Source organism: Methanobrevibacter sp. UBA212 (assembly GCF_905233225.1).
Taxonomy (GTDB): domain Archaea; phylum Methanobacteriota; class Methanobacteria; order Methanobacteriales; family Methanobacteriaceae; genus Methanocatella.
This window is the reverse complement of record NZ_CAJODJ010000011.1, coordinates 1-115,343: the sequence shown is the minus strand read 5'-3', so window position 1 is coordinate 115,343 and position 115,343 is coordinate 1. Positions and strand designations below refer to the sequence as shown.

At 35.5% G+C, this 115,343-nt stretch carries 100 protein-coding genes, 9 tRNA genes, 1 other RNA gene and 1 pseudogene; 31 read left to right on the top strand and 80 right to left on the bottom strand.

Annotated features, from left to right (window positions below; translation table 11 throughout):
- Positions 1-72: 72 nt before the first annotated feature.
- Together QZ138_RS04120 and QZ138_RS04115 are read right to left on the bottom strand one after the other, a co-directional pair.
- Positions 73-3,762, bottom strand: a complete 3,690-nt coding sequence (locus QZ138_RS04120) for an Ig-like domain-containing protein (RefSeq protein ID WP_292886528.1) — start codon at positions 3,760-3,762, stop codon at positions 73-75.
- A gap of 156 nt (positions 3,763-3,918) precedes the next feature.
- A complete protein-coding gene (locus tag QZ138_RS04115; protein WP_292886525.1) occupies positions 3,919-6,315 on the bottom strand; it encodes a PQQ-binding-like beta-propeller repeat protein in 2,397 nt (798 codons plus the stop codon).
- Positions 6,316-6,543: 228 nt separating this feature from the next.
- Between QZ138_RS04115 and QZ138_RS04110 the strand changes: the two genes are divergently transcribed.
- Positions 6,544-12,063 (top strand): Ig-like domain repeat protein, encoded by a 5,520-nt coding sequence (locus QZ138_RS04110; protein WP_292886521.1) that lies wholly within the window; start codon positions 6,544-6,546, stop codon positions 12,061-12,063.
- An 810-nt stretch (positions 12,064-12,873) separates the two neighbouring features.
- On the opposite strand, the gene QZ138_RS04105 is transcribed toward QZ138_RS04110, so the two are convergent.
- The 13 genes from QZ138_RS04105 to QZ138_RS04045 all read right to left on the bottom strand — a co-directional run bounded on the left by QZ138_RS04105 (position 12,874) and on the right by QZ138_RS04045 (position 20,881).
- Complete coding sequence (locus QZ138_RS04105; RefSeq protein WP_292886518.1) at positions 12,874-13,824, bottom strand: hypothetical protein; 951 nt, start codon at positions 13,822-13,824, stop codon at positions 12,874-12,876.
- A gap of 405 nt (positions 13,825-14,229) precedes the next feature.
- Positions 14,230-14,379 (bottom strand): hypothetical protein, encoded by a 150-nt coding sequence (locus QZ138_RS04100; protein WP_165814015.1) that lies wholly within the window; start codon positions 14,377-14,379, stop codon positions 14,230-14,232.
- 68 nt (positions 14,380-14,447) lie between these two features.
- Complete coding sequence (locus QZ138_RS04095) at positions 14,448-14,960, bottom strand: GNAT family N-acetyltransferase (protein WP_292886513.1); 513 nt, start codon at positions 14,958-14,960, stop codon at positions 14,448-14,450.
- A 57-nt stretch (positions 14,961-15,017) separates the two neighbouring features.
- On the bottom strand, positions 15,018-16,319 hold the full coding sequence (locus tag QZ138_RS04090; protein WP_292886510.1) for a hypothetical protein: 1,302 nt from the start codon (positions 16,317-16,319) through the stop codon (positions 15,018-15,020).
- Positions 16,320-16,400: 81 nt separating this feature from the next.
- A complete protein-coding gene (locus tag QZ138_RS04085; RefSeq protein ID WP_292886508.1) occupies positions 16,401-16,715 on the bottom strand; it encodes a hypothetical protein in 315 nt (104 codons plus the stop codon).
- A gap of 361 nt (positions 16,716-17,076) precedes the next feature.
- Positions 17,077-18,771, bottom strand: coding sequence for a hypothetical protein (locus QZ138_RS04080; RefSeq protein ID WP_292886506.1), 1,695 nt, complete (start codon positions 18,769-18,771; stop codon positions 17,077-17,079).
- A 12-nt stretch (positions 18,772-18,783) separates the two neighbouring features.
- Positions 18,784-19,287 carry a hypothetical protein gene (locus tag QZ138_RS04075; RefSeq protein ID WP_292886503.1) on the bottom strand — a complete coding sequence of 168 codons (504 nt, stop codon included), beginning with the start codon at positions 19,285-19,287 and terminating at the stop codon, positions 18,784-18,786.
- 24 nt (positions 19,288-19,311) lie between these two features.
- Complete coding sequence (locus QZ138_RS04070; protein ID WP_292886500.1) at positions 19,312-19,866, bottom strand: hypothetical protein; 555 nt, start codon at positions 19,864-19,866, stop codon at positions 19,312-19,314.
- A 14-nt stretch (positions 19,867-19,880) separates the two neighbouring features.
- On the bottom strand, positions 19,881-20,018 hold the full coding sequence (locus QZ138_RS04065; RefSeq protein WP_292742714.1) for a hypothetical protein: 138 nt from the start codon (positions 20,016-20,018) through the stop codon (positions 19,881-19,883).
- Position 20,019: 1 nt separating this feature from the next.
- Positions 20,020-20,238: a hypothetical protein gene (locus tag QZ138_RS04060; RefSeq protein WP_292886498.1), complete on the bottom strand. Its 219-nt coding sequence runs from the start codon at positions 20,236-20,238 to the stop codon at positions 20,020-20,022.
- The gene (locus QZ138_RS04055) at positions 20,219-20,521 is read right to left on the bottom strand and encodes a hypothetical protein (protein ID WP_292886496.1); all 303 of its coding nucleotides are present in this window, start codon (positions 20,519-20,521) and stop codon (positions 20,219-20,221) included. Before QZ138_RS04055 ends, QZ138_RS04060 begins: the two co-directional genes overlap by 20 nt.
- Before the next feature lie 14 nt (positions 20,522-20,535).
- The gene (locus tag QZ138_RS04050; protein WP_292742709.1) at positions 20,536-20,670 is read right to left on the bottom strand and encodes a hypothetical protein; all 135 of its coding nucleotides are present in this window, start codon (positions 20,668-20,670) and stop codon (positions 20,536-20,538) included.
- Between the two features lie 52 nt (positions 20,671-20,722).
- Entirely contained in the window at positions 20,723-20,881 is a 159-nt protein-coding gene (locus tag QZ138_RS04045; protein WP_292742707.1) for a hypothetical protein, read from the bottom strand.
- A gap of 1,151 nt (positions 20,882-22,032) precedes the next feature.
- On the opposite strand from QZ138_RS04045, the gene QZ138_RS04040 reads away from it, so the two are divergent.
- On the top strand, positions 22,033-22,521 hold the full coding sequence (locus QZ138_RS04040; RefSeq protein WP_292742704.1) for a hypothetical protein: 489 nt from the start codon (positions 22,033-22,035) through the stop codon (positions 22,519-22,521).
- 248 nt (positions 22,522-22,769) lie between these two features.
- Here the strand turns inward: QZ138_RS04040 and QZ138_RS04035 are convergent, their stop codons facing one another.
- Positions 22,770-23,897, bottom strand: coding sequence for a site-specific integrase (locus QZ138_RS04035; protein ID WP_292886493.1), 1,128 nt, complete (start codon positions 23,895-23,897; stop codon positions 22,770-22,772).
- 491 nt (positions 23,898-24,388) lie between these two features.
- Here QZ138_RS04035 and QZ138_RS04030 point away from each other — a divergent pair, with 491 nt between their 5' ends.
- Positions 24,389-25,105, top strand: a complete 717-nt coding sequence (locus tag QZ138_RS04030; protein WP_292886490.1) for a DUF4013 domain-containing protein — start codon at positions 24,389-24,391, stop codon at positions 25,103-25,105.
- A gap of 140 nt (positions 25,106-25,245) precedes the next feature.
- Positions 25,246-26,376: an NAD-binding protein gene (locus QZ138_RS04025; RefSeq protein WP_292886487.1), complete on the top strand. Its 1,131-nt coding sequence runs from the start codon at positions 25,246-25,248 to the stop codon at positions 26,374-26,376.
- A gap of 6 nt (positions 26,377-26,382) precedes the next feature.
- Here QZ138_RS04025 and QZ138_RS04020 read toward each other — a convergent pair whose 3' ends face one another.
- The 8 genes and pseudogenes from QZ138_RS04020 to QZ138_RS03985 all read right to left on the bottom strand — a co-directional run bounded on the left by QZ138_RS04020 (position 26,383) and on the right by QZ138_RS03985 (position 36,966).
- Positions 26,383-28,194, bottom strand: coding sequence for a hypothetical protein (locus QZ138_RS04020; RefSeq protein WP_292886484.1), 1,812 nt, complete (start codon positions 28,192-28,194; stop codon positions 26,383-26,385).
- A 324-nt stretch (positions 28,195-28,518) separates the two neighbouring features.
- Positions 28,519-30,354 carry an Ig-like domain-containing protein gene (locus QZ138_RS04015; RefSeq protein WP_292886481.1) on the bottom strand — a complete coding sequence of 612 codons (1,836 nt, stop codon included), beginning with the start codon at positions 30,352-30,354 and terminating at the stop codon, positions 28,519-28,521.
- A 153-nt stretch (positions 30,355-30,507) separates the two neighbouring features.
- On the bottom strand, positions 30,508-30,795 hold the full coding sequence (locus tag QZ138_RS04010) for a hypothetical protein (RefSeq protein ID WP_292886478.1): 288 nt from the start codon (positions 30,793-30,795) through the stop codon (positions 30,508-30,510).
- A gap of 133 nt (positions 30,796-30,928) precedes the next feature.
- Entirely contained in the window at positions 30,929-32,131 is a 1,203-nt protein-coding gene (locus tag QZ138_RS04005; RefSeq protein ID WP_292886475.1) for a hypothetical protein, read from the bottom strand.
- 250 nt (positions 32,132-32,381) lie between these two features.
- A complete protein-coding gene (locus QZ138_RS04000) occupies positions 32,382-34,148 on the bottom strand; it encodes a hypothetical protein (protein ID WP_292886472.1) in 1,767 nt (588 codons plus the stop codon).
- A 157-nt stretch (positions 34,149-34,305) separates the two neighbouring features.
- Positions 34,306-34,722: a PadR family transcriptional regulator gene (locus QZ138_RS03995; RefSeq protein WP_292886469.1), complete on the bottom strand. Its 417-nt coding sequence runs from the start codon at positions 34,720-34,722 to the stop codon at positions 34,306-34,308.
- Positions 34,723-34,961: 239 nt separating this feature from the next.
- A pseudogene (gene fhcD / locus QZ138_RS03990) lies at positions 34,962-35,824 on the bottom strand (formylmethanofuran--tetrahydromethanopterin N-formyltransferase).
- Between the two features lie 77 nt (positions 35,825-35,901).
- Positions 35,902-36,966, bottom strand: a complete 1,065-nt coding sequence (locus QZ138_RS03985; protein ID WP_292886466.1) for a UPF0104 family protein — start codon at positions 36,964-36,966, stop codon at positions 35,902-35,904.
- 66 nt (positions 36,967-37,032) lie between these two features.
- Between QZ138_RS03985 and QZ138_RS03980 the strand changes: the two genes are divergently transcribed.
- Entirely contained in the window at positions 37,033-38,466 is a 1,434-nt protein-coding gene (locus tag QZ138_RS03980; RefSeq protein WP_292886463.1) for a TrkH family potassium uptake protein, read from the top strand.
- 54 nt (positions 38,467-38,520) lie between these two features.
- A complete protein-coding gene (locus tag QZ138_RS03975) occupies positions 38,521-39,171 on the top strand; it encodes a TrkA family potassium uptake protein (RefSeq protein ID WP_292886461.1) in 651 nt (216 codons plus the stop codon).
- Here the strand turns inward: QZ138_RS03975 and QZ138_RS03970 are convergent.
- The 8 genes from QZ138_RS03970 to QZ138_RS03935 all read right to left on the bottom strand — a co-directional run bounded on the left by QZ138_RS03970 (position 39,160) and on the right by QZ138_RS03935 (position 41,008).
- Positions 39,160-39,765, bottom strand: coding sequence for an MBL fold metallo-hydrolase (locus QZ138_RS03970; protein WP_292602119.1), 606 nt, complete (start codon positions 39,763-39,765; stop codon positions 39,160-39,162). The two genes, QZ138_RS03975 and QZ138_RS03970, sit on opposite strands and share 12 nt — an antisense overlap.
- Positions 39,766-39,824: 59 nt before the next feature.
- Positions 39,825-39,950 (bottom strand) — tRNA-Trp (locus QZ138_RS03965).
- A gap of 51 nt (positions 39,951-40,001) precedes the next feature.
- Positions 40,002-40,412, bottom strand: coding sequence for a Holliday junction resolvase Hjc (hjc, locus tag QZ138_RS03960; protein ID WP_292602123.1), 411 nt, complete (start codon positions 40,410-40,412; stop codon positions 40,002-40,004).
- A 95-nt stretch (positions 40,413-40,507) separates the two neighbouring features.
- Positions 40,508-40,583: transfer RNA gene (locus tag QZ138_RS03955), tRNA-His, on the bottom strand.
- 35 nt (positions 40,584-40,618) lie between these two features.
- Positions 40,619-40,701 (bottom strand) — tRNA-Leu (locus tag QZ138_RS03950).
- Positions 40,702-40,756: 55 nt separating this feature from the next.
- Positions 40,757-40,831 (bottom strand) — tRNA-Glu (locus tag QZ138_RS03945).
- A gap of 25 nt (positions 40,832-40,856) precedes the next feature.
- Positions 40,857-40,930, bottom strand: a tRNA-Ile gene (locus QZ138_RS03940).
- 5 nt (positions 40,931-40,935) lie between these two features.
- Positions 40,936-41,008, bottom strand: a tRNA-Asn gene (locus QZ138_RS03935).
- Positions 41,009-41,199: 191 nt separating this feature from the next.
- Here QZ138_RS03935 and QZ138_RS03930 point away from each other — a divergent pair.
- The 9 genes from QZ138_RS03930 to QZ138_RS03890 all read left to right on the top strand — a co-directional run bounded on the left by QZ138_RS03930 (position 41,200) and on the right by QZ138_RS03890 (position 48,776).
- Positions 41,200-42,180 (top strand): radical SAM protein, encoded by a 981-nt coding sequence (locus QZ138_RS03930; protein WP_292886458.1) that lies wholly within the window; start codon positions 41,200-41,202, stop codon positions 42,178-42,180.
- A gap of 43 nt (positions 42,181-42,223) precedes the next feature.
- Positions 42,224-43,195: an NAD(P)H-dependent glycerol-3-phosphate dehydrogenase gene (locus QZ138_RS03925; RefSeq protein WP_292886455.1), complete on the top strand. Its 972-nt coding sequence runs from the start codon at positions 42,224-42,226 to the stop codon at positions 43,193-43,195.
- An 11-nt stretch (positions 43,196-43,206) separates the two neighbouring features.
- Positions 43,207-43,974 carry a phosphocholine cytidylyltransferase family protein gene (locus QZ138_RS03920; protein ID WP_292886452.1) on the top strand — a complete coding sequence of 256 codons (768 nt, stop codon included), beginning with the start codon at positions 43,207-43,209 and terminating at the stop codon, positions 43,972-43,974.
- 149 nt (positions 43,975-44,123) lie between these two features.
- Positions 44,124-45,476 (top strand): Asp-tRNA(Asn)/Glu-tRNA(Gln) amidotransferase subunit GatB, encoded by a 1,353-nt coding sequence (gene gatB / locus QZ138_RS03915; RefSeq protein ID WP_292602135.1) that lies wholly within the window; start codon positions 44,124-44,126, stop codon positions 45,474-45,476.
- Positions 45,477-45,488: 12 nt separating this feature from the next.
- Positions 45,489-46,292 (top strand): CBS domain-containing protein, encoded by an 804-nt coding sequence (locus QZ138_RS03910; protein WP_292886449.1) that lies wholly within the window; start codon positions 45,489-45,491, stop codon positions 46,290-46,292.
- Positions 46,292-46,582 carry a phosphoribosyl-ATP diphosphatase gene (gene hisE / locus QZ138_RS03905; protein WP_292886446.1) on the top strand — a complete coding sequence of 97 codons (291 nt, stop codon included), beginning with the start codon at positions 46,292-46,294 and terminating at the stop codon, positions 46,580-46,582. The genes QZ138_RS03910 and hisE overlap by 1 nt, the downstream gene beginning before the upstream one ends.
- 62 nt (positions 46,583-46,644) lie before the next feature.
- A complete protein-coding gene (locus tag QZ138_RS03900) occupies positions 46,645-47,409 on the top strand; it encodes an ABC transporter permease (protein WP_292886443.1) in 765 nt (254 codons plus the stop codon).
- An 8-nt stretch (positions 47,410-47,417) separates the two neighbouring features.
- Entirely contained in the window at positions 47,418-48,257 is an 840-nt protein-coding gene (locus QZ138_RS03895; RefSeq protein WP_292886440.1) for an ABC transporter ATP-binding protein, read from the top strand.
- Positions 48,258-48,272: 15 nt separating this feature from the next.
- The gene (locus QZ138_RS03890; RefSeq protein WP_292886437.1) at positions 48,273-48,776 is read left to right on the top strand and encodes a hypothetical protein; all 504 of its coding nucleotides are present in this window, start codon (positions 48,273-48,275) and stop codon (positions 48,774-48,776) included.
- Position 48,777: 1 nt separating this feature from the next.
- On the opposite strand, the gene QZ138_RS03885 is transcribed toward QZ138_RS03890, so the two are convergent.
- Together QZ138_RS03885 and larB are read right to left on the bottom strand one after the other, a co-directional pair.
- Entirely contained in the window at positions 48,778-49,344 is a 567-nt protein-coding gene (locus tag QZ138_RS03885) for a GNAT family N-acetyltransferase (protein ID WP_292886435.1), read from the bottom strand.
- On the bottom strand, positions 49,345-50,106 hold the full coding sequence (gene larB, locus QZ138_RS03880) for a nickel pincer cofactor biosynthesis protein LarB (RefSeq protein WP_292886432.1): 762 nt from the start codon (positions 50,104-50,106) through the stop codon (positions 49,345-49,347).
- Positions 50,107-50,161: 55 nt separating this feature from the next.
- Here larB and hypF point away from each other — a divergent pair, with 55 nt between their 5' ends.
- Positions 50,162-52,402, top strand: a complete 2,241-nt coding sequence (hypF, locus tag QZ138_RS03875) for a carbamoyltransferase HypF (RefSeq protein WP_292886429.1) — start codon at positions 50,162-50,164, stop codon at positions 52,400-52,402.
- Positions 52,403-52,407: 5 nt separating this feature from the next.
- Here the strand turns inward: hypF and QZ138_RS03870 are convergent, their stop codons facing one another.
- Positions 52,408-53,232, bottom strand: a complete 825-nt coding sequence (locus QZ138_RS03870) for a hypothetical protein (protein ID WP_292886427.1) — start codon at positions 53,230-53,232, stop codon at positions 52,408-52,410.
- A 217-nt stretch (positions 53,233-53,449) separates the two neighbouring features.
- Entirely contained in the window at positions 53,450-53,890 is a 441-nt protein-coding gene (locus tag QZ138_RS03865; RefSeq protein WP_342765663.1) for an ArsR family transcriptional regulator, read from the bottom strand.
- A gap of 360 nt (positions 53,891-54,250) precedes the next feature.
- Between QZ138_RS03865 and grpE the strand changes: the two genes are divergently transcribed.
- From grpE to dnaJ, 3 genes are all read left to right on the top strand, one after another.
- Positions 54,251-54,793, top strand: coding sequence for a nucleotide exchange factor GrpE (gene grpE, locus QZ138_RS03860; protein ID WP_292602167.1), 543 nt, complete (start codon positions 54,251-54,253; stop codon positions 54,791-54,793).
- Positions 54,794-54,835: 42 nt separating this feature from the next.
- Positions 54,836-56,713, top strand: a complete 1,878-nt coding sequence (gene dnaK / locus QZ138_RS03855) for a molecular chaperone DnaK (RefSeq protein ID WP_292886421.1) — start codon at positions 54,836-54,838, stop codon at positions 56,711-56,713.
- 131 nt (positions 56,714-56,844) lie between these two features.
- Complete coding sequence (gene dnaJ / locus QZ138_RS03850; RefSeq protein ID WP_292886418.1) at positions 56,845-57,993, top strand: molecular chaperone DnaJ; 1,149 nt, start codon at positions 56,845-56,847, stop codon at positions 57,991-57,993.
- Positions 57,994-58,242: 249 nt separating this feature from the next.
- Here the strand turns inward: dnaJ and QZ138_RS03845 are convergent, their stop codons facing one another.
- On the bottom strand, positions 58,243-62,931 hold the full coding sequence (locus QZ138_RS03845) for a right-handed parallel beta-helix repeat-containing protein (RefSeq protein ID WP_292886415.1): 4,689 nt from the start codon (positions 62,929-62,931) through the stop codon (positions 58,243-58,245).
- A 142-nt stretch (positions 62,932-63,073) separates the two neighbouring features.
- On the bottom strand, positions 63,074-67,828 hold the full coding sequence (locus tag QZ138_RS03840) for a cobaltochelatase subunit CobN (protein ID WP_292886412.1): 4,755 nt from the start codon (positions 67,826-67,828) through the stop codon (positions 63,074-63,076).
- Positions 67,829-68,123: 295 nt separating this feature from the next.
- Between QZ138_RS03840 and QZ138_RS03835 the strand changes: the two genes are divergently transcribed.
- Complete coding sequence (locus tag QZ138_RS03835) at positions 68,124-68,960, top strand: DUF1002 domain-containing protein (protein ID WP_292886409.1); 837 nt, start codon at positions 68,124-68,126, stop codon at positions 68,958-68,960.
- Between the two features lie 16 nt (positions 68,961-68,976).
- Here QZ138_RS03835 and QZ138_RS03830 read toward each other — a convergent pair whose 3' ends face one another.
- Together QZ138_RS03830 and QZ138_RS03825 are read right to left on the bottom strand one after the other, a co-directional pair.
- Complete coding sequence (locus QZ138_RS03830) at positions 68,977-69,342, bottom strand: hypothetical protein (RefSeq protein ID WP_292886406.1); 366 nt, start codon at positions 69,340-69,342, stop codon at positions 68,977-68,979.
- Positions 69,343-69,931: 589 nt separating this feature from the next.
- Positions 69,932-71,626 carry a transposase gene (locus tag QZ138_RS03825; protein WP_292886403.1) on the bottom strand — a complete coding sequence of 565 codons (1,695 nt, stop codon included), beginning with the start codon at positions 71,624-71,626 and terminating at the stop codon, positions 69,932-69,934.
- 688 nt (positions 71,627-72,314) lie between these two features.
- Here QZ138_RS03825 and QZ138_RS03820 point away from each other — a divergent pair.
- From QZ138_RS03820 to QZ138_RS03805, 4 genes are read left to right on the top strand one after another with little or no spacing between them, the layout of a single operon-like run.
- The gene (locus QZ138_RS03820) at positions 72,315-72,602 is read left to right on the top strand and encodes a hypothetical protein (RefSeq protein ID WP_292602205.1); all 288 of its coding nucleotides are present in this window, start codon (positions 72,315-72,317) and stop codon (positions 72,600-72,602) included.
- 1 nt (position 72,603) lies between these two features.
- Positions 72,604-72,876, top strand: a complete 273-nt coding sequence (locus QZ138_RS03815) for a hypothetical protein (RefSeq protein ID WP_292886400.1) — start codon at positions 72,604-72,606, stop codon at positions 72,874-72,876.
- Positions 72,877-72,911: 35 nt separating this feature from the next.
- Complete coding sequence (locus QZ138_RS03810; RefSeq protein ID WP_292886397.1) at positions 72,912-74,750, top strand: YhgE/Pip domain-containing protein; 1,839 nt, start codon at positions 72,912-72,914, stop codon at positions 74,748-74,750.
- 50 nt (positions 74,751-74,800) lie between these two features.
- The gene (locus tag QZ138_RS03805) at positions 74,801-76,333 is read left to right on the top strand and encodes a hypothetical protein (protein ID WP_292886394.1); all 1,533 of its coding nucleotides are present in this window, start codon (positions 74,801-74,803) and stop codon (positions 76,331-76,333) included.
- A gap of 197 nt (positions 76,334-76,530) precedes the next feature.
- Here QZ138_RS03805 and QZ138_RS03800 read toward each other — a convergent pair whose 3' ends face one another.
- From QZ138_RS03800 to QZ138_RS03780, 5 genes are all read right to left on the bottom strand, one after another.
- Entirely contained in the window at positions 76,531-77,871 is a 1,341-nt protein-coding gene (locus tag QZ138_RS03800) for an MATE family efflux transporter (RefSeq protein WP_292886391.1), read from the bottom strand.
- An 84-nt stretch (positions 77,872-77,955) separates the two neighbouring features.
- Positions 77,956-79,125 carry an aldo/keto reductase gene (locus QZ138_RS03795; protein WP_292886388.1) on the bottom strand — a complete coding sequence of 390 codons (1,170 nt, stop codon included), beginning with the start codon at positions 79,123-79,125 and terminating at the stop codon, positions 77,956-77,958.
- A 166-nt stretch (positions 79,126-79,291) separates the two neighbouring features.
- Positions 79,292-79,574: RNase P RNA component (gene rnpB, locus QZ138_RS03790), an RNA gene on the bottom strand.
- A gap of 158 nt (positions 79,575-79,732) precedes the next feature.
- Positions 79,733-80,248, bottom strand: a complete 516-nt coding sequence (locus QZ138_RS03785; RefSeq protein WP_292602222.1) for a hypothetical protein — start codon at positions 80,246-80,248, stop codon at positions 79,733-79,735.
- Between the two features lie 8 nt (positions 80,249-80,256).
- On the bottom strand, positions 80,257-80,661 hold the full coding sequence (locus QZ138_RS03780; protein ID WP_292602225.1) for a hypothetical protein: 405 nt from the start codon (positions 80,659-80,661) through the stop codon (positions 80,257-80,259).
- A 98-nt stretch (positions 80,662-80,759) separates the two neighbouring features.
- On the opposite strand from QZ138_RS03780, the gene map reads away from it, so the two are divergent.
- A complete protein-coding gene (map, locus tag QZ138_RS03775; RefSeq protein WP_292886385.1) occupies positions 80,760-81,677 on the top strand; it encodes a type II methionyl aminopeptidase in 918 nt (305 codons plus the stop codon).
- Between the two features lie 29 nt (positions 81,678-81,706).
- Here map and QZ138_RS03770 read toward each other — a convergent pair whose 3' ends face one another.
- The 5 genes from QZ138_RS03770 to frhA form a co-directional block, all read right to left on the bottom strand.
- Positions 81,707-82,687 carry a hypothetical protein gene (locus QZ138_RS03770; protein ID WP_292886382.1) on the bottom strand — a complete coding sequence of 327 codons (981 nt, stop codon included), beginning with the start codon at positions 82,685-82,687 and terminating at the stop codon, positions 81,707-81,709.
- 112 nt (positions 82,688-82,799) lie between these two features.
- A complete protein-coding gene (gene frhB, locus QZ138_RS03765; RefSeq protein WP_292886379.1) occupies positions 82,800-83,651 on the bottom strand; it encodes a coenzyme F420 hydrogenase subunit beta in 852 nt (283 codons plus the stop codon).
- 11 nt (positions 83,652-83,662) lie between these two features.
- A complete protein-coding gene (gene frhG / locus QZ138_RS03760) occupies positions 83,663-84,511 on the bottom strand; it encodes a coenzyme F420 hydrogenase subunit gamma (protein ID WP_292886376.1) in 849 nt (282 codons plus the stop codon).
- Positions 84,511-85,080 (bottom strand): hydrogenase maturation protease, encoded by a 570-nt coding sequence (locus QZ138_RS03755; RefSeq protein WP_292886373.1) that lies wholly within the window; start codon positions 85,078-85,080, stop codon positions 84,511-84,513. Before QZ138_RS03755 ends, frhG begins: the two co-directional genes overlap by 1 nt.
- 19 nt (positions 85,081-85,099) lie before the next feature.
- Entirely contained in the window at positions 85,100-86,314 is a 1,215-nt protein-coding gene (frhA, locus tag QZ138_RS03750; RefSeq protein WP_292886370.1) for a coenzyme F420 hydrogenase subunit alpha, read from the bottom strand.
- A 156-nt stretch (positions 86,315-86,470) separates the two neighbouring features.
- Here frhA and QZ138_RS03745 point away from each other — a divergent pair, with 156 nt between their 5' ends.
- The 3 genes from QZ138_RS03745 to QZ138_RS03735 all read left to right on the top strand — a co-directional run bounded on the left by QZ138_RS03745 (position 86,471) and on the right by QZ138_RS03735 (position 87,299).
- Complete coding sequence (locus QZ138_RS03745; protein ID WP_292886367.1) at positions 86,471-87,007, top strand: endoglucanase; 537 nt, start codon at positions 86,471-86,473, stop codon at positions 87,005-87,007.
- Between the two features lie 90 nt (positions 87,008-87,097).
- Positions 87,098-87,171 (top strand) — tRNA-Arg (locus QZ138_RS03740).
- Positions 87,172-87,225: 54 nt separating this feature from the next.
- A tRNA-Arg gene (locus QZ138_RS03735) sits at positions 87,226-87,299 on the top strand.
- 3 nt (positions 87,300-87,302) lie between these two features.
- On the opposite strand, the gene QZ138_RS03730 is transcribed toward QZ138_RS03735, so the two are convergent.
- The 19 genes from QZ138_RS03730 to QZ138_RS03640 all read right to left on the bottom strand — a co-directional run bounded on the left by QZ138_RS03730 (position 87,303) and on the right by QZ138_RS03640 (position 101,245).
- Positions 87,303-88,481, bottom strand: a complete 1,179-nt coding sequence (locus QZ138_RS03730; RefSeq protein WP_292886364.1) for a TIGR00375 family protein — start codon at positions 88,479-88,481, stop codon at positions 87,303-87,305.
- A 9-nt stretch (positions 88,482-88,490) separates the two neighbouring features.
- Positions 88,491-89,036: a DUF2112 family protein gene (locus QZ138_RS03725; RefSeq protein WP_292886361.1), complete on the bottom strand. Its 546-nt coding sequence runs from the start codon at positions 89,034-89,036 to the stop codon at positions 88,491-88,493.
- 27 nt (positions 89,037-89,063) lie between these two features.
- Positions 89,064-89,837: a proteasome assembly chaperone family protein gene (locus QZ138_RS03720; protein ID WP_292602256.1), complete on the bottom strand. Its 774-nt coding sequence runs from the start codon at positions 89,835-89,837 to the stop codon at positions 89,064-89,066.
- 4 nt (positions 89,838-89,841) lie between these two features.
- Positions 89,842-90,012 carry an RNA-protein complex protein Nop10 gene (locus QZ138_RS03715; RefSeq protein ID WP_292602259.1) on the bottom strand — a complete coding sequence of 57 codons (171 nt, stop codon included), beginning with the start codon at positions 90,010-90,012 and terminating at the stop codon, positions 89,842-89,844.
- A gap of 10 nt (positions 90,013-90,022) precedes the next feature.
- Complete coding sequence (locus tag QZ138_RS03710) at positions 90,023-90,817, bottom strand: translation initiation factor IF-2 subunit alpha (protein WP_292602262.1); 795 nt, start codon at positions 90,815-90,817, stop codon at positions 90,023-90,025.
- Between the two features lie 64 nt (positions 90,818-90,881).
- On the bottom strand, positions 90,882-91,061 hold the full coding sequence (locus QZ138_RS03705; protein WP_067044971.1) for a 30S ribosomal protein S27e: 180 nt from the start codon (positions 91,059-91,061) through the stop codon (positions 90,882-90,884).
- 10 nt (positions 91,062-91,071) lie between these two features.
- Positions 91,072-91,350 carry a 50S ribosomal protein L44e gene (locus QZ138_RS03700; RefSeq protein ID WP_292602274.1) on the bottom strand — a complete coding sequence of 93 codons (279 nt, stop codon included), beginning with the start codon at positions 91,348-91,350 and terminating at the stop codon, positions 91,072-91,074.
- A 218-nt stretch (positions 91,351-91,568) separates the two neighbouring features.
- Positions 91,569-92,390 carry a hypothetical protein gene (locus tag QZ138_RS03695; protein ID WP_292886358.1) on the bottom strand — a complete coding sequence of 274 codons (822 nt, stop codon included), beginning with the start codon at positions 92,388-92,390 and terminating at the stop codon, positions 91,569-91,571.
- Between the two features lie 58 nt (positions 92,391-92,448).
- On the bottom strand, positions 92,449-93,183 hold the full coding sequence (gene pcn, locus QZ138_RS03690) for a proliferating cell nuclear antigen (pcna) (protein WP_292886356.1): 735 nt from the start codon (positions 93,181-93,183) through the stop codon (positions 92,449-92,451).
- 113 nt (positions 93,184-93,296) lie between these two features.
- On the bottom strand, positions 93,297-94,070 hold the full coding sequence (trpA, locus tag QZ138_RS03685) for a tryptophan synthase subunit alpha (protein ID WP_292886354.1): 774 nt from the start codon (positions 94,068-94,070) through the stop codon (positions 93,297-93,299).
- Positions 94,063-95,247, bottom strand: coding sequence for a tryptophan synthase subunit beta (gene trpB / locus QZ138_RS03680; protein ID WP_292886352.1), 1,185 nt, complete (start codon positions 95,245-95,247; stop codon positions 94,063-94,065). Before trpB ends, trpA begins: the two co-directional genes overlap by 8 nt.
- The gene (locus QZ138_RS03675; RefSeq protein ID WP_292886350.1) at positions 95,244-95,843 is read right to left on the bottom strand and encodes a phosphoribosylanthranilate isomerase; all 600 of its coding nucleotides are present in this window, start codon (positions 95,841-95,843) and stop codon (positions 95,244-95,246) included. Before QZ138_RS03675 ends, trpB begins: the two co-directional genes overlap by 4 nt.
- A complete protein-coding gene (gene trpC / locus QZ138_RS03670; protein ID WP_292886347.1) occupies positions 95,836-96,612 on the bottom strand; it encodes an indole-3-glycerol phosphate synthase TrpC in 777 nt (258 codons plus the stop codon). The genes QZ138_RS03675 and trpC overlap by 8 nt, the downstream gene beginning before the upstream one ends.
- Position 96,613: 1 nt before the next feature.
- Positions 96,614-97,624, bottom strand: a complete 1,011-nt coding sequence (trpD, locus tag QZ138_RS03665) for an anthranilate phosphoribosyltransferase (protein WP_292886345.1) — start codon at positions 97,622-97,624, stop codon at positions 96,614-96,616.
- Positions 97,621-98,205, bottom strand: coding sequence for an aminodeoxychorismate/anthranilate synthase component II (locus QZ138_RS03660; protein ID WP_292886342.1), 585 nt, complete (start codon positions 98,203-98,205; stop codon positions 97,621-97,623). The genes trpD and QZ138_RS03660 overlap by 4 nt, the downstream gene beginning before the upstream one ends.
- The gene (gene trpE / locus QZ138_RS03655) at positions 98,202-99,698 is read right to left on the bottom strand and encodes an anthranilate synthase component I (protein WP_292886339.1); all 1,497 of its coding nucleotides are present in this window, start codon (positions 99,696-99,698) and stop codon (positions 98,202-98,204) included. The genes QZ138_RS03660 and trpE overlap by 4 nt, the downstream gene beginning before the upstream one ends.
- Positions 99,699-99,785: 87 nt before the next feature.
- Complete coding sequence (locus QZ138_RS03650; protein WP_292886337.1) at positions 99,786-100,184, bottom strand: hypothetical protein; 399 nt, start codon at positions 100,182-100,184, stop codon at positions 99,786-99,788.
- 10 nt (positions 100,185-100,194) lie between these two features.
- Positions 100,195-100,749, bottom strand: coding sequence for a CPBP family intramembrane glutamic endopeptidase (locus QZ138_RS03645; RefSeq protein ID WP_292886334.1), 555 nt, complete (start codon positions 100,747-100,749; stop codon positions 100,195-100,197).
- 292 nt (positions 100,750-101,041) lie between these two features.
- A complete protein-coding gene (locus QZ138_RS03640) occupies positions 101,042-101,245 on the bottom strand; it encodes a helix-turn-helix transcriptional regulator (protein ID WP_292602309.1) in 204 nt (67 codons plus the stop codon).
- Between the two features lie 137 nt (positions 101,246-101,382).
- Between QZ138_RS03640 and purB the strand changes: the two genes are divergently transcribed.
- A complete protein-coding gene (gene purB / locus QZ138_RS03635) occupies positions 101,383-102,732 on the top strand; it encodes an adenylosuccinate lyase (RefSeq protein WP_292602312.1) in 1,350 nt (449 codons plus the stop codon).
- A gap of 35 nt (positions 102,733-102,767) precedes the next feature.
- Here purB and QZ138_RS03630 read toward each other — a convergent pair whose 3' ends face one another.
- The 11 genes from QZ138_RS03630 to cfbD form a co-directional block, all read right to left on the bottom strand.
- The gene (locus tag QZ138_RS03630; RefSeq protein WP_292886331.1) at positions 102,768-105,257 is read right to left on the bottom strand and encodes a heavy metal translocating P-type ATPase; all 2,490 of its coding nucleotides are present in this window, start codon (positions 105,255-105,257) and stop codon (positions 102,768-102,770) included.
- A gap of 82 nt (positions 105,258-105,339) precedes the next feature.
- The gene (locus QZ138_RS03625; RefSeq protein ID WP_292886328.1) at positions 105,340-106,131 is read right to left on the bottom strand and encodes a nitroreductase family protein; all 792 of its coding nucleotides are present in this window, start codon (positions 106,129-106,131) and stop codon (positions 105,340-105,342) included.
- Positions 106,128-107,333, bottom strand: coding sequence for an amidohydrolase family protein (locus tag QZ138_RS03620; protein ID WP_292886325.1), 1,206 nt, complete (start codon positions 107,331-107,333; stop codon positions 106,128-106,130). The genes QZ138_RS03625 and QZ138_RS03620 overlap by 4 nt, the downstream gene beginning before the upstream one ends.
- Before the next feature lie 9 nt (positions 107,334-107,342).
- Positions 107,343-107,732: a DUF126 domain-containing protein gene (locus QZ138_RS03615; protein WP_292602330.1), complete on the bottom strand. Its 390-nt coding sequence runs from the start codon at positions 107,730-107,732 to the stop codon at positions 107,343-107,345.
- 8 nt (positions 107,733-107,740) lie between these two features.
- Positions 107,741-108,457, bottom strand: a complete 717-nt coding sequence (locus QZ138_RS03610) for a zinc-ribbon domain-containing protein (protein WP_292886322.1) — start codon at positions 108,455-108,457, stop codon at positions 107,741-107,743.
- Entirely contained in the window at positions 108,458-109,714 is a 1,257-nt protein-coding gene (gene truD / locus QZ138_RS03605) for a tRNA pseudouridine(13) synthase TruD (protein ID WP_292886319.1), read from the bottom strand.
- Positions 109,715-109,734: 20 nt separating this feature from the next.
- Positions 109,735-109,808 (bottom strand) — tRNA-Arg (locus tag QZ138_RS03600).
- Between the two features lie 48 nt (positions 109,809-109,856).
- The gene (locus QZ138_RS03595) at positions 109,857-110,297 is read right to left on the bottom strand and encodes a hypothetical protein (RefSeq protein WP_292886317.1); all 441 of its coding nucleotides are present in this window, start codon (positions 110,295-110,297) and stop codon (positions 109,857-109,859) included.
- Positions 110,298-110,396: 99 nt separating this feature from the next.
- Entirely contained in the window at positions 110,397-111,761 is a 1,365-nt protein-coding gene (locus QZ138_RS03590) for an AIR synthase-related protein (RefSeq protein WP_292602342.1), read from the bottom strand.
- A 3-nt stretch (positions 111,762-111,764) separates the two neighbouring features.
- Positions 111,765-112,361 (bottom strand): imidazole glycerol phosphate synthase subunit HisH, encoded by a 597-nt coding sequence (gene hisH, locus QZ138_RS03585; RefSeq protein ID WP_292886314.1) that lies wholly within the window; start codon positions 112,359-112,361, stop codon positions 111,765-111,767.
- A complete protein-coding gene (gene cfbD / locus QZ138_RS03580; RefSeq protein ID WP_292886638.1) occupies positions 112,358-113,431 on the bottom strand; it encodes a Ni-sirohydrochlorin a,c-diamide reductive cyclase catalytic subunit in 1,074 nt (357 codons plus the stop codon). Before cfbD ends, hisH begins: the two co-directional genes overlap by 4 nt.
- 90 nt (positions 113,432-113,521) lie before the next feature.
- Between cfbD and QZ138_RS03575 the strand changes: the two genes are divergently transcribed.
- Both QZ138_RS03575 and QZ138_RS03570 read left to right on the top strand, forming a co-directional pair.
- A complete protein-coding gene (locus tag QZ138_RS03575; RefSeq protein WP_292602350.1) occupies positions 113,522-113,923 on the top strand; it encodes a C-GCAxxG-C-C family protein in 402 nt (133 codons plus the stop codon).
- Between the two features lie 6 nt (positions 113,924-113,929).
- Positions 113,930-114,880, top strand: a complete 951-nt coding sequence (locus QZ138_RS03570) for a hypothetical protein (protein ID WP_292886311.1) — start codon at positions 113,930-113,932, stop codon at positions 114,878-114,880.
- Positions 114,881-115,343: the final 463 nt, after the last annotated feature.

Sequence of the window (115,343 nt, the reverse complement as noted above, 5' to 3'; positions counted from 1 at the left end):
TATTTATAAATGAAAAAATTTCAACAAAATAATCCTAAAAAAATAAAAAGAATGTGAAGATAAAATCTTCACTTATTTTAATACAATTTTAACTTTCTTAGTTGTTGCCTTATAGTATTTGTTTCCTTTAAACTTAATAACTGCATTGTATTTGCCTTTCTTGGTTAACTTCTTAAGGTTAAATGTAGCCTTACCCTTCTTGTTGGTTTTAGCAGTGTAAGTTTTTTTACCAACCTTAATGGTAACTTTCACTTTACCGATTGCTTTTTTACCGGATTTTAAAGTGATAGTGTACTTTTTGGTTTTCTTTTTAGCCTTGAAAGTTTTCTTTTTAGCAGTTATTTTAGATGCTGCCTTGTTGATTTTAACACTTGCGGATCCTTCAGATTTAAGGTATTTGTCATCACCGGCAAATGTGAATTTGGCAGTGTATGTTTTTGGAACAAGTTTGGACACATCAACTGAAACCTGACCTTTACTGTCAGTGGTTAAAGTTTTTGAAATGCTTCCCACTTTAACAGTCACCTTCATACCAGTCAAGATATTTCCCGCCTTGTCTTTTAAGGTGACAACGAGTTTTTTACTTGTAAGATAAACCGCAGTTACCTTGGAAGCACTGATGCCAGTAGCGATCTTACTGATTGATAAAGTAGTGTTTTGAACAATCGCAGCATGATTATCATCACCAGAGTAGCTGATAGTGATATTGTGATTACCAGCAGGCAAGTTAGCTACAGTAATGCTTGCACTACCATTAACTACTTTTACAGTACTCCATTCCTTACCGTCAACATAGACAGTGAAATTACCCTCAGCACTAGAATCTAGATTAATGCTGAATGTAGGTGACTGACTGTCCGCCGGAACAGTAATGTTCAATGCCTGATCAGCAGGAACCTCAGCCATATTAACAGTAACATTACATTCCCTAAAGACAGAATTATGATTCCTGTCAGGGTTAGCAGTAACTCTTAAAGTGTAATTGCCGACTTTTAAACCTGAAACATTGACAATACCATTATCAATAGTGATATTTGCTTCAGGATGATCAACAATAACAGCAGTAAAATTAATTACTCCATCACTGAAAACACTGCACTGACCCACATTACCATAAACATAGTTTACTGGATTCAGAATATTAATATCAGAATCCACCTTATTAACCTTAATGTTAACAGTTTTGCTTATACTAGTATGGTTTTCATCAACTTGAGTAGTTACTTTTAATGTATAATTACTTGCATCCAAACCAGAAACAGTAATATTACCATTTTCTATTTTAATATTTGCTGTATTATCAACTACCTCAGCAACTACACTTGTTGCACCCTCATAAGATACAGTGGTAGAACCGGATTCACCATAATTGAAAATAATGTCATCACCTAAAGTTAAAGTGGAATTAACCTTATTAACTTTAATGTTAACATCTTTGGTTACACCAGTATGGTTTTCATCAGCAACAGTAGTTACTCTTAAAGTATAATTACCTGCCTTTAAGTTAGATACAGTGATTGTATTGCCTTGGATAGGAATAGAAGTTCCAGTTTCAACAATAACAGCTTCAACATTTGTAGCACCTGAATAGGATACAGTGGTTGAGCCTGTTTTATTCCAATCAAATACAATATCATCTAAAGTTAAAGTGGAATTAACCTTATTGACAGTTACATTAATGTCCTTTTGTGATGCAGTGAACAAATCTGTTTCATTAAACTTAGCAGTAACATTATAAGTGTCAGCTTTAAGGTTTGCAAATGAAACATTACCTGAACCATCTTTGATTTCAGCAATTTTTTCATCATCACCTAACTTGACAGTAATGTTACCTATGAATCTGGAATCGGTAGTGATACTTACAGTAACATTATTTCCCCAATCAACATCATCTGCTTTGATTGTTAAATTGGAATCAGCTTTAACAACTTCAAATTTAATTAATTTGGATAATCCCTCACCATTATACCAATTATTATTTGAAACACTATTATAATTAGTGTTGTTACTTGTAAATGACCATCCTAATGCGTATGTGTCTTTAGCAGCAAATGGAGCATATGTGATAATAACACTATCTCCAGATTTAACCTGAACAGTCTTATCATCAACTATTCTACTAGCGGCACCACCACCAGCATATACTTCTCCTATTTGAATAGTAATTTGCCCAGTTACTCCTTCCGGAACAGTTACATTAACTGTAACATTATCCAAAGTAGTAACATTATTAACTATTACACTAATATTAGGAGTTACTCTGTTGACTGTGAAAGTTCTTGAAACAGTAGTTTCCCCATACTCTTCAGTTGCTAAAACAGTAGCAGTAACAGTATATGTACCAACATCTAAATTATCTAGAACAATACTGACAGAATTATTTGAAAATTCTTTATTAACTTCTTCTTTAATAATATTATTGCCTGATTTTACAGTGTATGAAATATTTCCAGAATCCACACTAGAAACTGTAATATTCACATTAGCACTTTCACCATACTTAATATCACTAGTATTTAATGTAATATTATGAGAATGTTTAACAACAATATTAGGTTTTATAATAGTACAATTACTTAAATAAGTATCAATAAAATCCTCAACACCATCTATGTCATATGTATCTAATTTACCAGGAGTGGTAACTGTAGTTTGGTAAACTCCATTAGAATATGAAAGTGTAGGGTCTTGTTCAAAAATAGTACACTTAATGTTAGGTAAAATAATAATATTACCATAATCATCAACTAAAGAAGCATTAATCATCCAATTACTATTATCCCCTACAGTAACACTTTCTTCACCATTTAAAAAAGTTAAGGTAGCATGTGGAGAGAATTTTCCTCCCTCTTCTAGTTTAAATGAATAATAATGATTCAAAGTATTATTTTCAAAAATTAAATTTCCCTTTAAATTTAATAAAGTAATATAATCATAGTTAGAAATGAACTTAGAATTAATTATACTAACATTACTGTCCAGTCCTATACCTATGGAACGAAAATCATTATACGTATCATTTTCAAGTTTGTTTATTCTAAATTCAGTGTTATTAATTAAAACATTCCCTCCCCTAGTAGTAACCATATTATATCCTACTGAAGAAAAATAACAGTTATTGATATTAATTGAAACCTTAGTGGCAGACCCTTGTAAACTATTAATAAAACTTTTTTTAAAATTATTTCTATCTAAAAAAGTACAATTTTCAAAAGTAATGATAGATGTTGTTTGAAGATTAAAATAAGAAGCTTTTACTTTTTGAACAGATGAAAAGATAATGCCTTCAAAATATATACCAGTCGCTTTTATTGTAAATAAATCGTAATATGTAGGATTTGTATTTTGAGGGTTTTTTACTAAGTTATTACATATTTCTACTTTTCCAGAATTATCTGCAACAATTGTAATATTATTTTTTGATGAAACTGTAAGTGAAGCAGTACCGTTGATTAAATAATTTCCATCTTGCATATGAATAATAGTATTATCTTTTAAATTTTTATCTGTTAATATTGTTTTAAAATCAGCTGGATGATTTTCATCAGAACCATTTCCATTACCTTCCGGTGAAACATAAATATGGTTCGGATTATTATTTTCTGTTACCATTTCATTTGAATTTTCAATTGAAATAACTTCATCATTTTGTAAATCTGTCTCTAGTGAACTCAAAACAACATTATCGCAATCCCCTTCTAATGAATTACAGTTTAAATCTGTTTCATTGACATCATTAGCAGAAACGTAATTGATACTCATTAAAATAATAAAAATAATTAATATAAATGTAAATTTATTGAATTTCATTTTTAATAATACCCTTTAAAAAAAAGTAGAATGGATTATGATTAAAGTTTAATATAATCCAAATAACTACTTCAATATATAGTTTAGATTCCTTTTTTCAATATTAGTTTATATTCTATAAAAACATCCATCAGCAGTACCAAAGTATATGTTACCATTATTATTTACAGTAATACCACCAGTAATTGCAGAACCTGCATCAAATGCACCATATAAGCTATTTACATCAAGTTCATCTAAACTTAAACAATCGACATCGAATACCCATAATATACCATTATTATCTCCAATATAAAGATAATCATCATAATAAGTTATAGCAGAGGTAATTGGATTAATGTTAAATTCAGTTTTACTGCATGATAATGAAGAACTAGTATAACTAGCATAATAAACATATCCATTTTCATCTACAGTATAAACATTACCATTCCCATCACTAACTAACATATCACAAGCCCCATCTAATGCAACTGAAGAAATCTCATTTAAATTAGAATCTAATAATGAAATATTATTACCATTATTTGATAAAATGCAGATATTACCGTTAGCATCAATGATAGGATTGCCTACAGTACCACTAATAATATTAGTTGTGCCACTAACTAAATTATAAGACATTAAACCATTTACAGTATTAACATAAAGATTGTTACCATAAATGTATGGTTTGGATACTAATGCTTGATCACCATAAGTGATACCATTAATCTCTAAAATACTACCTTCATAGGAATAATCTGCATTGCTAACCATAGCAATCCAAGTGTTATTATTATCACCATAACCATATTCACTACTTACATAAATATTTCCATTATAAATTAATGGTGCAAAAAGACTAGATGCCTGAGGAAGATTATTATAAGTCACTAAACTACCATTATTTAAATAAAATATAAATAATGCATCCCTTGATGCAGGAGCATAAACTTTATTATCTTCAACTACTAATTCATGGAAATAACCATGTTCAGTTGTGAAATTCCAAAGTAAACTTTGACTAACAGCATTATAACAGTATAAAGTATGAGTTGCAGGAATTAAAATATAATTACCACTAATAACTGGAGTACCACTTAAAGCACCATCCAATGTAATATCCCAACTAGATTCAAATATCTCAACATCATCTGGAATTGTTACATTACCTGTTGGTAATGTCTCATTTTCTTCAGGTGGAACATAATTAGAAATATCTTCAATAGTATTATTATAATGGACAGGATTTACTTTATCATTATAAACATAAACAGACCCAGTACCATTATTTGGACCATAGAACTGATTATTAGTATAAGTTAAATATGCTGCAGTAGAACTGGTTCCGGAATAATAAAAGAAAATAGCATGACCAGAATTATCATTTTTAGCAGTATTATTAACAAAAACAGAATAATCAACAGTTAATCTACCAGCGCCGGAAAAAGAAATAGCTCCGCCACTACCAGTTGCAGTATTTTCATAAAAACCACAATTTTCAATAACTATTGTTGGCCTACTACCATAAGTACTTGCAGCTATAGCACCACCATCAGTTCCACGAGCTTCATTAGCAGTGAAAGTAGAATTAATTACAGTTAAGTAACTGTAAGTATATAATGCTCCACCATTCCATCCTGCAACATTATTTCTAAAGTTAGAACGAACAACAGTGGTATTTGCATTACTGTGAGTGTGGATTGCTCCAGCCCACCATGTTGCACTATTGTTTTCAAAAATTGAGTCATAAACTATTAATTTTCCACAATTGTTGATTGCTCCAGGTTCAGTGGTAGCATGATTATCTTTAAATGTGGAACCTTTGACGGTCATTCTAGCATTGTTTACAGCAGTTCCCCAAGAAGTGTAGTAATTGGTTACTGCACCAAAACTAGATTTGACATTTGTAAAAGTACAATTTTCAATTAATGCATATCCGTAGTTTAACCATATTACTGATTGGTGATCGCCAGTACAGTTGATATTGTTAAATACACAGTTTTTAAAAGCAAAGTTTCCATTACCCATCAGTTTTATGAAGATATTATTTGACAAGTATTGGAATGTAACATTTTCAAAGTTAACATTTAAATTATTTGCAGAAGTAATCATTGGAATGTAATTATAGGATGCAGCACTATTCCAGTCTGCGTTACCTATATAATATCCATATCCCCCAACTATAGTTATGTCATGATTTATACTAATTTGATCAGAACTACTTGATGACGGAGCAATATTACTCTGATTTAATTTAACTGTATTTACATTTGTATCTTCGACTTCTGATTTAAAATCTCCCCAGGTATAAGTACCTCGAGTAGGTTCACCATCAGAAACCACTTCATCAGCATCAGATGTTGATACATCTGTTACAGTATCATCAACAGAAATTACTTCATCAGTAACTTCATCTGATGATATTTCCCCAATATCACTAGTATCTTCAGCAGAAATAGCACCTATTCCCACAACAAACACTAGCAACAATAATGAAAACATTAAAAATCTAGATTTCAATATTATCACCTTTCAATTTATTCATTTTCAAAAATTACTATTAAAAATCATTAAAAAATCTTTCAAAGAGATTGATACTTCATTATTACATACATGACTGAAGTTGTATTGAAAAATCTTCTAATATAATTTAATCTATATTTAAACATATATAAAATTATCTTGAATAAAAATTAAATATAATAATCATAATATTATTATATAAAGTAAATTAAAAGGTAATGAATTATGAGTAAAAGAGTAAAAAAATACTTATTAATAAGCTTGATTATAATAATATTAATTAATATTACAAGTATTGATGCAACTGAAAATAATACTGATTCTTTAGAAATAACAAATGATAATGCAATTGAAATAGATGAGAATACATTAAATTCACAGCATATTGAAGAGGATAATTTATCACAAAATTTTAATAATCAAACATATGATAATTTATTAAGTCAAAGTCAAAATGATGAAATATTATCTAATTTTATGCCATATAACCCTGAAATTGCAATAACTGTAAATGATACCAGTTCTTTTGAGGATACCGGAAATATAACCATAAACATGCATTTTTCATTCGTTACTCCATACAGTGATGGTGAATTTTCAACATACAACATCCACATTTATGAAAATAATACTCTAATAAAAAAAATCAATATTGGTGATTTAAACCTCCCCGAAGTAAAACCCGGCGTAACATATACTGCAGATGTGCCATTCACATACACATTAAATCCCAATAGTTATTTGACAACTTCACTATTCGACACATATTCCAATATATTGCATTTTGAAGAAATAAAAAACAATACAGTTATTAAAAGTTTAAACAATACACAAATACTCATAGACAATACTTTTTCATCTAACCAATCCTGGAATAATAGTTTTAAATCACTGCAAAAAGCAATAGATTTAGCAGTAAATGGAGGAACCATCACATTAACTGACATTAATCTCCTACAAGATACAATAGAAACCATACAAATAAATAAAAATATTACCATAACTGGAAATAATGCTTCTTTTATTTTAGATAAAACACAAACATTACTTGAAATACAATCCAATACAAGCATAACTTTAATCAATCTAACATTCATCGGAAATAACAACTACATCATATCAAATAAAGGAAATTTAAAATTAATAAACTGTACTTTTAAGGACAACAGTTTAGGTTTGATAGACAATACTGGTGAATTAGAACTTGAAAATTGTAAAATCGAAGACCTAAACCAATTCTACCAAACAAGACCCTCAAACATTAACGGATTAATAACAAACACAAAAACACTGAAAATCACAAACACAACATTCACCAATAATAAATATACACCATACAACCTTCCAACAGAAACAGCAACCTTAAAAGGAATCATATACAATAAAGGAACTCTCTACATTGAAAATGTCAATTTCACCAATATCAACTACAGAATAATATACAATGATGGTAAAAGTTCACTAAATAACACTTTATTTGAAGATATAACCTCAACAAGTACCCAAGCACTATATTTAATATCAACACAACAAACATTAAACAACAAATACACCTACAACAACTACAAAACACAAAGCACAACAAAAAAAACAAATGGGGGAGCAATCTACAACACCAAAGAACTAACAATCATAAACTCCGCATTTAACAATATCATTGGAAATGATGGAGGAGGAATCTACAACACCAATAACTTAAAAATAATCAACTCAACATTCCACACAATAACCGGAGATAATGGAGGAGCAATCTACAACACCAATCAACTTACTATTGAAAATTCAATATTTAATAATAGTCAAACAAGTGGAAGCATTAATGACATTAGAAATGGATCATCAATTTATACAACTGGAACCTGCAATATAAATAATTCCACAATAACAGAATCAAAAACATTTAAAGGATTAGGCGGAATATACAATGACGGAACATTAACAATTAACAATACAATAATAAGTAAATGTAATGGTAATTTTTATGTGGGAGGAGTTGGGATACATAATAATGGAATAATGGTTATTAATAATTCTCAAATACTAAATAATAATGCTCCATACTCATATTTGGTATACCGTTATGTTCGACAACCAACCGGAGAAATATGGAAGTATTATTCTCATATCTATGCAGGAGTGATTTCCAATAGTGAAACTGGAAAAGCCACAATAACAAAAACCATAATCAAAGACAATACAATAGATTGGGGAGATAGTGGAACTGGATGGAAAAGGTATTACGGAATCATTAAAAATGATGGTGAAATGGAAATAACCAGTTGTATCTTCGACAACAATAATCCCATTTGGAATCCACTTTTTGCAGGTGACGGATCATTTAACATTTACAATACCGGAAAAATAACAGTAATGTACTGTTATCTATTAAACACAAAAATTTATTTAGATCAAAAAGACCCATCAGGAGCTCTAGGAGGCTTACATTCACCAAAAAGTTTCTTATATGATGCCGGAACAAAAAACTGCAACATAAACTATAATTATTATTGTTTAGACCATAATGATTCCGTTCAGAATGTGGATTTCAATTATTACTTCACAGTTGCGTTTGAACAAGAGTACTATCCGATTAAATTAAACCAAACACAAAACATTACATTAACTTTAGCATTGACAAACGGACAAGACACCATCGTATTTAATGATTGGGACAAATTGCCTTACAAGCTAGGATTCAACACAACAATAACAACAATAAATGAAAATGGAGAATGGATAAACATAACCACAACATTATATGATAAAATAACATTCAATTTCAACTACACAAGCATTAAAAATGAATACAATATAACAGCAACCATATTAGGCTATGACAAGCATGTTAGTCTTGTGGATGTGGGAAAAGAATTTGCCAATATAACAGTTGAATACAACAACATCACATATAAAGACGGCGAAATCCAATTCAAAATGAACGTCAGTGGAGATTATGGCACACCTACAGGAAATATCACTTTTACATTCAATAACCAAAACTACATCCTAACATTAGATAACGGAACCTGCAATTTCACATTGCCATCCAACTTAAAACCAGGAAATTACACAGTCAAAATATCCTACAATGGAGACAATACATATTTCAAACTCCTGAACAATATCTATCAATGCACTGTTTATAAGATTAAAACCAACATTACTGTTGTTGCCCCTGAAGTCAGATATGGTGAAAAAGGTAAAATAACAATCACAATCACACCGGATGACGCCAAATTATATGGTAAACTATATGTTAATGGATTATATGTTCATGAAGCGGACACACAATCAACCAGAACTTTAACAATCACCAGAAACGTTGGAGTATATAATATTACAGTAATATTTGATGAGGATGAATATTATGAATCAGGTTCTGCAAGCACACTCTTTGTTGTAAGCAAATGGAAAACCAATTTGACTTTAACCAGTGAAAATATTAATGAAGGTGAAGGTGTTGCAATTTTAAATCTCACAATAAACCCGGGAGATGTTAGAGGCGAAGCAATACTCTGTATTAATGGAGTGAACAGTACAATATTCATCAACAATACCGTTACTCCGATTACAATTACTGATCTTCATGATGGAATATACACCGTAAGTGTTTTCTATCCGGGAGATAAGAAATACGCTCCGTCAAATGCAACAACCACTTTTAGCGTTTATAGAAAACACACTAACTTAACAGTCACTATAAGCAATAATGATGATTTAACAGGCAATGTCATTGTTAAAACTGATTATATGGACTGTACCGGTGAAGTGGGAGTATACATTAATAATGATGAGGTTATAATAAAAAATTTAACTAACGGTTCATGCAACTTCAATGTTAAATTCAAAAGAGGCACAAACTATATTTATGTACTTTATCTGGGGGACAATTATTATTCATATGTTTCATGGAATACAACAAAACATATTGAGGGAAAAGCAATCATTAACACTACTCAGCCAATTATCACTGAACAGGAATTAAACTATTATATTATAAAATTATTTGACACTGACAATAATCCTTACGAATACACAAATATCACTGTTTTATTTAAAAATGAAACTATTAATCTAACTACTGATGAGAATGGAGTTGCAAGACTGCCTGTTACAAGTAAAGCCGGAAAATACAATATTACAGTCACATATAAAAACACAACATACACTGACACTGTAACTGTTACTCCTGCTAAAATAAACATTGACATCAAGGATATTCTTGCCGGTGAAATTGAAATAATTACTGCCACATTACCGGAGGGTGCATCTGGTAATGTCACACTCATCGTGGACAATAATATAATTAATGAGTCTTCAAGCATTATTATTCCGGATTTAGCTGCAGGTGATCATGATCTGACAGTAATCTATACCGGTGATGATAATTATATCAATCAAACAATCCATATGAAATTCAGTGTTAAAAACGCCATATCCCAAATAAGAATAAGCACATCCAACATTACTTATGGTGAATCTTTTAGCGTAATCGCATTTGTCACAAATGGTGCAAGCGGAAGCGTAACATTCACATTAAACAATCAATCACAAACAATTAGCTTAACTGGAAATCAGGCAAATGCTGTATTTAGCAATGTTCCTGCAGGGGATTATATTTTAACTGCCAAATATAATGGAGATAAGATATATCAAGGATCAGATGCCTCCGTTAATGTTAATGTTAAAAAGGCAACCCCAACAATAACAATTAAGACTACACCATTAGTGTTAAACACTAATATTCAAATTGATGCTGTTTTAAATGGTGATGCGACAGGTAATGTTACTTTCCGCATTCAGGGACAATACTCACCAAGAAACAGGACAATTGTTAATGGTAATGCTTCATGGCTAATCAGTCCATTGAATACAGGTTCCTATAATCTTATCGTGATATATAATGGTGATAATAATTATGAGTCAAAAGCAGTATCTGAGATACTTATTTTAAATCAAGTACAATCAGTATTAAAAGTAAGCATTGCCAATGTTAATGCTGATGATGATTTGATTGTTACAGCCACACTGAGTGACGTTAATAATCATAAAGTGTCCGGTGATCTGGTTCTTGAGATTAACGGTAATTATTATAGAATCATCATTACTGATGGTGTTGGATCAAGAAACCTTGGTGAGTTTAAAGTGGGAAGTTATACCTACACTGCAACATATCAGGGTTCTGATTTACTTTCAATGGCAATCGCCTCCGGTTCTTTTAATGTATTAAATAACAATTATAAGATTACCGGCAACAAAAACATTGTACAGTATTACGGTGCAAATAAAGAGTATAAATTGCAGGTACTGAACAATAATGTTCCGGTTAAAAATTCAATTGTTACTATTAGCATAAACAAGAATAGTGTTAAAGTAAAAACCGACAGTCAGGGTTATGCAACACTAAAACTTAGCCTAAAAGCAGGCAAATACACAATAACCTCAACATATAAAAACATAAAGGTTTCAAACAAGATCACAGTAAAACCAACATTAATAACCAAGAACAAGAAAATCAAAAAGGGAAAAACACTAACCTACACTGCAAAGCTTTTAAACAAAAACGGAAAGAAACTCAAAAACAAGAAAATAACATTTAAAATCAACGGCAAAAAATACAAGGCAAAAACCAATAAAAAAGGAATCGCTAAAATCAAAGTCAAAAACCTGAAAGTAGGAAAATGCAAAATCATAACCACCTACGGCAAGCAGAAAAACACAAACTGGATAACCGTTAAAAAATGAAAACACAATAAAACCATCACCATACTAATTTTTTTTTACTACATTCCAATTATGATATATTGGAAACATTCAGATATCAAAACCTAACTAAAAAATGAAAAAAATAGATTGCAGAGAGACAAGATCCAAACATAATTTTAACATGTAAAAAGGCAGATAAACTGATATTTATAAGACCAAGTAAAAGATTAAAACATTTGTCCCCACCCATGTTTTAAGCGAGCCAATTCGCCCAGGCCGACCCCACGCCGGAGCGTAAGCGGAGGCGTGTGTGGGAGGCCTGGGTGAATAGAATTGGCGAGCATATACTATAGGAAGGAACAAACCCTTGCCGGTATGTTCTGTAAGTCATCAACTAACAAATAGGCTTTATTTTAGCAACATTATCATTATATGCAGTCCGACCTTTAGGTCGGACTGGATGCCTTGAGCGTAAGCGAAAGGCCAATACTATAGACCTAACAATAATAGCCATGTCGAGTTTAAGGAACAGGGGCTTGTCCCCTGTTCCGAGGTTAAGTTTTGAAATATATTTCTTTGTCGAATCCGAGGAATGGGGGCTTGTCCCCCATTCCGAGTCGGTAATAAGACAATGGTAGTTAATTCGGCATTGGCATTCGTGGGTAATTAAAGGAGGGCTTGTCCCCCCTTAATTAGGCATTAAGGGTTTCAATGCACGTTTAACACCACAAGATGAAATATAAAAATTATAGAGAGAGTGAAACACATCAAAAACACTCTCCCTTCAAATAACGAGCAATTCAATGAATAATTCTAGCTCCGGTGGAAAAAGCAAAAACACCATCATAGCTAGATTCTAGTTCTATTGAATCCCATGTCCTTTAAAATCTTATTATATTCCTCACGAGTAGTAAATGAAGGAGCATTTTCATCTTCACTTCCGCCGGTAGATCCGGTTTCTTCACTTTCACCACTGTTTGCAGGATTTCTTCCTCCAGGTGTTGAGCCGTCTTTACTAGCTTCAATTTTTATTCTTCGCTCAGCCAGTTTTTCCATTAGCTCCATATCAACATCACCAGATAATAGCTTATCTATTATCTCTTTATCCTGCGCATTCTCATTATAGTTAAAGTTATATTTAGCTTCGTATTCTTTTATTTTCCTTTCATTTTCAGCTTTTCTAAGCTCAGACAATTCTTTTAAGATATCATCTTTACTGTCAATGAATTCTTTATTTTCTTCAATAGCTTTTTTTATCTCATCATATTTTTTAGATTCTTCTTTAAGATTATTAATCTCATCCTGAAGCTTTCCAATCTCAGCATCCTTGCCTTGCAGTTTTTCCAATAATAAACTAGTTGCTACATTGGTGTCTTTTGCAGGTGGCTGAGGTGCAGGAGGTTCCGGATTTCCACTAGCTCCAGTTTCACCTGTTATTTCAGAATTCAATAATCTTATTTTTCTAGGGTTTTTAGTAACTCCAACATCTATTAAACTCATAGTATCAATTCCAAACGAATCTCCATTATCTTTCAATAAGACATCAACTTTGGGAGATAGGCCTTTACCTTCCATATCCAATTCGTCAGGAATTTCAAGGAATAGCTTACCTTCCTCATATTCGATATTGTTTCCAATACCAACATAGATATTGTCATGTTCTGAAGTTAGTGGAATTCCTCCACGGTAGTTTTCAGCTATCAGTTTTAGATCATCAGCTGTCCATTCAACTGGTTTGATTAGTCTGTCGTCCAGGTCGGAGTAGTCATAGGATCCGACTTCAAAAAGTTCATGCCTCATCATTATCACTTTTTATTATATTAATTATTATATATTTTATTACTTATTTTATATAAATCTTTATTATATTTTTAGTGTGATAGCAGAGGAAAAATATTAAAAAAAATAAGTTGCCAAATTAATTTTAATTTCAAGAAATGTTTTAAAAATTATGAATCAGAAAAAAATATCATGAATTTTTAGACATAAAAAAAACAAAGTTGTAAAAACAGTATAGGGAAAATTATAATTATTTTCATGAATTATTGAAGAACCCACATACCACCCAATTCGCCCCTCGTCGAGACAAGGATATACAGGCTGAACTTCTAATGAAGTTTTTACCTTCAAATAAACAATGTAAATATGATATCTCCATCCTTTGATAAAAAATGAAAATAATTTAGGTACAATTAAAAAAAGAATTTAATGAATATATTTAATCTTTTTAAATACCTCATCAGCTCTTTTTAATGATTCTACCTCTTTTGGTGTTGACGGAGAATTTAATTTTTCAATGAATCTTTTTGCATCGATACCATCTAATGTTGGTGTAGCATTTACTTTACTTGCCATGATTTACATCCTCCATATTTTAACTATTATATTAAATAGTATATTGCACTTTATTTAAATATATTGTGCTAGTTTAATTTTTCACAGATATCCCTATACATAGGAATATTCCTTCTATTTTTCTTATTTACAGATTCCAATTCTACAAATTGATTGTGATTATAGAAGTTTACAGTTTTGGTGTTATTATATGCATCAACTGAAACAAATCTAATACCAATTTCATTTCCTAAATTTCTGCAAAACCCAACAACCCAATCTATCATTAAACTTCCAATATGCTGGTTTTGAAATTCCTTAGACACCGCCAACCTACCAATTTTAATTGCAGGATATTGAGGATATTGGATTTTAAGTTTTTCATTAATTTTAATTGAATCTGCAGATAATGAAAAAAATCCAACAACATCCTCCTCATAGATACATAAAAATATTGTGCAAAGATTATTCTTAATATTTTCAACGGAATCTTTTAATAGGAATTCATTTAAATCTTCGTCACCACAATCAAAATCAATTGTTTTTAACTGTTCTAAGTTAGTTTTAACAATTTTTAAGTTATCTATATTGGAAATTTTCATGTATAATATATTAGATAAAATAATATTTAAAGATACTTATGAAACAAATATTTCACATTATATTTCAACACCACTATCAGTCAGAATCCTTTCACCTACAGGCTGTTCCTCCTCAAAGTTACTTAAATAGTTCTTATAGATTTCATCACCCTCAGCTGAAAGTTCCATAATGTACCTTAACACATCATCTCTTGAATAGCTGAAGTAAACATCCAAAGTTTCGCTGATGCCCATTAACTCCAACTGCATATTCAATAGATGGTTGCAATACTTTAACACCCATTTCTGGTCATTAGCCACATTAACAATAAATCCTGTTATGGCTGAATCGTTAATGTATTCAGCAACGTTCTGATTGGACTTTTCATTACCTGCCTGAGACTGGGGAGTTACAAAAGTTCTTAAGATATTGTTCCTGAAGATTTCTGTTTGTCTGGTATAATCTGACTGGTAGTTGTTACCACCTAAAATTTTGGATTCAATTCCCGGAGGCACAATAGCTACATTGGAATCTGCAGTTGTACCATAATCTGCATAAAGATTCTCTTTAGCTGTTGATGACAACTCGGTTATTATAGGCTGACCGTTAGCGTCAAGTGATGGCTTGACTTCAATGATATTGTCCTTATTGATTCTTTCAACCTGGTTTCTCTCCAGGTTGCATTTATGGTAAATGTCATCAAGGCAATTTAAGATGATGCTTTGGGCTTCGCCGTAGATTTCATTGTACATGAAGTTAATAACCTCACCAGCTTCATACTTTACCGTTAATGTTCCTTCCTCAACACTTACATAGTTGTTAAAGTCTTCGGGAGACCCGTTAACGATATCTTTCGGCATCTCATGAAGGTACAGCTGGACTTCATTATCGTCATTGAATTCCTTTTTCAGTCCGTAACCGTGCGCACCAATTTCAAGAAATATTGGCTTGATGTATTTGCCAATACTTTTATCCCAGCGCTGCACCGGTTTTATAAGGCCTTCACCGTCAACCATTCCGCCCTGCAGGATCTCCTTAGCCACTTGTCTAATATCAATTTTTCTGGCCCAAAGGATTAACGTTAGTTTCTGCTCTTGAGAAAGCCTGTTTTCCTTATCCACAAGAACAATATTGACATTGGCCTTATCAATTCTGTTTTTCAAAATTCCTGAAGTATAACCGTCAAGCTTAACAGCATAACGTGCATTGGCTATTGTTTTATTTATCACTGGCGGAAGTGCATCGACAAGATCAAGACCTGTGTTGATTCCATCGACTCTAGGCTGTCTTTCACTTTCACCCCAATAGCTGCGCTTGGTGTTGTACTGCTCCACACGATTATTCAATAATCTGGTTCTAATATAATCAGTAATTCCCATGACATATCATTTCCAATTATAATTTTTTATTATATTGTTTATTATATTTTTTATATAAAATTAGTAATAAATTTATTTGTTTTAATCTCTCAATAATTTTCTTCTACCCTGCCATATCAATTGGCGCTGCCTTTTTCTCAACTCCTTATACTCCCAATACATCTGTGATGTGACGTATCCATGCAGCCTTCTAAACTCATCTATCCGGACAATCCCTGATTGTACAATGGCTGATTCGCCTTCATGCCAGCAGTAGTATGGATGATGGCAGGGAATATCATGTTCTGAAGCCAATCCTGTTTTGCAGTTGTTGCAGTAATCCACAAACCACAACTCTTCCTCTCTTTCTCGTTTTTCTTTTTTGGCTTCGATTATCTGCTGTTTAATTGATTTCATAACAATCAATTTTTATAAAAACCATAAAAACCATAAAAATTATTGTAAACTTTTTTGATGGTTTTTTTAAAAACTCCTTAAAATCCTTTAAATCAAATAATAACAATCCATAAGAAGTTTCACGAAAATGATTTTTTAAAAAACCAAATTTTGCCGGAGTATGCAGGGCCACTTGTTAAACATGCCCCCACACATTTCCGGAACTTCAGTTTTTTGCAAAAACCAACTCCCTAAAACCAAAGCAAAATCCTCTAATTTATCTAAAAACAATTATAAACAATTTTTTAAAAAAACTTTTACAAAAGTTTTTATAAGTTTACATGGTTTTTTTAGTTTTTTGGTTTTCATGGTTTTTCAGTTTTTATGGTTTTTTGCCAATCCATATTGGTTTTCTTATATCTGAATCAAAGTTCATTATACTTAACCCCTCAATAAATTTATCTTCCTTCATAATGTCTACAACCCACTGTCCAATCTCATAGCAGATATCATCATATACTGAATCGTCCATGTGCTTTAAATCATAGCTGATTGATTCAACTTCACTTTTTGCAAGGTCATATACATTGGATCTTCCTGACCTGTCAGTAATCTGTAGAAATCCCTTGTCAGCCAGTTCATACATATATTTCCTGGCTGATGCCTTGCTCAATCCTAGGCTTTGAAGTGTGAAGTAATCATTGGTTGTAATTCCCATGTTCAGCACTTCCCTGTCCTTGCTTATCTTCCAATCATCAATATTGTTTCTGATATCGTTTAGAACCTCAACAGCTTTTGGTGCAAGGTTTGCAGATATGCTTTCCTTGTATGGTCTTAAAAGACTCATGAACAATTGCACATCAGCAATATTTGTGAGCACCACCTTTTTTCCGTCAACATCATAGACTTTATGATTATAATAGTTCAGGGCAGTTATTGTTTTAAGTAACCCATTGAACTTGTCAAAATCCCTTTTGTAAAAAGAAGAATTCTTTAAAAAGTCTATGACAAAATGAACATAGGGATTTATCACTACAGTATTTTCAAATACCTCCTTTAGATGCAATAGCATGTATGGCACCAGTTCAGCTTCCTTTTCGTATTGCTTTAAAATCCTATAGCTTTTGCCGTGCTTGAATTCCAGTGCACTTTTTCTTCTGTTGAAGATTTTCTGATTGTCCATTCTAGGTGTGATGAAAATGCTTCTGCTCATTTCCTGATCATCAAAATAATGATTAGGTACGGTAGTATATGTCAGGCATGGCTTGCCTTCAAGTTCCAGGTCTTTTACATCCCATCCGCCTTCACCGTCCGGAATGTTTAATGGCTTGTTTAGAAAGCCGTCAGACTGAAGTTCCTTCATGAGGTTTTTGGACTCCTCCATGAATTCATGGTCATTGCTTCCTCCCATATCTCCATAATTGACAATCATCCCGTCATAGAAATATCTGTCCTTTTTGGCACGGTTGAAGAGTGCAGCCTCGGTAATCTTTTTTTCATTGACAACAAACCTTTTGGGAATCAGTCTTAATGCTGTTTCCTGAATATGTGATTTGCCGCTGCTTGCCTCGCCAAGACATATTACAGAAACAGGATTTTTGAGGATAACTTGTCCCGCATATACGGTAAATGCATACATTATGTTGTTGCGCTCACCTGCAGTAAACCATTCAACAAGACTTCCAATATAAACTAAAGGACAGCTTAGAGATTGCAATTTGGTGATAGCTTCCTTTAATTTATTGGAATCCTTTTCCTGCTCGGCCTGTTTCTTGTCAGCTATTTCCTGCTCGATAACAGATAGCTCATTTTCATAGTGAAGCTGCAGCAATTGCTTAAGTTCTGAAAACTGGTTGTTGACCTGTCTCGGTTCCAACTCGCCGTTAGGATTTATAATCTGCTTGAACTGTCTTGCGACATTGCTTTGGGAAGATAATGTAGCGGGAGATTTATTTAGATATTCTCCGATTTTATTACCATACCTGTTTTTAAATACATATGTGACCTTATCAACATTGTCCCTGTTGATAATGAGAGTTATTGTATCCTTTGTCGGTAATTCAGCTACATTACTCATTCATACACCCACTTATTTTACCTGAACGTCACGTACGATGAAACTGTAATAGATATAGCTTCCGGACTTTTCTTTGACCTGTATTGTCATTTCACCTAAGTTGTTTACGAATTCCCTGTATTCAGTGAGGTTGACGTTTCTTAAGATATTGGATCTGCCAACACTTCCTGTATTTTCCAATTCTAAGATAGAGGTTATGAAGTCAAAGAGTACACTTCCTTTTCTGATGTTTTTGTGAAGGTCACCATCGTTTTTGAGGTTAACGTTTATTTCAACGTATATTTTTTCATCATCTTTGAAAATGAATAATTTAAAACGGTTAATGGTTTTTTCCTCACCGTCATCATCGAAAGTGTAGGATGTGACAGATGACATTTCAGGCCTGCCAGTTATTAAAGTTCCATCTTCAAAGTCCCTTAGTTCTGCTTTTTCATATCCTTCCGGGATTTCAACGATTTCTTCAAAGTCCAATTCTGTACCTGTAAATATTGTTTGTCTGGTATTTTCAAAACTCATTTTATTTGTCTCCTAAAAAAATATTTAAGAGGAATTATCCTCTTTTAAAAATTTTGATTGTGATACAATCTTTTCTGCGGACATCTCTTCTGCTGACACTTCACCTGCTCCAATCAGTTCAGCTATTGCACGATTAGTTGCACGTGTCTTTGCAGTGCTCATTATAGTGTGGTCAGACACTTTGTCTTTACCTTTTTCAGACCTTGAGCATAATGCATCAGATTCTACGTTGCGACCATTAGGCAATGTTGCACGCACGCAGTAGTATGCTTCTCTGATTCTGCCCATTTTTGTCCTTTCAAGGTCACGGTCAACAATTTCAGTATCAACATTGAATGCCCTTGAGAGCTTCTGCCATGCTGACTTTTTCTTGAAGTGTCTTTTCACTTTAACGTAGTTTCCGTCTTCATCTTTTTCTTTAACAATTATTTCCTGATAGTCACTGTCATTCAATAATCCTTTGCAGAGTTTTTGATAAGCGTCCCACTGTTCAATAGCTACATCAACATCCGGGACATTATCAACAGCAGTGACTATTTCAGTCTCTTGTGGATTTTCAATTAGTTCTGCTTTTACCATTATTATCACCTTTTTTATAATACTCCGAAGCTTGCGGTTGTGATTCCAAACCACCCGATAGCTATGGCAAATATAATGCTTCCAATCCAAATCATTTTTGGATTTGGCCTCATCGGTTCTTCTTTTGGATATAATCTTGCTGGTTTGGACATTTTAACTCAACTCACGCCTGATGCATATTTCAACAATTAAATTCAAGTTAATTATTGAAGTCCATCCGTTTTTTCTATGGATGTATATTCTGTTATCATTCAGGAAAGCAATGTCATCTGATTTGGTAACTGGAAAGTAGTGATCTTTATTTGCAGATACAAATGCGACAAAGAAACCGTCTCTGAGGTTTTGCTGCATTTCAAGGATTGCATTTTCCATATTTACCATCTCTTTTGTTTTTCCTGAATCCGACAATGAAAGGTTCCCCTCTTATGAATTTGATAAATCCAATATCACCCTCTGTTGCATATTGGATTAATGACAATAGTTTGGCATGTATTGCTGCCTGGTATGCGTGTTTACCTCCGTCCATCAATACTATGCCGTCATCGTCAATGTAGAGGATTTCCTGTTCCATATCTCCTTTGGCAATTTTGACCTCACCGCTATGGGTTAAGATGCCATGGAAATTGTCTTCGAATTGATTGATTGAGGTTGCCATTATTTTTCAGCCTCCTATCTTTCAAATTGTGAACAGCTATTTATGTCAATGCCCAATTGGTCAATTCTATCAAAAATATTCCACATTTTTTCCCACATTTCTTTTGGGACCACAACGTGGATTTTACCGTCAATTTCTTGTTCCATCATATTTTAAAGACTCCTGTCATGATATTAAATTTAAATTCTACACTTCTGGTATTTAGTCCAGTTTCATTATCTTGATTCTGTATGACTCGAAGAATTCCCTTTCATTGCGGATGTTTTCTGTTTCCTGAATTTCGGCAATGCATTCTTCAAGTGCCCTGAAGTTATTGAAGATAATTATTTCATTTGGCCGCTGTTTTATTACTTCACACATGATCTTTTGTCTCCTATTTTTCCCGTAATCATAAACGGGTTTAATAATCAACAGTCTGAAAACTTGTTATGGGCCAGAAGTCTTTGAAAATAAAAATAGTATGTTGTAAAATCAATTTTCCATTCTTTACCGAATATTTAGAATAAGATAAGTTGGCTCTGGTTTAATATGTATAAATATTTATATATTGCTTAAAATAAACTAGATATTGGGTTAAGTTTTGAAAAGTATTAATTTTTAACTATGTTTTTGTGGACATGTCTAATTATTTTTATTTTTCTTACTGACCCATTACAGGATTATATTAAAAATATTTTATAGTTCGTTATCCAAAATAAAATTATTTTTTTATAATCCTTTTATTATGATCTTTTTTTCTCACTGCTTTTTTGATATTTTACCTCCAGATATTTATTTACAGACATTACCAAGGAAAAGTTGTACGAGTGTGAAGTATTGCCCCCACTTCGTAAAATTGCTTTCAGTCAGTAATGACTATTTTAAGGTCTATAATTTTGTGTATATAAACATTTTGTTTGGCATATTTTTAGAAACTGTTTAAATATAACATTGTAATACTTGACTTTAAGCATAGTGTTTTTGAGAATTTGTATAAACAATTCAATATTAAAATTCGACGGGAAAAGTGAAATGTATAAAATCAAAAATTCGAAAACCCAAAAAATCATGGCCATAAAATTTCATCTCAAATCAAAATAATGAAAATATAAATTCAGATGCAGAACACTATTTAAGTTTTTTTAAAGACTCACCATAGCTATTATTATTTCATAATCATTTAAATATTTCAACAATACAGCTATCCATCTAACATCATGAATAATTACAATAGCAGTGCAGTAATATCTTAAACGATAAAATTCACTCAATTGATAAATCAGACATTAACGACTGCAATTTCCAATTTAAAACTTACTTTTCCATATGCAATTCAAAACAATATTATGGATTCAATAACACCAACGTTAATGTCAATGCAGTCAATTAAACAAAAATAAAAGCATCTCGTTTAATTTATCCCATGTGAAATTATTGAAATAATACTTACCAAATGCTCTCTCATTCACTATAAATACGCTCGTTAAAAAAAATAATAATCACCACTCATGAAAACAGGGAGAAGTAAAAAAATGATTAGGAAAAACGACCGAAATTTATTGCAATGGATTTGTGAAAATGTAGTTGACTTCGAAGATGAGAATGATGAATCCGGATTAACCTGGAACAGCACACATGAAGACGCCTTGAAGTTCATGGGAAGCATTCCTCCAAAAGAAAAAGCTCAAAAGTATGGAATATATTCCTGCAGAATGTATTTTATTGAAATAACTGAATTTGATGACATCAAAGAAGGTTTGGAAAAAGGATTCATATCAAGGCACATGAGTCTTGTAATCTATCGCTGGAACAAATCTGTCGGACGTAAAAACTGGGACATGTCAGATGTTGATCAGGTATTGCATCCTGAAATCGGCAGCATTAGAAGTAATAATTTTATTTACAATAACATAAAACATCTGCTTGACATGGGAGTCATGGAATGCATCAACCCCGAAGTTAAAACCGGCAAAATATTTAGATTAACCGAAAAAGGCGAAAGAATACTTGAATCATCATAGCTTACCTGTTACCAACCAACATTAACACCCGCCATCAGCTATCCAAAACCAACAATCCAGAACCAGTTCATATACTACTGCAATTTAAAACAAGACATTATTTTCAAAATCACGGCAGTTAATGTAAAAACCAGTTGATTAAAATAAAAGAAAAAAAGTAGCTATTAGTTATATCAACATTAAAATTAAAATAAATGAATGTTTGGTAGGAGCATCTCACAAGTAAGATGCCACCACATTCATCATTCTTATTTTCCAACTTTTGCTTTGAGACCTTCCAGTTCTCTTTTCATTTCTCTAACATCATCCATCTCTTTTCTAATGTCAACAAGTTCTGATTCAAGCTTATTCTTTTCATTCTCCATTTGCATAAACTCAGGAGATTTGATGGACAGCTTTTCAACTTCCTTATTTATAGTTACAGCATGAAGATGCTTGATGTATTCATATTTCAAATCTTCAGGATTTGTCATGAAATAAGACTGATCGGTTTTGTTTTTAGCCTTTCCCTGCAAGTCATTTACATCATCCAGACTCATGCCGTCATTGTAAAGTGCAGATGCATGGAACTTACGGAGCATATGGCTTCTAAGCCTGTTGAAATATCCAACTTTGCCAAAACCCAATCCATCATTGATAGCAACAAACATTTCCGAAAGATAAGTTGAATTAATCTTAAAAAGAGATTTGTCATTAGTTAAAGGATCATTCCTGCTTAACAAATATGAATTTATCGCATTAACAGCTTCAGGACTGCAGTAGGTAGTGTAATGTTTATCAGTTTTTTGTCTTCTGATATTGAATGTAGGAACTACATTTTCTGCGTTGCCCAAATCCTCAATGATTTCATAGATATCTTTCTTATCTGTATAGTCACTTAAGGCCTTAATATAATCTCCGATTGTTAAATTAAGTACTTCTCTTTTAGCACAACCACTTGAAACCATAAAGCAAATGACAGCAGACATTAAAGGACTGGCAACACTTAGTGCTTTCCTTAACAGTTCTTTGTCCGGCAAATCACTGAATCTTATAGGTTCTGAAGTAGTGACATTCTTTTTGTTGACTGGAGGCAATGGGAACAGTTCAATCTCAAAATATTTGTATATTGTTAAAATAGGTCTTAAAAGAGTGTTGACTGTATTCAATGCATAGTTTTCCAACAAGTGTTGTCTGAATGTTAACAATCTTCTTTTTAATTTTCTTTTTTTCCATTTGATGCCTGCATCTTCTTCAGCTTCTGCTTCTTTCAACAGTTCTTCCAAAGACATTGAACAAAAAGTAGTGTATTTGTTTACAGCATCCTTGTATACTTCTCGTGTCCGTTTCGCATGATTTCGCATCATGTGTATTTCATCTAAAAGTTCGTTATCCATACTATCACTTTCTACAAAATATATAATATATTTTCATAGAGAGCATTTGATAAGTATTATTTACAAGAAGTGTAAGATATTTTCAATACCTCCATATCTATAGGATGCATAATATCCCACACATTTATAGTGTCGGATATTTTCGATTACTGCATGTCAGTCGGATGCATAATATCCCACACTTTTTAAGTGTCGGATATTTTTTGTAACTCCATATCAACGGGTTTCATAATATCTCACCTATTCTAAAACAATATTTTGTATGATGCTGACCATTAATAAGATTTTTTAAAATCACTGAATTATTTTTACTATTGGAATTTCTCTTCACACTTCAAAAACATTATTATTTTCATGTTTTTTGAAATCAAATGCATCAAAAACATGCAAAGATTCAATGAATGTAGATTATAACAATATTTATATTGAACGATAAATAAAACTAATACTTACTCATACTGAGTTCGATAATAAAAAAGAAGGTGAATTAAATGAATTTAGGAGACATAATAAGTGAGGCTTTGATATATCCATTACATAATATTAAAGCTTTAGTTTTATACATAGTTTTAGGAATAATTGCAGCAATTGTCGGAGGAACATCAATAATCGCTTTTTTAACTGCTGCAGGTACAACAGGAGCATCCTCTTTTGCTCTTGACGGAGTGGCAATTCTTGGAATCATTGTTTTCATTATATTGCTGTTTCTGATTAAAGGATATGGACTGGACGTTGTAAAATACGGTATTGAAAGAAGAAGTGACACCCCCAACATTGATTTCGCAAGGCAGGTTCCAAATGCAATCAAATTACTTGCTGTTGATATCGCATATTACCTTATCCCTGCAGTCATCATTTTTGTTTTAGGATTTATCTTCAGAGACTGGATCCTAACCATAATCAGCATAATCTTAATTATAGTATTTGCTTTAGCAAACTTCATGGCCAGATGCAGATTGGCAAAAACAGACAGTATTGGTGAAGCTTTAGCTGTAGGGGAAGCTATCGGAGACATATCCAGAGTTGGTATCGGCAAACTTATTACAGCAATACTCATCATCATAATCATAGCTGTGGCCATCATATTCGTTACAGGCCTTGTTGCCAGAATAAACAATATACTCGGAAATGTACTGTTAGGTATCGCTATGGTTTACCTGGTATTATTCTACCACAGAGTTATTGGTTTATTATACTCTGAAGTATAATAAAACCACTCTTTTTTCTTTTTTTAAATAATGACCATCTCATCAATCCTGTTTTTTGACACAAGATTATCCGGCATTTTTCAAATATTTAAAATATATTAATGCATAAATATAATTATATTAAGTTTAGGGAAAGTCATATGCGAAAAATAACATTTAAAATCTTAACAAAAATGCCGACAAGATACATAGACAACGGCCTTATTTTTATAACTGCTCTCTTCATTTACGGAATCGTCGGCACACATTATATAATGAATCTGGGCTGGTTTGACTCAATATACTATGCAACCATTACAATGACAACCGTAGGATATGGGGATTTCCTGCCGTCCACCGGAATTCAAAAGATATTTGCAACCACCCTGGCGATTGGAGGAGTCGCATTACTTGCATATGTATTTAATATTATTTTAACAAATTTCCAGGAAAAAATGAGTAAATATTCACAAGGAGCCAAAAAAATGAAAGCCATTGAAGTGATGAAGGATTATTATATTATCTGCGGTTTAGGAAGAGTTGGAAAAGTGGTTCTTGAAGAGCTGCTTGAAAGAAATCAGAACGTGATTGTAATAGACAAGGACAAGGACAAATGCGAATCCCTTAAAGAAACAGATAATCTCATCGTCATAAATGAAGATGCAATTGAAGATGACCTTATAGCAAAACTGGCGGGCAAAAAATGCAGAAGCGTCATAATATGTACCGGAGATGACGTGAACAACCTGTATATCGTATTGACCATCAGGGAAACAAATCCAGATGCATGGATTGTCACAAGGGCCAGCAAACTCGACAACATCAAAAGACTTAGAAAAGCCGGGGCAGATAAGATTGTGTCACCGGAAATAATTGGAGGAGAAGACCTGTACTACGAATCCGCAAGGCCGCATATCTTAAGAGTTACAGTAAAACATACTGTTGATGAGATATATGACGAATTCAGGTTAATTGCAAAGCATGGCTGCACATTGGAAACCATAGATTACCACATTCCAGGAATTGAAACACCCCTGACACGTGAAATCAAAGCAATGAAATTGCATGACGGAAAACGATACCAGAATTATTTAAACAGCCATGATGACCAGAGGCATGCATTGGAAAACTTATATAAAACCGTGAATACCGTGCATTCCCATTTCATTTCAGGCCCTGACCAAGTAGCATTCGATAAGCTGCTGAAAGATCTAGAAAAACAGGAAGAAATAATCGGCGTAAACCTGACAAATGAAGAAATAGCTAAAATCACATCAAAAGAAATAAATTAAGTACAATCAAGATATTTTAATTGTACTTTTAGCGGATACATAATACCTATCATCTCCGGAGAAGATTGCAACCTTATAGGTTCCCTCATCCAATGATTTAGTATTGAACTTCGCAACTCCTTTAGAGTTTGTTTTGATTGTATAAACCTTTTTGCCAATTTTCAACTTGAGCTTGAGATTCTTGATTGGCTTTTTGGTTTTCTTATCCTTAACTGTTATATCAAAAGTTTTAGATTCATTTTGAATTATGGTCAGTTTTGGAGCGTTAACCTTGGTTTGTGTCTTGATTAACTTGTCAATGCTTCCAAACTTGTGAGTGCCAAGCAGCAATTTGGAAGGTGTTTTAGGCAAATGATATTTTGAGAAGAAAACCCCCTTGAATTTTACATCATCCATAAGGCCTCCTGTGCTTCTTCCAACCAAACGGCCGTTATCATTTGCAACATAAACCTTTAAAGTGGAAGTCGTTTTGCCCTCTTTTGTAGTCGCTTTCCAATGGAATGCAGTCACATCCCTTCTGTTGACCCCATATGAATCGGTTGCGGCAGCCTTGATTGCAGCAGTTGCAGGATTTTTAGATAATTTTGCCCAATTTCCATGCCTAAAGGAAGAGCGAACATTAGGAACATCAATAAACTCACCCTTTTTTAATTTGCCTTTAATGATACTGCCACTCCAGACAAGGCCATACTCACCATTTGGAGCCTTGATTGAAAAATGACCGAGGGACAATCTTCTTTCATAACTTTGAATTTTTCTGAGGTATGATTTTTTGATTTTGCCTAACTTGACTATTTTTCCTGCAAGCTTTTCTATAGCATGATTGACAGTGGGATTGTCTGCCCCTCCGGTTCCAAACATCCAGCCATCTGCTGTTGTCACAAGATGGAAAAAGTAGCTGTTGGTCTTATATTGCTTTATTGCAGCCTTTCCGTTTATTTTATATTTGACAATGTGCAGCAATTTGGCATTTGTCGCATCCCTTCTGAAAGCGGCAACTGACTCGAACTTGCCAACCTGCAAAAATAGGGAACTGCAGCCCATTTCAGCTGTCTCTTTGATGGTCAATTTTGCCTTTGACTTTTTGGCCTTCAAATTCTTGCTTTTCTTAACGGAGGTTACTACCTTATATGAACCTGCCTTAAGATTTTTCTTTAATTTTGCAACACCCTTGGAATCGGTAGTTGCCCAGTAGGTCCGATATTTATTGTTTTTATAAACTTTAAATGCCACCTTGACCCCTTCAACAGGTTTTTTAGTAACCTTATTGATGACCTTTGCCTTGAAATAAAATCCTGATTCAAAATACGTCTTAAAATTTTTAGTATTTATTTGCAGGGATGCCTTATTGACCTTAACAATGGCATTTGTACTGCTTGCAGCATAGTCACTATCTCCTGCAAAACTGATTTTTGCAGTGTAGGTTCCAGGATTCAAATTAAGCTTTAAAATAACCTTGCCCAAATTATCGGTAAGTTTATCATAATTCTTATTGTTTAAGGAAATGAGAATCTTCTTGTTTGCAATTGGCTGATTGTTGGAGTCCTTTAAATAGGCAACCAGTTCAGAATTTTCCTTGTAGTAAGTCTTAACATCCTTTGTTTCAATTTTAGTGTCTGCAATGCCCGGCGAATCCTCTATTGCCTGCGTTGATTCGCTTGCATTGTCATCAATCTCCTCGATTATTTGGGTTTCGGAAATGTCCTGAGAGGAGACATTGTTGTCCAGTGCAATATCCTCACTGGCCGAAACCATCCCAATAGTTAAAAGAATTAAAAGAAATATCGGAACTATTAAAAATTTTTTATCATATGCCATGATATTACCTTTTATAATAAATGTTATTTTAATGTTTTTCCACTTTTCGCCAACATCGAAGAAATCCTTAATTTCTGACTTCCGAGTGATGTATTTTTTAGACAATATCCGCAAGTTAAATCGCCATTTACGGCAAAAAATAGTATTTAAAAGTGAAATGAATATTAAGAACTAATATTCAAATCACAATTTTCAACTAACTTAAATTTAAATTAAGGGTTATGTAACGAAATGTTACAATTAAAATTTTGTAAAAAATAGCTTATAAGAAAATATTATTAAAATAAGAATAGAAGGAGTTCAAGACAAACTCCTAAAAAAAATTTATTTTTTGACTTTAACGGTCAATTTCTTGACAGTTTTGCCATAGCTTGCCTGAATCTTGACCTTTTTTCCTACTTTGAGCTTTTTCAAGAATTTTTTCTTGATGGTGACTTTTGCAACACCCTTCTTGTTGGTTTTTGCCTTGAAGGTTTTCTTGTTGAACTTGAATTTGATTGTTTTACCTTTGGCAGCTTTCTTGTTGATTTTTAGTGTTGCAGTCAAAACAAGCTTTTTGGCGGATTTTTTGACCTTGACCTTTTTCAAGGTTAAGGACACCTTCTCCTTGCTTGTTTTCTTGAAAGTGATGGTTTTGCTAACAGCAGGATACTTATAATCTCCGCTATAAGTTACAACCGCCTTGTAGGTTCCGTCAGCAAGTCCAGGAATGGTTAAAGAACCCTTGCCTGTGAAATAAGAACTGGTGTATTCTTTTCCATTAATTATTACAGATATTGCTCCTCCAGCATCATTTGCAACATTTACTTTAACTACAGGATCATTACCTGCTTTTGAATCAATTGTAGCAACCATATTTGGATTAGGACCTACAAAAATTGAATAAAAGTCAAAATAATTCTCTCCAGAGTCATCATAATAATTAAGCTCAATAACCTTATTACCAATTTCTTTAGCTAAAAAGTCAATAGATGCCTTTCCATTAATTACTTTTTCCTTGATAATTTCATCATAACCTGGAACCTCCAACTCCAAATCACCGGAATAAGTATTTGGAAGAGTGAATGTTAAAGTGTATTTTTGATTAATTATCATATCCCGTTCTAAATCTATTTGAGGAGTAACTCTAAAGTTAATATCAACTGAATCAACACCATAATCATCTGAAGTGTATTCCATTTCAATTTCTAATTCTTGATTAAATTTTCTAAAATCATTTAATGACACACTAGCATAACCATTAACTAACGGTACATCACCAACAACATTACCCTCAACTTTAACAACTAAATGTCCCTTAGCATCAGCAGGCAATTCCAAATAGACTTCATTATTCTCATTAAATGCAATATCATTATTCATGGAAATTTTAGGATATACATTAACTATTGTATCAAGTGAACGAGGAGCATGTTTATTATCCCCTAAATAATCAATATGAACATTATGAAGCCCTAAATCAAGACTTTCTAACTTAATAAATGCATTACCTCTTATTATTGGAGCCACATAACGTTTTCCATTAATGATAACCACAATATCTCCAGTAGGATTGGGGTTATTTGTAGGTCCATAAACATAAACACCCAAATATTCATTACTTGCAGAATATACAATATCCATAGTACAACGGATATAACATGAAACAATTTCAAAAGTAGTTGATGCAGAACTTGCGCTATATTGATTATCACCAGAGTACTTCACTTCAGCAATATGCTTCCCAATATCATCAACATTTACATTAAAGTAATGTGTTTTTCCAGTAATATTTTTATCACTTATGAATTTACCATCCATATATAATGATAAAGTTCCATTAACTTTTTTTGGTAAGGATACTTTCACATATTTATCAGAACTATAACCTGGAGAGAATTCATCGATTACGCCCCCCATTTCACTTTCCCACCAAATATCCACATCCATAGATAGCGATTCCTTTTCAGAAACAACCTCTTCAGAATAAGTGGATTCAAGCAAATCATTTTCTTCATTTTCACCTAATCCAACCTCATCACTTACTTCTTCAATCGAATTAAGCGTATTTTCCTCAACTGTTGAGTTATCAACTGAAATATCATCAGTTGCACTAACAGCACCTAACATAAAAATAGCCAGTATAGCCAAACTAACTAAAAATAGCTTATTATATTTCATATGATTACCTTACAAAATTTACTTTTAAGCTAATTGCTTAAATTGTAACATTATTGTTACAATTAGGTTTTTTGTTAAAGACCGTTGATAAATAAATATTATTAAATCAATAATAAAAATATGGGGAAATTAAGAATTTCCCCTCAAAAAAAGTTATTTTTTCACTTTAACTGTCTTTTTAACGGTTGTTTTGTCATAACTTGCTTGATATTTGACTTTTTTACCAAGCTTAAGTTTTTTCAAAACAGATTTCTTAATGGTGACCCCGGCAACACCTTTCTTATCGGGTTTGGCCGGTTTTTGTAAATGTAATTGTTTTTGAAACACATGGATATTATAATTGCCACTATAAGATGCAAATGCAGTGTATGTTCCGTCGCAAGCCCAGGCATCTCCAATGATACAGTTTTGCAAAATAATAAGTATTGTATCCTTTTCCATTAATTATTACGAATATTGTTCCCCCGGCATCATTTGGAACATTTACCTTAAATACAGGATTTTGACCAACATTTGTTTCGGTCGCCACGCCTATAAAAAAAAAAGAGGAAAATATAAATTTTAAAAATAAAGCCTAACTACGATACAAAGTACCTGTTAATGATGCTTTAGCTTTGCCACAACTATACTTTATTTTATATTCTCCCAGTTTGCGAGGGGTTTTAAGTGTAAACTTAGCAATACCTTTTTTATTGGTTTTTGCTTTATATTTCTTGCCATTGAATTTTACAGTGATTTTTTTACCTGGTGCCGGTTTACCTTTACCATTAAGTAATTTAGCACTGATTTTAAATGTTTTACCTAATTTTTTAATATTTACTGATTTAGGTATTAAAATGGGCTTGACTTTAAGACTATTTTCTACTTCAAATCCTTTATAACTGGCAGTTATAATATATTTTCCAGGTTGAGAAGTGATTTTCAACTTTGCATAACCCTTCTTATCAGTTTTTACAACATATTTTTTATTGTCAATTTTGATTGTGACTTTTTCACCAGCTTTTACCGGATTTCCATTATCATCAAAAACTCTTATTTTATAGGTTCCAGAACCAAAATACGCCTTCAAATTTTTATTTCCAGAAATTCTATTAAAAACTTTTACAGATTTTTCAGCATGCTCATCAGATACAGGATTATATGCATAAATCATATGGTTACCATTCTTTATTGGAACAATTAATGTTGCAACACCATTATCATTTGTAGTTCTAGAATATAAATTTGAATCAACTAGTAAAAAGACCTTTGAATTTTTTAATAAATTTCCATCGGTATCATAAAATGTTGAAGTATACTCAATAGCACCATAATAAATCTTAGTAAGTTTATCCATCTTTATAGTAGACAAAACAGTGATAGTTTTTGAAAGTGATGATGAATAATATTTGGAATCTCCATTAAATGAAACTGATAAAGAAATTTCATCAGGCCTAATTAGATCCAAATAAATTTTACCCTCATCATCAGTTGTAACATTCATTTTGTCATCATTTGAAGTAACATCTATATATTTATCGGATAAAACTTTACCGGAACTTGATTTTAATTGGAAAGAAATTGTTGAACCAACATAATATTTTTCTCGCTCTTCAAAAGTGATAATTGTTTTTTGCTTACCTTTTTCTAAAACATCATCAGATGAAGATTCTAAAAAATCACTTCCGGAAGGATTTTCTACACAATCATCTCCATCAATATTAAGTTCCCCAGCCAAATCCTCTTCCATCGCCAAATCATCAACTGTAATATTTTCTGAAGCAGAAACTATGCCCATGCTTAAAACGGCAAATAACAGAATTAAAAATAATTTTCTAATAATATTTTCACATCCACAACATACTATTTTATTCAAAATAATTTTTGAAAAATTTTCCTTTTATAAATTAAATTTGAAAGTATGCCATTTACACACTTACAAAAAAAATATGCTTTAATTAAAGATATTTATAACATTATTTATTTCAACTAAAATATAAACAAATATTATTAAAAAAAGAATAAAGGAGTTAAAAAGTCAAAAAAAGTTATTTCACTTTCACTGTCTTTTTAACCGTATTTTTTGAATAAGTTGCCTGATATTTGACCTTTTTTCCAACTTTAAGTTTTTTTAGAACTGATTTTTTGATAATTATTTTAGCTACGCCTTTCTTATTGGTTGTGGCCTTATAAGTTTTTTTATTAAATTTAAAGATTATTATCTTACCTTTAGCTACCTTACCATTGATTTTTAATGTTGCTTTTAAAACCAGTTTTTTAGCGGATTTTTTAACTGTAATCTTTTTAAGTGTTAAAGTTATTTTATCTGCTTTTTTAACTGATGAAACTTTATTTTGATTATCTGAAGGCGAAATTATACTAAAAGTACCATTAAAACTAACAGAGTCACTGTCAACACCAGAGTATCTTATTTCAAAATTATGTTTACCCAGAGTCAGATTATATTCAGGAGAATTCATTAAGAAATAATGAGTATAACTGGTTATTTTCTTATCTTTTATGAAGAATCCATCAATATAAAGGGATAATTTTCCACTAACCTTTTTAGAAAGATCAACGATGAAATAATTTGATGAATCGTTGATTAATATTTCATTTTTATAGGAAACATCTAATTCAAACGGAGTAAAATCATATTCCGCTTCAACTATGTAAAAACTACCCCATGAATAATCATCATCAGTATATTCCAAATAAAAATAATTTTCGTCATCGGTTAATGGTACTTCAATACTTGAAACTCCATTTGAAACTTTTTGACTTTTAATTAGATTAGTTTTATTTAATTTAAAACCGTCAGTAACAGCGGAGTAAACATTAAAGTTACCTCTTGCAGATTTTGTTAAATTTATGGAAACAATACATTTATTATCCTCAACGGCGTTTTTAGGAATTGTAAAACTTGGCAATGTTTCAAAATCTAAATAAATAGTTTTTTCAGGATATTTATCATCCCCACTGTATTTGGCTGAAAGTTGATTTTTACCGAATTTAAGATCAGATGCGGCGATATTGAAATCATATGCATCTGTATAAGATTTAATGTAATTCAAAATTTTGCCATTATAAACAACAGTTAAGTTACCTCTATGATTATTTGGTAAAATTACTTTAAAATTAAAATCGCTCCCCCAAATTGCATACTGATAATCATCTTCCATAGAAACTACATCCATTTCATCAGTAAAACCTAAAGCATCTTCATCCAATACTCCTACTTCAAAACCGAATGTATAAGAACGAGATACTTGTGTTTGATGAATCAGAAGCTCATTATTATTTTCAGCATATTTGACAGAAACCAAATAATCCTTATAGTCCAATGATTTTAATTTACTTAAACTAATCAATTGAACAGCACATGCCGGAAAATCAGGTTCATTATCATAATTAATAAGAGGATCAAATGTTTCATTAAATATTAGATTATCATCAAAGAAAATTAATACATTACCATTCTTCATTTCAGAGGAGTACAGATTAAAGTAAAACTCAGGAGTGCATTCCTTTGAAATTTCACCATGAAACACACCTTTTTCAAAACTTTCTATGTTCTTAAAAGAGGATACCATTAACTTATCCTTATCATTATCCCTATCCAAGACGTCTCCAGTTTCAGATTCATCTTGAGAAATTTCATCAACGTCTTCATTTGATGATGTTTCAATTGCATCATCAAATGTTTCAGAAACTGTAAGATTGTTGTCTGAGATTTCATCAGAGGCACTTACAGCACATCCTGTCAAAATGGTTAGTAATATGATACTAACCAAAAAAAATCCTTTAAATTTCATTAAAATCACATTTAATACGATCAATAAATAACTTCAATACCGGCTATTTATAACTAATGTTGATATAATTTCATTTTAAAACATTAGTTACATTAAATATTTTAAAAAAGAATAATTATACTAATATTATTAATTTAAGTATACTGAATTTGAAATACTAATCCATATCGCCAAATAATAATCTCCATTGAGGATTACTATGAATTAAATCAAAACGGGAGTATAAATACTCCAACAAGTACTCTCCATCTTCAGTGATTGAGAAAAATTTCAGTTGTTTATTATTCTTCATTTTAAACTCGCTAGTGATTAATCCAGATTCCTCCATCCTATTTAAAATAGGGTAAATGTTACTTGGATTTGATTTCTTAAGAGATCCTTCCTCAATAAGTATCATGAAAAATTTATCCAATTCCTTTAATATTCCGTAGCCATGAATCAATTTATTATATCGGATTACCCACAAAATTAGAAAACGGGACATACCATTTACATATGATTTAATCACAGTGTTATTACTTACCACTTTGGAATAATTTTTCTGAACATTATGTGACTTTTCTCTCTTTGACATATTTTTTCTTCCTAAAAAAATAAATAACCAGTTAATTCATTCAATAAATTAAAATTATTAAAAAAACAATGATTAATAATCAATTAAGGATTTATAAAAAAATATATATAAACTAATATTATTAAAAATAGTATAAACTTTAATTAACTGATAATTTGGACCATATTTTTAAAAAAAAAAGAAAATTTATACAGTTTTTATAAAAAAAGTAAAAAAAAGATAGAGAAAAATTAATTTCTCTAGAATAATTCTTGTAAGTGGATTTGGTAAGGACCTAAGCTTCCGCCGTAGTTACCAGCACCGATTTCAATAACACCAGGCACTTGACAAGCAGCTTCAATACCTGCTTTCATAGCGGCTTTGACGGATTCTTCATCTACACCGTCAATAACGATTTCCATATTACCGAATACATTTTCTGGTAATTCAGTTTCTACTTGATCTTTTAAAGTTACACATTCTTTTTCGTTGGTGGATGCGCTCATGAAAGAGTATTTGGAACCAGTTTTAGAACCGGAAGCAACCATACCACCAGAGAAAGGAGTGATTACACCAGGAACAGCGTGAATAGCATCAACAGCAGCTTCAGCAGCAACGATAGAAGCCATTTGACTGTCAGCCATGATGAAGAAGTTTCCACCAGCTACTCCGTCTTTGCATCCCATTTCGTCTTCTACTAAGAATTCACCGGACATGATAGGAATAACGTGCATTTTTTTGCCGTTTACATCTTTTTCAGTTTCGAATCCGTCACCGAAGAATTTGAGTTGTTTTCCGGTTGGGAAAGATTCTTCACTTTCTAAAGCATTGAATGCTGCTGCGGTAGGAGCGGTTAAAACACATTGTCCGATCCTGTCCATGATTTGTCCGCCTAAAGCTTTTTTGGACATGTGACAAATCATAATTGCATAACCTGGTCTTCCATCTGGGGATTCAGTTGGAGGAACATATTGGTCAATACCTGCTTCTGCAGGACATCCGATAACTGAAGTAGCAAATCCGGTAGCTTCAGTAGCTGCAATTTTAGCTAAATGTTTAGTAGCTGCTTAATTCCAAAACCTTCAGCAAAGGTATCTTGTATTTCTACGCCATTAATTTCCATATTTTCACCAAAATTTTTTTAAAATTTAAATTTTTTGTGATAAATAAATTTATGATAATATATTAAAATAAAGTTTTCTATTTATCTGCCGGACCATCTTCAGATGACTCTTCAAGCTTATCGTCAGATGAAGAACCGGATATCTTATCCAAAACAGAGGTACCATAATAAGGTAAAATACATAAACCAATTATTATAGCCATCCAAAATGAAATTAACCTTTCAATAAGAGTTGCAGCCATACTAATTGATGCTGTTACTCCTGCAGCTGAATAAAAGACGACCATGATTCCATCTACAGCGCCCACTCCTCCAGGAAGCAAAGGAATCATTCCAACTAATGAAGCCATAATAAACACCTGCCCGATAACGAAAGGATTGATATTGGCTCCAAATGCTAAAAATACAAAATAGACTCTGAATATTTCAAAAAACCAAATTACAAATGACAAAGGCAATGCATAATACATAACCTTCTTATTATATATCATGTCTCTCATTGTACCTTGAAAATCACGGATGGTCTTATGGATTTTTTCTTCAAACTCTTCGGAATTTTTCTTATAAAACCTTCTAGACAAACCGATTATCCAACCCTCAACCCTTTTTCCGAAATTCGGGTTAATGGACATGTAAATAATGATTGCCAATATAATGACTATTACAATGACTGCTAAAGTCATGACAACAATCAGCCATTTATTGAAATTATAGTAAAAGCTCACTCCAATGATTGTCATGACCGCCAAAACAACAAATGGAAATGTATCCAATGCCCTATCAGCCACAACAGTTGCGAAGGTTTCCTCCATAGGATAATTTTCTTCGCGAGATAAAATATAAGCCCTTACTGGTTCTCCACCACCACGGCCGGAAGGTGTGATGTTGTTAACTGCAAGACCCACCATAACCATCGGAAGCAACTTTTTTATGCCAACATTAATATTTGCCACATCATTTAATATTTTCCAACGCAATGTGTAGAGATAATAAGTGAAAATTTGCATGGCGATACCTATAGCAATATATTCCCATTTGGCGATCTTTAAAGCTTCAATAACTTTGTCTATGCCCACAAAATATAGCATAACCGCCAATATTGCTATGCTCACACCCAATAAAAATACGGTTTTTTTATCCATAGTAATATATAATTATTCTATTACTTACTTATAAATTTATATAGAAATTTGTTCAAAATTTAATTAATGAAATATATTACAAAAACGGACTTGCTGATTGTTGCGAAAAATTCAGGATATTTAATGATAGGAATAGGCATAATGTGCTTGATTCCACTTATATTCGATTTAATCTATTTTGAATTTGATATTCTCAGTTTTGTTATTCCTGGATTGATTTCGATATTATTGGGCGTTTTTGGACTAAAATATTTTGAAGAAAAAATCGACAAGAAGATACGTTTCAAGCATGGTATGATAATATCAGCTTTCGCGTGGCTATGGGCAAGTCTTATTGGAGGTTTTGTTTTTACATTAGCAACCAACATACCGATCATTGACGGCGTTTTTGAAAGCATGTCTGCCCTGACCGGTACCGGAATCACAATGTTCATGGATGTGGAAATATTACCTCACAGCATACTATTTTTTAGAGCTTTTGAACAGTGGGTTGGAGGACTTGGAGTAGTTGTTATGGTAATTGCAGTTTTAACAAAACCGGGCAGCGTTTCATCAAAGCTATATCACTCAGAAGCCCGTGAAGACCGTATCAAGCCAAGTATCAAAGCAACAATGGAAAAAACCATTCAGATTTATGCAATTTATACAGTTGCAGGAGTCATATTGTATCTGATTGCAGGAATGCCCCTGTTTGATTCCATCTGCAATACATTCCATACTGTTTCGACAGGAGGAATGAGCATCAAAAACGCAAATATGGGATTCTATCATAATAACCTCATATACCTGATTTCAATCGTTTTGATGATTTTAGGTGCCACAAGCTTTTTGGCGCATTATAAGGTCATAAAAACAAAAGGAAAATCATTGCTTGGAGATTTGCAATTCCAAATAATCATAACAGTCATTGCAGTGGTTACCTTAATGCTTTATTTTGTCTCAAACATTGTTCCAATCGAACTGCTTTTTACAGTCGTGTCTGCAATGACAACAACAGGAGCAAGCGTAGCATCACCTACAGCAATGGCAGGATGGCAACCTTTCGTTTTAATCTGTTTGATGTGCCTGATGCTGACTGGAGGATCCAACGGTTCAACAGTAGGTGCAATCAAGCTTGTGCGTATGATAACTTATTTTAAAGGAATATACCGCCACATCAGAGAAATCCTATCTCCGGACGGAAGAGTGGTGCCTGTCAAATTACACGGACACACCATCCCGGAAAAAGCGATTGCACAGGCAGGAAGCTACATAACCCTTTACATGATGTTTATCATGTTTACATGGGCACTGTTCTGCCTATTCGGCTACGACCCATTCAAAAGCCTGTTTGCGGCAATGTCCCTTCAGGGAAACAACGGTTTAGACCTTGGAATAATCAATTATCATCTGGATTCTGTGCTTAAAGTAGTCAGCATGTTTGACATGTGGACCGGAAGGCTGGAAATATATCCTGTATTGATTACCCTAAGGGCCGGTTTTGAAATTTTTAAAAGATAGATTTATATTATCATAAAATATATATTGATTATCAATTGTTTAAGAGGCGATATTGTGTATGCGATAATTATGGGAGGAGGTCGTGTAGGACTTGCCCTTGCGAATTTATTAATTGACACCGGGGCAGACATCACTTTAATCGAAAGTAATGAGACATTATGCAATGAAATTGCAGGAGAACTCGATGCATTGGTCATTCATGGAAACGGAACCAGTTCCAAGCTACTTGAGGAAACCAACATCGAAGATGCGGATTTCTTCATTGCAACAACCGGAAACGATGAAGCAAACCTTTTATCATGCATTATAGTTAGAAAATATGATGTTGAAACTATTGTTGCACGTGTAAGTAACCCCGAGCACGAAGAAGCATTTAAAGAAGTAGGAATCGATAAGGTAATCAGTCCGGAAATCAGTGCAGCAAGGGACCTTGCGCAATTTGTTATGAATCCGAGAGCATCAAAAATTACAACCCTCGGGGAAGGTAACGCTGAAATTGTCGAAATGACAATAACAAATGATAAAGTCATCGGAAAACGCTTTAAAGAAGTGTCACCTACAAAAGACTACATCATTATTGCCACCTATCAGAATGGAAAACTTGTAATCCCACAACCTGAAAACGTGATTAACCCTGGGGAAAAAGTTTCCATACTCGTTAAAGGTGGAACTATGAAAAAAGTATCCAAAGACCTAGAGAAATGAGTAAGACATTCTAATATGCTCTTTTCCATTATTCTCAACTATCGGACCATGACCGGGATAGATGTTTTTAACATCTAATTCCATTAATTTTTTAACGCTGTTTTTCATGTCCTGGTAATCACCGCCAATGTCGGTTCTGCCAACGCCGCCACCGGCAAATATGGTGTCTCCTGAAATCAAATTTTCACCATCCCAAAGACATATTCCGCCACCGGTATGTCCCGGAGTGTGGATTACTTCAAAATCCTCGATTTTATCCCCATCTTCCAGTTCAATATCTACCCTTGAGTTATCCTCATTTTCAAAAGCGGACAGGGAGGTTCCCAGAGTATCCTTATTTTTCATTGAAATCGCATCCACCTTATGAACCGCAATCTTAGCGTCAGGGAAGAAATGATTGCCGCCAATATGATCAAAATGGCAATGGGTATTTACAATCATTTCAATATCTTCCGGTTCAACACCATTTTCGCGAAGTTTGGAGAATAGATAATCCTTGTTCTGGCCAGCGCCAGTGTCAACTAAAATTTTATCGTTGATTAAAAAGCAATTTGAATCGTAATTAAAACCAATTATAAAAACAATCGAACTCATGAAAGATAATATAATCAAGAAAGTAATTAAAAGTTTTGAAAAAAAGTTTTGTATAAAAATGGGGTCATAGGGATTTGAACCCCAATCCGGGGATGTCTCTTGCCTCAGTACTCCAATTGTTCATCACAACAAGTACTGTTAAGACAACTGGAGTCCCCGATGCTGCCAGGTTACACCATAACCCCACATAACATACAGTAATAAATTTTACTTTAATAATATATAAATATTTGCAATTATTCAAATTTCATTTGCTTATCGATACCAGCTATCTCATCAATTTCAAAGCCTTTTTCAAGTGCATAATCTTTTTCAACACGATAATTTCCGCTTTTGGTCCTAGGAGTATTTTGAGGTTCTAAAAATAGCCATTTAGTATATTTAAACCTGACTCCGATATATGGCTTTGCACCAAATATTTTTGAAAACTCACAAAGCGAAGTAATTTGCTCCTCTTCAATATAGATTTTTTCCTTGGTAGTCGTTTTAACTTCAATAGCCAAATAAATCTTGCCATTTCCAGCCAAAACATCAGGTAAAGGTCTTTTAGTTGCACCTCCAGAAGCTGGAGCTCTCATTGCAGCAAAATTTCTTTCCCATAATTTATGTACCAAATCCCTTTCTTCAGCAGATCCTTTTTTTGCCATGATAACACTCTATTAAATAATCTAAATCTAACCCTATATAAACTAAATGAGAGAGCATTTGAAAAGTAATATCGAAAAAAAATAGTTTTTATAAATGGGGCCGGAGCCGAGATTCGAACCCGAGTCCCGGGATCCACAGTCCCGGAGGATGACCGCCTACCCTACCCCGGCATTTATGATAAATTATATAAAAAAATTGTTAAAAGTGCGGGAGCAGGGATTTGAACCCTGGTAGACCTGCGTCAACAGGTCCTAAGCCTGTCCCCTTTGGCCTCTCGGGCACCCCCGCTTATAAAAAGTAAGGATACATAGAAACCATTAAAAATCTTAACAAATTTTTTGAATGCTCCGGCCGGGATTCGAACCCGAGTCTTCGGCTCGAAAGGCCGAAATGATTGGCCGGACTACACCACCGGAGCAAATACACATATGAAATTTTTTACATGGGCCCAATGGGGTTCGAACCCATGACCTTCCGGTTATGAGCCGGACGCTCTACCTGGCTAAGCTATGGGCCCAAAAGCGCCATCGACAGGGCTCGAACCTGTGACCAATCGGTTAACAGCCGAACGCTCTACCTACTGAGCTACGATGGCATAAGACACCCATCTTACTTAACCAAATATTGCCCATGATTAAAAATCAAAAGACTTTAAACAGTAATAATAACTATGCAGTACATAGTATATAAATGTTTTGATTATTTCAAAAATATAATGAAAAATCAAAGTACACTCTAAATATTAATTCCAACCAGTATATAAACTTTAAGGACAAATATACTACCATGGATTCTAACATATTCGACCTAATCAAAAAAGCTAATGAAAGCACTTTAAAAAATCACGGCGATTTAATCACTCTTGAGCGAGCAGTGTTCCTCTCCTGGTGGTGCGATAAGGGAGACTGTGCATTTTGCTATATGTCCACACAAAAGGACAAAATAAAAGATCCGAAAAAAGCAAGGCGAAATGTTTCAAACATCTATGCTGAAGCTGAAATGTGCAGACGTCTCGACTGGAACATCGAATTTTTATCAGGAGGATACGAATCATTCACAACACAGGAAATCAAAGAGATTGCAACCACAATTAAAGACATTACCAGAGACGGCGTTTGGTTGAATACCGGAATTACTGATGATTTGGCCGAGTTCGGCTCAGAGATTAAAGGAATAACCGGTGCCGTGGAAGTCGCCAATCCCTCAATTCACAACAGAGTCTGTCCATCAAAAAAGTTAGAAGACATCAGCAATATGCTGGATGTTGCAGACGATTTGGGATTTAAAAAGGCGATTACAATAATATTAGGTCTTGGAGAAACTTTGGATGATGTTGACTACGTTATCGACTACATCAAAGAACATAAAATAGACAGGGTGATTTTTTATTCGCTTAACCCCCATAAGGAAACGGTATATGCCAACTCTTCCCAGCCTGCCTCACTTTACTATGCGCAGGTTGTAGCCCAAGTCAGGCTTGCTTTTCCAGATATCGAGATAATCTGCGGAACATGGATCGATAATCTGGCAAACATTGGAATACTGATTCTAAGCGGAGCCAATGGAATAACCAAATTCCCATTATTCAAAATGTTCGGCACAAAATACGGAAAAAGAGTTGAGGAAGAAGTCAAATGGGCCGGAAGACAATTGAAAGGAACATTTACCGACAAAACACAATTGGGGCCTGAGAAAAGTGAAGTTTCACCTGATTTGGATAAATTCATTAAGCGATATGTTAAAGAATCTTTAAAAAATAAATATTAATTATCATATATACTATTATAATAAATTAAAACAAGGTGTAATAATGACAATGAAAGTAGGCGTTATCGGTGCTGGTTCTCTAGGTACTGCACTTTCACAGACAATCAGTGAAAATGTTGACCAATTATTATTACATGTCAGAAAACAGGAATTATGTGATGACATTAACAATATGGGATACAATACGCACTATTATCCTAACAGAAAATTGAATGACAATATTAAAGCAACAACAGACATGAACGATTTGATTGATTGCGAAATCATATTTTTAGCGATTCCCTCTTCTGCATTTAGGCCAACTTTAAAAAGCTTAAAGGAAGTGATTTCAAATGATACCATACTTGTTACAACCGCTAAAGGAATTGAATATCCTTCCTTAAACACAATGGGGGATTTAATCTCAGAATATTTCAATAACGAATATGTTGTATTGTCCGGCCCTAATTTTGCATCAGAAATCATGATAAAGCAACCTACCCTCACAAATATCGCATCAAGAAACCCGGAAAATTCCAAAAAGGTTAAGGAAGTCCTAACCACCAAACATTTCAAAGTCAAAATCATTGATGACATCAGAGGAATCGAGCTTTGCGGCGTTTTGAAAAATATCAATGCGATTGCAAATGGAATCTGTGAAGGTATGAAAATTAATGAGAATGCAAGATATGGAATCCTGACAAAAAGTTTTGAAGACACAATCACAATTATTGAAGCATTCGGAGGAGTTTCAGAAACCGCACATGAATACTGCGGATTTGGAGATTTGATTTTGACTTCAACTTCTACCGAAAGTAGAAATCATACCCTCGGAATCCTATACGGCCAGAGGTTAATCATCGATGAGGCCGCAAGCGGAATAGTGTTTGAGGGAAAGAATTCAATCAGAGCGGTGAAAGACATCTGCGCCAACAAAAACATCAACAGTAATATTGTGGATTTCGTTTATGACGTTATTATTGAAAGAATGAACCCTGTTAAAGCATTCGATATATTATGGGAGAAAATAGAATAGAAGGTGAAAAAATGATTGGAGTAATTTTATCAGCAGGAATGGGTACAAGATTGATGCCCCTTACAAAAGAAATTCCAAAACCTTTGCTTGAAGTTAATGGAATGACTTTGCTTGAGAGAATGATGAAAAACCTAATGAATGAAGACATTAAAGAATTCATTGTAATCGTCGGATACAATAAGGAGAAGGTAATTGATTTGGCTCCTAAACTGGAAGAAAAATATTCAGTTAACATAAAAATCCTGGAAAACGAAAAGTACGACGTTACAAATACATCAGTCTCAACATACATTGCAAGCAAATACATTGAAGAAAATCAGATGGATGACTTCATATTAATCAATGGAGACAACGTAGTTGACCCTGAAATCATCACAAGAATAGCTGAAAGGGAAAATACCAGTCTGATTGTGGACAATTTCAAAGACCTGAATGAGGAATCATTTAAATTGATCATTGAAAATGAAACATTCAACGAAGACAAGACAATTGCAAACGGAACCATTGCAAAAATCGGCAAAGGGATTGACATTGCAAGCTCCACAGGAGAATTCATCGGAGTTTCAAAAGTCTCCAAAAATGACCTTTCCAAATTCAATGAGATTCTTGAGGACCTGATGGATGAAGACAAACAAAACTACTACGATTTTGCATTCAAAACATTAAGCAGAATCAGTCCGATTGATTATGTTTTAACAAACGGACTTAAATGGACCGAGATTGATGACCATAACGACTGGGATCAAGCTCAAAAATTAATTGATGAATTTGAAAACTAATTCATTAATTTTTATTTCTTTTTTTATTTTTTCAAATCATTGAAAAATACATTAATTTCAACAATATTTATAAATCGCTTTAAACAAATATAATGATAATATAAAAATTACCCTATAAGGGAGGAATTATTATTAGTGACGATGTTGACATGATGTGTGGACTTGAAATCCACGTACAATTAGAAACCGAATCAAAATTATTCTGTGATTGTCCTACAAACTATCAGGACGCACCTATTAACACAAACATCTGTCCAGTTTGTCTTAATCAACCAGGTGCAAAACCACATCCTACAAATGAGAAAGCTCTTGAAAATGCATTGATGATTGCATTAATGCTCAACTGTGAAATAGACCAAGACGTAATTTATTTTATGAGAAAACATTACGATTATCCTGACCTGCCATCCGGTTATCAGAGGACCTCAGTTCCTATCGGAATCAACGGCGAATTGAACGGAATCAGAATCAGGGAAATTCACGCAGAAGAAGACCCAGGTCAATTCAAGCCGGACAGAGGTACCGTAAACTTCAACCGTTCCGGAATTCCATTGGTCGAAATTGTAACAGAACCGGACATAAAATCTCCAGAGGAAGCAAGGAACTTTTTAAAAGAGTTAATCCGTGTTATACAATACAGTGGAGGAGGCCGTGGTGAAGGTACCATGAGGGCAGACGTAAACATCTCCATCAATGGAGGAAACAGGGTTGAAATGAAAAACATCAACTCCATAAAAGGTGCATACAAAGCATTGAAATTTGAACTCATAAGACAAAAGAACCTTGAAAAAAGAGGAGTTGAAGTAAAACAGGAAACCCGTGCATACCTCGAATCCCAAATGATTACTGTAGGTATGAGGATGAAAGAAGATGCTGACGATTACAGATTCATCACAGATCCTGACCTGCCACCGATGAAAATTTCCGATGAAACAATCCAAAGGATTCTGGACACAATGCCTGAAGCTCCACACAATAAGGTTAAAAGATTTGTTGAAGATTACGGCATTGATGAAGAATCAGCAAAAGTACTGACTTCAGAATTGGATTTGGCTATCGCATATGAAGAAGTTGTAAAAGAAGTCGATTCCAAGTTTGCTGCAAAAGTAATGAGGGACGAACTTAAAAGAGTATTGTCATACAACAAGCTAGACTTTGCAGACAGTGGAATCAGCTCCCAGGATTTAATCGAATTTTTAAACATGCTTCAAAATAAAGAAATTACCGCAAAGGCAGGCCATAAAATTATCGAACAAATGCCAAACAATGAAAAGTCTCCAAAAGAAATTGCCGAAGAGTTAGGATTGCTTGGTGTTGTTAAAGATGACGAAGTGTTGGCTGCAGTAAAACAGGCAATTGACGAAAATCCAAAGGCCGTTGACGATTACTTAGCTGGTCAAAAAGCTTCCTTAAACTTCTTAGTTGGCCAAGTGATGAGATTAACTCGTGGAAAAGCTGATCCAGGAGAAACAGTTAAACTTTTAAAAGAGAATATAGAATAGGAGGAAAGCTAAATGGGAAAAAAATCTTTTGTTAAAGATTATATGACTAAAGATGTTATTAGCGTTTCTCCAGAAACTAAAACCACTGACATTATAAAGCTAATGCAGAAAAGTCACCACAACAGTTACCCTGTAGTGAAAGATGGAAAGCTGGTGGGAATGGTAACCGCATTCGATATCGTTGCTAAAGAAGATTCAGAAACCGTTTCTGGAATAATGAGTACAAAATTAGTCGTCGCTAATCAAAACTTATCAATAAATGATGCTTCAAGAGTGATGTTTAGAAGAGGCATTTCAAGAATGCCCGTTGTGGATACTGACGGAACACTCGTGGGCATTATCACAAATACAGATATGGTTCGTTCACACATCGAAAGATCAACCCCTAATAAAGTGGAATACTTCAAAAAAACAATGGAACAGCTTTATGGAATCAAAACAACTTTAAGGCATATGCCTGTTGAAACCAAAAAATTAAGACCTACACAGGACAGGGTTTATGCTGACGAACTGGAAGGAAGAGCTTATGAGTTAGAAAAAGGATTGGCAGAACCTGCAATTGTTGTAAAAACCGGTGACAGATGGATTTTAGTTGACGGTCACCACAGAGCTGTTGCTTCAACACAAAGAGGCTATGAAACCGTTGATTCATATGTTGTTGATTTAGGCACTGACATCAAGTTAGGTATGGAAAAAACTGCAGACAAGGCAGGAATCAGAACCTTTGATGACATCGAAATCATTGATGATGACAAACATCCTTTGATTGCACTTACCGAAAGCATGCAGGACCAAGAATCAAAAGGTGACGATTAATGGACAATGACAAAATCATAAGAGAAGTCTATGAAGTATTAGAATCAAGAAGGGACAATCCCATTGATTCATACACTTCCAACATCATGAAAGACAGCGACAAAAAAGCAGAAGATAAGATACTTGAAAAAATAGCTGAAGAATCAGGGGAAGTGTTGATAGCTTCCAAAAATGATGAGAACCTCGTATATGAATCTGTTGACCTGATATTTCATACATTGTTGCTTTTAGTCTATAAAGGTGTAGAACTTGATGAAATATTTGAAGAATTCGCCAGAAGGCGAAAATAAGTTAAATTATATTAATAGAATATAACATAAATTTAGTTAATTGAAAAATATTGGTAATTACAATGTTTGATACGATTTCGGAAAAAAAATTTTTACTAAAGGAGTTAGTTAAAAAGAATTTAACTTCAAAATATAAGGATTCAGTTTTGGGAATCCTTTGGAGTTTCTTTAACCCACTTCTAACTATGTTAGTATTCACAGCAATATTTTCCATGCTGTTTGGACACAATATCCAAAACTATCCTGTCTACTACTTGGCGGGAAGATTGGCATTTGATTTCTACAACCATGGAACCAAAGGAGCTATGAACTCCATTAGAAAGAATGCAGGTCTCCTGAAAAAGATTTATGTTCCGAAACGTATGTTTGCCGTGAGCTCAATATGTTACGAATTCGTAAATTTCCTAATTTCATTTGCCATACTCTTCGGAGTTATGATAATAACAGGCGCACCGTTCCATATAACATTAATATTTACAATTATACCAATTGTCTTTTTAGTTGTGCTTGTATTTGGTGTGGGATTGATTTTAGCGGTCTGCAATACCTATTTCACTGATATAGGTTACCTGTACAATGTATTCACATTAGTGCTGTTATATGCATCCGCAATGTTCTATCCAATAGAAATCGTTCCTGCCCAGGTTCAAATTCTGTTTACTTTAAACCCGGTTTACTGTGCAATGTCCTGCTTTAGACAATGCGTATACGGAACAATACCTGACATTTCAATGCTACTGTATCTGGGCACATTTGCATTAACAACATTAGGAATCGGATTATTATTATTCCACATTTACGATAAAAGATTAGTTTTAGAATTATAGGTGTTATTATGAGTATAATAGGAAAAATAAAAAAATTACTTAATAGATCCTCAAGCGACTCATATAATAACCAGATTGAAGATAATGTTGCCGTTAGAGTAGAGCATGTATCTATGGAATTCAAAATCAGCAAAGACAAGATTGACACTCTAAAGGAATATGTTATCAGAACCATTAAGCGCAACAAAAAGGAAAAGGAAAAGATTAGAATTTTAAATGACATTTCCTTTGATGTGCAAAAGGGGGACAAACTTGGAATCTTAGGATTCAATGGTGCCGGAAAAAGTACTCTTTTAAAGATATTGGCCGGAATTTACGAACCGACTCATGGAAAGATTACAATAAACGGTAAAGTGGCTCCCTTATTGGAGTTAAGTGCGGGTTTTGACAAGAATTACACAGGTAAAAATAATATTTACCTAAACGGTGCATTTTTAAGTATGGATAAAGATTTCCTTGATGAAAAATTTGATGAGATAGTTGAGTTTTCAGAACTTGGGGACTTCATCAATTATCCCGTTAAAAACTATTCTTCAGGTATGAGAGCAAAACTCGGTTTTTCAATTGCAACTTTAATAGAACCTGATATCCTGATTGTCGATGAGATACTGTCCGTTGGAGACATCAAATTCAGGAAAAAAAGTTCCGAAAAGATCAATGAGCTTATGTCCGAAGGAGTTACCGTATTGCTCGTATCCCACTCAATCAATCAAATCAGAAAGATTTGCAATAAATGCATTTGGATTGAAAACGGACAGATCGTTATGGAAGGGCCTTCAGATGAAGTTTGTGATGCATATGTTACAAACGCCGAAGGCGACACCAAGAAAAAGAGAAGGAGAAAATAGCCCCGAGGTAAAACTATGGATAAACGATGGATAGGAATTATCATTATATTGCTTGCAGGATTAGGGTGCATGTATCTTATTGTTGACAATTCAACAAGCGTGGGAAGCGCAGTTAGCGTAATTAGTGACGTTACAATAACATTGCCTCATGGATATGCTAATACCGAAGACGGAAGCAATTATTGCGTATTATACAAGGAAGCAACCAAAGAGACAATGCGTATTAAATGCCTGAAGGATTCAAAAGGTTATATTCAAGAATATAATACCAATTTAGATTTTCTTAAAAAGCAAGGAGACATCAAAATCAAAAAGAACTTCACCAATGATACCTTAAGCATGATTGAATATGAAAACCAATCAGCAACAAATAAAAAATTCATCAGCATGGTTTACTTTGACAAGTGTGAGCATACCTTTTCAGTTCAGATGGAACACTTCACAGACGATGAAAGTAAAGAAAAAACAATCAATTTCATCATTAACAACATGAAATATGATTTCAAACAGAGAAAATAATTTAATCTCTTAAGCAATATTGCATATTGCACATTCCTCTTTCAAAATTGAGGAATTTCACCCTTTTTTTATTGAATTCCCTAAATCCTATCCTTTCATAAAGTTTCTTTGCACTGACATTTCTGAAATCGGCATCAATGGTGACTCTCTTATAGTTTTTGGATCGGGCATACTCTATTACATCACACACAACCCTTCTTCCGATTCCCTGACCTCTCAGACTGGAATCGATGGCAATTTCTGCCAGATACAAGTCATGATCTTCGATGTCCGCCAATGTAAAATGGTCCAAAATATCCACTATCAACAGTCTGGGGGACTTCAAATAGAACTTATGAGAAATCCGAGAGTCATAAAGCATCAAAACCCCTATGATTTCACCATCATCATTCAGAATGACCTTGAAAAAATCGCCCAGTCCCCTTTTGGGCAAGTCCTTGGCAATGGTTTTGATGGCACTTTGCTCATCTTTAAAAAGCATGTCAAATGTCCTGAAATCAACATCATAGGTCAGCTTAGCAACTTTATCCAAATCATGTTTTTCAGGATCAAAGGTTTCATATTTCATTTAATCACTATTTACGATAGTTAAGGCAAACACTCCTGCTCCGAATCCATTATCAATATTAACAACAGCTATACCGGGGGCACATGATTGAAGCATGGCATCAAGAGCCACCCTTCCACCTTCTCCAACACCATAACCTACAGATGTCGGAACAGCAATGACCGGCACGTCAACAAGGCCTGCAACAACTGACGGGAGTGCCCCTTCCATTCCTGCGCAAACTATAAATGCCCTGACACCTTCACCCACCATATAAGCGATTTGAGGAAAGAGCCTGTGAATTCCGGCAACACCAATATCATATGAGGTTATCGCCTCGCATCCGCCTTCCTCTACAATAACGCGGGCCTCTTCTGCAATATTGATGTCCGAAGTGCCTGCCGTTATTATTCCTATTTTGGCAATCGGGTCCCTTTCAATTATTTCTTTTCTTATAATCAAAATCTGAGCCCTTTTGTTATAGTCGAAAATGTATGAATTCTTGCCTAAATCCTCGGTGATTCTCTCGTATCGTTCATGAGACAATTTTGTAATTATCAAATTCTGACTGCTTTTTTCAAGATAACTTCTAATGATTGTAATCAAGTCCTCATAGTCCTTGCTCGGTGAAAATACCGCTTCTGGAAAACCTGTTCTTTCAGTCCTTTTGATGTCGAATTTGGCTATATCGTCAAACTCCAATATGTTATTGGCCTTGAGAAGTTTTTCCGCTTCATCCACATCAAGTTCCCCACTTACCAATCTTTCAAGAATATCTTTCATAATATAATATATAGGATAAAATTATATAAAATTTAACTTACAATATTATAATTTAATGAAGGCTTTAATGATTTTAACTCAAGGAATTGTCCAAGGCGTAGGATTCAGGCCATATGTATATAGGTTAGCGACAGATTTAGACCTCAAAGGATACGTAAGAAACCTTGGAAATGTAGTTGAAATCGTTATTGAAGGAGATGAAACCTCCGAATTTGTTGACAGGCTAGCTAAAGAACTGCCCCCAATTGCAAAAATAGATTCGATGGAAGTCAGCGAAATTGATGCCAAAAATTATTCTGATTTTGAAATCATTGAAAGCGGAGACACATATTCCGGAGTCAGCGTAATACCACCGGACATCGCAATATGCGAAAAATGCCTTGAAGAGATCAGAAATCCTCAGGACAGGCGCTACAAATATCCTTTCAATGCCTGCACCGATTGCGGACCAAGGTTTACCGTCATCGAAAGCGTTCCCTATGACCGTGTGAGAACTTCAATGGAGGATTTCCCATTGTGCGACGACTGCCTTGTCGAGTACAGACAGCCATTGGACAGGAGATATCACGGAGAGGCAATCTGCTGCAGCGACTGCGGACCTCAAATGGAGATATATGAGGGAAACGCAAAATTGGATGTGGAAAATCCGATAAGAAAAGGTGCCGAAATCCTGAAGAATGGAAAAATTTTAGCAATCAAGGGAATCGGTGGAACACACCTTGTCGTTGATGCATACAACGACAGCGCAATCAGGGAGCTCAGGTCAAGACTTAACAGACCGAATCAGGCATTTGCAGTAATGTGTAAAGACCTTGAAAGCCTTGAAAAATATGCTATTTTAAGCGAAAAGGAAATAGAGACAATAACCTCAAACAAAAGGCCTATCGTTATTCTTAAGAAAAATGAAGGTTACGGATTCCCCGAAAGCCTATCACCTGGCCTCCACAACATTGGAGTCATGCTTCCATACTCACCGATGCACTACCTATTATTTGATGAAAGCGACATCGACACCTACGTCATGACATCTGCCAACATTCCGGGAGAGCCTATGATGATTGAAAACGATGAAATCATAGGTGGCGTCAATGACTATTCCCTAGTTCACAATCGCCGAATACTGAACAGGTGCGACGATTCCGTCATCAGATTCAGAAACAACGAACTTTCATTCATAAGGCGTTCACGGGGATACACCCCAGAACCCTATACAATAAATTATGATGTAAATGACCTTAACGTGCTGGCAGTTGGTCCCGAACTTGACGTGACATTCTCCATAGCCAAAGGTGACAGGGTATACCCTTCACAGCATATCGGGAATACAAACAAGCCGAAAACACTGATGTTTTTAAGGAATGCAATTGAAAACATGGAAAGGATTACAAAAATCAATGAGTTTGATGTCATTGCCTGCGACATGCATCCCCATTTCTTTACAACACGCCTGGCACATGAGCTGGCGGAAAAGTATGATGCGGAAGTCCTGCCGGTTCAGCACCATCATGCACACACAGTGGCCCTTGCAAATGACCATGGAATCGATGAGATAATCAGCATTTCAGCAGACGGCGTGGGATATGGCAGCGACGAAACCAGCTGGGGAGGGGAAATCCTATATACAGATATCAATTCATTTGAAAGGATGGCCCATCTTGAGCCCCAACTGATGCCCGGAGGAGATGTTGCAACAAGATATCCCGCAAGAATGCTTGCAAGCATCCTCAAGGATGACGATTTGATCGGAAACTATATTGACTACTTCAAATATGGAGAAGTTGAAATCAGAAATATCAAAAAGCAGATTGATGCGGGCATAAACGTTGGAGTCACCACAAGTACCGGAAGGGTTCTTGACTCAATGGCGGTTGCTCTTGAAATCTGCCATGAGCGTACCTATGAAGGGGAATGCTCAATGAAGCTTGAATCAGCCGCATATTATTCAACAAAAGAACTGGAAATTCCGGTGATTGTTGAAGGCAATCAGCTGAACACCACTGAAATCCTTCGTGAAGTTGTCAGACTATATCAAAAAGGTGAGAAAAAGGCCGATGTTGCAGCGGCAGGCCAGATTGCAGTTGCAAGAGGTTTAAGTGAGCTTGCCATACAATCCTGTGATAAAAAAAGCATTGAGGATATTGGTGCAACCGGTGGAGTGTTCTACAACGAAGCAATAACCGACTGCGTCAAGAGTCATGTTGAAAACAATGGATATAATTTCATACAACACCTGAATACCTGTGCAGGGGACGGTTCTGTTTCTCTTGGTCAAAGCATTGTTGGAAAAAAAGTTTAAAAGTATTATTTGGATAATACTTTTTTAACAAAATCTAAGTTATAACCAGTTAAATTAACAATATTTTTAACACTGCAACCATTTTCAAACATGTTTAAAACTGTTTGTTTCATACTTTCTTCAACTTTATCATTGGCAATTCTTTGAGCATAATCTTCTACGATTTTCATATTACCACCTAATAGATTAACTACTGTTTTTTTAATTGAATCACTTTTAACGAATTTATCAGCTAATATTAACTCGATTCCTTTGATGAATTGAGCAATTTCATAATCCAAATCATTTATATTTGATATTAAGTATGTAGTTCTTAATATACTTTGTTCCACATTTGTAGAATTGGTCATGAAAGGAACCAGACTTAATAACATCAGTTCATCATCAGTCAAAATTATATTATGAGTTATTTTGTCATTTATCATGTTAATGATTTCATCACCGTCAAATGATTTAAGGGAATGGACGTATATTGGAAATACTGCTTCATCACTGATGCTGTAATATTTGGTTTTTTCTTTTTCCACTGTACTTAACACATGGACTTCAATATCCTTGTTGGATTTGTTTTTGATGTGATCAATTAGTGCAGTGTAAAATCTGAATCTTTTCTTGTCATGGATATCGACATAAGTACTTTGAAATTCGATAATATAGATTTTATCAGTTACTTCAAGGACAAAATCCGGCTTGTACATCTTGGGTTCGATTACACTGAATTCTGTTTCATGCACCTGAACTACTTTTCCCTCTAGATTCATTATTCTCAATATGGATTCTCCTGCCCTCCTGCCATGACTTTTGAAAATGACATCCTCATGAAACTTCAATTTTTCACCTCTTGAGATTTTGTAATTACAGTCTAATTTATAATTAAAAGTATTTAAAAGTATGTATACTAAATTAAAGCAATATTTTCTAATTAAATCAATTAAATAAGGTTAAATAAATAGTTATAATAAAATTAAATATGATACAGTGAAATAAATATTAAAAATATAATATAAAAAAAGTAAAAAAAGTGTTTGAAATTAAATTCAAACAAAATTATCTGCTTCTCATGGTCCTTTCAAGGATATATTCTGCCCTATCCAAAAGGTTACCATATAATCTGATTTGATTTCTCAACTCGTCGATTGCCTCGAGTTGTCCATCGTCGATTCTCTTTTCGATATCCAATAACTTGGACCATTCGTCTCCTGATGGCAGTTGCAATGTATTGAGCATGTCGTCGGTAAACTGCACATCGAAGTTATTTCTGTTGATTGTAATGTGGATGTTAACTTCGTTCTGCAAATCGTAGTATTTACGAGGACGGCCTCTTAAAATCTTTTTATAAGAAGAGTTTAGGATACCTATATCTTCCATTGCACGCAAGTGTGCGATAATGGCTTTCTGTCCAATGTCAAGTTCATTGGAAATTTCACTAACAAACATAGGTTCTTCCCTTAAAAGATTTATGATATCTCTTCTAGTCTTACAACCCATTACATCAAGGATATCCTCTACATCAATGTCATCTGAAGGCCCATTGTAATTGGTTCTCAATTCAATGTGACCTTGAGGTGAATCAGCATTTCTCAATGTCGTTTGCATTAGTCATGATTATACCTTATGTATCGAAACCTTTATATAACTTTTTGTTACTATAATAATGTAAGAGAAAGATAACTTTTTGTTACTTTAATATTTGGTTCAGAAAAACTTAAAGTAATAGCTCTTAAATGATGAACCATTTTCCTATATGTCCATAAATTCCCAAAAACCGAATATTAAAGACAAAAAAGAAACCTTCTCGGTTAAGAGTTATTACATTAGTTTTTCAAACAACCTAAAAAAGGTGTAACTATGACTGATGAAAATAAAAGCGAAACTGAAGTGGAAGCTCAAGATTTACAAGAAAAATATGAAGCACTCCTTGAAGAAAAAGACCAGGAGATAGAAAAGCTTCAAAACGATCTTGAAAAATCCGAAAGTGAAACTCAGGAATACATTGCACTGTCCCAAAGGCTCCAGGCAGATTTCGAAAATTTCAAGAAAATAACCGACAAGAGAAATCAGGACCTGGTAAAATTCGCAAATGAAAATCTCATAAAAGAATTCCTGGACTGTTATGAAGACTTCGGTAGAGCTTTGGAAACAGAAAACAATGATGATTTAAGAAAAGGTATTGAATTGATCTACAATAAATTTAGTGATGTACTTGCAAAAGAGGGAGTGAGCGAAATTCCTGCAAAAGGAGAAAAGTTCGATTTGAACAAGCATGAAGCACTGATGGTTCAGGACTCCCCCGATGTCGAAAACGGATACATTATTGAAGAGCTAATGAAAGGATACATGTACAAGGACAAAGTCCTCAAATACTCAAAAGTTATAGTTTGTAAAAAATAACGTTTATTAAATAATCTATTAAAAAAAAATAAGGTGATAATTATGTCTGATACTAAAAAAGAAAAAATTATTGGAATTGATTTAGGTACAAGTAACTCAGCCGCATCTGTGCTTGTAGGAGGAAAACCAACCACAATCCCTTCTGCAGAAGGTGCAAGCCAATACGGAAAATCATTCCCAAGTTACGTTGCATTTACCGATGACGGTCAAATGCTTGTCGGTGAACCTGCAAGAAGACAGGCAGTAACAAACCCTGAAAACACCATTTCAGCAATCAAAAGAAGCATGGGTACCGACCACAAGGTTACCGTAAACGGAAAACAATACTCTCCACAGGAAATTTCCGCTTTCATCTTGCAAAAAATCAAAAAAGATGCTGAAACCTTCCTCGGAGAACCTATCCAAAAGGCTGTAATTACCGTACCTGCATACTTTGACGACAACCAAAGGACCGCAACAAAAGATGCAGGAACAATCGCAGGACTGGATGTAGTAAGGCTCGTAAACGAACCTACCGCAGCAAGCCTCGCATACGGTCTTGACAAATCCGAAGAGGATGACATGAACATCATGGTATACGATTTAGGTGGAGGTACCTTAGACGTGACCATCATGGAATTCGGTGGAGGAGTGTTTGAAGTAAGATCCACCAGCGGAGACACCCAACTCGGTGGTACCGATATGGATAACGTATTAATCAAATACCTTGCTGATGAGTTCAAATCAAAAGAAGGCATTGACTTGATGGACAATGACCAAGCAGTACAAAGGTTAAGGGAAGCTGCTGAAAAGGCAAAAATCGAATTGTCCACCACCACAACCACTGAAGTAAACTTACCTTTCATTGCAATGGGAACTGACGGAACCCCTAAAAACCTGATCATTTCACTTACAAGAGCAAAATTAGAAGAGCTCGTCGATTCAATTGTCGAAAAATCAGGAAAACCAATGCAACAAGCATTAGATGATGCTAAAATGAGCAAATCAGAAATCGACAAAATCATTTTAGTCGGTGGACCTACCAGAATGCCAATCGTACAGCAATTCGTGGAAAAATTCATAGGAAAACCAGTCGAACGTGGTATTGACCCAATGGAATGTGTATCCATGGGTGCTGCAATTCAAGGAGGAGTATTGGCCGGTGAAATCAAAGACATCGTTCTTTTAGACGTTACCCCATTATCCTTAGGTATCGAAACCTTAGGTGGAGTTTCAACCACTTTAATCGAAAGGAACACCACCATCCCTACCAAGAAAAGCCAAGTATTCTCCACAGCTGCCGACAACCAGCCTTCAGTGGACATCAACGTTCTTCAAGGTGAAAGGAAAATGGCAGCAGACAACACTTCACTCGGACGTTTCCAACTTGTAGGAATTCCACCTGCACCAAGAGGCGTTCCACAAATTGAAGTAACCTTTGATATTGACGCGAACGGTATCATCAATGTAACCGCTAAAGACAAAGGAACAGGTAAAGAACAGGCAATTACCATTACCTCTTCCACCAAACTGTCCGATGAGGAAATCGAACAAAAAATCAAAGAAGCGGAAATGAATGCTGAAGCAGATAAGAAAAGACAAGAAGAAATCGAAATCAGAAACAATGCAGACTCATTAATTTACACTTCAGAAAAAACCTTAGATGAACTCAAAGATCAAGTATCTGAAGATGAAAAAACTAAAGTCGAAGGACTTGTAGCTGAATTAAGAGAACTCATAGCTGGCGATGACGTTGATGCCATTAAAGCAAAGTCCGATGAACTATCCAATGTAGTTCAGGAAATTGGTGCTAAAATCTACCAACAAGCACAGGCAGAAGCACAAGCTCAACAACAAGCAGGAGCTGACCCTAATGCAGGTGCTGGCGACAACAGCAATGATGACACAATAGATGCAGACTATGAAGTAAAAGACGATTAGATTAAATAATACAGTTTTATTGGATTGTTAGGTTAATGCAAAATCAGAATCAGAATCAAAAAAAATAGTTAAACTAACAATTAAAATAAAACTATTATTTATTCTATTTATTATTTTTTTAAGGTGAACAAATGGCAGACAAGCGAGATTATTATGAAGTTTTAGGCGTTGACAAAAGCGCCGATGAGAAAACAATTAAAAAAGCTTATCGTAAATTAGCCAGAAAATACCATCCAGACGTTTGTGATGAACCAGATGCAGAAGATAAGTTTAAAGAAGTAAGTGAAGCCTACGCTGTCTTGTCTGATGATGAAAAACGTCAAAGGTATGACCAGTACGGTCATGCGGGAATGGATGGATTTACAGCTGAAGATTTCTATCAGAACGTGAACTTCGACGACATTTTCCAGGGATTCGACATCGGAAACATATTCGACATGTTCTTCGGTGGAGGAAGTGGCCGATCCAGAGGAGGCGGCAGAACCGGTCCTCAAAGAGGCTCAGACATTTATACAGAAGTTCCTATCACTCTTGAAGAGGCATTCCAAGGCTGTGAAAAGGAAATCAAGATTACAAGAAGCGAATTATGTCCGACTTGCAACGGTTCCAAATCAAAGCCTGGCTCTGATCCGGCAACATGTTCAACATGTGGAGGAACAGGCCAAATCAAGGAAGTCAGCAACACTTTCCTAGGCCAAATGGTTAACGTAAGACCATGCAGAGAATGTGGAGGAACAGGTAAGATAATTACCGACCCATGTGAAGACTGCCACGGTAAAGGAAGCAAAAGAAAAACAAAAACAATCAAAATCGAAATTCCAGAAGGTGTTGATGAAGGCAATCACCTGAGAGTTTCCGGCGAAGGAAACTGCGGTGAAGCTGCAGGCCTTGAAGGGGATTTAATAGTGACAGTGCATGTCAAAAAAGATAAGAAATTCACCCGTGAAGGCGACCACATTTACATGGAACAGCAAGTGAGCTTCCCTCAAGCGGCATTAGGTGATGTGTTGAGCATACCTACCATCGAGGGAAAAGAGGTTGAGTTCAAGATTGCTCCAGGAACACAAAGCGGTACAGTATTCAAGCTAAGAGGCCAAGGTATGAACTCCGTCAGGCACAAAGGTAGAGGAAACATGTACGTTACCGTTAATGTTGTAGTTCCTAAAAAATTAAATTCAAAACAGAAGGACTTGCTCAAGCAGTTCGCTGAAATAAGCGGAGACGAAATCAAGCAGGTCAAAAGAGGACTCTTTGACAGGGTCAAGGATGCAATGGAGTAGATTAGTAAACACTAATTTACTTTCTTTACTATTTTTTGTGAAATATTTTTCATCACCAATGCGATTTCAAGGACAGATTTTTCCATGCATATTCTTGAAGATATGATCGATTAAATTAGATGCATTGAAAACAAGTATATGAATAAATTAGATTACATATTATATTATTAATCGATGATTGAAAAACGGTTATTTTAAATTGGGCAATCTACATGAAAAAATAAAAAAAGTAATAGAGATTAAAAATCCCTATTTTTTAATTTTAATTGTGTTTTTAATTGTGCATCCGCCATAACTTGAAGTGATGGTATACTTTCCAACCTTCAGATTTTTCAAGGTTACAGTAGCTATGCCCTTTTTATTGGTTTTTACCTTGTATTTTTTACCTTTGATTTTAAAGGTGACTTTTTTCTTTTTAAGGATCTTACCATTTTTATTCACTAATTTTGCTGAAAACTTAATCTTTTTGGCTTTCTTTTTGGAAATATTTTTAGCGGTTAAAGTAGGCTTGATAACAATTTTGTTAGACACCTTCTGGCCATTATGTTCAACAGTTATGGTATAAGTTCCTACCTTTTTAACGGAGTAAGATACGTAACCGTTAGCATCAGTTTTAAGATTTACTGCCTTGTTATTTACTTTAATGGTAATTGGAGAATTAACAAGATAATTTCCATTTTTATCAGCAATTCTAATTTTGTAAGTTACAGTATTCCCAAAGTAGACATTGAAGTTTTTATTTCCACTGATTGATGCGACGACGGTGACTTTGGCATTTGCTGAATTTGCATCATAATTAGAATCCTTAGCAGATGAAACGACAATATTATGTAATCCCTCACTGGCAGAGGACAAAATAACTTCCCCATTGGCATTTGTCTTGAGATTTTGAGATTTGCCGTCAATAGCCACCACAACATCCTTATTGGCTACTGCAAAACCATTATTATCAATAATTGTTGCCAATACTCCACCATATCCCACTTTATTGTTTAAGGTAATGGTGATTGGAGCAAACTCAAGAATTGTCAAAGTACCATTGGCCTCGGATTCAACATAATCTTCTGATTCCTGAACGATTGCAGTGACATTGGTTACTTTGCCAAAGTACCCTTCAAATCCTTTATCAATGAAGTATGTTATTGTGGCAACACCATTTGAATCTGTTACAGCACTGCCCCATGCCTGTCTGTTTCCTGTATCGAAATTATAGAATCTGACGGTTAGACCACTTACAGGTTTTCCCAATCCGTTTGTGACTGTTGCTGTGAACTTACCTTTGATACCATCTTTTACGGATACATTGGTAACCACAACATTGAGAAGTCCTTTGGTAACAGTCAAACCATAACTTTCAAAGGTGGTGACCTTGAAATCTGGCTTATGGAAGACCGCCTTAATAGAGTATTGTGCATCGCTTATATAGGATTCATCAAGCTGATAGTTCAGGGTTGCTTTTCCGTCCGCAACTGTCGCATTTCCAATTAGATTATCATCGCTGTCATAGAATGAAACAACAGCCCCATCTACAGAAACGCCATCCTGACCTTGAACCCTTAAAACAATGTCGCCTGAGCACAGGTATGGAATTTCAACATCATCAATAGCTCCAGTGACTGTGCAAACATAATTGTCTTTCACGACATTTCCGGAAGTTGCATTTATGGCCGCTGTGGAATTTCCGAACTCTGATTTTAAGAAATTGTCTTCAACAGTGTTTCCGACTCCGTCAATGTTGATTGCAAATCCTTTTTGAGAGGTAATGTTGTTGAATTTGATTATGTTGCTGGTTGCATTTCCGGACAAGTAAACACCAGCATTTCCGCTGCCTAAAGAGTCATGGTCGACGAATGAAACTTCTTCACCGCTACCGTTTGCCATAATATCATTATTTATGATGTTGTTGTTGCTGCCTGAGAAAACCATGCCGTAGACCTGTTTACCAGTGGCATTGATCTTATTGCCGTCTACAACATTATCATAGGAGTTGTAGCCTTCAATTCCGTATGCCACTTCTGAATTCAATGTGAACTGATTGTTCTTGATTATTGAATCGTCGGATCCTTCCAGATTGATTCCATATGTGACGCCTGAAGTGATGTCTACGATATTGTCTGAGATAAATGTCCTTTCGGATTCATCGCCAACAATTATTCCTGTTGTTGCATATGGACCATTTAATGATATTTTATTTCCGATGAATCGGTTATCAGTCGCACCTTGGCCTGCCGGAGCAATATGTCCGGTTTTATATCCTAAAACACCTACACCATAAATGTAATTGTCATGGCCTTCTACGACAACAGTATTGTATGAAACATTATTGCTGTGACTATTATAATAAATGTCAATACCTACAATTGAATTTTCAGAGCCGTTAATTCCGGTTGTAGGATAATCTTTGTCCAAATTGGAGGTGACAGATACGTTATTGCCGAAAACCTCATTGAATGAGGAGTATAGCAATAGGATTCCATAGGTCCTATAGATTTCAGGAACCATATGGTTTGTTTTGCCATAGGAAATTCCACCGATGACAAGCTCATTGCCGTCAAGGCAGTATACCTTTCCGTCAATGCATACGCCACCATCCAAACAGTAGGTTACGCCATCAATGCAGATAGTGCTTCCGTCAATGCAGTAGACATTATCACCGATAGTCACATTATTGTCTACAATCGGATATTTGACCCCATCATAAACAAGTTCATTTCCATCGATGCAAACGACACTGCCGTCAAGGCAATAAATAGTACCGCTGATATTGATTTTAGAACCATTAACGGAATATACATTATCTCCGATCTTAACCTTGCCATCTACTATAGGGTAACTAACATTATTGACCCAAAGCTGACTGCCATCAAGGCAATAGACATTTCCATCAATGCAGACATTTCCATCCAGACAGTAGACAGTACCATCAATGCAGACAGTGCTGCCATCTACACAGACTTCAGTACCATTGACATTATACACTGTACCCTCAATGGAGCTTTCCGGTGAATATCTGTATCTTTCACCGGTTCCAATAGTGCGGACAGTATTGCCTTTAAAAGTACAATCTTCAGAAGAGTAAACCAACAAGGTGTATGCCAGGAATTTTCCTTCAGAAAATAGAGTGTTATTGAGGACTTCCACATAGCTGGATTCCAGGACATAAATGGCATATGCTGCATTAGGATCTGTCACTTCAATAGTATTATTGACTATCTTAACGCCCGGAGCCTGATTTACATAGATACCCCATGCATTCAATCTTTCGGTGTTCTTATTTTTGATGGTTATGTTTTCTATCCAGACTCCTCCGGAAGTAACCTTAAATGTTGAATTCAAGAATACAGCAGTTTCCCCGATTACTTTTATGGCCTTGTTAACATAAATAATTTCATTGGAAAATGTTCCCCTGAATTTCAATATGGCACCATCTGTCGCATTGCCTACCAAATTACCGTTTGGAGTAATGTAACTCCTGATATTGTCAGGAGTCACGACATATGTTTTACTTTCATCATACTTATATGAAGGTTTGCTGTCATCATAAATGCCGGACGGTGTGTTTATTTTTTTGCCATGAACAGTGTTATTTTCAATTATACCGCTTCCTTCTTCAACACCGCTTGCATCAATAGCATATTCATTTGAAGTGATTACATCATTGAATGTGATGTTTACATTTGAAGGCATCCTTTTTGAGTTTAATTTATCGATAAATATTCCAATAGCTGAACCACTGTTAATATTGTTTTTGGTAACCAGCAAGCCGGAACCGTCATCTTTTTCATAGATTCCAGCACCGCTTACGGTAGAAACATTGTTGTTCCTGATAACTACATTATAACCTGCAGCTGTAATTCCCATTCCCAAATACTTAACATCAATATCGTTGTTTTCCACAACAGAGTTATCGATGACACTGATTGCAGAACCGGTAGATATAATCTTTGCATTAACAATGTGATTGTTGGTTACAATTGAATAGGCAGAACCTACAATTGCATTTTCACCACCAATTTCAACCTGATTGTTATTGTAATCGGCACCGGTTAAGTTGATAATCCAATTATCATCAATGGTATTGTGAACTCCTGCTGTAGAAACTCCCCTGTATGCTCCGATGATTTTGTTGGATTTGATGGTGTTATATCCACCCATTACCTGAATGGCATAACTCCAGGATGTTGGAAGCACATTGTATTTTATAGTATTGTTATAAATAATATTGAAATTGGAATCTCCACCAGATATAGGGCCTCCATTGTAATTGGATAAATAAATCGCATTTGCATCATCCACATACAAATCATTGCCGGCTATATAATTATTATGAGAACCTGAAACCAGCAATGTTGGAGTGGAACGGGTACCATGACCATAATCCGCACCGCTAGTGGTTAATTTATTGCCAGTCACATTATTATAATTGGCACCATTTCCTAAACAAATCGGATAAGAGGACCTTCCTTTATTAACAATAGTACAATCCTTAATTACACAATTACTTGCACTATTTAAAAAGATACCATAACTCATATCAGCATTATTCGTAATCTTCAAATTTGAAATGGAACTTCCAGAAGCTCCATTTAAAAAAGTAAACACTGAATTGGACATGGAATTGGAAGATTCTCCAACTACATTTACAGTCTTATTGAAAATGAAATTCTTATTTGAAAATGATCCTGAAATCTTAATGGTATCTCCAGACTTCACGTTATCCTTCAGATTTCCGTCATTGTCAAAATAAGTTCCATAATTACTACTATCTACAGTATATTCACTGTTTAAAATATCTTCAGGAATATTCGATGCTTCAACAGCATTCACATTACTTTCATCGCTGGTTAAATTCATATCCACATCGTCTGCAGCGCTAATGGCCGCTATAGATATGAAAATCAGCAATAAAATTAATAAAATGTTGATTTTTTTAAACATAATTTACCTCTCAAATTAAATTAAAGATTAATTTTTTGATATTTATTAAAAAACACCTTAAAAATTATCTATTATATTATTAAATATGGAAATAAAGTATATTTAAAAATTACTAAAAAAAGAAAAAATAGTGATGATTAACCTAATAATCATCATAATCGTCGTCATTATCTCTAACATAACCGACTAAAAATATTGCAATCAATGCAATTACTGCAATAATTACAAATATAGGCATGCTAGATTCTGTTGCACTAACAGATTTGGATGTAGATGTATCTGAAAGTTCATATGCCTTAGCACCGGAATCACTTCCCCCACCAGAAGATGAGGCGTCCTGTGAACTTGACATTTCTGAAGCTGATTTTGCATCGCCAGCTTGAGATGCATCTTCACCAGCAGAAGTATGTCCCCCATCATTTGAACCATCGGATTTCTGTTGTGAAGTTCCATTTGCCAAAGTATTAGCACTTTGCTTACCATCATTATTCTTGTTTCCTGATGATTTGCCGTTAGAATCCCCTTGGTTCACATTGTTGTCTGCATCCTGCTCCATTTGATATAATGGATCTGTGTTAGTGGCTTGAGCCAAGATTTCTGCAAATTTCTGTTTTTGAGCTGGAGTTAGGGAACTCATTTGAATAAGTTCCATGTTAAACGCCAAATTCTTACATGTGTGGTGACAACATGCAACGCCATACTCGATTACACTTTGCATGTAACTATCGACCAGCTGCTGTACCTTACCTGGGTCCCCATTCCAAAGCCCCTGATTATTCATATAGATTAACCATGCCATGGAAGATTGGATACCTGGAGCCAATGTACCTTTATTGACACCTGAATTAATTGAAAGAGCTGTATCTGCCATTTGATTTCCCAATTCAGAACTCATACCTTGACCGCCAAGTACTGTAGACGCATACATGTTTTGCATTCTGCTAGCCCATGAATTCATTCCCGCAGGAGTGTTGATTAAAGATTCGAAATATTGCGGATTTATAACCATACTTCTAATCTCGAATTCCAATTCCTCATGATAAGTCCTTGATATGTACTTGTTCTTATTCCTGATATCTACAAATGCAGTGTCAGGGTCTGATTTACCGGATTCACTCTTTTTGGCTCTGGCAGCATTATACATTCCACCAAACCAATCATAATAATCATCTGAATCGAATAATCTCCATGTACTGTCAAAGTTCTGGGTAATCAAATCAACATTGTCCAAAAGATATTCATAGTTTGCCCTTTCCTTTTTAATGACAATGTTTCCCTTTTCATCAATAGTCCAGGAGTAGGATACCTTATTCAGGTAGACATCCGCAGCATATGAGTTTACAGTTGAAATATTCCAATCGGAAGTGCTTGGAATAAGATTGCTCATACCAGTTCCTTCCAATATATTTCCAGGTAAACCAAACAGCCTATCTAAAGACGGATTTTCAGCATAATGCTTAATTACATAATTGTTGGTTTCATTTTCGCCTTCGGCAAAAGCAGCCATATTTACTGCAGTCAACATCCATGTAATCCAGTCCTTGTTACTGGTCACCATACTTGCAAATACATCAATTCTAGGCCTGTTTACAACAGTGCCGTTGCTCAATGTAACAGTCAAATCCTCTAAAGGAATCATTTCAATGCCAGTTACCTTATCATTGGAATCAGATATCCAAGTAGGCTTACAACCTAAGAAGTATAAGAATTCGGCCACACCAATTCCCTCGGTCCTTGAAATTTCAGTACCCCATAAAATCAATGAAGTCAATTCAGGCCATTTTCCATGCTGTTCATAGTAATTGGCCAATAACAAATCAACAACTTTGACTGCAGATTCATAAGCTGCATGAGACGGCATCCTTGTTGGGTCTGATGAATAACCATCATATCCTGTAGGAATGGAATCACTGTATGCCGGATCAGCGAACAGACCCGGAGCAACATATTTTCCGTCCAAAGCTGCGAAAATTGCATTCCATTCATTGTTATTTTGAATATTGACAATTACCTGTCCTGCAAATTCGGTTGATGAATACAAGCTAGTATTTTTTGGAATGTTGAATCTTTGGTTTAACTCTTCAATTGAATTTCCATTGACCAGATATTCTATATATAATAGCAGGAACTCTTTAACTGAATGAGATTCATTTAAATAGTTTACATTTCCATTAATATCTCTGAAATAATCCTTATTTGCTAAATCAGGATATAAATGATGCAATATCTGATTGTAAATCTTAGTCTGTGAAGAAACGATAGCCGCAGTTTCCTGTATAAGTTCATAACCGGTTAAGATTTTACCGATATTATGCAAACCATAAGTATTGAAATCATCGCTCATGTCCTCTAGATAAACATGCAGCTCGTTTACCCATTCAGTGAAGTTTTCACCTTCAGTCATATTTCTAAAACCTAAACTAGGAGCCAATTTAATAATCTGTTCGGCATAGTATTCGGCATTAGATGATACATTTAAGTTAATTTGCTCTTTGTAACGATTGATATAATCGTTTAAAATAGAATAATTTCCATACAAATCAGTTGAAACCATTGCAGGAGTCATATGTGTAACCATCAGTGATGAAATTCTATCACGAGCAACCATAGCTTCCCCAGGGTTTGAAACAATATAAGGATAAATTGTCGGAGTCAATGTTAATTCAAATGTCCAATCTCCTTCAAGAGAACCTAGATTAGTACCAGGCAACCATTCAAGAGTTCCGTGTGTTCCCATATTAATAATGGCATTTGCCTTGAATGTCTTATCCATCCATTTATAGAATGACACATATTGCTGATGAGGCGGCAACTTTAAATCATGGTAATTCTGTACTTCCTCCCATCCACGACTTGGCTGGAAAGTGACAAAAATATTACCAAACCACATTCCCGGAATAACAATATACTGGTTTTTATAAACCATTATCTCACCAAGAGTGCCTTGCTGAGCCCATCTTGCCATCATTTCATCATATAAATCAGATTTTATATCTGAAGTTAATTGGAAGAAGTCCTTGATTGAAATTAATTGATTATGAGCCATTAAGCTATCCCAATTGCTTTCAACATATTGTTCAAGTAAACCTGAAGCCCAGGAACCCTTGTTACCCATCTTGAATACAAAATCTGTGAAATTGTCCAGACTCATCAAATCTTCAACATCACATCCAATATCATAACCTTGATTCGCTAATTTAATAATCAAATCATAAGTACTTAAAAATACATCAAGATATGATGCACCAATCTCCGCTTTACCTGGAGGATAATTATAAAGTACAATAGCTATTTTTTTATCAGAATTATTCATATCTCTTAAATCAGCCCATCCACAACTTAATTTAACCATCTTATCAATTCCAGATTGAATCGGATGAACAACACCTGAACCATCCACATATGATAAGATAACCGGACCGTATACTCCTTCAAAACTAGGATATGTCACAGCATAAGTCCATTCAACTTGTGGACCCAATTCACTATTATAACTGTATTCAGAGATTTCATTAACACCTTTTAAAACTGCCAAATCCATTTCAGATAAATCAGACTCCGCAGAACCATTAGCATAACTTAAAGACCAACTATATAGTGAAGTTATTGATGAGATTCCCACTGTAGAAATCTTATTGATTTTATTTAATATTGAGGACATTGAAGGCTGAGTGGAAAACTTGAAAATATTGAATGCCGGCCTTCCATTAGCTTCATAACCCCTGATTAAAGAATCAACAACGCTTCCACCATAATAGTAAGTTGCAATAGCTATGAACTTCTTACCTGGATTGAACTTAGAAGTATAATTAGCTTCAAATAGCTTAAATAACTCTGTTGGGTCCAATACATCTACGACCCATTGATTATAATTATCAGTCATCCAGTTTAGACTTCCTTCACCATCGTGATTATAACCAGGATTTTGCCTGATCCATTGATTTATTAAGGAACCTTCAGGAACAAGTGAGAAAATTCCTAAATCCGGATGGTAAAATCCACATTCCGGACTCATTAATGGAGCATTAGCTGCATTAAGAGTAGGATTTGAGTACTTAGATGGATTTATTAAATAATAAACGTAATTTAGGTAATTCTTCATATTTGAATGCAGAATATCAGATTCATTGATGTCTTTTGCTTGGAAATAAGAACCCACATATGTATTCTCAATAGTATTATATGTATTGCTGGTTGAGTTCGCTCCCACAATATGAATTCCAGTACCATTCAGAATTCTGGAATCATAAACCCCAAAGGTATATGCAACATTATAATTTGCATTTGCCGGTGACACCGCCAATAGCCTGCTCAATACTTCAGCAGTAAAAACGTTGCTTCCCTCTGCAAACATGTCAACATGAATAAAATTTGCATATTTCGCCAGCCACTCTCTAGATTTATCGTAATTAGTGGTGCTGATATATGCAATCCTCTTTGACATGTTCATCAATTCATCCACCTTTTCATTGTGAGAATTATAATCCACCAATAAAAGGATGTCTGGAATAAAGTTAAATTCAGCTTTAGCCGTGCCCCCATGAGATGTAAAATCAAATTGCTCTGACTTTATAGAATCATAGGTAGAATATGAAATTTCAACATGATACTTTTTGGAATCCAAATTCTTGAAAAATGCATCACCATTATTGTCCGTTACAAGGGTTTTAACTAAATTATTTGAGGAATCGTAAAGATTAACGGTAGCTCCCGCTAAGTTATATCCCTCCTCATCCCATGTTTTGCTATTTTCATTATAATAATGATTAACATGAATGTTAATTCCATTATTGCTTTCTGCCAATATTGGTTCTTCTGTTGCATTGAGAACCTCATGATTATGGGGAACTTCTAAAACATCATCTTGTTCTATAGGAGCACTTACAATATCCGACATTGTTTCATTATTTTCTGCAAATACACAACTTATAGAAAATAAAAGCATTACCGAAAGAATTAATGCGAATAACAATCTATCATTTAATTTTTTCGTTTTTTCACCTCCTTCATGCCAAATTGAAACATAGCAAAATCAATTTTTACTATAAGTTTAAATTTGATTTGAGAACATATAAAATTAACTAAACTAAATTTTGTTTTCCTATTATTGAAAAATTGTATACACAAAAAAGATACATTTAAATACTTAATAAACTAAATAAAATTTACCACAATTAAAAGAGGTGATACTAATGCGCAAGATAATGATTTTACTAGCGATAATCGTTGTTGGAATGCTCATTCCAGTGGGATTTTCAACCAATGACTCCCAAGTGGTAATAACCTATGGTGAGACAACATATAACAATGCAAATTATAAAACTACCGTAGACACATTTTTTGAAAATAATGCTGGAGGCAATTTGAAAAACATAGATTCAAAAATCATCACAGCTTCAGACGTTAATAAGATTTCAGGTTCAATTACCGGAAAAACCTACTCTTCAGATCAGGTATTTTCATCCGCACTGGTGGATTTGAAGGAAAATGACAATCTGGAGGTAAGCGTTGACAAATCCAAAATCACAACAATAACAGGAGACATGTACATTTCCGCCCTAAAATCTTCAGGAATTACAGCAGGACATGTTTATGTGACAAGTCCCGTGGAGGCTACCGGAGAATCCGCTCTTGCAGGCATCATGAATTCATATGAAGAGGTAACCGATGTTGAAATTCCGGATACCGTAAAAGAAGCGGCAAACAATGAAATTTATACACAAGCGGAAATTGTCAAAAACTCAAATGTCGATGCCGAGAAGTTATCTGATTTGGTTGATGACGTAAAAGAAGAAGTGAAAGTGAATAATGTTACAGACCACAATACCATCGTGAACATTATCAACAACCATACTGTTACAAACAACATCAACATTACAAACAGCGACATTGAAAACCTTGCAACAAGCATTGAGCAAACACAAAACGTTCAGGGTGACGTAAACACTTACCAAAGCGAAGTGTCTGATGTCATGAACGGCACCAATGCCAGTGAACCAAAAGGACTATTAGATGGATTTTTCAATTAATCCATCATCTTATTTTTTAAATCAATTTTCTCAATTCATTGAGATTAATCTCAATGAACTCTCTATTCTTAGGGTCTGCCAATATTTGATACTGCTTTAGTTTTGTTCGTATGTAAGCCTGCTTCATCAAATTCTGCAAATCCCCAACATCACTATCCAATATAACTTCTAATTTGCCTTTTTGCTCATCATTCATTTTATTCAAATGAGATTCGATTGTCGGTTGGAATTTTCTGACCAGATTGGAATTCTTTTTGGCCATTGCCCTCAATATGAATGACGGAGCCATTGTAAAGAGATGCTGATGCTCTTTTAAATCATCATAGAGACCGTCCCTTAATACTGCGGGCTCGTGAAAATAAAGTGCCCTTGCGTTCAACATACATTTTACTTGAATTTTTTATAAACATAATTAATCCCATTTAACTCCCTTGTTTAAAGCAATTCTTTTTGTTTAATCGAATGATACAACATTATTTTAAAAATATAATGTTTGAACGAAGAATTTATTAAAATTCAATGTCTTTAAACAAATTTTATTTAGATTAACGCCAAATTTTTTCCCCCAAAAAGGTATTATTCGATCAAACATAAAATTCATTGAATTTTAACATCGAATATTTAAATAAATTAATACTAAAAAAATATCAATTTTATTTAAATATTACGATATTTACTTTATATCTGCCCATATTTAAATATATTTGTTTAAATTTGAAAAAGAGAGTAAATTGGTTTATAATATTAAAAAATGAAATTTACGAAGGAAAATTTTAATTTAAGAAAAATTAGAATGTTAAATGAAATTTAAATGAAAATAAGGCAATGAAAAAAATGAAAGTTTCAAGATAAAATTTTCCATAGAACCAACTATGAAATGTTCAATTTTAATTCAGCATTTCAAATTGAAATGAATATTGCTCCAACAATATTCAATCATTCTAAAGAATATATGTTAATCAAGTAGTAATTTATCCCAAGATATCACTATTAATTCCTATTATAATATCATTTTCCATTATAAATTTGCCTTTAAATTCGTTTAGAATGGAGATATCCACGTTTTTTTCTGATTTTTTAATTTTGTGAAGATATTTTAAAAGAGATTTTAAAACATCAATTGAAACGTGTTTTTCAATTTTTTTAATGTTGTGATATATTTCACATAATGTTAACTCGTTATTTGCTTTTTCAATTCCTCTTGTTTTAATTCCTCTGAAATTACGAGATTCCAATAAAGTACCAAAACTAGTTTCAGCAAAATGTGCCCGACCTGCATAAATTTCCTGACCTTCTTTAGAATAATAGAACTCTTTTAAATCGGCAACGCCATCTGCATAAGGTTCATAAAAATATCTTTTGTACTGGGTATTGCATTCATCTTTAAATTTACAAGTGATGCAATAATCAGTATCATATCTCTTTGCTTTTTCGCCATTATTTTTATCAATGATTTTCATTGTAAACAATTCATGAGTGATTGGACATTTATAAGCATCTTTTTCTTTAATGTACTCAAATTCATATTTATTAAGACGTTTAACCTCTTTGATTCCTTTTTTCTCATTTTTCTTTCTTTTATCTTCTTTTAACATTTCCTGCCTTCTACCTGATCTTCTTTTATTTTTCATTTTTTCTTTTTTACGTGATGCATCAGCATCATCAGGGATTAAAATCCTAGTATTTCCTTTTGTTATTTCTTTTAAAAGTTCAGGATCCCAATAACCATTATCCAAACATAGAATAAAATCATCATGGTGCAATCTTGTTGTTGCTAGTTCTACCATTTTTTTGGATTCCCTTTGGTCTATAGGGACATTAGTGATATAATGGGCAATTCTAAAACCATATTTGTTGTCAGTTACTGTTTGATAATTATAGTTCAATCCCATTTTTTTATTTTTTCCAATAATGTGCCTGGATTCAGGATCTACAATACTTATGCTTTTTTCATCGTTAATATTCTCTTCCATATGCTTTATTTTATCCAATACTTTATTAAAATGTTTATCTGATTTTAAACTTTGTTTCAACAAGTGAAATCCGTTAGCATTAAGATTATAATGCAATTCATCGAAAAGATTTTTCAATTCCACTTTTAGGCTATTATTTTCATCATCAAAAAAATAACTATGTAATTTTTTCCATAACTCGGGATTTTTAACATTTTTGATTAGAAATTGCTTTAAATACTCGATTTCATAAGGATACATTATTTTAAAGTTATTACAGTATGCTTTTAGTATTGTTCCATCACCATAAATAATTTCCCCACTAATCAGCCCAGTTACACTTCCCAAATCTATTAAAAATTGATCAAATTTATCTATTAACTTAGTATAATCATTTTTAAATCTATTGAATGTATTTTTTGATGGTTTTTTACAATTCAATAGAAATTGGCAAGTTTCATCGTTGTTATGCATCCATTTTTCTAATTCTCGACAGCTTTCCTTATTATTTTCTTTACCCCAAAAAACAATAGCCAATAATTCTTCAGGTAAATACTTAATAGGTCTTCCAGGTTTTCCTCTTTTAACTTCAAATTCTTTTGGATATAATTCTTTGAAAATTTCTACGAGATATTTTAAATTAAAAACCGCATGATTTCTATTTAAATTAGATCCAACCTTTTTATGTTCAAAACAAGTTTGTACATCCACCATAATTAATCCAACTCATCATCAATTATCGTGAATTAACAAAAAAGAATCTAAAAATACAGACTGTAAAACTATAAATATAACCTTTCAAAATATATATTGATTGTAGGATTATATTTTAAAGATATATTTATTATATTTTTAGAATATCATATTGTATGACATTTTTCGATGAAAAAAATTAGGCCTTTTTTCATCGAATAAATTCATATAAAAACTTTTTTTGCTAATTCATAAGTAAATATTTATTTTTTAATGAATTTAAAACTTTTTATTAAAAATCAGATAGAATTAAAGTATGTTAGAATCTATACATAATGTTGTGAACTTTCACATATAAAACAAGCATCGTTAATTATTCGCATATTTTGCCTGCATCATTTGCAAGCCGCTGAAAGACGCCCCATATTTGTTAAAGAGACTTTCTCATTTGCTTGAACGAAAACATAAAAGACAAATATATCTTAAATCTCTTAAGTTACATTTCAAGTGAAATACTCATCCTGCTTTAACTAAAACTATATCCAGTTGGATAAGCCTTGCGAATAATATTATGGGACGCCCTCTCATATGTAATTTCATTTTCCATGATATCTCCCCTAATTACATCTTTTACTTAATAAAAATTATTCATTTTTTAATAGAAACTCTTTTATATTTACAAAATGATAAATATACTTGGTGAATTTTAATGTTAGAACAATATTTACCTTTTATGGGATTAATAATTTTTGGAAATATAGAAAACCTTATCCTATCATCTCAAGGTGTGGTTCAAGGTGTGGACCCTAAGGTTTTAGGTGGGTTAAGTATTATTGCTGTAATTGCATGGTTAATAATTGGATTTGTAGCAACTGATCTTGCTATACAATACTCCAATTACATCACATTTATTGGAGGACTTGCAATAGTCATTTTAGGACTTATTTCAGTTAAAGATGCAATAATAAACCTAAGAAAAGCAAAAAGAGGTGAATAATATGGTTAATTTAAAAGATTATGCACCATTTACTGGACTGCTAATTTTTGGAAACATTGAAAACCTCATTTTAGCTTCACAAGGTGCTGTGGCTCATGTAAACCCGATTATTTTAAGTGTATTAAGCCTTATAGCTGTAATCATATGGTTACTGCTTGGAACTTATGGAACAAAGATAGCCATCAAATATGCCGATTATATTGAGATTATCGGAGGAGTGGCAATCATTATTTTAGGTTTAGAATCAATTTTTGAGGCAATGGGATTCATATAAATTTAAAATTATGAATAAAAAAAACGAGGTGTAATATGGGTAGAAAAGATATAGGCAATATCCTAGAGATAACGAAAAATGATTTTAAAGCCGCATTTTCAAATCCCATTGTAACAATAGTTCTTATTGCAATAATAATTTTACCGTCCCTTTATGCTCTTTTGAACATATATGCATGCTGGGACCCTTATGGAAATACCGGCGAAGTAGAATTTGCAATTGCCAATCTCGATAATGGCACCTCCTTCGAAGACACAAAAATAAATGTTGGAAATGAACTTGTTAAGGATTTAAAGAACAACACCAAATTCAAATGGACATTTGTCACGGAGGATGAGTTGCGAGATGGGGTGCATAAGGGTGATTATTATGCAGGCATAGTAATACCCAAAAACCTGAGCAAAAACATTGTATCGATTGCGACGGACAACCCCAAACAGGCCAAATTGGAATATATTGTAAATGTTAAGGCCAATCCTGTGGCCGCCAAATTGACCAACACTGCCGCTAACACTGTCTATACCAATCTTAATGCAAGGATTGTTGAATTTATAAACCTTGCTGCATACGGCAAGCTTGGGGAATTGCAGGAAGGTCTTGCTTCAGGAGCAGGCCAGTTATCCGATGGAGGGTCACAACTCCAATCAGGTGCAGACCAGGTATCTTCCGGTGCAGACCAAGTCAATGACGGAGCATCACAGGTTCAGGACGGATCCAAAAAAATTAAACAGGGATCCAATACAATAAAAGAAAAATCAACTCAAATAGAGAAAGGTAAAAAGACTGTTGAAGATGGATCAAATACCCTTCAAGAAAAATCGAACGAACTTCAGCAAGGTGCTGAGGAACTGGAATCCACTGTTGACCCATCCTTAATACCTGAAGGACCTATAAAGGAATATACTGAAGGAACTTCGAAGGTTGCAGACGGAAGCGGTCAGATAGCAGAAGGTTCAAGCAAACTTGCGGAAGGTTCTGTAAAATTGGCTGAAGGTTCATCGAAAATCACCAACGGTAGCGTACTGTTAGCTGAAAAATCCGGTGAATTGGCAGACGGTTCCAATAAGGTCGCAGAAGGTTCAGTAACCCTTGCAGCAGGAGCGGAAATGCTTTCCAATGCAGCAGCACAAGCGTTATTCAGCGCATCAGCTGCTCTTTTCTCATCTGCAGATGCTCTTTCAAGCATTACAGGAATCAACGAAACATTGCTCGGAGACTATTTCTTCTCACCGGTCAAATTGGAAACAAATGAACTGTTTTCAGTGCCGGATTATGGATCTAACGTATCTCCATTTTATATCGCATTGTCAATGTGGGTCGGTGCTTTAATTACTTGTGTAATGATGGAACCTAAATCAAGTGTTGGAACCAAATATTCCCCATTTGAAATGTATGCCGGCAAACTGCTGATTTATGTGACAATGAGTATCCTGCAAGCCTGCGTAACTCTGATTGGAGCGCATATCCTGGGAGTCTATGTCGATAATTATCCGTTGTTCTACTTATCGGCAATATTGGTATCGGTAGTGTTCATGATACTGATGTATTCCATGATTTCGGCCATAGGAACAGTTGGAAAAGGAGTTGCAGTGCTTCTTTTAGTACTTCAGATATCTGCAACGGGAGGAATTTACCCTATCGAAATAATGGCGAAATTTTTCCATTACATACATCCATATATGCCAATGACGTATGCGATTAATCTATTGCGTGAGGCGCAGCTTGGAGTTGTCTGGTCAAATTACATTCCATCATTGATAATCCTTTTAGTAATTGGAGTTGCAACAGTTATTGTTTCAGTTCTTGTTAAAGAAAAAGCAGACAAACCTTCAAAATACTTTGAAGACCGTTTAGAGGATAGTGGATTATTTTAGAAGTTATTCCAATAACTTCTAATTATTTTTTTAGAAAAGGTGATAACAAAATGAAAAGAAAGAGTTTACTGATTATTTTATTGGTTGCTTGCATGATTTTTAGTGTTTCCAGTGTTGTAGCTAGTGACGTTGATGACGCATTAGCTAATGACGGAAATGATACTTCCTTAGCCAGTGATGAAAACAATTTTGTTGTCAGTAACGACATTGATGATATGAAAGCATCCAGCAATGTTGAAAATCAGCCGTTAAAGGAAAGCAGCACAGATGACGGAACTTTCACATCATTACAACTAAAAATCCTTTCAGCAGATGACAGAAGCACAGTCACCCTATACAATGACTACAAGTACAATGATGACTTTAAACTCACTAGCGGAATTTTCATCAATAAGGACATAACCATCGACGGCAACGGACATAGCATTGATGCAATGGGCAAATCCAGAATTTTCAATATCAACTATGGTATAGGCATAAAGCAACACCAGGTCACATTGAAAAACATCAACTTCAAAAATGGACATGCCAATATTTACGGCGGTGCAATTTTAAACTTTGCACACCTGACAGTTGACCACTGTACTTTCACAGGCAACAATGCCGGAACTGCTGCCGGAGCCATTAATTCTTTAGGCGTTTTAAACTTAAAGAATTCTGTATTCAACAGAAATTCCGCAGGAGGAGATGCAGGCGCAGTCTTTTCACTGACATTCCAAAAAAGTCAACTGTTCTTTTACCAATATTTTGAAGGCCGCAATGCAACCGAGGATTCAAACCTCCTTTTTACATTGATGCAGGCACCTGTTGAACATAGTAAAGATACAATATCCAACTGTGTATTCACCAACAACATAGCCAATGGCCGTGGTGGAGGAGCAATCTATGCATTCTCCCACATAGACATCAGTTCATGCACATTCACTTCAAACAAAGCAGGTGAAAATGGAGGCGCAGTATTTGGAAACAAGGATCTCTTCATAAGAAATTCCAACTTCAAGTACAACACCGTATCAAAATATGGCGGTGCAGTTTACTTCAGATGCCATGAAACTACAAGCAAACTTGTAAACGGCAAATGGGTTTCAGGAGTTAAATTCTACAATAACCGGATTGAATCATCAACATTTCTAAAAAATGTTGCAAAACGTGGTGGAGCCGTTTATGGATTTAAATACAGTGCTTCAGACAAAATACATGGCGCTAAAGCAGTGAAATGTACCTTTGAAGAAAACAAGGCACAAAAAGGCAGAGACATATATGGAGGAAAAACATCAGAATGTACCTTCATCTACTACAAGGTGACACTGAAAAAGGCCACCGTTAAAAAATCCGCCAAAAAGCTTGTCCTTAAGGCAACCTTGAAGAAGGGCAAAAAAGTAGCAAAGGGCAAAAAAGTCACATTTAAATTCAAAGGCAAAAAATACACTGCAAAAACCAATAAAAAAGGTATTGCCAAAGTAACAATTAAGAAATCTGTCCTTAAAAAGCTTAAGGTTGGCAAAAAAGTAAAATATACCGCCACCTACAAGGCATTTTCAGGAAAGGTAACCGCCAAAAAAACAGTTAAAGTCAAAAAGTAAATGTTTAAACATTTACTTATTTTATTTTTTAAATCAATTTCAGACCATCATATTATCAAAAATACGCTTATTTTAAATATACATTATACTAGTTTTTAGTGATTTAAAGTATCGCTTCATTCATTAAATTAAAAGACCAAAACAAAAGCAACAATCTAATTTGTCAAATCTATATCAAACCACTTGTGAATGAAAAGTTAACAAACAACAGGGTCACTTTGACTTTCCACCCTATTGAATAGCCATTTAACAAATCCATAGTAAACAAAAGCGAAGACAATCTCTTCAATCGATAATGCAAGCAAAAGACATAATCCAAACGGAAGTACCCCCTTACCTAAAACCAAAACAGCAACCTTCAATCCCAATTTGAATGTGTTCAGCACCAGAGGATAATAACTTTTTCCAAAACCATCCACCATTTTTGCGGGAATGGCTGAAAAAGGCCTGGATATGAGGATGACCGCTCCGAAAATCGCAATCCAAAAAATGGAGGTTTCCATATTAACCACAGAAAACGATTGATAGACATAGTCACGCATCAAAAAGAATGCGAAACTGACAATGATTGATGTGGCAAGATTGACCTTAAGCACATACCGATAAAGATCCCTCGCCCTTTCGAATTTTTTGGCACCGTACAAATGTCCTGAAACAGACATTATTCCATTACCGAAAGCTTCAGTCGGGGTTTTAAGCAAATCCTCAATTTTGCTGGATACGGAAAACAGCAGCACACCAACCTGACCCATCTGTTGGAAAAGCAGTGCATTGACAAAAACTGAAACGGAACACCTTACAATATCATCACAAAGATTAGGAATGCCCACCTTTAAAATTTCATAAATGATATGCATTTTAAACTTGAAATACTTTAAGCTTAATGGAATCTTTGTTCGTCCGGAAAAATACAGAAACAGGAATATGCAAACGGAAAATACTGAAGAAATGACTGTGGCATATGCAGCTCCTGAAACACCCAACTTTAAATTAAATATGAAAATAGGGTCCAAAGCCAAATTCAAAAGGTTTGAAATAATAATTATGATGGTCGGACTTTTAGAGTCTCCCTCAGACTGAAGGGTATTGCTGAAGAGATCTGATAACATCAATACACTTGCACCTAAAAAAAGGGGAAACAGATACTGCTTAGCCAATTCAACAGATTCTGATACGTCCATAAACTTCAATACTTCATTTAAAAAAAACGCCAAGATTATAAAAGCAACCGAAACGATGACGCTTATGAGAATTCCATGAATCAGCGCGTTGTATGATTCATCATAACTATCATGACCGATATAACGAGAAATTATTGAATTAGACCCTTCACCAATTGCATCCCCAATAGAATAGATTAAAAGTAGAATTGGAGCGGAAACCCCCATAGCCACAACTGCATCACTGCTTATGGATGATACCCACATCATATCCACCAAAGCGGAAATGCCGTCAAACATGACAAAACACATTATTGGTACAGTCAATTTCCAGAATGATTTAATTGGGTTGGTGACTAAATCAATGTTTTTATGCATATTATTAATTTTAAATTGAAGGATATTAAATATTTTTTTAATAATTGTGAATTTCTTTCGTTTCACAATATTTTTTAAAATAATCTAAAAATGGTTAAATTCAGTACCGAAGTATTCACGTACCTTCTCAAGCTCTTCAGGAATATTTATGTGCTGAGTGCACAACGGCAAACATTCCTCACACTTACGGCAGCTGTCGGCTCTTGAACCCCGGTCAATCACTGAGAAATACTGCATGGCACTTGCCTTAGGGTCCTTCATCATCTGAGCGATGTTGTATTCATTGAAGCAGTTAATAATATCCACTCCATTAGGACAAGGCATGCAATAACCGCATTTTGTACATTCATTTCCCAAGGTGGAAGCCTTGTATTGTCTTGCAACATCATTTATCAGTTCCTGATCATATTCGCTGATAACATCTTCATGTGAAGCATATCTTATATTTTCCTTTACCTGATTTAAACTGCTCATTCCACTTAAAACGCAATCGACATCGTCACGATTCCACAGGTATTGAAATGCCCATTCTACGGGAGTTCTTTCAACTTCAGATATTTCCCACAACACAGTAACCTCTTCAGGAACATGGTTGATTAATCTGCCTCCCCTCAAAGGCTCCATAATCATTGTCCCGATGTCATTCTTCTTTAAATATTGAAGGCCGTCGGCTCCTGACTGGTAGTATTCGTCCAGGTAATTCATTTGAGTCAAAACAACTTCCCATTTAGGATATTCCTCCAAAATCTCAGTCAGAAGATCCAATCCAACATGCGCTGAAAATCCTACATGCTTAACCTTTCCGGAACTTAAGCAATCATCCAGAAAGTCCATTACACCCAAATTCTTTACCTTATTCCATCCGGAGGCATTTAATGAGTGCAACAGGTAAACATCAAGATAATCTGTTTGCAGTTTTTCAAGCTGCTTATCCAAAAATGATTCAAAATCCTTTTTCTCTGAAATGAACCATGTAGGAGATTTTGTTTGAAGGATCACTTCATCCCTTAAGTTGTTTTCTTTAAAGTATTCGCCTAAAAATATTTCACCATTTCCATTGCCGGCCAAAGTGTCATTATGATATGGAAAAGCGGTGTCAAATATGTTGATTCCATTCTCAATTGCATAATCAAACATTTTAGTTGCTTCCTCCTCATCAATATCGGCATTGGAATAGAGTGTCGGAAGTCTCATGGTTCCAAAACCCAATCTTGAAACCTTTAAGCCTGTTTTTCCGAGCGTATTATATATCATTGACATCACATAAAATTAAGTTATTTTTCAACACATGTTTTTTTATATATCAATTAAGAATATATTTAATAACATATTTAATACTATGCAATTATGAATGTTTTTAGGCAAAGGAATATTTTTTAAAAAAATAGTAGTTAAAATTTGAAAATTAATTAATATTTTGGCATGTTAAGAGTAACCCACATTCTGTTCATCAGCATTCATCTTAGCGAACTACCTTGCCTACACAAGCGATTATCGGCAACTTTGCTCTTGCATCCTACGGAATGGCCGTTTCACCGTTTCTTTTAATGTCCTCAATTAAATATCATCGTCCACCATTAAAAGCCGTGTCGTTTCTGCTCCAGAATCATACTTCTCAGTATACGTTTTTCAACGCCGTAGTCTTGTTTGATGTGCGGAGTTTCCTTAGTTAAAAAAATAACCAGCAGCCGTCTTTAACTTGCCAAAAAATATTAATTAAAATTAGCAGGGCCTAGATATGAGCCCTGCGGGTTCACCAGACTACCCCACCCTGCTATATGAAAATCAGTAACATTATTATTTAAGTTACTATTAATATATAAAGTTTTCGTAAAATGGAAAGAAATCAAAGAAAATAATATTAGTTATTTTCTAATGATTCGATTCTTTTATCCAAGTCGTTAAGCTTTTCTTCAGTTAACTTTTGGAACTCTTCAGAAGATTTCTTGAATTCATTGAAATCTTTTTCCAGACTATCCACATTGGCAGTGGTTTGTGAAAATTTGGTTTGAAGATCTTCCACATCCTCAGTGGTAGCCAAAGACCAGTCCTTAATTAACTCTTCGCTTTTAGCATCCAAAAATGCATCAATTTTATTGGAAAAAGCATCAGTGTTTAAAGCGGACATGTCGATATCACTTAATTTGACTTTGATTCTTTTACCTACAGAATCACCTTTTTCGGAAGGTTTATCTTTAGATAAATCTGAATAATCTGAAGAATTGCTTAAAACTTCATCCATATGTGCATCTGCACTTGTTGGAACATAAGAACGTAATTTGTCCATAGTGGCAGGACTATTCAATAAATAATAATAAACTAAAACTGCAATTGCAACAATTAGAATCATAATTGCAACCACTTCTACAGCTTCCATATTCTCACCTATTTCATTCCTTTAAGTTTCTTTTCTTTTTCTTCAATTTCTGTAAGCATTTTTTCAAGTTTTTTACGTTCGGTTTCAGCTTCCAATCTCGCTAATCTTTCATTGATTTCGGAATGAAGGAACCCAACGCGACTTCTTGCTTCAGTTGTAGATTGTCTAATTTCAGAAAGACGATCCTGTTGGTCTTGCGGCAATGGAATAGGATTATCCATTAATCTTTTAGATTCTATGTCTTTTTCAACCATGGACATTTTCTTAAGCTCAATTTCCTTTTCAAGAATTGCAATTGAATTTTTGGATTGAGCAATCTTTCTCCATTGGAAAACAATGATAATTAATACAAAGGCTACGATAACCAAAACAATTAGTAAAAACATTTGGTCAGGTATTGTAGGAATATCCATTTTTTAACCTCCAATTAATATATAATGTATACTAATAAATTAATATATAAACTTTATCAATTAAATATTTAATTGATTAACACGGAAGGTAAAAATTTATGATGGAATCTTATATACAATCAGGAAAAATCGCTTCAAAAATACGTGACGAAGCTTCAAAAATGATAAAAGAAGGAACATTGGTCATTGACCTGGTGGAATATGTAGAAAGCGAAATATTAAAGTCCGGCGCTGAAATTGCATTTCCATGCAACGTATCATTGAATGAAGTGGCTGCACATTATACTTCTCCAGCAAATGACAAAACCGTAATTAATGCGGGAGACATGGTAAAATTGGATTTGGGAGCAATGGTTGACGGATATATTGCAGATACCGCCATTACAATAATAGCTGATGGAAACATTGATGAAAATTACACACAGGATGAAATAAACCTGCATGAAGAGATAGTTGAAGCGTCCGAAGCAGGTCTTGAAGCTGCAATCGCAACCGCAAGGGCAGGAATTGAAGTGTCAAAGATTGGTGAAGCTGTCCATGAAGCAATTTCCGAGTACAAATTAAATCCGATATTCAATTTAACCGGCCACAGCCTAGAACAGAATAACCTCCATGCAGGAATATCAATCCCAAACTATGACAATCATGACCACTACATTTTAGAGGAAGGCCAGGCGGTGGCAATCGAACCGTTTGCAACAAACGGAGAGGGAATCGTAAACGACGCCCCGGGACACTATATTTTCTCATACCTGAAAAACAGGCCTTTCAGAATGAAAAGTACACAGAGGGTTCTGAAATATATTCAGCACAATCACAGGTTTGTTCCGTTTTCCGGAAGATGGATTACAGATGAATTTGGTGAGAGAAAAGGAAGCATTGCCTTAAAGCAATTGTCAGATGCGATGGCCGTATATGCATATGCTCCTTTGCGTGAAAAGCAGAACTGCTTCGTAAGCCAAAAGGAACACACCATAATCGTTGAAAAAGAAGGGTGTACAGTTACAACCATTTAAAAAAAAAAGGAAAAGAGATATCTCTTTTCTTACCAATTTTGTGAATATTCATAGTTTACTTTGGATTTCTTGTATATTACTACGATTTTAAACTTGCCTGTTTTTTTAGGATTTTTAAGTTTGAATATTGCAATTCCTTTCTTGTTTGTTTTTGCCTTATATGTTTTTTTGTTGAATTTAACTTTGATGACTTTATTCTTTTTGTTTTTGCCAAGGAATTTGACCTGGAACTTGATTTTTGAACCCGGTTTAACCTTGCCTGTTTTTGCCTTAATAACATCCTTGACAGTCACATAATTGCCTATCCTAAAATCCTTATACTGCGCATAGATTGCATATGTTCCAGGTTTTGCAGTTATCTTAAAAGATGCATAACCGTTTTTATCTGTGCTTCTGACATATTTCTTACCATTTAAGGTAAAAGTAACTTTTTGACCCGCTTTTACTGGATTTCCATTATCATCGAAAACGCGAACCTTATATGCGTTGCCATTGTCATAGTACATCTTAATGTTTTTTCCGCCGGTAACAACATCAAATACCTTAATGTTTGCTGAATCAACATAATTGTTAGTCGGATTTAATGCAGAAATCTTGTGGTTTCCGTTATTTATTAATATTTTCAATAATGCAACACCATTTGAATCTGTATCTACCCGGTAATCATTATAGTCATCCACTTCAAAAAGAACATTGGTGTTTTTCAATGGACTACCACTGGTATCATAAAAAGTAGCGGAATATTCTATTGCACCATTATACCTCTTGGTAACCTTCCCCATCACAATTGTTTTGATCTCATCGCCAACAACATCGGAATCATCACTGTAGGCTACAATATCTTCAGAAGCAGCAGCCAATGTGTTCTGTGGAGCATAATCAAGTTCCACCAGATTATCATCCACTTCAGAAACCGCTTGAGTAATATTCTCATCAACCGCAAATGCAAAATTTATTGACAGTAAAAATACAATTGCAATTAGAAAAACAAGTAATCTATTAAATTTCATATTACACCTCACTGTTAGATATATCTAACAGAAATAGTATTTAAAGATTAATTTAAAAAAAGTATGTTTTAATTGAAGATAATTAAAAAATAAAAAAAAGAAAGAAGTGGAATTAGTATTCCACAGGAAGTGGTAATCCCATTTTTGCTCTTCTTTCACGTTCTTTGCCGTTTTTGTCCTTTTTACCTTTAGCTAATTTTTCAAGTAAGCCAAGACCAGGTTTTACGTCGTCCATTGGTTTTGTTTCAATTAAACCAGCGTCAACAGCAGCTTTGAATATTGATTCACCGTCGTCGGTTCTGGTTAAAACAGTGGACCATCCGTCAGGGGATCCTACAGAACCGGTTGATACGTCAGCCCATTCACATACGTAATCCATACAGATGTTACATCCAGCTTGTTCATATCCGTGGGTTTCTTTAATAGCTAAACCAGAGTCTTCGCCGTCTTTGGTTAACCAGAATTTACCTTTACCGATGTCCATTTTGGTAGCATCTTGTAAGGAGTCAAATCCTAATTTTGCGGTTGCGAAAGTATCAAGAGAAGCCATAGGGAAGTTTTCCATACAGTAGATACCTATGATTAATTTGATTTTATCAGCAACAAATCTTGCAAATGGGTAAGCTTGTGCTTTTCTTAAACCTTGGGTTTGACATGGGGTTGATACAACACCAACTTTTTCTAAACCATATTGACGGGTAGCTTCTTTAACAGCAGATAAGGTTGGGGACATTGAGTATTTGGTACCTGCTGCTGCGATAACTTCATCAGCGGAAGTTACTACAGTAGGAATAGGTCTCCAATCTTCATCAGGAGTTCCAGCTACAACTGCACCTTCAATGATTCCTTCATCGATTGCATAACAGAGTAATGCTGAAACAATTCCTCCGTCTTGTGATACATCAGTAATTTTGCTATCAGTAGCTCTTGCAGATAATGCTTCTTTATAAGTTCCTAATGGCATGTTCAATCCTCCTATAATCCAGTTTCCTCTTTAATTCTCTTTATAGGTAACCATGCTCTTGGACACATTGCATAACAAGATCCACATTTAATACATCTGTCTCTATCACAGCTAGGTCTACCTTCAGAAAAGCCCATAGCTCTTGTAGGACAAGCTAGAGCACAAGTTCCACATCCACTACATAATCCGTTACGGATTATATTGGTTAACACGTCACAGCCACATCCGGTGTTACAAGCAGCTTTATCAATAGCAGGTTGTAAGTATTCCATGTCTCCGTTACATAATGCAACAACTGTTTTTGCAATCATTTCAGGAGCTACAGGACAACCAGGGAGTGCACAGTCAACTTTTACTAAAGAACTGATTGGTGCGAAAGATTCATGTTTAGGTTGTGCTTGTTGGCCTCCACGTGCGAAGGTTGTGAAACAACCGGTCATAGCACAGGAACCGAATGCACAGATTAAAGCAGATTTTTCTCTTGCCATTAATAATTCTTGTACACTGTGTTCATCTTGTAAACATACGGATCCTTCAATTAAACATAAGTCCATTTCAGGCATTTCTTCAGCGTAAGTACCGTGAACCCATTTGTCTACTAAAGTTTGTCCGTAAACAATATCAATCATGTCGGTTAATACGGTAGATAAAATGTCGTAGTTTTCGGTTAAAGACATTGCATCTCCAGTACAACCACTTAAGTGAATGTAACCAATACGTGGTTTAGCTGCAGCTTTTGTTTCTTCTGCAGGAGCAGCTTCAACAGGTTTTTCAGGAGCAGCTTCAACTTTTTCTTCTACTTTAGGTGCGATTTCTTCTTGGTTGGAACCGCCTAAAGCTTTTTTCAATTTATCAAACATTATTTTACCCCAATTTCTTTTAAAATAATATCTATAGTTTTAGGAACAGCCTTAATTACGGGTTCTGTTAAACCCAAATCCACATCCGGAGTTGGAATCAAAGCAGGTTTGCAACCTACAACAACCACTTCACATTTTTCAGATATTTTTTGAAGCGGTTCTTCAACAGTCATTCCGTGAGGATTGTCATATTTTCCTATTTTCATTATGTTCGGATCAAACACATCAACGGTTCCAGGTTCCGCATCAAATTCTACAACATCAATAACTATCAGTTTTTTCCAATCATATTCCTCATACAATGGGAAAAAGTTTGTTGGAGCTGCAGTTCCGCCGTCAATGAACTGGATACTGTCAGGTAATGTTATTCCTTCAAATTTTTGCTGGATTTCAGCCAATATATCCTTGTCGAATTCATCTTCAACATAAGCTGTGACGGCCGGGTCATAATAATCATTTTGGTCGTCGCAATATTTCTGCAACAAGTTTATGATGACCGGACCGAATCCATCATCTTTAAATAATACATTTCCGCATCCTATGACAATAATCTCCGAATCATAAGGCATTTAAATTTTCCTCCACTATTTAGATTCTCACCATTTCATTTTTGAGAATGGATTTGTCTTCATCGTCAACTACCATTACATGAGTAGCACAGGATAAACATGGATCGTAAGCTCTGATTACATGTGGACCTAACTCATGATGGAATCCTTCGGTTGCAGGACCCATGGTTGGAATGTTCCAAGTAGTTGGTACAATAGCTGAGTAGAATTGGGTTTTTCCTTCTTTGACTTGAGCCATGTGTACATCAGTTCCTCTAGGACCTTCAATAACACCAAATCCAAGTTCACCAGTTCCTCTCTTATCGTAAGATACGTTTGCAGGTGCTGCAGTATCAATTGCATCTAATGCTTCCATACAAGCGTCGTAATTTTTCAACATTTCTTGAGCACGAGCGAGATGTTGAGCAACTACACCTTTGTCTTTGAAGCCTGAGAATTTTTCCATTCTTGCTCTTGGACCAGTTTCAACATTGACACCTTCCCATAATGGAATTACTGAACATGCTTTTGTACCGATTTCCGGATCATCATACCATGCTTCAGGCAATACTTCTGAGAATTTGTCCATATCGAATTCGTTGGTACCGTAAGTTGCATCCATAGCCATTAAAGGTTGGTCAACAACACCTAAATCTGCAGGTAAACCAGCTTCCTGAACACAGTTTGCAATAAATTCAACGTGTGCGTCAAGTTTTGGTTTTAAGGCAGTCATTCTTTCGATTAATCTTTCTTTAGTGAATGGTGTAATGTTTCTTGCCATTCCTCCAACCCTAATATCGGATGGGTGGATACCTTCACCGGCAATCATGTCAACAACATATTGAACATGTTTTCTTACTTCACTTACGCTGTTAACTGCATCTGCGAATTTGTCTTCAGGGACAACGTCAGGTGCAACTAAGAAGTGGTGAATTGCTGCACTGTTAATTCCGTGTGCTGCTGCAACAGCTTTTCTTAACAATTTAGCTGCTTTAGGAATTTCGATACCTAAAGCCATGTCCATAGCTTCTGCGGATGCTAAAGTGTGTGGAATAGGACATACTCCACAGATTCTTTGACATAAAACAGGAGCGGTTTCAGGTGCTTTGTTAAGAACCATCTTTTCTAAACCCCTTACAGGAGTTATACTTAAATACATACCTTTTGTAACAATCCCTTCATCGTCTACTTCCATGACGAGTTCGGCATGGCCCTCTTGACGAGTTGTAGGGGATATAACTACTCTATCTTTCAAATATGTCACCTCAATTATAAATTAGAAACTAACATTAATTATATATGTTTATTATTATTAATAAGTAACTTCAAAAATTACAAATCGAAATATATATAAAAGAGAAAAAACTAATTTTACTTATTATAATTAAATACCTTGATAGGAGGGAAAAAATTGGATAAATCAAATATTATCATTTCAATAATTATTGTATTATGTATCGCAGCAGCGGTTACCGCATACGGTATAACAAATACCGACAACCCAATATTCTCTAATTTATCTAGTATGGGCGCAAACAATAATGGAAATGGACTTGGAAATAATAGCACTTTAGCAAACAATTCTTCCTCTGTAGCAATCACCGCAGGAAGTTCAGATTCTGGTGCAGATGATGGATCATCAGGAAGCGATTACTCAGGAAGTGATTCATCTTCAAGCGATTCATCAAGTGATTCATCCTCATCATCTTCATCCTCATCTTCAAGCAGTTCATCAAGTTCCAGCAGCGATAGTGGAAGATCAAGTACACAAATGTCTTATTCAGATGCGAAAGCTATTGCAGCTGATGCAATATTAGAAGATGGATGTTATGCAGGCGATGGTTATTATTCAGATGGTATGTGGTACTTCACAGTCTATGATAAGCAAGGAAATGCCGTAGATACCATTAGTGTTGATGACGCAACCGGAAGTACCGGAAGAGGATAAAATTTAATTTTAATCCTTTCTTTTTTTATTTTTAATGAAATGGATAAGTATATATAATAAGAAAAACAAAACTATTATTGCTATATGTAAGGGCCCGTAGCCTAGCTGGATAGGGCGTCGGACTTCTAATCCGAAGACCCCGGGTTCAAATCCCGGCGGGTCCGTCCTTATAAATTCTTTTTTTGGAAAAACAAATTTAGGCAACTTAGTTATTTTTTGGGCTTGTAGCCTAGTCTGGAAGGGCGTAAGACTCCTAATCTTAAGATCGAGGGTTCAAATCCCTCCAAGTCCGCTTTTAAAAACTGTCTAAAGTGACCACTTTAGGCTTTTTAACTTCTTTTTTAAACAGTATCTGACCATATTGTCCGCCTCCACCAGGAATTACCTCAATAGTATTATTTCTGAATGACTCTATGGCTAAGGCAACATTTCCATCGATTTTTTTGATATCACCCAATGGCACATCAATCAAAACGTTGATTTCGGTATCAAAACCATCAATCAATTTCTGCCAGATTCCCTGTACGAACTTTGTGGTAACTCCCTTGTCATAAACAGAAGAAATGATTTCAGCCAAAGGCATCAAATGAACATATTTTGGCCTGAAATCAGGATGAACGGGTTTGTCCAAATCCGCTATTTCAGATATCCTGAAGTCAACTCCCTTTTTGACTGTGCCTCCGCATGAACATTTCATCCTGTTTTCACGGGCAACGAGAGGATCGATCAATTTGTGGCACTTAGTGCATGCAGTCATGTGATATTTCCCCAAATTGGGCACCAGGCCATAATTAGCCTTGACATCCCTCATTTTAAAAGCCTTTTTGATTGAAGAATAGGAAATGTCTTCCAGCTCAATCTGATTAAATTCACGGCCCAACCTGTGGGGCCATGGGGAGTGTGCATCCGAGTTTGTCAAAAACACGAAATCCTTGAGTTCCGATACCGTATCGGCCATAGAAGTGTCAGCAGACAATCCCAACTCAACGAAATCGGGAGCCTTCTTGTAACAGTCATAAATGCTGTCATGTGACTTGTACATTCCGGTCCATGGCGTGAATGCATGTGCCGGACCGATCAGGCAATCATAGTCATGAGCAAATTCCAACAGCTCCGCCCCTCCAAGCTTTGTTTTGGGCCTCCCGTCAGCGTTCTTGTTTTTTGAAGGCAATTTTTCTGACATCTCACGGGCAATGTTCAAATCGGGAATGATGATTAGATGATGGATTCTGCTTTTTCCCTCAACTTCAGTTGTCAAAACAAAATCCATATCGTCAGCCGTGTATATGCCGTCACCCGAATATGTTGTGCTTTCCTCAATTATATCGAGCCACTTCGGATGAAGGCCGTCACCGGTTCCCAAAAGCTCCAATCCCTTCAATTTAGATTTGGGAGCGATATTTCTAATCACCATGTCCTTAGATGATGCCATTGAAAAACAGCTGTGAGTGTGAAAATCGGCATTTACTAACATGATTAACTGTTAGAAACTAGTATTATTTAATATTTTTTTAACATCAGAAAGTGGATATTTCTCCCTTTTAGGCATCAAATCAACACCCACTTCACCAACCGAATCCAGATTTTTTAAAAATCCGTTTGTTTTGTCAATCAGGTCGATGATTTCCCTTTGGGTTGTTGGAAAAGCAAGCTTCAGTGTCGGAATATCTAAATCATTGACAATCTTGACAAAGAGGCTGTGGGCATTGTTGCATGCATTTCCTCCAAAGAGTATCAAATCATTCAACGGACTGTACATCCGCTCATAAATGCGGGGACGCTTTCCGATGATGATTGCGGCATCAGCCCTCTCAACGACTTTAGAAAATAGGAATAATCTTGATTTTACGCCTGAGGGAAGTTCGCTTGAGGCATATTTTGTAATCAGATTGTCAAATGTCAAATTCCCTTCGCAAATATCCATATTGTCGTAACGGGAGAAATTGCTGGGGGACAAATAAGTATGCCCATTCTTTTCAATCAATGGAATTACAATCATTGATGTGTCTGGAATGACTATAACATTCATAAAAAAAGTAAATAGATATTGGATTGATTATCCAATATATCTTAAATCGTCTGCGTTTCCTGCATTGGCCTTATTGATTAAGTCCTGTTCCATCTGCTGAGCTTTAGCAATCATTTGTCTGGTTTCTTCAGCCCTTTCATCTAACTTTTCAGTATTGATTTCAAAATTAAGCAAATGGGATAACTTTAACAGTAAAGCTTCGGCAGCTTCAGCATCAATGAAATATCCTGGAGTTTCGCCCATAAGACAAGACCCTTCGATTCCTCTGCGGGCACCGAGACCCAAGAAAAGTCCGGAAGCTCCAACAATTCCACCGTCATTGGATCTAATTTCAACTTCTGCTTCCTTTAAAAGCTCAACATTGGCTTCGCAGGTAGCCGCTCCGAATACATTTGGATTTTCAACAGGCTGCGGAGAGGTAACCATTCCGCCAAGTGTGAAAATCCTGTCAATGTCAAATTGGCAGACAAAATCCAAAATCTCTTTGCAAACCAGGTATTGTCCTTCAGGAGATAATGCCTGAGTATTTCCGACAAGAATAATCAAATCCAGATTTTCCTCACCGACGTCCTTCAGGTAGTATAGCTCATTGAACATGTTTTCAATGATGCCTTCCTCCTTAACAAGAACTTGAGGCGGGAAAGTCGGAGAATAAATTTCAGCAAACTTGGTGGCTCCCAATTCATCAATCATATGGTCTGCTGCCAGTTTACCCACATGTCCAAGACCAGGTAACGCTTCTATAAAAACAGGGTTGTTCAATTCAACTTCTTCTAAAACAGTAATTTCTGCAGTATTCATTGTATTACTCCTTGTTCATTGCCTCTTTTTTTAATATGCGCCTATATTTACCATATTTATCCTCAACAGAAAATTTGGGAGGATAAATAACTTTAAGCGGTCCTCCACATTTAGGGCAAGCATCCTTTAAAGTATAAATTCCACATTCAGGACATTTATTCATTTTCATATTCATGTAAATCTAATTAATCTAACTCTCTTAAAAATGAACCGTTACCGCCGGATTCTTCAACAACTGCAATGCATCTTTCAGCTGCTGCCTTAAGAGTTTTTTCTGCTAAAATATAATCAGTAGATTTTACAGTAATTCTGTATCTTGGTGCACCGACGCATTGGACTTTGATTTCTTCCTCTTCGTCCCCGTTATCTTCAGCGGCCTTAAGGGCTGAAATGATAACCTCTACACCATCAGGCACAAAAGTTTCAATATCTACATAACCATTGATGTGAACCTCAGGAGGAGTGATGTTCTTTTTAGCTACTTCAGTAATAGCATCAGCCCAATCCTGTGGGATTCCTTCTTCAGTCAAAGATTCGGCACCTTCATCAGAAGCGGCTTCAAAAGCACCGTAGACATCACCAAAAATGTCCATAAGCTCATAGCCCACCTCATCATAAGCTTCATCTAAAGTCTTATCCAATGATTTGGCAGATAATTCCAAGAATTTTTCAGCTTTCTGTTCAATTTTCCAATGTTGGATTTTTTTAGTTCTCTGATCTTCACGGATCCTTTTTAAGGAAGCGTCAACATGCCCTTTTTTAGGGTTAACCCTTAAGACACGGCAAACGATTTTTTGATTTTCTCTTACGTGGTCTCTGATGTTTTTAACCCAACCGGAAGATACTTCAGAAATATGAATAAAAGCTTCTTTGCCCTGATATTCTTCTAATTTAGCAAAAGCCCCATAATTAAGAACTTTATAAACTGTACCTACAATAAGTTCTCCTTCATCAGGCCATTCTTGACTTTTTCTTACCATATTCTCACCAACATCAAATAAAAATTATAAAAAATAGTAAAAAAATAAGTTTAAAACTAGAAATCTAGTTTAAAACTTTTTCAATGTGTGCGGTGATTTTAGCTTTAGCACCGCGAGATTTGACAAGAGTCTTACCGCAAATGATACATTTTACATCAGATGCAGCACGGTCGAATATTACTTGTTCGTTGTCACAATCTAAACATTTAACTTTTAAAAAGTTTCCTCTACCTTTACTAACCATGTTAACCACCTTATTTAGCTACAAATTCAGGTTTACCTGTTCTGAAAGATTGTTTAATGTGAGATTTACCACATTCTTTACATTTAAGCCTTAAGTCTAATTTTTTAACTGGTTTGTTTCCAGCAGGTAAAGGCCTTGGGTAACCCCTATAACCAGCAGTCACACGTCTGAATTGTCTTTGTCCCCAGGTTAACTCACTAGCTTTTCTCCTTTTTGCAGTGTGTACTTCATGTACAGTGTGTTTTCTGCAATGAGGACAGTATGTTCTTTTTTCTTTTGGTATTTTCATTATTTCACCGTAAATTAATAAATCATTGTAAATCTATCTATGAATTTATCTAAATTCAATTTCTATCAAAAAACGTTAGAGATAAAAACTGCATTGTAACGCATCAAGTCTACAGACAGCAAAAATCCAAATTATATAAAATATAATTTTTTATTATCACAAATAGATACGATTAATATATCTATTTATTAAGCTATTTAAATGTAATGGAAAAACACCTAAATTTTGACTTGGCGACCTTTTCGATTTTTGAAAAATATTTTTGCATTGACCATCGGCAATGTTACAATATCCTGCGGTCTGAAAGGCCCGTAAGTTTTCTCATCAACACCAACAATAGCTCCGACATCATCAAAAACAAGCATAGTGACAAGCTCTGTTTCTTTAGCCACCTTTTTTGATTCAAAATCATAAAACTCATCCTCTGCATCAAAAGCATTGGGATTGTCTTCAATGTTTTCAACAGGTTTTAGCTTAACTTGCGGCTTTACGACAGGTTTTTTTACATCAGGTGAAGGCTCAGGTTCCGGTTTTTCCTTAATAATCGGTTCGGGTTCTGTTTTTTCAACATCAACTTCCGGAGTCAAAGTGGTTTTTTGAGTCTCTTTAGGTTTGATGATCGGCTTTTTAGGAGCATCATCATCAGACAACTTTTCAAGGGAAATGTTGCTTCTGTGATTTTTCAATGTATCGATTAGGGAATAGTAGAATTGCTCCTCCTCAGGAGTCAGGTTCAGGGGAGTGGTATCCACCAAATCAAACTGAGGCTTGCCTGTGAATAAATGATAGGATCTGTGAATATTTATAACAGCCGCTTCTGAAATCTTCTTTTCACGCCTTTCACAAATCTCTGTTGCAATAATTTGAGATTGCTTAAGCAATGATACGGCTTTGGAAAACGGATCGCTCATAGCTTCCTGCTTCAGCACATCCATATATTCCTGAAGCTGACTGTAGAAATCCTCCTCTACACGAGCTAATGTGCCGTTATTCCGTTCCTTTTTCTGAATCTGACGTAAAACTTGATAGAATTTATCCACTTAAGACCATCTCTAAAAATTAACTTTTAAAAATAAAAAAAAAGATGAACCGATGAAATTAATCATCTTGTTCTAATCTAGGAGCAAGTAAGAAACTGAGTTTACCGTCACCGGTTACCATATTGAGAGTCAGGCTCAATGGCATATCGGTACCTAAACTGATTTCCGCTTCCTCTGAAAATTTATCTGCTTTGAGCATTTCTCTAATCTTATCTAAAGAGAATAAAGATTTCGCATGTTCCTGAATATTTTCTCCATGAAGATACTTGATACTTGCATCACCAAATTCACCGTCAGCTGATGCTATAAAGTAGTCTTCATCAACCTGCAATGCGATTTTATCTGAAAATATATCAATATCGTTGATTGAATCTTTTAAGATTGAGAAACGTACCTTAAATGTGGTTGGATGTGAAATTTGAGGTGGAGTTGGGTTGTCATATTCAATATCAATCAATCTGATTTTGAATGTTCTTGTTGCATCCCCTTCAAAAGTAATGATGAAATTACCTTCATCCACAGACATCAATACTCTGTCTTGAGATTTCGCACGTTTGAGCACTCTCATGAATTCATCAGTGTCAATATTAATCTTTTCAGGCACATCACAAATGTATTCGTCGAACAAACTTGCATTAAGTTCTAGATGTACGAAAGTTATGTGACTACGGTCTAAGGCATCTAATCTCATGCCTTCACTGTCAGTTTGGATTTGTACTTCATCAACAATTGATGAAATAGCATCAAAACTGGTTTTTAATATACTAGAATCACTTAATTCTGCTTTAAACATAAATAATCCTCTTATAAATAATGTAATTATATTTGTTTTTTATATATTATAAGTTTATCTAATAGGTGAAAATTGGGACTGTCAAAATGTAGCTCTTTGACAGTCCCTGAAAATTATTCATTTGATGCCCTTTTCATGGCTGAAACATATTCCTTCAGGGGTTCTGCAGCATCTTCGCCATATTGTTCGATGATTTTTACGATTGCACTGCCGACAATGACTCCATCGGCAATCTTACCAATTTCAGATGCCTGTTCGGGAGTATTGATGCCGAAACCGACCGCCAAAGGCAAATCAGTAACCTCGCGAATGTCGGATAAAATTGCATTCAAATCAGTTTTGATTTCTGAACGCATTCCAGTAACCCCCAATGATGAAACAACATAAATAAAACCGGTTGCATCACCGGCTATCTTTTGTATTCTCTGTTTTGAAGTAGGTGCAATCAATGAAATGACATCAACTCCATTTGAAAGGGCAATATCTTTAATTTCATCTTTTTCCTCATATGGCAAGTCCGGAGAAATAATTCCATCAATTCCAAGCTCGGCACATCTTTTAAAGAACCTTTCATAACCGTAAAAGAAAACAGGATTGATATAAGTCAAAAAGACCAGCGGAATGTCTGTTTTTTCACGCACTCTTGCGACGATGCCAAATACGTCATCGGTTGTGGTATTGTGCTTCAAAGCCCTGACGTTAGCGTCCTGAATAACGACACCTTCAGCCATCGGATCTGAAAAAGGAATTCCTATCTCAACCAGATCGCAGCCTGCCTCTTCCATTGCAAGAATGTATTCGACGGTCTTGTCAATTGTCGGGTCTCCCGCTGTCAGAAATCCTATGAATGCGGTTCCGTTTTCAAATGCATTGGATATCTTACTCATTTAAATCAACTCCTCTGTATTCTGCAATTGATCTTACATCCTTATCGCCTCTGCCGGACAGGCAAATCATTATTGTTTCATCCTTATCCATTTCAGGAGCGATTTTCATGGCATATGCAACTGCATGTGCACTTTCGATAGCCGGAATTATGCCCTCCATCTTTGAAAGGTATTCGAATGCAACAACCGCTTCCTCATCGGTTATTGGAACATATTCCGCCCTTCCGGTGTCTCTTAGATATGCATGTTCAGGGCCGACTCCAGGATAGTCAAGACCGGCAGATACTGAATATACCGGTGCGATTTGCCCATAGTCACCCTGATTGAAGATTGATTTCATTCCATGAAATATTCCAATCTTGCCTTTTGTAAGGGCGGCCGCATTGTAAGGTGTGTCTATTCCCTTTCCCCCAGCTTCACAGCCAATCAATTTAACATCTTCATCTTCAATGAAATTATAAAATGCACCCATTGCATTACTTCCACCACCGACACAGGCAATGACCGCATCCGGAAGCTTTCCTTCCTTTTCAAGGAACTGTTCACGGGCTTCGGCACTGATTACTGCCTGAAAATCACGAACAATCATCGGGAACGGATGAGGTCCCATTGTGGAACCGATTACATAATTGGTATCATGAACCCTTGCAATCCAATCCCTGAATGCATCGTTTACCGCATCCTTTAAAGTCTGTGTTCCGGATTTGACGGAATGGACCTTAGCGCCCAAGAGTTCCATCCTGTAAACGTTTAGAGCCTGTCTTTTTGTATCAACTTCGCCCATGAAAACCTCACATTCCATGTCCAGAAGCGCCGCTGCAGTCGCTGTTGCAACCCCGTGCTGGCCTGCTCCGGTTTCTGCAATAACCCGAGTCTTTCCCATCTTTTTGGCAAGAAGCACCTGACCCAAAACATTGTTTATCTTATGGGCTCCGGTATGGTTCAAATCCTCACGCTTCAAATAGATTTTGGCACCGCCAAGGTCTTCTGTCATTCTTTTAGCATAATATAATAAAGATGGTCTTCCTGCATATTCCTTCAACAAGGTATTGAGCTCTTCAACAAAATCCGGATCGTTCATATAATGATTGTACTGCTCCTCCAGGTAAAGCAATTCATTCATTAATGTTTCAGATATGTACTGGCCACCATATTCACCATATCTTCCTCTACTCAATTTATAACCTCCATAATCTCTTTTATTTTATTTTCATCTTTAAATCCATCAGTTTCAAGGCTTGAACTCAAATCAATGGCATATGGATTGAACTCGTCAATGGCCTGAGTCACGTTTTTGCTGTTCAATCCTCCCGCCAGGAAAAACTCTTTTTTTATGTCTTTTCGAATAAGACTCCAATCAAATGTTTTTCCACTGCCTTTTCCACTGTCAAGCAATAAATAATCAGAATTAGAATCATTATATTCCAATAAATCGATTTCCTGTGTCATTTCAATTGCATTAATTATCTTCAATTCATCGTCAGTTTTCTTTTTTAAATCCAATATAAATTGTTCGCTTTCGCTTCCGTGAAGCTGAGCGATTTCAATTATCCCTTCATCGAATAATTTCAATATCTCATCCTGCAAAGAATCCACGAAAACACCAACCGGAATTATATCCGAATCAAGATTGTTCCTTAATTCTTTAGCCAAATCATGTGAAACCTTTCTTTTTGAATCTGCAAATACAAACCCAATATAATCAGGTTTATATCTGTTGACTATCTCAATATCCTCCAATCGTTTGATTCCACAGATTTTGATTTTAACCATTTTTCAACTCCGAAATCATGGCCTTTTTATCATCACTTTTCATTAAAGTTTCGCCTATTAAAACAGCATCAACATCATTTTCTTTTAATCTGGTGATATCTTCATGTGTTTTAATGCCACTTTCTGAAATAAATATAACATCTCCACTGACACATCTACGTAGATTGATACTATTTTCAATATCTACTGTGAAATCCTGCAGGTTCCTGTTGTTGACGCCGATAATTTCAGCCCCAACTATCATGGCCCTCATGATTTCATCACCGTCATGAGCCTCAACAATAGCTGAAAGGCCCAAATCATGAGCCAGATCCAAATATTTCCTCAGCTGAACAATATCAAGGATAGAAACTATCAGTAAAACTGCGGAAGCGCCCAACATCTTGGCTTCCCAAATCATGTACTCGTCAACGACAAAATCCTTTCTCAAAACAGGTATGCTGACCTCCTTGGCAATTTCCTCCAGATATTCGTCAGACCCCTGGAAAAAATATGGCTCGGTTAAGACAGAAATTGCACTGGCCCCTGCGGCCTCATATTCCTTGGCAATGGCCAGATAATCAAAGTCCTCTGCAATCAGTCCCTTTGATGGTGAAGCTTTTTTGACTTCGGCTATGATTGAAATATCATCCCCACCCAATGCCTTTTTAAATGGGAACTCATTTGAAATTTCCAATAGGGAAACCTGTTTTTTAATATCTTCCAATGGCAATATGCTTTTAGCCATTTCCACTCTTTCTTTTGTTTTTTCAACGATTTCATCCAACATATTAATCAGCATTTGTAAATTCAATAAAGTTTTCAAGTTGCCTTAATGCCTTTCCGGAATCGATAATTTCGGCTGCAAGCTCTACGCCTTCCCTTAGGGATTCGACTTTGCCTGCAACATACAATCCGGCAGCAGAATTCAGCAGAACAGCATTTCTTTTCGGTCCTTTTTCACCTTTTAGAATTGACATGGTAATCTGCGCATTTTCCTTGGCGTCACCACCTACCAAATCCCCTTTGGAACATCTTTCCATTCCAAAGAGTTCGGGTGAAATTTCATAAGACATTGTTTTACCATCTTTAAGTTCACATACAAAAGTTTTGTCACTGACTGAAATCTCATCCATTCCATCCATTCCATAAACTGAAACTGCAGACTCAACACCCAAATTCTTCAATACCTCCATCAAAGGTTCGACAAGTTCCTTTTCATAAACGCCCAGAACCTGCATGGAAGCACCTGCAGGATTTGTCAGCGGCCCCAGGATGTTAAAGATAGTCCTGATTGAAAGCTCCTTTCTTACTGGAGCCACATATTTCATGGACAGGTGATAATTCTGCGCAAAGAGGAAACATATGTTGTTTTCCTTAAGGCATCTCAAGCTTCTGCTTGGGCTTATATGAATGTTGACACCCAGCTCCTCCAATACATCGGCCGCACCGCATTTGCTTGATGCAGATCTGTTTCCATGCTTTGCAACAGGAATTCCTGCAGCTGAAATGACAATTGAAGAGGTTGTTGAAATGTTGAAGGTGTTTGAACCGTCACCTCCTGTGCCGACAATCTCCAAAACCTTCTCATCATTCAAGAGCCTCAAACAATGTGCCCTCATCGCTTCAGCGGATGCGGTGATTTCCTCGATGGTTTCGCCTTTCATTGCCATGGCGGTCAGATAAGCGCTCATCTGAACTTCGCTTGCTTCACCGGTCATGATCTCATCCATTGTTTTATAGGCTTCATCATAATTTAAATTTTCATGCTTGTATACCTTTAAAATAGCTTCCTTAATCATAATATTCCTCTTTCAACTTTCTCTAGAAAATTTTCAATAATTGTAAGTCCGTCAGGTGTCAAAATTGATTCCGGATGGAACTGCAGACCGTAAACATTGAAGTCCCTATGCTTTACAGCCATGACCTCTCCATCATCACGTGCCTTTGAAATGATTTCCAGACAATCCGGAAGTGAATCTTCAACCAGACTCAGGGAGTGATATCTTCCAACAGATATTTCGCTTGGAAGGCTTTTAAAAATAAAGTCATAGTCAAGGGAGATCTTTGAGGACTTTCCGTGCATGAGCCTTTTTGCATGGGAGACTTCACCTCCAAGTGCTGCGCAAATTGCCTGATGGCCCAGACAAACGCCGAGAATTGGAATCTCGTCATGGAATTCCTTTACCAAATCCACGCATATTCCCGCATTTTCAGGTTTTCCAGGTCCAGGAGACAATATAATCGCTTCCGGATTCAATTCCCTTATCTCTTCAACTGTTATCTTATCATTCCTTGAAACCATAATGTCTGAATTGACCTGGCCAATCAATTGGTATAGGTTATATGAAAAACTATCGTAGTTATCTATCAAAAGAATCATTGCAATCCCCCATCAGCAGTCTTCAAGGCATCAATTACGGCTGCCGCCTTGTTTAAGCATTCTTCAAATTCCTTTTCCGGAACGCTGTCGGCCACAATTCCCGCACCTGAGCGTATGAATACCTTATTGTTTCTTGCAAAGGCTATTCTGATTGAGATGCAGGTGTCAATGTTGCCGCTCAAATCAACATAACCGATAGCTCCGCCGTATATTCCCCGCTTATTGTCTTCAAGTTCGTTTATTATTTCGCAGGCCCTTATTTTTGGAGCTCCTGATAATGTTCCGGCAGGCAAAATCGAATCAATTGCAGAAAGTGAGTCCAAATCGCTTCTCAAATCTCCGGTTACGGTAGATCCTATATGCATCACATGCGAAAATCTCTCAATCGACAGATACTTCTCCACTTTTACAGAGCCGATTTCTGAAATTCTTCCAATGTCATTTCTTCCAAGGTCAACCAGCATGTTGTGCTCAGCAAGCTCCTTTTCGTCTGAAAGCAAATCATGCTCCAGCTCATGGTCCTCATCACCGGTTTTACCCCGTGGCCTTGTTCCAGCCAGAGGGAAAGTGTAAAGCTTATTATCATTTAATTTGACCAATGTTTCAGGAGAAGCCCCTGCAATCTCAATGTCGTTGCTTGAAAAGTAAAACATGTAAGGGGAAGGGTTTGTAGTTCTCAAAACCCTGTATGTGTCCAGCAAGCTTCCTGAAATTTCCGCTTCAATCCTGTTTGAAAGCACAACCTGAAAAATATCTCCTTCATAGATGTAATTCTTTGCCTTTTCAACCATCTCACAATACTTTTCGCGTGAAAAAACAGGCTTGAAATCTGACTTTAGCTTCAATGGTATGATATCTGATTTTTTGCCGTTTTTCAATAAATCAGCCATTTCAATAAGTTCATCGCATGCTCTTTTGTAGTTGTTTTCCAAATCATCGGTCTTGATGTTTATTATGAGAATTATCTTTTGCCTGAAGTTATCGAATGCTATTACCTTGTCAAAAAGCATCAGGTCGATGTCCTTGAAGCAGTCCTGATTTTCGGCATCCAGATTCAGGCTAGGCTCGGCATACTTGATATAGTCATATGCGAAGTATCCCACAAAACCGCCGGTGAATGGAGGCAGGTCTTTCAATTTTGGAGATCTATTCTTTTCAATCAAATCCTTGATTATCTCACGAGGATTATCAGTTTCAATGGTTATCTCATCATCATTCAATTCATTGAAGTCCTTATCTCCTTTGATATTAACAATGCCATTCTGGCAGGTGAATTCCAAAAGAGGATTGAAGCCTAAAAATGTGTATCTTCCCCATTTTTTTGAATCCTCTACACTTTCCAGCATGTATGTGTGATTGCTAATGCCTTTCAAAATTCTTAAAACTTCTATTGGAGTGGCTATATCCGAAAACAATTCATAAGATATAGGAATCCTTTTATACTCTCCATTCTTACTTATTTCTTTTGCTTCATTTAAACTTGGGGAAAACATTTTATCACTAATAATTAATTAGTATAATGTACTATTTAAAACCTTGTTGTATCAAAATGTACATTGAAAAGAATTTGAAAAAAAATATTACATCTTGTCCTGTTCCTTACTAAATGCAATGACAATTTTTTTGATTTCCCTGCTTTCCAAATAAGGAAGTTTTTCGGTGATTTCTTGTTCCAAGTCCTTATTCAGCTGCAATCTCCTTTTGGCATATTCTTCACCTTCAAATTCATTCCGATACTGTTTGTTCAAATTGGAATATTTAGTGATTAAAGGCTGGAGAACGGTTCCGATATCCTCATCCAAACGGTCATTGATGATTTTTCTTTTCCGGATTTCAATGACAAAACCCACAACGGTAATGAAAAATCCCAACATGGTTACAGTCAGTGCCGGAACAAAAATCTGCTGATTGTTTATAAAAACTACGGTAACAACAATACCGACAAAAATTATGATAACTCCAATTTTTCTTAAATCCATGATAAGAGTTTTATAAATCATTGTTATTTAACTTTTTCAGATTGCCGATGATGAAAATCAAAATAATGACAAATGAAACAATGGCCAAAATGGACATTATCAGCACAACAAAACTGTTTGTGAATAAAATCTTATTCGGGTCCAGAACAACAATTATTTCGGCAAACAGATTATTTAAAAAGTGAGCTAATATTGGAACGAAAATATTATCGGTTTTCAGATACAAAATTGCAATGCAGACTCCGAAAATGAATGCCGAAAATATTGATCCGAAGCTATGAAGAGCCGCAAACAGCAAAGATGAAATCAATACCGCAAAAACAACCGGAACTGCCAATTGCAGCCTATTTAAAAAGACTCCCCTGAAAATCAATTCCTCTGAAATCGGAGAAATGAATATTGTTGCAATCAAACTGCCTGTTAAAAAGGAATTGAATAGATTGACTGACGGAACAAAATCTAGAATAAAATTTGACAAATATAGCATCCCATATGAGAAAAATATGTTTAAAATGACCACAGCAAGAACTGTCTTAAGAATATCCGGCGAGAAAGCCTCCAGCATATCATCCTTAACTGAAAAAATTTCAGCTCGTAGTTTAAAAATAAAGTAAAAAATTATAAAAATATAAATCCAAAAAGAATCGATGTGAACAATGTTTAAAACATTAATGAAATATTGAATTACAAATAAAATAATTATTAAAGACAACAACTCTTTTAAAGTAATTTTCTTAAGCTTATCATTAAATAAAGACATTCTATCAAAAATAAAATTTGTTGAGTTAAATAAAAATACTCCAATCTGAAAAGTGATTCGGCATATTTACTAGTCCTTAATAATAGTTTTATTGTATTTATTCAACGTCATTAAGCACAAAAACATCTTCAATTGCATTTTTACCCAAAATTTTTGTAATTTTATATGCCAATATTAATGACGGGTTGTAGCGTGCATTCTCTAAAGCGTTTATTGTTTGACGTGTAACACCAGCTAAATCAGCCAACTCCTGTTGAGTTATGCCTTTTTCCTGACGGAATTTTCGTATTTTTGTTTCCATAGTATCACCTATTATAAATGAATTATAATAGTAATACTTAATCTTTATATGAAAGAATATAAATGTTTGCTAAAATTTAATACTTTGAACAACAAAAATAGTATTGTTATATTAATTATTATGTGAGATGATAAAAAATGGCTATACACCCAATTGAATTTAGGTATGGTACTCCTGAAATGAAAAATATTTGGGAAGAAGAAAATAAGTTACAAAGAATGCTTGACGTGGAAGCTGCATTGGCTTTAGCTGAAGGAAAACTAGGAATAATACCACAGGAAGTTGCAGACGAAATTGCAGCAAAAGCAAATACAAAATACGTAAAATTAGAAAGAATGAAAGAAATCGAAGCTGAAACCAACCACGATATCGCAGCATTATCAAAATCAATTACCGAAGTATGTGAAAACGGTGCGGGAGAATATGTCCACTTTGGAGCTACATCCAACGACATTGTAGACAGTTCCAATTCCCTGCTCATCCGTGACTCCATTGATGTTCTTGAAGAAAAAGTAGAAAGACTGACAAAAATCATGCTTAAACTTGCAAGCGAAAACAAGATGAAAGTATGTATCGGACGTACACACGGACAGCATGCTCTTCCAACCACTTACGGAATGAAGTTTGGTATCTGGGCAGATGAGCTCCACAGACAATATGTCAGATTGCAAAACGCAAAAGCAAACGTCTGTATTGGAATGATGGACGGAGCTGTCGGTACCACTGCAGCATTAGGTGAACAAGGATGGGAAGTTCACAAGACCGTTGCAGAAATCCTAGGCCTGCCTGCAGCAACAATCACAAACCAGGTTGTTCAAAGGGACAATCATGTCGAGTTCATAAGCGTTTTGGCAAACATCGCATCTACATTAGATAAAATCGGACTTGAAATCAGAAGCCTGCAAAGAACTGAATTGATGGAAGTCGGAGAATACTTCGATCCTGAAAAACAAGTCGGAAGCAGTACAATGCCTCATAAAATGAATCCGATTACAGCTGAAAGAATCTGTGGTGTTGCAAGAATCGTTAAGTCCTATGTTAATGCCGCACTCGACAACAACCCTCTCTGGCACGAAAGAGACCTGACCAATTCCTCATGTGAAAGAATCATGTTTCCGGAAAGTTGCATCTTAACCGATTACATCCTAAACCTTACCATCAAGTTAATGAATAACTTGGTATTCTATGATGAAAACATCGAAAGAAACCTGAACTTGACTAACGGTTTAATAATGGCTGAAAGGTTAATGGCTGAGCTGACCCGTGCGGGAATGGGAAAACAAACAGCTTACGGAATTGTAAGGAAAAATGCAATTAAGGCAAACAAAGAAAAATTATTGCTCGGCGAGTTAATCCTCGAAGATGAGGAAGTTCAAAAGTACTTGACACAAGAGGACGTTGACAAGATTATGGACCCACACACCTATACAGGATCCATCCCGACAATCATCGACGAACTTCTTGAAAAATCAGAAAGCTGGTTTTAAATTTAAAAAAAAATAGAATTAATTGGTTTAACCAATTAATTTTTAACTCTTTTTATTTCTGGAACATATCTCTTGAGCATCAGAGATAATGTGATAACTGTAACTGAACTCATTGCCATTGCAAGACCTGCCAAAGCGGGTTCAAATGTGATTCCAAAAGCAGGATATAAGACACCTGCCGCAATCGGAATCAATATTGAGTTATATGCAAATGCCCAGAAAATGTTTTCCTTGATTCTGCGCATAACCTTTTTGGAAAACTGAACTGCAGCAACAACATTTTCCAAATCACCTTCCATCACAACAATGTCTCCGCTTTCCATTGCAATATCTGTACCATTGCCCATAGCAACACCAATATCCGCCTGTGTAAGTGCAGGAGCGTCATTTATTCCGTCTCCAACAAAGAGCACCTTTTTGGTATGGTTTGCCTGAGTGGATTTGACGATGTCCAATTTGTTTTCGGGAAGAACTCCCGCTTCAACGTTGTCGATTCCAACTTCACGGGCAACATTCAGGGCGGTGGATTCATTGTCTCCTGTGAGCATATAGGTTTCAACGCCCATCTTATGCAATTCATCGATTGCCCTTTTTGAATTGGCCTTTATCTTATCGGATAAGCTTAAAATACCTTTAACGGAGTTGTCTTCAGCTATAAATATAATGGTTTTGCTTAAGCTTTCAAGTTCATGATACTTGTCAACGGTTTCATCATCAACATCAATTCCAAAAGACTCAATTAATGCCAGATTTCCTGCAAGAACCTCACTGCCATTCAATTCAGCTTTAAGCCCTTTACCTGTAATGTTTTCAAATCCTGTTGTCTGATTAAGTTCCAGACCCAATTCCTTTGATTTGTTTACGATAGCCTTTGCAATGGGGTGAGTCGAATTTTGCTCGACGCTTGCCGCAAGCCGGATTAATTCATCATCGTCAATGCCGTATGGAATGATGTCATCGACTTCAGGCTTTCCTTCGGTTATTGTACCTGTCTTGTCAAAAGCGGCCACATCAATTTGGCCTGCATTTTCAAGGGTATCCCCATTCTTGATCAGGATTCCATACTCTGCAGCCCTTCCAACACCAACAGTGACGGCAGTCGGAGTTGCAAGACCCAATGCACATGGACAGGCAACAACCAATATTGAAATCAGACATGTCAATGAGAACAGCAGGCTTGCACCCAATACAAAATACCATATTAAAAATACCACGATTGCAATTGTTAGGATGACTGGAATGAAATAGCTGACAATCGTATTAGCAAATTTCTGTACAGGAGGCCTTGAAGATTGCGCCTTTTCAACCAAACGGATAATGTTTGACAAAACGGTTTCCTTTCCAATCTTTTTGGCTTTAATGTGTAGGATCCCATCCTGATTGATTGTTCCGGCGAAAACCTCTTCACCGTCTTTTTTAACTTTAGGAATCGGTTCACCGTTAATCATTGATTCGTCAACATATGATTCGCCGCCGACCACGTCACCATCCACAGGAATCTTTTCACCGGGCTTTACCAAAAGCAAATCATCAATTACAATATCTGCAATGGAGACTTCCTTTTGAGATATGATTTCCCCATTTTCATCAACTTCTATGGCGGTTGCAACGGTAGGCTGAAGACCTATCAATTCCCTTATTGAATCAGAAGTTCGTTTTTTAGCTCTTGCTTCAAGATATCTTCCAATCATTAAAAAGGAAGGAAGCATAACTGCTGAGTCATAAAACATGAAGGTATGGTCCAACACTATTCCAAAGGTTCCGAAAATGCTTGATATGTATGCAACCAGAATACCCATGGAATACATTACATCCATATTCAGGTTCTTATGCATCAAACCGTTGATTCCAGCCTTTAAAATCGGTAGGGAAACATATAAAAATGGAGCAATACTTACAATCAATGAAAGCAATCCCATTGAGGAGATGTTCAGACCGGTTGAATGGTTGATTGAGTGAACGATGCCCATCAGCGGATCCCATCCGCTGAACATTAAAATCATCAAGATTACTGAGAAGAATAACCCCACAATTATCCTATTGCGTTTTTCCTTTAAATCCTGTTGATAAATCTCTTCTTCGTCAATTTCAGTTTGTCCTTCAACGCCTAAAAGCTCAAAACCCAGAGAGGTGATTACCTCATCTATTTCATCCAATGTTACCTTTGAAGAATCATATCGTATTCTTGCAGACTGAGAAGTCAAATCCGCCTTTACATCGAAAATACCATCCAATCTTATCAGGAAATTCTCAACATTCATTGTACATGATGCACAGTGCATTCCCTGAATCCTAATGGTCATTTCATCTGTGTGAAGCTCAAAACCGAGGTTTTTGACCAGCCTTTCCATTTCCTCATAGGAAATCTTCTTGGTATCCACCGTAATGTGGAGCTTATTTGCTGCAAGATCGGCATCAACCTCTTCTACACCTTCAATTTTTCCAAAAGTCTTGTTAACGCTTAAAACACAGGAAGCACAGTGCATTCCTTCTATAGGCAAGTCCATATGCTTATGCTTTACCATGCTATCACAACCATCTTGATTATAAGACTATTTTTATTTTTGATATTTAATAAATTTTAGGTTAAACTAAATTCATTGGGAGTTACATGTAATTAATTTCAATTTCCTTGTGAGGAATTGTTCGCCTGAATCTCTTTTTAGGATATCCAATTATGAAAGCTGAATACATATGCTTGTTTTTATCGATTTCAGGGAAAAATTCCATCAGCTTTTCATGATCAATCTCATCTGCCTTCAGAATAAACAGCGAGTAGAATCCTCCAAGCCCTAATGAGTATGCCAACAATTCCATGCGAGTATTGGCTATTACTGCACTTGTCTTGTCGGTTGAAAAGGTTAAAATCAACTGATGGCCAGACCACAGCAGAGGATGATATTCTTTGGTTGAATTATCCCTCAGATAATCTCCAAATTCCTTGATTCTAAAAAATTGGTCCTCTTCGACCTTGATTATATCATAGACATGCTTCATGAAGTCATTTAATTTTTTATCCAAAACGACAAATTCAACATCCTGCTGGTTTTGTGCGGAAGGTGAATAATACGCCCCTTCAATCAGCTTATTGAAAGTATCCTTATCTATTTTTTTCTTTTTAAACCAGCGCATAGACCTTCTTTGCTTTAGAAAAGTCAATAAATCACCATAATCAACTGGAATCTCATTGGGATTATATTCAGCAATCCTGTTTTCACGGCCCTTGAATATCTTAAGGGTTATCGCCTTTGTAGGGCATATCGCCATGCAGTGTCCGCATTCAAAGCAGTTGCTGCCGGTTTCATAAGCCACTTCATCAATTTCAATATTGTCCCTAATACATACAGATTTGCATTGCCCGCATCCAATGCATTCCTCAACATCAACCATTAATTTCATTTTACCACAAATCCATCCTGAATAACTTTTAGAATGTTGTCATTATTGCTTAAAACACCTACGTCATCCAGTGGATTTGAATTGACCAAAATCAAATCAGCAGCATAGTTTTCCTTAACCAAACCCAAATTGTCAAAGCCTAAAAATTCAGCAGCATTGACTGTTCCTGCTGCAATTGCCTCATCGGCAGACATTCCGATGTCTGTTAAATGAGTCAACTCTTCCAGGTTGTGTCCATGAGGAATCACTCCACTGTCTGTACCCATCAGAATGTTGACGCCCTCCTCATAAGCAACGGATACGTTTTCCTTGTGAACCTTGACTATTTCCTTTAGCTTGGCTGTCTTTTCGGCGGCATAGCTGTCCCATGCCGGAAAGCCATTTTTGGCTAAAAACTGATGAACCAATAATGTCGCAACAAGACTGACATTCTTTTCTGCCATCTTTTGAGAGGTTTTCCTGTCAATGAATGTTCCATGTTCAATTGATGAAAAACCTGCATCAATACAATTATTCATACCTTTTAAACTATGACAATGGGCTGATACTTTCATGTTTGTTGCTTTGGCTTCATTAACGATTGTTTTCAGTTCCTTTTTATTGAATTGAGCGAATTCCGGTGAAGTGTTTGTTGTCAATACTCCGCCACTTGCCATAACCTTAATGAAATCCGCACCTGCTCTTCTGACTTCACGAGTCTTTTTCAGGACTTCCTCTACACCATCACATCTTCCCTTTGGAAAGCCTGGATAAATAATCTCCATATCCCAACCGGAAGGCAATAACAAGTCAAAATGACCTCCAGTCATTACCAAAGGAGTTATTGAGAGATGAATCTTTGGAGCGGTGAACAGTTTCCTTTGCTGTGCCAATTTAAAACTTAAATCGGCAGAACCGCAATCCCTAATTGTAGTAACGCCCGCATTGACTGTCTGCAATGCGTGAGGCACTGCATTGTAGAAATGAAGACCCAATGGATTTGCCATGTTTTCCTCTTTGTGAAAACCCTTTGCAAAGATATGGGTGTGGCAGTCAATAAACCCTGAAAGCAGATAATTGTCCTCACCATCAATGACATTATCCGCTTTGATTTTGCCGGATGTAATCTCTTTAATTACTCCATCTTCAATCAAAACGTTTTGATGGGTTGAAATTTCTTCAAACGGGTTTACAACGTTTACATTCTCAATTAGAGTTTGCATATTATCACATCATAATATTTCTATTGTTCCGTTATCCCCATCAACCTCAACAAGTGTTCCATTAGTCAAATCCTTGACCTCTTCAGGTGAGTCGACCATTGGAATGTCTGACATGATGGCTCCGGTAGCTATAATAGGCTCTGCATTCAAGCAGATGATTGCCTTTGGAGCGGTGCTGTTTTTCATCATTTGAAAAATCACATAAGATCCGACAGTGGAACCTTTTCCGCCAGGAATAAACAGAACTTTATCTTTAATGATTTCACCTTTTAATTCATGATTCGGATCGATTATTTCACCATTTTCAGGATTCACACCACCTAAAAAACTAATAGGTTCTGATGAAACAATCAATTCCCCTTTACCTTTTCCTTTTGCAATATTTCTACATTTAATCATAAGAATCACTATAATAATTTATCTTGAACTTCTTCTCCACGATTTAACGCATTTGTTGATATGATTGTATCAATCAATGCCCAAATCCATATTATGAAACATAATAAAAATCCGATAAGAATTAAAATTAAAATTGCCGATATTACATAGGCTATCAAAAATATGGCACCCTTATGGTCAAGGCCCAAATAAATCTGACCAAGTCCGGGCAGGAATACGCTTAAAATAATAGCCAAAAGAATATTTTTTTGGCCTGAAGATGACCTGACCGCTTGTGTGCTAGACCCCATCACGTTTCCATTTAAATCCTGTCCGCATTCCGGACAGAACTTATAATCTCCAACAATCCTGTAGCCACAATTAGAACAGAATCTAACCTTATCCGATGATTGGACAGGTAGTGAAAGTGAATTGTCCTGCTTAACTTCAGCATCATCCTCAACCGGAACAACATCCTCTACCCCAATTGATTCGGCAGAATCATCAGATTCTATGACTTCCTCAGCTTTAACCTCTTCTACATTACTTTCATCATTATTCGGAATATCTGCTCCACATTCTGGGCAGAATCTATAATCACCATCAATTTCATGGCCACAATTAGAACAAAACCTGGTTTTGCCCTGTGGCTGTGAATTCGGTTTGACATCCTTTATATATGCTCCGCAATTCTTACAGAACTTTGATTCAGGGACATCATTTCCGCAATCTGGACAAATTACCATTTACACCACATCAACTTTCATGATTTCTCTTAAAACAGCAGTAGCATATGAGCCCTTATTTATTGAAAATTCGCATAAGACTCCGTCATCGGTCGCTTTGGCGGATGCATCCCAAACCTGGAATCTCATGGAACGCCTTAGACCATGACTGCCTAAACGTGGCATTTTTGGAACTTCAAAATCCTCTTTAGTAAGGCCATATCCTTTTAAAACATTCTCTTCCATCTCTCCAACAGCGCCGCCGGCATATGGAACCTTGGTACCATACAAAGGACAGGTAGGATTTGCATCAAAATTGTCCATCAATTCCTGATACTCTTCGGGAGTCTTGTCATAGACTATGTGCTCTTCTGTGTCAATGATTATGTCCCCTTCAATGTATTTATCAATTCCCATAGCTACACGGTTGCTTACGGCTTCATTAAATAAGTATGATTGATACGCATGAACAAACATTCTCTGAAGTGGCTTTGGAAGCGCATACAAGGCATTTTTATATGATTTGTCTGTCAATTCTCCTTTTTTGGAATCCTTAATCAGCTCACGAATCATCATCTTTTCATACCTCATTCCCTTGCCCATCAGTTCCAGGGATTTCTCAAGGTTGCCGTCGTCATAGGCTTGTCTTGCCATCTGATTTTCCTGATGCTCCTCTTCGGACGGACCACCTATATATCTGTCGACAGCCTTTTTGAGGTCGTTTTCAATAAGTGCCTCACCGACAAGATGGGTGTTTGTTCTAGGCTTTCCGAATCTCTGCCATCCGAAGTAATTGGGAACCCCCTTGGCTTCAAGCTCTTTAAGGACCTCATTTGCAATGTCGGCAGATTCCTGGAAATCATCCAAATCCTTGATTAATATTCTGAACTTGTTTCCCTTAAGCTGACCCATCCTGAGCTTCTTTCGACCTCTGACAACTTTTAAAAAATCAGTTTTGTAAATGTCCAAGTCCTTTACCTGCTGCATCTGCTCTTCGGAATCCATATTGGCAATGCAGATCCATTGGCGGGTCAAGGCCTTCTTGTCTTTCATTCCGGCAAATCCCATTCTCTTTCTTGAGATATGCAAATCCCTTGAGATATCCAAAACAACATCCAAAGTGGTCCTTCCAAGCTTTTCAATCCAGATGTAAACATTGGGACCTTCGCCGGACGGGACGACTTCCGGAATTTCTTCAACATAAAAATCTTCATATCGGTTTCTGATAGTTCCCCCAATTCCTTTTTGGGAAGTAACATACGTATTAGCATTTAACATAATATCACGGAAATTATAAGTGCCCTGGCCGGGATTTGAACCCGGGGAATGGGATCCGCAGTCCCATGTGTTATCCAAACTACACCACCAGGGCTGGACAAAATAAGATAACAATTAATTATATAATTTTTATACTATTTAATTATTGCCATACTGACAACGTATATGAATACTCGCCATATGTCCTTGCTGCCACATTGACATTGCCTGCCTTGCTATAATCTCCTTTAGACGCTAAAACTTTGCCTTTCAAAATATTGTTTTCCCTAAACTGATAATTTTTAATCTTATACGAATCCAGCTTGCTTTTGGAAATTTCTGAAACTTCACTTATTGATTTCTTTGAATTTTTGCCTTCCTCCAAAATATTTGAAATTTTGCCGAGAAAGGTCTGGTCACTGAAATCGATTTTACCGCTCAACAGTTCCATTACATCCTGTGCAGTTCGAATATCCTTGCTTTTATAGGAATAATCGGCTGTCGGTATTGATATTGCCGCATTAACAACCAAAAATACAATTAAAAGCAGAAATATTGCAAGAATTGCATCCATTATATAAAAAGATCCCTTGTTATCCAACATACCCTATAATTGGATTTTGAAACTTATAAAAAATTTTGAAGTGTGCAAGTGTGCTTTTGTGAAAAATCACATGAATGAAAAAAATAGAAAAAAGGAGATTTAGTTTCCCCTTACATATTCGATTACCTTATCCTTTTTAGCTATTGCGGCATCTGAAGCCTTTTGAACCTTTTCCTTCATCTCTTCAAAGTCTTCAGGGGTTGTATCCCCAACCAGTTTTTTGATTTTGGTATAAGCCGCTTCCCTGAACAATGGGACAAGCTTTTCATTTGAACCGTCTTCCTTGATTAGAATAGGCTCGCCGGAATTGTTGACCTCACCGATTTCTGATATTGCAACATCATATTTACCGACTGCCTTTTTGATGTCACCGGCAATTTCCGGAGGTACAATGAGCATCAATGAATCTGTTGAAACGCCTAACGGGTCAATGTTTAATGTCTCAAGCATGTTTAAAACATTAGGGGCCACCATGTCCCTGATTTCCTTTTCATAAAATTCCAGACCTACACCGGTGGTGTTTGAGATTTCGTGGGCATCTCCCCTAAGGCCACCGTTTGTCACGTCGGTCATCGCATGGACATCCTTCACGAGGTCTGATTCGAAAAGCGCATGTGAAGCCTGAACGAAGTTCACGTTCATTGTATCCCATACCACATCGAAAAAGCCGTTGTAAAGTGCAGTTGTTGTTATTGTTCCCCCTCCTGAACCTTCAGTCAAAAGGATTACATCACCTTCGGTTGCGCCCTTTCTTGCTGTTGGAGGGTATGGTGAAACGCCGACGCTTCCAACTGCCGAAACGAACCTGTCGCCCAAAACCATGTCTCCGCCGACACGTAGTGTTGAGCCTGCAACAATTGGAACATCAACAAGCTCTGAAACAGCTGCAACACCTGCAGTGAAGTCAAAAATCTTTGCAACATCACCATCATCCGCAAGGTGGACATCGCTCAGGATAGCTACCGGATCTGCTCCCATTACACAGACATCCCTTAAGGTAGCTCTTGTAACATGAAAACCGCCTAAAAATGGATATTCACTTAATCTTGAGTGGATTCCATCAACTGCTGTTGTAATATACACTTCATCGTTTGCAACAGGTGCCTTAACAACTCCTCCATCATCCTGTTCGGACGGATTTACAAGTGAAGCTGTGTCTGTGGATGCCACGATTTCTGCGATTTTTCTGTGAACAAAAAAGTCTCCCGCTCCACGGGAACCTACTCCCATCTCGCCCATCAGCACGTCTGATGCATTGATGTCAACGATTTCCTTTAAAAATTCATCATCGCTTTCATTTAACTTCAAGGTGGTTGAAACCTCATCAATCACCGCTTTTGCCATTTCAACTGAATTTTCCTGTGAAATGTTTTTATATTCCCTTATGCGTACCGCTAAAATATCCGCCAATTCATCATATGAGTAATCATCAATTCTAGCTCTTACAAATCCTTCAATATCCATAGTTTATATCTCCAAGTTAGTGAAATTTTTTAAGATTTTCAATCCCGCTTTGCTGCTTTTTTCCGGATGAAACTGTGTTGAGAACAGATTGTTCTCGCTTAAGCTTGCCACAACACTGTTTCCATAATCACAAGTTCCCGCAATGATTTCATCTTCATCGGGAATTACATGATAAGAATGAACAAAATAAAAATACTTTCCATCAATGCCTTCAAGTATTGGAGAGTCATTTGTGACCTTTAACTTATTCCAACCCATGTGAGGTATTTTAACGCCTTCAGGCAATTTTTCAACATGTCCTTTAAACAAATTCAAACCTTCAACGCCCGGAGACTCCTCACTTGAACCCATCAGTACCTGCTGGCCAAGACAGATTCCTAAAAATGGCTTGTCTGCATCAACGTGCTCATAAATAACATCCTTAAAGGGTTCTAAATTCTCCATTGCACTTCCAAATGCCCCAACGCCCGGCAATACCAGATAGTCACTGTCAGCAATAACCTCCTTATCATCAGTTATTTGATATTCGGCTCCGATTTTCCTAAATCCGTTGGAAATGCTTTTCAGGTTTCCGCTTTTATAATCAATAATTGTTATCATTCGTCCAACCACCCAATAGCTGACCTAATCATTCCTCCAAAGTCCGAAAATACTATTTCATCAGTTCCTAAAGTTTTTGAGTGCGCATCAAGCTCTGCAACAACATGAGTGTATCCCAACTCCCTTAAAGGCTGGACCAGCCTAGGTCCATCGGTTACTGCAACGGACTCAATGTCAAAGTTCTCGATTGGAAATGCATGAGGAACTCCAAATACGACTATCAAATCCAAGTCCTTATCCTTTAAAAATTCCGCTGCATTGTCTGCAGTGATTGGATACTCATCAAGACCTCCTGTGATGAAGTCAGGTTCTATGTCAAGCTGACTTTTGATGTTTACGGCATGCTGTCTGATTCTTGGAAGGCCAATGTTTTCATCAAGATTTGCTACAAAGATTGGCCTGTTGTCGGGATTAATCTTTTCATAATCAAAATTGACGATGTCGGCAAAAAGATATGATGTTTCCTTTTTGACATTTAAAACAAAAGCAACCTTTTTTCCATCCTTCAGGGCTTTGACTACATTCTTTGCAACGGATTCCTTTGAATCGCCAAAGTTAGGTTTAATGTATTTTCCCTGCGCCATTCCACGGGTCTTTTCAACTTCAGTTGCCTTCTCAAGCATTTCAATCTGCCTGTCTGACTCTTCACGTGGAATCACACCCGCTTCAACGGCAGCATCCAATGCCATGATTGCTCCGACAGTGTTGTCACCTTCACCTGACCCTCCATGGGATTCAACAGGAATGACTGTGCAAGGCAAGTCTGCAGTTGCAATGGCTTCCTTTAAATCCTCACCAATAATCATGCTTGCGCAGGTTCCGGCAATGCCCATCAGTTTTGGCTTGAATGCATCATAGGCTTCGGTCAGTGTATCAACCAATTTTTCGCCGGCGCCTAAAATAAAATCATTCTCAGACATTCCGGTGGTTACGACACGTACGCCGTCACCTTCTAAAAGCCTTGCTGTTCTAAAGCAACAGCCGGTAGGCCCATGCATGACAATAACATCAACGTTCATATCTCTCAATGTGTAAAGAGTTGCTGCAATCGGACTTGGTCTTGGATGTATAATTTTTATCAACTCACAATTTTTTTAACAAATAATTATATTAAATTCTTAATTAATATAATTAATTAACAAATTCGCGGAGATTGCATTATGAAACTTGACAAGGAAATATTGGAAGAAAAAATCAGAGAATACAGAACATTTTTAAGCTGTTCGGAATCAACATTGATGGGACTTTGTGAAACTGCAGAATATCCGATTTCACAGGAGGACATGCGCAAATTGGCTTGCGGTTTTGCAGGCGGAATGGGCGGAACATTCGATGAAGGAACATGCGGTGCAGTGACCGGAGCACTGATGGCAAACGGTTTGCTCAATGATGACATACCAACAATCAAAGCAAACGCCAAGGAAATATTCAACACCTTCAAAGAGGAATACGGAACCGTCAGATGCGATAAGATAACCAATCACGGTGAAGACAAGTCCCCTTGTGTTGATTGCTGCGTTTTTATTGCCAACAAAGTGGCCGATTTGGCTGATAACAAATAGATGCCCATGATTTACAAAAGTGAATTCGACAAGGAAAGAAAGGAATGCAATGAACCGACCCACATTGAAGAGGGCATCAGTGATCCAACACTCATTGAGATTGACGAATTATATGGGGCGGCAGACGTCTTAAGCATGAAACATGCCGACAGACATCATGAAAAAATTCGAAACATATCACTTATTGCACCACTGATTGTATTTTTCTTTCTTCTTTATGAAGCTGCAGCACAGCATTGGCTCATTTTCGTGGTTACAGCGTTAATCATATTGCTATATTTCGTTTATAGACAACCCAACAAAGAAAATGCTCACGAAAAATATTTAGAATACAGAGTTCTTGCCGAAGCACTTCGTATCCAATATTTCATTTCAAAAGCAGGAATTAAAAAGAAAGTTATTGAAATCCTGCCATGGTTTACTGAAATACGAATTCCTTTAGTTAAAAATGTTCTCTCAGAGTTATCTTCAACAGAAACAGATAAAAAGGAACCGATTTTGGACTGCTGGATTAGAGACCAAATGAAATACCATGACAATGCCCATAAAAGAGCATTGAAACAGCTTGAAAAAAATGAACTTTATGAAAAAATTTCACTAATCGCAACCATTATTTTCTATATCATAGCATTGATTTTTGAAATTACCATGATACTTTATGCTCCTTTTGAAGTGGAAACTGCACATTGGGTTCGTGCAGGCTTAAAGATTGGAGTTGGAACCGCAACTGCAATTACCATATTCCTTTCAAACTACTATGGAAAGATGTCCCTATCCAGCAAAGTGGATGAGCATCTGAGAATGTACTGGCTTTATCAAAAGGTGGAAGCTAAAATTAGACAGACAAAAGAGGAAGATGAAGATGAGATAATCTATCTTGCAGAACAATGCCTGATTGAAAATGCAAGCTGGTATTCCCATCAAAAGAAAAACACCCCCGATTTTGCCGTGGAATGAATTCACTGAAAAATCGGTATTTCAACCATCCATCTCCTTTAAGTAGGAAAATTTTCACTAAAAAGTTAAATCTTTCCCATTTTATCTAAATGATGCAAGAATACCACGACCTCTTCAAGGTCGTGGATGAATTGCAAGTTGGGTTATGCCTTTGTGAATTGTTATTTATTGGGTTTCATTTGCCATGATAATTGATTTTAATATTTTTTTGTATGGGTATTTGTAATTCAGTGTACTTTCAGTTTTTTTGGGAGCATTTATTTTTGTATTTTTTTTGATATGTATCACTTTTACAATGGAAAATTTGTAGTTTCATTTGTATTTCACGGGCGTTTATTTAATGTTTCTTGTTGTTTTTTAAACATTTTAGTTGATTTTTGTGGGCGATATTACTTTTCAAATGCTCTCTGGGTATCTTTATATATTAATGGAGCATAAATTGTACTATTATGTGAAGATGGGT

What these genes read in the sequence shown, in the direction of transcription:
- QZ138_RS04120 (WP_292886528.1), bottom strand. Translation starts at nt 3,762, where the DNA reads ATGAGTATCAATTACGTTTCTGCTAATGATGTCAATGAAACAGATTTA.
- QZ138_RS04110 (WP_292886521.1), top strand. Translation starts at nt 6,544, where the DNA reads ATGAGTAAAAGAGTAAAAAAATACTTATTAATAAGCTTGATTATAATA.
- QZ138_RS04105 (WP_292886518.1), bottom strand. Translation starts at nt 13,824, where the DNA reads ATGAGGCATGAACTTTTTGAAGTCGGATCCTATGACTACTCCGACCTG.
- QZ138_RS04100 (WP_165814015.1), bottom strand. Translation starts at nt 14,379, where the DNA reads ATGGCAAGTAAAGTAAATGCTACACCAACATTAGATGGTATCGATGCA.
- QZ138_RS04095 (WP_292886513.1), bottom strand. Translation starts at nt 14,960, where the DNA reads ATGAAAATTTCCAATATAGATAACTTAAAAATTGTTAAAACTAACTTA.
- QZ138_RS04090 (WP_292886510.1), bottom strand. Translation starts at nt 16,319, where the DNA reads ATGGGAATTACTGATTATATTAGAACCAGATTATTGAATAATCGTGTG.
- QZ138_RS04085 (WP_292886508.1), bottom strand. Translation starts at nt 16,715, where the DNA reads ATGAAATCAATTAAACAGCAGATAATCGAAGCCAAAAAAGAAAAACGA.
- QZ138_RS04080 (WP_292886506.1), bottom strand. Translation starts at nt 18,771, where the DNA reads ATGAGTAATGTAGCTGAATTACCGACAAAGGATACAATAACTCTCATT.
- QZ138_RS04075 (WP_292886503.1), bottom strand. Translation starts at nt 19,287, where the DNA reads ATGAGTTTTGAAAATACCAGACAAACAATATTTACAGGTACAGAATTG.
- QZ138_RS04070 (WP_292886500.1), bottom strand. Translation starts at nt 19,866, where the DNA reads ATGGTAAAAGCAGAACTAATTGAAAATCCACAAGAGACTGAAATAGTC.
- QZ138_RS04065 (WP_292742714.1), bottom strand. Translation starts at nt 20,018, where the DNA reads ATGTCCAAACCAGCAAGATTATATCCAAAAGAAGAACCGATGAGGCCA.
- QZ138_RS04060 (WP_292886498.1), bottom strand. Translation starts at nt 20,238, where the DNA reads ATGGAAAATGCAATCCTTGAAATGCAGCAAAACCTCAGAGACGGTTTC.
- QZ138_RS04055 (WP_292886496.1), bottom strand. Translation starts at nt 20,521, where the DNA reads ATGGCAACCTCAATCAATCAATTCGAAGACAATTTCCATGGCATCTTA.
- QZ138_RS04050 (WP_292742709.1), bottom strand. Translation starts at nt 20,670, where the DNA reads ATGATGGAACAAGAAATTGACGGTAAAATCCACGTTGTGGTCCCAAAA.
- QZ138_RS04045 (WP_292742707.1), bottom strand. Translation starts at nt 20,881, where the DNA reads ATGTGTGAAGTAATAAAACAGCGGCCAAATGAAATAATTATCTTCAAT.
- QZ138_RS04040 (WP_292742704.1), top strand. Translation starts at nt 22,033, where the DNA reads ATGATTAGGAAAAACGACCGAAATTTATTGCAATGGATTTGTGAAAAT.
- QZ138_RS04035 (WP_292886493.1), bottom strand. Translation starts at nt 23,897, where the DNA reads ATGGATAACGAACTTTTAGATGAAATACACATGATGCGAAATCATGCG.
- QZ138_RS04030 (WP_292886490.1), top strand. Translation starts at nt 24,389, where the DNA reads ATGAATTTAGGAGACATAATAAGTGAGGCTTTGATATATCCATTACAT.
- QZ138_RS04025 (WP_292886487.1), top strand. Translation starts at nt 25,246, where the DNA reads ATGCGAAAAATAACATTTAAAATCTTAACAAAAATGCCGACAAGATAC.
- QZ138_RS04020 (WP_292886484.1), bottom strand. Translation starts at nt 28,194, where the DNA reads ATGGCATATGATAAAAAATTTTTAATAGTTCCGATATTTCTTTTAATT.
- QZ138_RS04015 (WP_292886481.1), bottom strand. Translation starts at nt 30,354, where the DNA reads ATGAAATATAATAAGCTATTTTTAGTTAGTTTGGCTATACTGGCTATT.
- QZ138_RS04010 (WP_292886478.1), bottom strand. Translation starts at nt 30,795, where the DNA reads ATGGAAAAGGATACAATACTTATTATTTTGCAAAACTGTATCATTGGA.
- QZ138_RS04005 (WP_292886475.1), bottom strand. Translation starts at nt 32,131, where the DNA reads ATGGGCATAGTTTCTGCTTCAGAAAATATTACAGTTGATGATTTGGCG.
- QZ138_RS04000 (WP_292886472.1), bottom strand. Translation starts at nt 34,148, where the DNA reads ATGAAATTTAAAGGATTTTTTTTGGTTAGTATCATATTACTAACCATT.
- QZ138_RS03995 (WP_292886469.1), bottom strand. Translation starts at nt 34,722, where the DNA reads ATGTCAAAGAGAGAAAAGTCACATAATGTTCAGAAAAATTATTCCAAA.
- QZ138_RS03985 (WP_292886466.1), bottom strand. Translation starts at nt 36,966, where the DNA reads ATGGATAAAAAAACCGTATTTTTATTGGGTGTGAGCATAGCAATATTG.
- QZ138_RS03980 (WP_292886463.1), top strand. Translation starts at nt 37,033, where the DNA reads ATGAAATATATTACAAAAACGGACTTGCTGATTGTTGCGAAAAATTCA.
- QZ138_RS03970 (WP_292602119.1), bottom strand. Translation starts at nt 39,765, where the DNA reads ATGAGTTCGATTGTTTTTATAATTGGTTTTAATTACGATTCAAATTGC.
- hjc (WP_292602123.1), bottom strand. Translation starts at nt 40,412, where the DNA reads ATGGCAAAAAAAGGATCTGCTGAAGAAAGGGATTTGGTACATAAATTA.
- QZ138_RS03930 (WP_292886458.1), top strand. Translation starts at nt 41,200, where the DNA reads ATGGATTCTAACATATTCGACCTAATCAAAAAAGCTAATGAAAGCACT.
- QZ138_RS03925 (WP_292886455.1), top strand. Translation starts at nt 42,224, where the DNA reads ATGACAATGAAAGTAGGCGTTATCGGTGCTGGTTCTCTAGGTACTGCA.
- QZ138_RS03920 (WP_292886452.1), top strand. Translation starts at nt 43,207, where the DNA reads ATGATTGGAGTAATTTTATCAGCAGGAATGGGTACAAGATTGATGCCC.
- gatB (WP_292602135.1), top strand. Translation starts at nt 44,124, where the DNA reads ATGATGTGTGGACTTGAAATCCACGTACAATTAGAAACCGAATCAAAA.
- QZ138_RS03910 (WP_292886449.1), top strand. Translation starts at nt 45,489, where the DNA reads ATGGGAAAAAAATCTTTTGTTAAAGATTATATGACTAAAGATGTTATT.
- hisE (WP_292886446.1), top strand. Translation starts at nt 46,292, where the DNA reads ATGGACAATGACAAAATCATAAGAGAAGTCTATGAAGTATTAGAATCA.
- QZ138_RS03900 (WP_292886443.1), top strand. Translation starts at nt 46,645, where the DNA reads ATGTTTGATACGATTTCGGAAAAAAAATTTTTACTAAAGGAGTTAGTT.
- QZ138_RS03895 (WP_292886440.1), top strand. Translation starts at nt 47,418, where the DNA reads ATGAGTATAATAGGAAAAATAAAAAAATTACTTAATAGATCCTCAAGC.
- QZ138_RS03890 (WP_292886437.1), top strand. Translation starts at nt 48,273, where the DNA reads ATGGATAAACGATGGATAGGAATTATCATTATATTGCTTGCAGGATTA.
- QZ138_RS03885 (WP_292886435.1), bottom strand. Translation starts at nt 49,344, where the DNA reads ATGAAATATGAAACCTTTGATCCTGAAAAACATGATTTGGATAAAGTT.
- larB (WP_292886432.1), bottom strand. Translation starts at nt 50,106, where the DNA reads ATGAAAGATATTCTTGAAAGATTGGTAAGTGGGGAACTTGATGTGGAT.
- hypF (WP_292886429.1), top strand. Translation starts at nt 50,162, where the DNA reads ATGAAGGCTTTAATGATTTTAACTCAAGGAATTGTCCAAGGCGTAGGA.
- QZ138_RS03865 (WP_342765663.1), bottom strand. Translation starts at nt 53,890, where the DNA reads ATGGGTTGTAAGACTAGAAGAGATATCATAAATCTTTTAAGGGAAGAA.
- grpE (WP_292602167.1), top strand. Translation starts at nt 54,251, where the DNA reads ATGACTGATGAAAATAAAAGCGAAACTGAAGTGGAAGCTCAAGATTTA.
- dnaK (WP_292886421.1), top strand. Translation starts at nt 54,836, where the DNA reads ATGTCTGATACTAAAAAAGAAAAAATTATTGGAATTGATTTAGGTACA.
- dnaJ (WP_292886418.1), top strand. Translation starts at nt 56,845, where the DNA reads ATGGCAGACAAGCGAGATTATTATGAAGTTTTAGGCGTTGACAAAAGC.
- QZ138_RS03845 (WP_292886415.1), bottom strand. Translation starts at nt 62,931, where the DNA reads ATGTTTAAAAAAATCAACATTTTATTAATTTTATTGCTGATTTTCATA.
- QZ138_RS03840 (WP_292886412.1), bottom strand. Translation starts at nt 67,828, where the DNA reads ATGTCGGATATTGTAAGTGCTCCTATAGAACAAGATGATGTTTTAGAA.
- QZ138_RS03835 (WP_292886409.1), top strand. Translation starts at nt 68,124, where the DNA reads ATGCGCAAGATAATGATTTTACTAGCGATAATCGTTGTTGGAATGCTC.
- QZ138_RS03830 (WP_292886406.1), bottom strand. Translation starts at nt 69,342, where the DNA reads ATGTTGAACGCAAGGGCACTTTATTTTCACGAGCCCGCAGTATTAAGG.
- QZ138_RS03825 (WP_292886403.1), bottom strand. Translation starts at nt 71,626, where the DNA reads ATGGTGGATGTACAAACTTGTTTTGAACATAAAAAGGTTGGATCTAAT.
- QZ138_RS03820 (WP_292602205.1), top strand. Translation starts at nt 72,315, where the DNA reads ATGTTAGAACAATATTTACCTTTTATGGGATTAATAATTTTTGGAAAT.
- QZ138_RS03815 (WP_292886400.1), top strand. Translation starts at nt 72,604, where the DNA reads ATGGTTAATTTAAAAGATTATGCACCATTTACTGGACTGCTAATTTTT.
- QZ138_RS03810 (WP_292886397.1), top strand. Translation starts at nt 72,912, where the DNA reads ATGGGTAGAAAAGATATAGGCAATATCCTAGAGATAACGAAAAATGAT.
- QZ138_RS03805 (WP_292886394.1), top strand. Translation starts at nt 74,801, where the DNA reads ATGAAAAGAAAGAGTTTACTGATTATTTTATTGGTTGCTTGCATGATT.
- QZ138_RS03800 (WP_292886391.1), bottom strand. Translation starts at nt 77,871, where the DNA reads ATGCATAAAAACATTGATTTAGTCACCAACCCAATTAAATCATTCTGG.
- QZ138_RS03795 (WP_292886388.1), bottom strand. Translation starts at nt 79,125, where the DNA reads ATGATATATAATACGCTCGGAAAAACAGGCTTAAAGGTTTCAAGATTG.
- QZ138_RS03785 (WP_292602222.1), bottom strand. Translation starts at nt 80,248, where the DNA reads ATGGAAGCTGTAGAAGTGGTTGCAATTATGATTCTAATTGTTGCAATT.
- QZ138_RS03780 (WP_292602225.1), bottom strand. Translation starts at nt 80,661, where the DNA reads ATGGATATTCCTACAATACCTGACCAAATGTTTTTACTAATTGTTTTG.
- map (WP_292886385.1), top strand. Translation starts at nt 80,760, where the DNA reads ATGATGGAATCTTATATACAATCAGGAAAAATCGCTTCAAAAATACGT.
- QZ138_RS03770 (WP_292886382.1), bottom strand. Translation starts at nt 82,687, where the DNA reads ATGAAATTTAATAGATTACTTGTTTTTCTAATTGCAATTGTATTTTTA.
- frhB (WP_292886379.1), bottom strand. Translation starts at nt 83,651, where the DNA reads ATGCCATTAGGAACTTATAAAGAAGCATTATCTGCAAGAGCTACTGAT.
- frhG (WP_292886376.1), bottom strand. Translation starts at nt 84,511, where the DNA reads ATGTTTGATAAATTGAAAAAAGCTTTAGGCGGTTCCAACCAAGAAGAA.
- QZ138_RS03755 (WP_292886373.1), bottom strand. Translation starts at nt 85,080, where the DNA reads ATGCCTTATGATTCGGAGATTATTGTCATAGGATGCGGAAATGTATTA.
- QZ138_RS03730 (WP_292886364.1), bottom strand. Translation starts at nt 88,481, where the DNA reads ATGTTAGTAAATGCCGATTTTCACACTCACAGCTGTTTTTCAATGGCA.
- QZ138_RS03725 (WP_292886361.1), bottom strand. Translation starts at nt 89,036, where the DNA reads ATGAATGTTATAGTCATTCCAGACACATCAATGATTGTAATTCCATTG.
- QZ138_RS03720 (WP_292602256.1), bottom strand. Translation starts at nt 89,837, where the DNA reads ATGAATACTGCAGAAATTACTGTTTTAGAAGAAGTTGAATTGAACAAC.
- QZ138_RS03715 (WP_292602259.1), bottom strand. Translation starts at nt 90,012, where the DNA reads ATGAATATGAAAATGAATAAATGTCCTGAATGTGGAATTTATACTTTA.
- QZ138_RS03710 (WP_292602262.1), bottom strand. Translation starts at nt 90,817, where the DNA reads ATGGTAAGAAAAAGTCAAGAATGGCCTGATGAAGGAGAACTTATTGTA.
- QZ138_RS03705 (WP_067044971.1), bottom strand. Translation starts at nt 91,061, where the DNA reads ATGGTTAGTAAAGGTAGAGGAAACTTTTTAAAAGTTAAATGTTTAGAT.
- QZ138_RS03700 (WP_292602274.1), bottom strand. Translation starts at nt 91,350, where the DNA reads ATGAAAATACCAAAAGAAAAAAGAACATACTGTCCTCATTGCAGAAAA.
- pcn (WP_292886356.1), bottom strand. Translation starts at nt 93,183, where the DNA reads ATGTTTAAAGCAGAATTAAGTGATTCTAGTATATTAAAAACCAGTTTT.
- trpA (WP_292886354.1), bottom strand. Translation starts at nt 94,070, where the DNA reads ATGAGTAAGATATCCAATGCATTTGAAAACGGAACCGCATTCATAGGA.
- QZ138_RS03675 (WP_292886350.1), bottom strand. Translation starts at nt 95,843, where the DNA reads ATGGTTAAAATCAAAATCTGTGGAATCAAACGATTGGAGGATATTGAG.
- trpC (WP_292886347.1), bottom strand. Translation starts at nt 96,612, where the DNA reads ATGTTGGATGAAATCGTTGAAAAAACAAAAGAAAGAGTGGAAATGGCT.
- trpD (WP_292886345.1), bottom strand. Translation starts at nt 97,624, where the DNA reads ATGATTAAGGAAGCTATTTTAAAGGTATACAAGCATGAAAATTTAAAT.
- QZ138_RS03660 (WP_292886342.1), bottom strand. Translation starts at nt 98,205, where the DNA reads ATGATTCTTTTGATAGATAACTACGATAGTTTTTCATATAACCTATAC.
- trpE (WP_292886339.1), bottom strand. Translation starts at nt 99,698, where the DNA reads ATGTTTTCCCCAAGTTTAAATGAAGCAAAAGAAATAAGTAAGAATGGA.
- QZ138_RS03650 (WP_292886337.1), bottom strand. Translation starts at nt 100,184, where the DNA reads ATGGATTTAAGAAAAATTGGAGTTATCATAATTTTTGTCGGTATTGTT.
- QZ138_RS03645 (WP_292886334.1), bottom strand. Translation starts at nt 100,749, where the DNA reads ATGCTGGAGGCTTTCTCGCCGGATATTCTTAAGACAGTTCTTGCTGTG.
- QZ138_RS03640 (WP_292602309.1), bottom strand. Translation starts at nt 101,245, where the DNA reads ATGGAAACAAAAATACGAAAATTCCGTCAGGAAAAAGGCATAACTCAA.
- purB (WP_292602312.1), top strand. Translation starts at nt 101,383, where the DNA reads ATGGCTATACACCCAATTGAATTTAGGTATGGTACTCCTGAAATGAAA.
- QZ138_RS03630 (WP_292886331.1), bottom strand. Translation starts at nt 105,257, where the DNA reads ATGGTAAAGCATAAGCATATGGACTTGCCTATAGAAGGAATGCACTGT.
- QZ138_RS03625 (WP_292886328.1), bottom strand. Translation starts at nt 106,131, where the DNA reads ATGAAATTAATGGTTGATGTTGAGGAATGCATTGGATGCGGGCAATGC.
- QZ138_RS03620 (WP_292886325.1), bottom strand. Translation starts at nt 107,333, where the DNA reads ATGCAAACTCTAATTGAGAATGTAAACGTTGTAAACCCGTTTGAAGAA.
- QZ138_RS03615 (WP_292602330.1), bottom strand. Translation starts at nt 107,732, where the DNA reads ATGATTAAATGTAGAAATATTGCAAAAGGAAAAGGTAAAGGGGAATTG.
- QZ138_RS03610 (WP_292886322.1), bottom strand. Translation starts at nt 108,457, where the DNA reads ATGGTAATTTGTCCAGATTGCGGAAATGATGTCCCTGAATCAAAGTTC.
- truD (WP_292886319.1), bottom strand. Translation starts at nt 109,714, where the DNA reads ATGTTAAATGCTAATACGTATGTTACTTCCCAAAAAGGAATTGGGGGA.
- QZ138_RS03595 (WP_292886317.1), bottom strand. Translation starts at nt 110,297, where the DNA reads ATGTTGGATAACAAGGGATCTTTTTATATAATGGATGCAATTCTTGCA.
- QZ138_RS03590 (WP_292602342.1), bottom strand. Translation starts at nt 111,761, where the DNA reads ATGGATATTGAAGGATTTGTAAGAGCTAGAATTGATGATTACTCATAT.
- hisH (WP_292886314.1), bottom strand. Translation starts at nt 112,361, where the DNA reads ATGATAACAATTATTGATTATAAAAGCGGAAACCTGAAAAGCATTTCC.
- QZ138_RS03575 (WP_292602350.1), top strand. Translation starts at nt 113,522, where the DNA reads ATGAAACTTGACAAGGAAATATTGGAAGAAAAAATCAGAGAATACAGA.
- QZ138_RS03570 (WP_292886311.1), top strand. Translation starts at nt 113,930, where the DNA reads ATGATTTACAAAAGTGAATTCGACAAGGAAAGAAAGGAATGCAATGAA.